98 protein-coding genes, 3 tRNA genes and 3 pseudogenes (1 of these 104 running past the window's edge) are annotated in these 113,186 nt (G+C 62.5%); 56 read left to right on the plus strand and 48 right to left on the minus strand.

Annotated features, from left to right (window positions below):
• Window positions 1-657: 657 nt before the first annotated feature.
• Entirely contained in the window at window positions 658-1,044 is a 387-nt protein-coding gene (locus PQT43_RS08960; RefSeq protein ID WP_102880165.1) for a DUF6124 family protein, read from the plus strand.
• Between the two features lie 195 nt (window positions 1,045-1,239).
• On the opposite strand, the gene PQT43_RS08965 is transcribed toward PQT43_RS08960, so the two are convergent.
• From PQT43_RS08965 to PQT43_RS08985, 5 genes are all read right to left on the minus strand, one after another.
• A complete protein-coding gene (locus PQT43_RS08965; RefSeq protein WP_267268639.1) occupies window positions 1,240-2,151 on the minus strand; it encodes a T6SS immunity protein Tli4 family protein in 912 nt (303 codons plus the stop codon).
• A 208-nt stretch (window positions 2,152-2,359) separates the two neighbouring features.
• The gene (locus PQT43_RS08970) at window positions 2,360-3,502 is read right to left on the minus strand and encodes a T6SS immunity protein Tli4 family protein (RefSeq protein WP_267268638.1); all 1,143 of its coding nucleotides are present in this window, start codon (window positions 3,500-3,502) and stop codon (window positions 2,360-2,362) included.
• On the minus strand, window positions 3,499-5,208 hold the full coding sequence (locus PQT43_RS08975) for an esterase/lipase family protein (RefSeq protein ID WP_267268637.1): 1,710 nt from the start codon (window positions 5,206-5,208) through the stop codon (window positions 3,499-3,501). The genes PQT43_RS08970 and PQT43_RS08975 overlap by 4 nt, the downstream gene beginning before the upstream one ends.
• The gene (locus tag PQT43_RS08980; protein WP_267268636.1) at window positions 5,205-7,736 is read right to left on the minus strand and encodes a type VI secretion system Vgr family protein; all 2,532 of its coding nucleotides are present in this window, start codon (window positions 7,734-7,736) and stop codon (window positions 5,205-5,207) included. Before PQT43_RS08980 ends, PQT43_RS08975 begins: the two co-directional genes overlap by 4 nt.
• A 195-nt stretch (window positions 7,737-7,931) precedes the next feature.
• Window positions 7,932-8,450 (minus strand): Hcp family type VI secretion system effector, encoded by a 519-nt coding sequence (locus PQT43_RS08985; RefSeq protein WP_025129830.1) that lies wholly within the window; start codon window positions 8,448-8,450, stop codon window positions 7,932-7,934.
• Between the two features lie 499 nt (window positions 8,451-8,949).
• Between PQT43_RS08985 and PQT43_RS08990 the strand changes: the two genes are divergently transcribed.
• The 4 genes from PQT43_RS08990 (at window position 8,950) to PQT43_RS09005 (ending at window position 13,835) form a co-directional block, all read left to right on the plus strand.
• The gene (locus PQT43_RS08990) at window positions 8,950-9,336 is read left to right on the plus strand and encodes a DUF2946 domain-containing protein (protein WP_102864601.1); all 387 of its coding nucleotides are present in this window, start codon (window positions 8,950-8,952) and stop codon (window positions 9,334-9,336) included.
• Between the two features lie 114 nt (window positions 9,337-9,450).
• Complete coding sequence (locus PQT43_RS08995) at window positions 9,451-11,619, plus strand: TonB-dependent receptor (protein ID WP_267268635.1); 2,169 nt, start codon at window positions 9,451-9,453, stop codon at window positions 11,617-11,619.
• Window positions 11,620-11,672: 53 nt separating this feature from the next.
• Window positions 11,673-13,157: a PepSY domain-containing protein gene (locus PQT43_RS09000; RefSeq protein ID WP_272753743.1), complete on the plus strand. Its 1,485-nt coding sequence runs from the start codon at window positions 11,673-11,675 to the stop codon at window positions 13,155-13,157.
• 147 nt (window positions 13,158-13,304) lie between these two features.
• On the plus strand, window positions 13,305-13,835 hold the full coding sequence (locus tag PQT43_RS09005; protein WP_123394653.1) for a DUF3087 domain-containing protein: 531 nt from the start codon (window positions 13,305-13,307) through the stop codon (window positions 13,833-13,835).
• Window positions 13,836-13,862: 27 nt separating this feature from the next.
• Here the strand turns inward: PQT43_RS09005 and PQT43_RS09010 are convergent, their stop codons facing one another.
• Window positions 13,863-16,493, minus strand: coding sequence for a hypothetical protein (locus PQT43_RS09010; RefSeq protein ID WP_267268633.1), 2,631 nt, complete (start codon window positions 16,491-16,493; stop codon window positions 13,863-13,865).
• Between the two features lie 297 nt (window positions 16,494-16,790).
• Here PQT43_RS09010 and PQT43_RS09015 point away from each other — a divergent pair, with 297 nt between their 5' ends.
• Together PQT43_RS09015 and PQT43_RS09020 are read left to right on the plus strand one after the other, a co-directional pair.
• Entirely contained in the window at window positions 16,791-17,573 is a 783-nt protein-coding gene (locus PQT43_RS09015) for a sulfite exporter TauE/SafE family protein (protein ID WP_213665690.1), read from the plus strand.
• Between the two features lie 121 nt (window positions 17,574-17,694).
• Window positions 17,695-20,142 (plus strand): hybrid sensor histidine kinase/response regulator, encoded by a 2,448-nt coding sequence (locus tag PQT43_RS09020; RefSeq protein ID WP_110596195.1) that lies wholly within the window; start codon window positions 17,695-17,697, stop codon window positions 20,140-20,142.
• A 16-nt stretch (window positions 20,143-20,158) separates the two neighbouring features.
• On the opposite strand, the gene pcsA is transcribed toward PQT43_RS09020, so the two are convergent.
• A complete protein-coding gene (pcsA, locus tag PQT43_RS09025) occupies window positions 20,159-20,881 on the minus strand; it encodes a phosphatidylcholine synthase (RefSeq protein ID WP_102864606.1) in 723 nt (240 codons plus the stop codon).
• A gap of 310 nt (window positions 20,882-21,191) precedes the next feature.
• Window positions 21,192-22,364 (minus strand): class C beta-lactamase, encoded by a 1,173-nt coding sequence (ampC, locus tag PQT43_RS09030; protein WP_272753744.1) that lies wholly within the window; start codon window positions 22,362-22,364, stop codon window positions 21,192-21,194.
• 224 nt (window positions 22,365-22,588) lie between these two features.
• On the opposite strand from ampC, the gene PQT43_RS09035 reads away from it, so the two are divergent.
• From PQT43_RS09035 to PQT43_RS09045, 3 genes are all read left to right on the plus strand, one after another.
• On the plus strand, window positions 22,589-23,476 hold the full coding sequence (locus PQT43_RS09035) for a LysR substrate-binding domain-containing protein (RefSeq protein WP_102864608.1): 888 nt from the start codon (window positions 22,589-22,591) through the stop codon (window positions 23,474-23,476).
• Between the two features lie 148 nt (window positions 23,477-23,624).
• Complete coding sequence (locus PQT43_RS09040; RefSeq protein WP_102881871.1) at window positions 23,625-24,431, plus strand: AraC family transcriptional regulator; 807 nt, start codon at window positions 23,625-23,627, stop codon at window positions 24,429-24,431.
• A 221-nt stretch (window positions 24,432-24,652) separates the two neighbouring features.
• Complete coding sequence (locus PQT43_RS09045; RefSeq protein ID WP_123394649.1) at window positions 24,653-25,069, plus strand: hypothetical protein; 417 nt, start codon at window positions 24,653-24,655, stop codon at window positions 25,067-25,069.
• A gap of 78 nt (window positions 25,070-25,147) precedes the next feature.
• Here the strand turns inward: PQT43_RS09045 and PQT43_RS09050 are convergent, their stop codons facing one another.
• Window positions 25,148-25,591, minus strand: coding sequence for a hypothetical protein (locus tag PQT43_RS09050; protein WP_272753745.1), 444 nt, complete (start codon window positions 25,589-25,591; stop codon window positions 25,148-25,150).
• A 491-nt stretch (window positions 25,592-26,082) separates the two neighbouring features.
• On the opposite strand from PQT43_RS09050, the gene PQT43_RS09055 reads away from it, so the two are divergent.
• Window positions 26,083-26,472, plus strand: coding sequence for a hypothetical protein (locus PQT43_RS09055; RefSeq protein WP_272753746.1), 390 nt, complete (start codon window positions 26,083-26,085; stop codon window positions 26,470-26,472).
• A gap of 178 nt (window positions 26,473-26,650) precedes the next feature.
• On the opposite strand, the gene PQT43_RS09060 is transcribed toward PQT43_RS09055, so the two are convergent.
• Window positions 26,651-27,802, minus strand: coding sequence for an MFS transporter (locus tag PQT43_RS09060; protein ID WP_102881866.1), 1,152 nt, complete (start codon window positions 27,800-27,802; stop codon window positions 26,651-26,653).
• 348 nt (window positions 27,803-28,150) lie between these two features.
• Here PQT43_RS09060 and PQT43_RS09065 point away from each other — a divergent pair, with 348 nt between their 5' ends.
• A complete protein-coding gene (locus tag PQT43_RS09065) occupies window positions 28,151-28,621 on the plus strand; it encodes an Lrp/AsnC family transcriptional regulator (RefSeq protein ID WP_102864614.1) in 471 nt (156 codons plus the stop codon).
• Between the two features lie 3 nt (window positions 28,622-28,624).
• On the opposite strand, the gene PQT43_RS09070 is transcribed toward PQT43_RS09065, so the two are convergent.
• Window positions 28,625-29,515 (minus strand): LysR family transcriptional regulator, encoded by an 891-nt coding sequence (locus PQT43_RS09070; RefSeq protein WP_170004523.1) that lies wholly within the window; start codon window positions 29,513-29,515, stop codon window positions 28,625-28,627.
• Window positions 29,516-29,613: 98 nt separating this feature from the next.
• Between PQT43_RS09070 and PQT43_RS09075 the strand changes: the two genes are divergently transcribed.
• Both PQT43_RS09075 and PQT43_RS09080 read left to right on the plus strand, forming a co-directional pair.
• Window positions 29,614-30,612, plus strand: a complete 999-nt coding sequence (locus PQT43_RS09075) for a cyclase family protein (protein WP_221811477.1) — start codon at window positions 29,614-29,616, stop codon at window positions 30,610-30,612.
• Between the two features lie 121 nt (window positions 30,613-30,733).
• On the plus strand, window positions 30,734-31,723 hold the full coding sequence (locus PQT43_RS09080; protein WP_272753747.1) for a diaminopimelate epimerase: 990 nt from the start codon (window positions 30,734-30,736) through the stop codon (window positions 31,721-31,723).
• Window positions 31,724-31,923: 200 nt separating this feature from the next.
• Here the strand turns inward: PQT43_RS09080 and codA are convergent, their stop codons facing one another.
• From codA to PQT43_RS09145, 13 genes are all read right to left on the minus strand, one after another.
• Complete coding sequence (gene codA / locus PQT43_RS09085; RefSeq protein WP_267268627.1) at window positions 31,924-33,177, minus strand: cytosine deaminase; 1,254 nt, start codon at window positions 33,175-33,177, stop codon at window positions 31,924-31,926.
• 171 nt (window positions 33,178-33,348) lie between these two features.
• On the minus strand, window positions 33,349-34,620 hold the full coding sequence (codB, locus tag PQT43_RS09090) for a cytosine permease (RefSeq protein WP_267268626.1): 1,272 nt from the start codon (window positions 34,618-34,620) through the stop codon (window positions 33,349-33,351).
• Between the two features lie 181 nt (window positions 34,621-34,801).
• The gene (locus PQT43_RS09095; RefSeq protein ID WP_102881859.1) at window positions 34,802-35,425 is read right to left on the minus strand and encodes an NUDIX hydrolase; all 624 of its coding nucleotides are present in this window, start codon (window positions 35,423-35,425) and stop codon (window positions 34,802-34,804) included.
• A gap of 101 nt (window positions 35,426-35,526) precedes the next feature.
• On the minus strand, window positions 35,527-36,498 hold the full coding sequence (locus PQT43_RS09100; protein ID WP_267268625.1) for an oligopeptide/dipeptide ABC transporter ATP-binding protein: 972 nt from the start codon (window positions 36,496-36,498) through the stop codon (window positions 35,527-35,529).
• Window positions 36,495-37,490 (minus strand): ABC transporter ATP-binding protein, encoded by a 996-nt coding sequence (locus PQT43_RS09105; protein ID WP_253126937.1) that lies wholly within the window; start codon window positions 37,488-37,490, stop codon window positions 36,495-36,497. Before PQT43_RS09105 ends, PQT43_RS09100 begins: the two co-directional genes overlap by 4 nt.
• Entirely contained in the window at window positions 37,487-38,386 is a 900-nt protein-coding gene (gene ddpC / locus PQT43_RS09110; RefSeq protein ID WP_102881856.1) for a D,D-dipeptide ABC transporter permease, read from the minus strand. The genes PQT43_RS09105 and ddpC overlap by 4 nt, the downstream gene beginning before the upstream one ends.
• A 1-nt stretch (window position 38,387) precedes the next feature.
• Complete coding sequence (locus PQT43_RS09115; RefSeq protein ID WP_267268623.1) at window positions 38,388-39,404, minus strand: ABC transporter permease; 1,017 nt, start codon at window positions 39,402-39,404, stop codon at window positions 38,388-38,390.
• A gap of 118 nt (window positions 39,405-39,522) precedes the next feature.
• Window positions 39,523-41,100 carry an ABC transporter substrate-binding protein gene (locus tag PQT43_RS09120; RefSeq protein ID WP_272753749.1) on the minus strand — a complete coding sequence of 526 codons (1,578 nt, stop codon included), beginning with the start codon at window positions 41,098-41,100 and terminating at the stop codon, window positions 39,523-39,525.
• A 149-nt stretch (window positions 41,101-41,249) separates the two neighbouring features.
• On the minus strand, window positions 41,250-41,807 hold the full coding sequence (gene ddpX / locus PQT43_RS09125; protein ID WP_102881853.1) for a D-alanyl-D-alanine dipeptidase: 558 nt from the start codon (window positions 41,805-41,807) through the stop codon (window positions 41,250-41,252).
• Window positions 41,808-41,839: 32 nt separating this feature from the next.
• Window positions 41,840-42,700 carry a MurR/RpiR family transcriptional regulator gene (locus PQT43_RS09130; RefSeq protein ID WP_102864625.1) on the minus strand — a complete coding sequence of 287 codons (861 nt, stop codon included), beginning with the start codon at window positions 42,698-42,700 and terminating at the stop codon, window positions 41,840-41,842.
• A 141-nt stretch (window positions 42,701-42,841) separates the two neighbouring features.
• Window positions 42,842-43,348 carry a nucleoside 2-deoxyribosyltransferase gene (locus PQT43_RS09135; RefSeq protein WP_123394637.1) on the minus strand — a complete coding sequence of 169 codons (507 nt, stop codon included), beginning with the start codon at window positions 43,346-43,348 and terminating at the stop codon, window positions 42,842-42,844.
• Between the two features lie 35 nt (window positions 43,349-43,383).
• Window positions 43,384-43,740: a 6-carboxytetrahydropterin synthase QueD gene (queD, locus tag PQT43_RS09140; RefSeq protein WP_011062303.1), complete on the minus strand. Its 357-nt coding sequence runs from the start codon at window positions 43,738-43,740 to the stop codon at window positions 43,384-43,386.
• Between the two features lie 129 nt (window positions 43,741-43,869).
• Complete coding sequence (locus tag PQT43_RS09145; RefSeq protein WP_110596167.1) at window positions 43,870-44,949, minus strand: patatin-like phospholipase family protein; 1,080 nt, start codon at window positions 44,947-44,949, stop codon at window positions 43,870-43,872.
• Between the two features lie 161 nt (window positions 44,950-45,110).
• Between PQT43_RS09145 and PQT43_RS09150 the strand changes: the two genes are divergently transcribed.
• Genes PQT43_RS09150 through PQT43_RS09165 form a run of 4 tightly spaced genes read left to right on the plus strand, consistent with a single transcriptional unit; the run spans window position 45,111 to window position 47,723 of the window.
• A complete protein-coding gene (locus PQT43_RS09150) occupies window positions 45,111-45,431 on the plus strand; it encodes a PepSY domain-containing protein (RefSeq protein ID WP_102864628.1) in 321 nt (106 codons plus the stop codon).
• Window positions 45,431-45,745, plus strand: coding sequence for a PepSY domain-containing protein (locus PQT43_RS09155; protein WP_253126923.1), 315 nt, complete (start codon window positions 45,431-45,433; stop codon window positions 45,743-45,745). The genes PQT43_RS09150 and PQT43_RS09155 overlap by 1 nt, the downstream gene beginning before the upstream one ends.
• Window positions 45,745-46,413 (plus strand): response regulator transcription factor, encoded by a 669-nt coding sequence (locus PQT43_RS09160; protein WP_102864630.1) that lies wholly within the window; start codon window positions 45,745-45,747, stop codon window positions 46,411-46,413. Before PQT43_RS09155 ends, PQT43_RS09160 begins: the two co-directional genes overlap by 1 nt.
• Window positions 46,410-47,723, plus strand: a complete 1,314-nt coding sequence (locus PQT43_RS09165; RefSeq protein ID WP_110596166.1) for a sensor histidine kinase — start codon at window positions 46,410-46,412, stop codon at window positions 47,721-47,723. The genes PQT43_RS09160 and PQT43_RS09165 overlap by 4 nt, the downstream gene beginning before the upstream one ends.
• Window positions 47,724-47,901: 178 nt before the next feature.
• On the opposite strand, the gene PQT43_RS31390 is transcribed toward PQT43_RS09165, so the two are convergent.
• Both PQT43_RS31390 and PQT43_RS31395 read right to left on the minus strand, forming a co-directional pair.
• Window positions 47,902-48,657, minus strand: coding sequence for a methyl-accepting chemotaxis protein (locus PQT43_RS31390; protein WP_372342512.1), 756 nt, complete (start codon window positions 48,655-48,657; stop codon window positions 47,902-47,904).
• Window positions 48,658-48,759: 102 nt separating this feature from the next.
• Window positions 48,760-50,049: pseudogene (locus PQT43_RS31395) on the minus strand (HAMP domain-containing protein); the annotation flags it as partial.
• A 347-nt stretch (window positions 50,050-50,396) separates the two neighbouring features.
• Between PQT43_RS31395 and PQT43_RS09175 the strand changes: the two are divergent.
• The 3 genes and pseudogenes from PQT43_RS09175 to PQT43_RS31405 all read left to right on the plus strand — a co-directional run.
• On the plus strand, window positions 50,397-51,713 hold the full coding sequence (locus PQT43_RS09175; RefSeq protein WP_267270060.1) for a Na+/H+ antiporter family protein: 1,317 nt from the start codon (window positions 50,397-50,399) through the stop codon (window positions 51,711-51,713).
• A gap of 266 nt (window positions 51,714-51,979) precedes the next feature.
• Window positions 51,980-52,663, plus strand: a pseudogene (locus tag PQT43_RS31400) (cache domain-containing protein); the annotation flags it as partial.
• A 315-nt stretch (window positions 52,664-52,978) separates the two neighbouring features.
• A pseudogene (locus PQT43_RS31405) lies at window positions 52,979-53,569 on the plus strand (methyl-accepting chemotaxis protein); the annotation flags it as partial.
• A gap of 48 nt (window positions 53,570-53,617) precedes the next feature.
• Here PQT43_RS31405 and trhP read toward each other — a convergent pair.
• On the minus strand, window positions 53,618-54,943 hold the full coding sequence (gene trhP, locus PQT43_RS09185) for a prephenate-dependent tRNA uridine(34) hydroxylase TrhP (RefSeq protein WP_102881845.1): 1,326 nt from the start codon (window positions 54,941-54,943) through the stop codon (window positions 53,618-53,620).
• Between the two features lie 158 nt (window positions 54,944-55,101).
• On the opposite strand from trhP, the gene PQT43_RS09190 reads away from it, so the two are divergent.
• Window positions 55,102-56,163, plus strand: coding sequence for an AI-2E family transporter (locus PQT43_RS09190; protein ID WP_102881844.1), 1,062 nt, complete (start codon window positions 55,102-55,104; stop codon window positions 56,161-56,163).
• On the opposite strand, the gene PQT43_RS09195 is transcribed toward PQT43_RS09190, so the two are convergent.
• From PQT43_RS09195 to PQT43_RS09205, 3 genes are all read right to left on the minus strand, one after another.
• A complete protein-coding gene (locus PQT43_RS09195; protein WP_110652864.1) occupies window positions 56,160-56,342 on the minus strand; it encodes a hypothetical protein in 183 nt (60 codons plus the stop codon). The two genes, PQT43_RS09190 and PQT43_RS09195, sit on opposite strands and share 4 nt — an antisense overlap.
• Before the next feature lie 108 nt (window positions 56,343-56,450).
• Window positions 56,451-56,645: a hypothetical protein gene (locus PQT43_RS09200; protein WP_102864963.1), complete on the minus strand. Its 195-nt coding sequence runs from the start codon at window positions 56,643-56,645 to the stop codon at window positions 56,451-56,453.
• Window positions 56,646-56,892: 247 nt separating this feature from the next.
• Window positions 56,893-57,252 carry a hypothetical protein gene (locus tag PQT43_RS09205; RefSeq protein ID WP_102864638.1) on the minus strand — a complete coding sequence of 120 codons (360 nt, stop codon included), beginning with the start codon at window positions 57,250-57,252 and terminating at the stop codon, window positions 56,893-56,895.
• A 255-nt stretch (window positions 57,253-57,507) separates the two neighbouring features.
• Between PQT43_RS09205 and PQT43_RS09210 the strand changes: the two genes are divergently transcribed.
• A complete protein-coding gene (locus PQT43_RS09210; protein WP_272753751.1) occupies window positions 57,508-58,326 on the plus strand; it encodes a shikimate 5-dehydrogenase in 819 nt (272 codons plus the stop codon).
• 39 nt (window positions 58,327-58,365) lie between these two features.
• On the opposite strand, the gene PQT43_RS09215 is transcribed toward PQT43_RS09210, so the two are convergent.
• Both PQT43_RS09215 and PQT43_RS09220 read right to left on the minus strand, forming a co-directional pair.
• A complete protein-coding gene (locus tag PQT43_RS09215) occupies window positions 58,366-59,016 on the minus strand; it encodes a YceH family protein (RefSeq protein WP_102864640.1) in 651 nt (216 codons plus the stop codon).
• 221 nt (window positions 59,017-59,237) lie between these two features.
• Window positions 59,238-61,757: a flavin-containing monooxygenase gene (locus tag PQT43_RS09220; protein ID WP_272753752.1), complete on the minus strand. Its 2,520-nt coding sequence runs from the start codon at window positions 61,755-61,757 to the stop codon at window positions 59,238-59,240.
• 177 nt (window positions 61,758-61,934) lie between these two features.
• On the opposite strand from PQT43_RS09220, the gene PQT43_RS09225 reads away from it, so the two are divergent.
• Entirely contained in the window at window positions 61,935-62,963 is a 1,029-nt protein-coding gene (locus tag PQT43_RS09225; RefSeq protein WP_272753753.1) for an AraC family transcriptional regulator, read from the plus strand.
• 71 nt (window positions 62,964-63,034) lie between these two features.
• The gene (locus PQT43_RS09230) at window positions 63,035-63,544 is read left to right on the plus strand and encodes a DUF1993 domain-containing protein (protein ID WP_102864642.1); all 510 of its coding nucleotides are present in this window, start codon (window positions 63,035-63,037) and stop codon (window positions 63,542-63,544) included.
• Between the two features lie 91 nt (window positions 63,545-63,635).
• On the opposite strand, the gene sstT is transcribed toward PQT43_RS09230, so the two are convergent.
• The gene (sstT, locus tag PQT43_RS09235) at window positions 63,636-64,868 is read right to left on the minus strand and encodes a serine/threonine transporter SstT (protein ID WP_253085180.1); all 1,233 of its coding nucleotides are present in this window, start codon (window positions 64,866-64,868) and stop codon (window positions 63,636-63,638) included.
• Window positions 64,869-65,218: 350 nt separating this feature from the next.
• Between sstT and PQT43_RS09240 the strand changes: the two genes are divergently transcribed.
• Window positions 65,219-66,376 (plus strand): MFS transporter, encoded by a 1,158-nt coding sequence (locus PQT43_RS09240; RefSeq protein WP_110596159.1) that lies wholly within the window; start codon window positions 65,219-65,221, stop codon window positions 66,374-66,376.
• Here PQT43_RS09240 and nhaR read toward each other — a convergent pair whose 3' ends face one another.
• Window positions 66,377-67,282, minus strand: coding sequence for a transcriptional activator NhaR (nhaR, locus tag PQT43_RS09245; RefSeq protein WP_272753754.1), 906 nt, complete (start codon window positions 67,280-67,282; stop codon window positions 66,377-66,379). It lies immediately after the preceding gene.
• Between the two features lie 134 nt (window positions 67,283-67,416).
• Between nhaR and PQT43_RS09250 the strand changes: the two genes are divergently transcribed.
• Window positions 67,417-67,665 carry a hypothetical protein gene (locus tag PQT43_RS09250; RefSeq protein ID WP_102881836.1) on the plus strand — a complete coding sequence of 83 codons (249 nt, stop codon included), beginning with the start codon at window positions 67,417-67,419 and terminating at the stop codon, window positions 67,663-67,665.
• Window positions 67,666-67,695: 30 nt separating this feature from the next.
• On the plus strand, window positions 67,696-68,451 hold the full coding sequence (locus tag PQT43_RS09255; protein WP_102881835.1) for a TerC family protein: 756 nt from the start codon (window positions 67,696-67,698) through the stop codon (window positions 68,449-68,451).
• A gap of 79 nt (window positions 68,452-68,530) precedes the next feature.
• Here PQT43_RS09255 and PQT43_RS09260 read toward each other — a convergent pair whose 3' ends face one another.
• A complete protein-coding gene (locus PQT43_RS09260) occupies window positions 68,531-68,701 on the minus strand; it encodes a hypothetical protein (RefSeq protein ID WP_162884075.1) in 171 nt (56 codons plus the stop codon).
• Window positions 68,702-68,925: 224 nt separating this feature from the next.
• Here PQT43_RS09260 and PQT43_RS09265 point away from each other — a divergent pair, with 224 nt between their 5' ends.
• On the plus strand, window positions 68,926-69,600 hold the full coding sequence (locus PQT43_RS09265) for a PA2778 family cysteine peptidase (RefSeq protein ID WP_267268618.1): 675 nt from the start codon (window positions 68,926-68,928) through the stop codon (window positions 69,598-69,600).
• Window positions 69,601-69,650: 50 nt separating this feature from the next.
• Here PQT43_RS09265 and pbpG read toward each other — a convergent pair whose 3' ends face one another.
• Window positions 69,651-70,589, minus strand: a complete 939-nt coding sequence (gene pbpG / locus PQT43_RS09270) for a D-alanyl-D-alanine endopeptidase (RefSeq protein ID WP_102881833.1) — start codon at window positions 70,587-70,589, stop codon at window positions 69,651-69,653.
• 292 nt (window positions 70,590-70,881) lie between these two features.
• Window positions 70,882-71,736, minus strand: a complete 855-nt coding sequence (gene folD, locus PQT43_RS09275; protein WP_102864649.1) for a bifunctional methylenetetrahydrofolate dehydrogenase/methenyltetrahydrofolate cyclohydrolase FolD — start codon at window positions 71,734-71,736, stop codon at window positions 70,882-70,884.
• Window positions 71,737-72,016: 280 nt separating this feature from the next.
• On the opposite strand from folD, the gene PQT43_RS09280 reads away from it, so the two are divergent.
• The 9 genes from PQT43_RS09280 (at window position 72,017) to PQT43_RS09320 (ending at window position 81,268) form a co-directional block, all read left to right on the plus strand.
• Window positions 72,017-72,093, plus strand: a tRNA-Arg gene (locus PQT43_RS09280).
• A gap of 32 nt (window positions 72,094-72,125) precedes the next feature.
• A tRNA-His gene (locus PQT43_RS09285) sits at window positions 72,126-72,201 on the plus strand.
• Between the two features lie 57 nt (window positions 72,202-72,258).
• Window positions 72,259-72,343, plus strand: a tRNA-Leu gene (locus tag PQT43_RS09290).
• Between the two features lie 412 nt (window positions 72,344-72,755).
• Entirely contained in the window at window positions 72,756-74,066 is a 1,311-nt protein-coding gene (tig, locus tag PQT43_RS09295; RefSeq protein WP_115580527.1) for a trigger factor, read from the plus strand.
• 92 nt (window positions 74,067-74,158) lie between these two features.
• A complete protein-coding gene (clpP, locus tag PQT43_RS09300; protein ID WP_011062274.1) occupies window positions 74,159-74,794 on the plus strand; it encodes an ATP-dependent Clp endopeptidase proteolytic subunit ClpP in 636 nt (211 codons plus the stop codon).
• 112 nt (window positions 74,795-74,906) lie between these two features.
• On the plus strand, window positions 74,907-76,190 hold the full coding sequence (gene clpX, locus PQT43_RS09305; protein ID WP_272753755.1) for an ATP-dependent Clp protease ATP-binding subunit ClpX: 1,284 nt from the start codon (window positions 74,907-74,909) through the stop codon (window positions 76,188-76,190).
• Window positions 76,191-76,352: 162 nt separating this feature from the next.
• Window positions 76,353-78,749, plus strand: a complete 2,397-nt coding sequence (gene lon / locus PQT43_RS09310; protein WP_102864652.1) for an endopeptidase La — start codon at window positions 76,353-76,355, stop codon at window positions 78,747-78,749.
• A gap of 148 nt (window positions 78,750-78,897) precedes the next feature.
• Entirely contained in the window at window positions 78,898-79,170 is a 273-nt protein-coding gene (locus PQT43_RS09315; protein WP_011062271.1) for an HU family DNA-binding protein, read from the plus strand.
• 226 nt (window positions 79,171-79,396) lie between these two features.
• Window positions 79,397-81,268 (plus strand): SurA N-terminal domain-containing protein, encoded by a 1,872-nt coding sequence (locus PQT43_RS09320; RefSeq protein WP_102864653.1) that lies wholly within the window; start codon window positions 79,397-79,399, stop codon window positions 81,266-81,268.
• A 68-nt stretch (window positions 81,269-81,336) separates the two neighbouring features.
• Here PQT43_RS09320 and PQT43_RS09325 read toward each other — a convergent pair whose 3' ends face one another.
• Window positions 81,337-82,302 (minus strand): AraC family transcriptional regulator ligand-binding domain-containing protein, encoded by a 966-nt coding sequence (locus PQT43_RS09325; RefSeq protein ID WP_267268617.1) that lies wholly within the window; start codon window positions 82,300-82,302, stop codon window positions 81,337-81,339.
• Between the two features lie 66 nt (window positions 82,303-82,368).
• Between PQT43_RS09325 and PQT43_RS09330 the strand changes: the two genes are divergently transcribed.
• Window positions 82,369-83,247, plus strand: a complete 879-nt coding sequence (locus PQT43_RS09330) for a sterol desaturase family protein (protein ID WP_253085177.1) — start codon at window positions 82,369-82,371, stop codon at window positions 83,245-83,247.
• Window positions 83,248-83,305: 58 nt separating this feature from the next.
• Here the strand turns inward: PQT43_RS09330 and PQT43_RS09335 are convergent, their stop codons facing one another.
• The gene (locus PQT43_RS09335; RefSeq protein ID WP_267268616.1) at window positions 83,306-84,511 is read right to left on the minus strand and encodes an MFS transporter; all 1,206 of its coding nucleotides are present in this window, start codon (window positions 84,509-84,511) and stop codon (window positions 83,306-83,308) included.
• A gap of 123 nt (window positions 84,512-84,634) precedes the next feature.
• Here PQT43_RS09335 and PQT43_RS09340 point away from each other — a divergent pair, with 123 nt between their 5' ends.
• Window positions 84,635-85,534, plus strand: a complete 900-nt coding sequence (locus PQT43_RS09340) for a LysR family transcriptional regulator (protein WP_102864657.1) — start codon at window positions 84,635-84,637, stop codon at window positions 85,532-85,534.
• Window positions 85,535-85,626: 92 nt separating this feature from the next.
• On the plus strand, window positions 85,627-86,478 hold the full coding sequence (locus tag PQT43_RS09345) for a DUF2242 domain-containing protein (protein ID WP_267268615.1): 852 nt from the start codon (window positions 85,627-85,629) through the stop codon (window positions 86,476-86,478).
• Between the two features lie 349 nt (window positions 86,479-86,827).
• Here the strand turns inward: PQT43_RS09345 and PQT43_RS09350 are convergent, their stop codons facing one another.
• Together PQT43_RS09350 and PQT43_RS09355 are read right to left on the minus strand one after the other, a co-directional pair.
• Window positions 86,828-87,868 carry an AraC family transcriptional regulator gene (locus PQT43_RS09350; protein WP_102864660.1) on the minus strand — a complete coding sequence of 347 codons (1,041 nt, stop codon included), beginning with the start codon at window positions 87,866-87,868 and terminating at the stop codon, window positions 86,828-86,830.
• Between the two features lie 3 nt (window positions 87,869-87,871).
• Complete coding sequence (locus tag PQT43_RS09355) at window positions 87,872-89,002, minus strand: carbon-nitrogen hydrolase family protein (protein WP_170003378.1); 1,131 nt, start codon at window positions 89,000-89,002, stop codon at window positions 87,872-87,874.
• Between the two features lie 209 nt (window positions 89,003-89,211).
• Here PQT43_RS09355 and PQT43_RS09360 point away from each other — a divergent pair, with 209 nt between their 5' ends.
• On the plus strand, window positions 89,212-91,251 hold the full coding sequence (locus tag PQT43_RS09360; protein ID WP_267268614.1) for an NADPH-dependent 2,4-dienoyl-CoA reductase: 2,040 nt from the start codon (window positions 89,212-89,214) through the stop codon (window positions 91,249-91,251).
• Window positions 91,252-91,326: 75 nt separating this feature from the next.
• Window positions 91,327-92,256, plus strand: coding sequence for a 1-aminocyclopropane-1-carboxylate deaminase/D-cysteine desulfhydrase (locus tag PQT43_RS09365; RefSeq protein ID WP_253085203.1), 930 nt, complete (start codon window positions 91,327-91,329; stop codon window positions 92,254-92,256).
• A 271-nt stretch (window positions 92,257-92,527) separates the two neighbouring features.
• Here the strand turns inward: PQT43_RS09365 and phnX are convergent, their stop codons facing one another.
• Both phnX and PQT43_RS09375 read right to left on the minus strand, forming a co-directional pair.
• Window positions 92,528-93,355: a phosphonoacetaldehyde hydrolase gene (gene phnX / locus PQT43_RS09370; protein WP_267268613.1), complete on the minus strand. Its 828-nt coding sequence runs from the start codon at window positions 93,353-93,355 to the stop codon at window positions 92,528-92,530.
• Between the two features lie 102 nt (window positions 93,356-93,457).
• Window positions 93,458-94,567: a 2-aminoethylphosphonate--pyruvate transaminase gene (locus PQT43_RS09375; RefSeq protein WP_102864665.1), complete on the minus strand. Its 1,110-nt coding sequence runs from the start codon at window positions 94,565-94,567 to the stop codon at window positions 93,458-93,460.
• Window positions 94,568-94,677: 110 nt separating this feature from the next.
• Here PQT43_RS09375 and PQT43_RS09380 point away from each other — a divergent pair, with 110 nt between their 5' ends.
• Window positions 94,678-95,535, plus strand: a complete 858-nt coding sequence (locus tag PQT43_RS09380) for a LysR substrate-binding domain-containing protein (RefSeq protein ID WP_102881824.1) — start codon at window positions 94,678-94,680, stop codon at window positions 95,533-95,535.
• 161 nt (window positions 95,536-95,696) lie between these two features.
• Here PQT43_RS09380 and PQT43_RS09385 read toward each other — a convergent pair whose 3' ends face one another.
• Window positions 95,697-96,584: a LysR substrate-binding domain-containing protein gene (locus tag PQT43_RS09385; protein ID WP_102864667.1), complete on the minus strand. Its 888-nt coding sequence runs from the start codon at window positions 96,582-96,584 to the stop codon at window positions 95,697-95,699.
• A 188-nt stretch (window positions 96,585-96,772) separates the two neighbouring features.
• On the opposite strand from PQT43_RS09385, the gene PQT43_RS09390 reads away from it, so the two are divergent.
• The 3 genes from PQT43_RS09390 to PQT43_RS09400 all read left to right on the plus strand — a co-directional run bounded on the left by PQT43_RS09390 (window position 96,773) and on the right by PQT43_RS09400 (window position 100,512).
• Complete coding sequence (locus PQT43_RS09390; protein ID WP_258381462.1) at window positions 96,773-98,197, plus strand: MFS transporter; 1,425 nt, start codon at window positions 96,773-96,775, stop codon at window positions 98,195-98,197.
• Window positions 98,198-98,296: 99 nt separating this feature from the next.
• On the plus strand, window positions 98,297-99,688 hold the full coding sequence (locus tag PQT43_RS09395; RefSeq protein WP_267268611.1) for an FAD-dependent oxidoreductase: 1,392 nt from the start codon (window positions 98,297-98,299) through the stop codon (window positions 99,686-99,688).
• A 119-nt stretch (window positions 99,689-99,807) separates the two neighbouring features.
• A complete protein-coding gene (locus tag PQT43_RS09400; RefSeq protein WP_011062247.1) occupies window positions 99,808-100,512 on the plus strand; it encodes a YebC/PmpR family DNA-binding transcriptional regulator in 705 nt (234 codons plus the stop codon).
• A gap of 68 nt (window positions 100,513-100,580) precedes the next feature.
• Here PQT43_RS09400 and PQT43_RS09405 read toward each other — a convergent pair whose 3' ends face one another.
• Complete coding sequence (locus tag PQT43_RS09405; RefSeq protein WP_253085174.1) at window positions 100,581-101,894, minus strand: leucine-rich repeat-containing protein kinase family protein; 1,314 nt, start codon at window positions 101,892-101,894, stop codon at window positions 100,581-100,583.
• A 277-nt stretch (window positions 101,895-102,171) separates the two neighbouring features.
• Between PQT43_RS09405 and PQT43_RS09410 the strand changes: the two genes are divergently transcribed.
• Window positions 102,172-103,557 (plus strand): NAD(P)/FAD-dependent oxidoreductase, encoded by a 1,386-nt coding sequence (locus PQT43_RS09410; protein ID WP_272753756.1) that lies wholly within the window; start codon window positions 102,172-102,174, stop codon window positions 103,555-103,557.
• 15 nt (window positions 103,558-103,572) lie between these two features.
• Window positions 103,573-103,917, plus strand: a complete 345-nt coding sequence (locus PQT43_RS09415) for a cupin domain-containing protein (RefSeq protein WP_267268609.1) — start codon at window positions 103,573-103,575, stop codon at window positions 103,915-103,917.
• Here the strand turns inward: PQT43_RS09415 and PQT43_RS09420 are convergent.
• Window positions 103,907-105,448 carry a PucR family transcriptional regulator gene (locus PQT43_RS09420; RefSeq protein WP_253126648.1) on the minus strand — a complete coding sequence of 514 codons (1,542 nt, stop codon included), beginning with the start codon at window positions 105,446-105,448 and terminating at the stop codon, window positions 103,907-103,909. The genes PQT43_RS09415 and PQT43_RS09420 overlap by 11 nt on opposite strands.
• A 172-nt stretch (window positions 105,449-105,620) precedes the next feature.
• Here PQT43_RS09420 and PQT43_RS09425 point away from each other — a divergent pair, with 172 nt between their 5' ends.
• Window positions 105,621-106,637: an ABC transporter substrate-binding protein gene (locus PQT43_RS09425; protein ID WP_375107148.1), complete on the plus strand. Its 1,017-nt coding sequence runs from the start codon at window positions 105,621-105,623 to the stop codon at window positions 106,635-106,637.
• A 211-nt stretch (window positions 106,638-106,848) separates the two neighbouring features.
• On the opposite strand, the gene PQT43_RS09430 is transcribed toward PQT43_RS09425, so the two are convergent.
• On the minus strand, window positions 106,849-107,478 hold the full coding sequence (locus PQT43_RS09430) for a hypothetical protein (protein WP_272753757.1): 630 nt from the start codon (window positions 107,476-107,478) through the stop codon (window positions 106,849-106,851).
• Entirely contained in the window at window positions 107,471-108,589 is a 1,119-nt protein-coding gene (gene zapE / locus PQT43_RS09435; RefSeq protein WP_253085172.1) for a cell division protein ZapE, read from the minus strand. The genes PQT43_RS09430 and zapE overlap by 8 nt, the downstream gene beginning before the upstream one ends.
• A gap of 237 nt (window positions 108,590-108,826) precedes the next feature.
• Here zapE and PQT43_RS09440 point away from each other — a divergent pair, with 237 nt between their 5' ends.
• From PQT43_RS09440 to PQT43_RS09465, 6 genes are all read left to right on the plus strand, one after another.
• Complete coding sequence (locus PQT43_RS09440; RefSeq protein WP_272753758.1) at window positions 108,827-109,327, plus strand: Csu type fimbrial protein; 501 nt, start codon at window positions 108,827-108,829, stop codon at window positions 109,325-109,327.
• A gap of 104 nt (window positions 109,328-109,431) precedes the next feature.
• A complete protein-coding gene (locus tag PQT43_RS09445) occupies window positions 109,432-109,971 on the plus strand; it encodes a Csu type fimbrial protein (RefSeq protein WP_102864969.1) in 540 nt (179 codons plus the stop codon).
• A 20-nt stretch (window positions 109,972-109,991) separates the two neighbouring features.
• Window positions 109,992-110,528 (plus strand): Csu type fimbrial protein, encoded by a 537-nt coding sequence (locus PQT43_RS09450; protein ID WP_102864676.1) that lies wholly within the window; start codon window positions 109,992-109,994, stop codon window positions 110,526-110,528.
• Between the two features lie 4 nt (window positions 110,529-110,532).
• Window positions 110,533-111,033, plus strand: a complete 501-nt coding sequence (locus PQT43_RS09455; protein WP_272753759.1) for a Csu type fimbrial protein — start codon at window positions 110,533-110,535, stop codon at window positions 111,031-111,033.
• A 46-nt stretch (window positions 111,034-111,079) separates the two neighbouring features.
• The gene (locus tag PQT43_RS09460; RefSeq protein ID WP_102881817.1) at window positions 111,080-111,871 is read left to right on the plus strand and encodes a fimbrial biogenesis chaperone; all 792 of its coding nucleotides are present in this window, start codon (window positions 111,080-111,082) and stop codon (window positions 111,869-111,871) included.
• A 118-nt stretch (window positions 111,872-111,989) separates the two neighbouring features.
• On the plus strand, window positions 111,990-113,186 hold the 5' portion of the coding sequence (locus PQT43_RS09465) for a fimbria/pilus outer membrane usher protein (RefSeq protein ID WP_267268605.1). It continues 1,161 nt past the right edge of the window; the window shows 1,197 of its 2,358 coding nt (coding positions 1-1,197); it begins with the start codon at window positions 111,990-111,992; the stop codon falls past the right edge of the window.

Genomic DNA, 113,186 nt, shown 5'->3' on the forward strand with positions numbered 1-113,186 from the left:
CATCCCTGCCGGGTTACCCACGGCTCAATGCCTGCGTTCGGCCATCGTGGTTAACGGGGCGTTCAGATCAAGATCAAAATCAAGAGCGAGACGGCGGCCTTGCGGCCGGCCTGGAGCGGGAATGGGGCGGCACCTTCCCTTGTAGGCGCTGCCGAGGGCTGCGAACGGGCGAGAATCGCCCGGCCAGTTGGCGCGGTGCATCAGGTACAGCGCTGATACGAAAACAGGGCGACAGGACTGTTTTCGGCCTGGTCGCTGACAAACCAATCCGTGGGAACAAACACCCTCACCACAGAGCCGTGGCTGTTTCAGAGAGTGCTGAAAGCTGGTTGGAACTACGCCCATTCGCTTTCTTTTGTAGGGCAAATCCGAGAAACTGCCGGCCGCTTGAATGCGCCTGATGGGCGGGCTAGGGTGCTGGAGCCATCGCCAAATCGATGGCTCGGATGTGCAAGTCCGAACTCTGCAAAGGCGCACAAACGATCAGCACTGATTGGTCGTTTTCATGTCCGCTGCGTTATGGCGGCCGTGCGTGGGAGATCTTCGGATCTGCCGGGTGTCCTTGCAGACTCGGTCTTGCACACCTGCGTACGGCTGCCACCTTATTCGTGTGCAAGCGAACGGTGTTGGCTCCTTTTATCTGCAAGGAGTTAGACCATGAAAAAGCTCGTCCCCGATCCCCCCACGTCCTATCGCGATCCCGAACTCAAGGCCGCCAACGCCACCTTGCGCGTGGCTCTGGCTCGACAACCGCAGGACCCCGCGCTGTTCCAGCGCAACACCCAAGCCAAACCTGTTTCTGCCGACTCGCTGTTCAGCGTGCGCCCAGGCGTCAGTGCTGAAGAGGCATTGGTGCATGTGTCGTTGTTGCTCAAATGCGCCGAGGAGGTCTGCGATGAAATCACCCAGCAGGGCAGCGGCATCGAGCGCGGGCTGATCTGGTCCATGGTGCATTCCGTGGAGATGGCCCGGGCGGTGGTAGAGGCGTTGCTGGACGCTAGCCCGCGAGGTGTCTGCTCATGCTCGGACGAGCCGCGCTCGTAAAGCCCGAGTCCCCGGTCTTCTTGAACTTAGAGTGTGGTGGCCGTCGGCGAGGTGGCGACACGGATGGGGAGACATACCCGTTGCTGCGGTAACGCCGGCTTAGGATTTCGCTGTTACGGCCAGCCCTTTCAGGGTCTTTGCTCAAGGCTGCTTCTGCAGTATTGCGGCCTTGAGCATCCGGTCATTGCCATCGCTTTAAGGCGTCGATACCGGACGCAGGCGAATCGAATCGATGATGGCATCCCACAGCACAAGTGCTGCTTTATCAGACTTGAAAGCCGGATCTGGTGGGGTGCCATCGTCATCGACGTCAGCTTCCTCCACGCTCAGTTCCGCCTTGAGGTGGGGCTCGTAGACCGACTCGTCCTTGCCCTGGGCTTCCCAGAGGAAGGTGTAGGTACGTTGCCCCTTTGTGCTGCCTGCCAGCAGGTACTCATCGGCGTGAATGGCACCGCCACGCTCTCTTTTGCGCAGAGTCTCGATGCCCGCAACCATCTTCAGCGCGCCCATCAAAAAGCCACTCACTCGATCCATTAACCGATCACGTTCGGCTCCAGTGCTGGATCTGAATGATAAAAAAGTTCTAGGGTGTTCCGGGAAGGTCACGCCAATTCCGAAGCCTTCACTTTGAAAGCTGTCACCCGCGATATAGGCCCGGTCGATACAGAATCCTGGTTCGGTGGGGATTTTGTTGGGAGCGCGAGAGCGTAGGTTACGAGCCAGAGAGGTAGCGATTTCAATGCCGCGATGTTCTCTGTCTGGAGACATTTCAACTCTCCAAGAATATGGTTGCCATGTCGGTTTAGAAAGAACGTAGGTACTCAAGTAATAAGTCTCTATGCTGGCGTCGGAAGCCCAGGACAACAATCCAGTTGAGCCTCCACCAAGATCTAGCCGACGAAGAAACATGCTGCCCTTCGTATCATGCTGTTGCCCTTTTAGCTCCTTCTCCCGTTGATCAATTCTGGTAGCCAAGGTTGCTGCAGTGTCGTCGAGTGCTTTGATGCTGCTGCCCCATAGGCCATACCCTGCTTTGACCTTTGCCTGGGGTGGTAAATCAATTAGAAAGCGTCCGTAGCAGTGGGTAACCCATCCACTCTTGTCCATGGCCGGGCTCCGAGAGGAAAAAATCGATGCGCAGCTGATAACGCTACTTAGGGCGATGAGACCCAGGATCGTTAGTAGGCAATGAGCGCGCTTCATAAGCCCTCCTTGGCGTCCAGCTGGCAGTCAGCCAGTTGAGTGATCTCGATCACGTCAGATAATGCGGCCCATTGGCGAGTGTGCTGTGGTCGCGCGCGCTTCCTTAGGAAACTCACAAATCATCCATCCAGTTATCTTTGGGCTTCAGCTCAGCGAGGAACTCTCCCAGTGCGTAGTCATCATCTACCGCTGGGCTGTTGGCCATCTGTTGCGGACTTTTAGGCGGGGAGGGCGTGCCAGCATGGTCGTCGCGTCCAGTAGCCGATACCGGGCGCAGGCGAATCGAATCGATGATGGCATCCCACAGTTCCAGTGCGGCTTTATCGGACTTGAAAGCGGGAGCCGCTGGCTTGCCATCGTCATCGTCATCAGCTTCCTCCACGCTCAGTTCTACCTTGAGATGGGGCTCGTTGATCGACTCGTCCTTGCCCTGGGCTTCCCAGAGGAAGGTGTAGGTGCGCTGGCCCTTTGCGCTGCCTGCCAGCAGGTACTCATCGGCGGGAATGGCACCGCCACGCTCTCTTTTGCGCAGGGTCTCGATGCCTGCAACCATCTTTGCCACACCCATCAGAAAGCCACTCACTCGATCCAGTAACCGATCTTCTTCGGCTCCGGTGCTGGATCTGAATGACAAAAAGGTTCTAGGGTGTTCCGGGAAGGTCACGCCTATATCGAAGTCTTCCACTTGAAAACTATTACCTGCGATGTAGGCCCGGTCGATACAGAATCCCGGTTCGGTGGGGATCTCATTGATTTCACGAGAGCGTAGGTTGTGGGCCAGGGAAGTAGCACTTTCAATGCCTGCTGCTTCACGATCTTGTGTGACGCCACCTTTCCAGCGGTAAGCGCGCCATGTCGGCTTGGAAATAGCGTAAGTATCCAGCAAGTACATCTCTACACTGGCATTGGACTTCCAGGAAAGTAGCCCTGTTGAGCCATTTCTAAGGTCCAATCGACGAAGAAACATACTTCCCTGTATCTTTTTATGCCGTTCACTCTTCAATTCCTTCTCACGCTGGTCGATTCTGGTTACTAGAGCCTCAGGGCTATCGTCGAGTGCTTCGATGTCGTCGTCCCACAGGTAATACCCAGCGTTGATCTTTGCCTGTGGTGGCAGATCGATCAGGAAGCGTCCGTAGCAGTGGGTGATCCATCCACTTTTGTCCATGGTTGGGCTCCGAGAAGATGAGAACGAGGCACAGCTGGTCAAAGCAACCAGGCCAAGAACGGTAAACAAGCGACGAGTGAGCGTCATATGCCCCCCTTGTCGTTAGGGTGCCAGTCAGCTAGCTGAGCGATCTTGATCACGCCATAGAGTGCGGCCCACTGGGCTCTCTTGTCGTTGTAGCTCTCCTGGTGTTCGTAGCCCTGATCAGTGTTGTACTGGCCTTTGCCTTTGCCACCCTGGCGGAAACTGGCCTTGATGCCAGCCTTCCTGTGGGCCTGTCCGGAGTCGGTTGGCACCGTGCCATCGCCACCACTGCCAGACTGGTCCTCCTCCTTGACCGTCCAGTTTTCAAGCGTAGGTACGATGACGGGCAGGCCACGGCGAAACCAACTGCTGTAGCTGCCGGTCTCGTTATCCTTGAGCGCGGAACCGGGGGCTTCCAGGGGAGCTGGATCACCTTGCCAGATCATGTCGCGCCAACTGTGGCGCTCATCGTCAGCTGCATAGTGGGCATAGGTTTCAGGGTGGTAGCCCGACGCAGCCAATTCACGATGGAATATAGAAACGTCATCTATACGTTGGCTGAACTCACGCCGAGAGTTTTTATTCTTACTGGCCTTTCCCAACATATCCAAATACTTAGTGTTCTGCTCCGGCACCAACCCATACCAGGCGGTGCTCTTATAGATTTCCTCGTAGGGGTCCTGGTTCTGCGGATAGGCGCGGGGTTTACCGTCCATATCCTTGATGACCTGCCCCTGGGCATCGCACAGGAACAACCAGGGGCGACCTTCCCGATACTCGTTGCTAGGTGTCAGTTCCAGCGCCCCTGGGGCATTGGCCACCACAGCGGTCACTTCGCCTGCGTTGTAGCCAAGGATGATGCTGGCAATACCTTCATAGCCGCAGCGCATGTGGTGGTAGATGGCCGATGAACCGATTGACGGTTGCACGCCATGGACCACGCCAAGCACTCGTTTGTAACCGTGCAATTGGGTCAGGGAGCGTGCAACCAGCCCGCCCATTGAGTGGGTGACCAGGATGACCTTCATCTGATCCGCCTGCTCAGGGCTGACGCTTGCGTGTTCGCGGTAGTGGGCGAGGACGGTGTTCTCGATGTAGTCACGCACATCCAGGGCGGACTGCCGGTTGGATTGCAGCCAATTGTAACCGGCGCACCAGACGTCGAATTGATACTTGCCCGCCTGTTTCAGTTCGTCTTCGCTGAGGGGCGTCGCCTGCCCCAGTTCTTCGCCATAGGCTGCGGGTTCATGCAGGCTTTCAGTGTTCCACCATTGCTGGATCTGTTGTCGGCTGACGATGCTGTCCAAGCGGCCCTCCATCAGGGCCATGAACGGGTTGTAGGCGCTGCGCATCACCGTCCCCCAGCCACGAATGCGCGCCGCCTCTTTGCTCAGGCCGGATGAGCACGTATCAATCGAGCCTCGATCATCCACCTCGACTTTTTCCGGCTTTAGCAGCTTCTGTCGATCCTTGGGGCCGCGGCCCCACCAGACAGCCAAGGCTGCGAGAGCGGGGAGGGCATCAGTGGGCCAAAAGCTGGCATTCGGCGGACTCCAGACCTTGTTCTGGTTCTTCTTGTTGCGCAGGTTGCTGCCCATGATGCCTGGAATGAAGATCACCGGAATCGGCGCGGCCTGCCTCGCCAGCAGGACCTTTTCACGCTGGTCCTCGGTGCGGGTCAGTTGGGTCTTGTAGACCGGTCGCCCCAGATTGTCGCGCGAGCGAGGAATGATGACGTCCTCAGTGTTATCGGCTGCTTGGCTGCTCATGCAGTGGACTCCCTGTCGTCGTTGGAGCTATTTCCCTTGGCCAGAATGCGCATCTGGACTTGATCCATGGCCAGGTCCTGCTGCCTGGGCAGACGGCCTTGTCCATCGGTCGTGAGGGTGGTGACCCCACCGTCGCCGCGCCGCAGTTCTACGGTGGTGTTTGCCAGAGGCTCAAGGGTGATTTCATCACGCAGCACATAGGCGTCATTGAACGGGGTCGACTCCCATGAGTTGAACGTGGTCGAGGCATGTGCGGGACCGATAGAGGAGTGCTTGGCTGCCTTGACCGTGAAATTCCCCGGCATACCCAGCTCGATATTGCCGCCCTTGAGCGTCAGGTAGGCCCCGCCGCACATCAGGGTGATGTGTTCCTTGGCAGACACCAGCACGTGCTGTTGGCCCGCGCTGACTTCCACGCTCTGATCCGCTTCCAGGCGAATGCTGTTCTGTTGCGCCTGCAGCAACATCGGCCCCTGGTGGGTGATGTGGCGCATCTCGCCGCTCTGGGCGAACAGGCCCAGGTCGCTACCGGCGTTGACCACAAATTTCTGACCTGAGGTGAGCTGCTGATTCTGCTGGGCGATGCTGTCGATATGCTCGCCCGCCGCCAGGGTGACGCTCTTGGGCGATACCGCGGCGATGCCCGCCTGGCCACTCAGGGCAATGGCCGGGTTGCCGCCGTTGCTCTGCTGCGACTCGTCGTTGGCGCCATGCCCCAGGTCGCGCACCGCTTCGCTGAGGGTTTTCTGTGGCTCGGTGTCGTGCCCGACGCCTTGATGGTCTTCGGCATAGTCGCCCAGCCCCTTGGCCAGTTGCAGCGCGGCCTCCAGTACCTGGATGGCCACGCCACGCTGCAGCTGCCCGGCATTGGCCTGCAGTTGCGCTTCGGTGCTGAGCAGCAGCCCCCTGGCCGCGCGCAAGGCGCCGCGCTCGTCGGTGCGCAGTTCAAAGCCTTCGCCACGGGGTGCGCCCCCTTCGGGCCGAGGATGGGTCAGGTACCCCAGGTGCAAGGCGCTGCTGCCGTGGTCGCTCATCAAGGCTGCACTGATCTGCTGGGTGGTGTCATCGATGCGCAGTTCGTTGGCCCGGCTGCCCTTGTGTTCCTTGCTCTTGAGGGTGTTGAGCGTCTTGTGATCCGGCAGGCGGTAGGGCGGCATATGGCTGGCCCGGTAGGTGCGTCCGGTGATGATTGGCTGGTCACAGTCGCCATCCAGGTAATCGACTATGACTTCCTGGCCAATGCGTGGGATTGCCATATGGCCCCACTGCGCCCCCGCCCAGTTCTGTGAGACCCGGACCCAGCAGGAGCTGAAGCCGTTGTGCTTGCCCTCGCGGTCCCAGGGGAACTGAATTTTCACCCGGCCATATTCGTCCGTGTGGATTTCCTCGCCTTCCGGGCCCACCACTGTGGCTATCTGCGGGCCGTCAATAACCGGTTTGGGCAGTGGCATCGGCCGCCATTCGCAGTCCTCGGCAATGATCTGGGCGCGGAAGTCGTAACTCACGCCCATCTCGGCACCGGCAGCCTCTTCTTGCTGGCTGGCGTGCTGAATCCCTTTGTGGATGATGCGCACCGAGCGCCACCAGCGGTTGAAGTCACCCCGGGGGTGCCCGGTCAGTTGGAAGGAAAACCCCGGAATCAGCCGCGGATCATCCCCTTCCACCGTCGCCACCCGGGCATCGCGACGATGGCCCAACAGGCGGTTTTGGGTGAAGGGTTGGCCGACGGCGCTGCTCTTGTAGCGGCCCGGGTAATCGTAGCGCTCATAGCGCTGGGCCTGATGCTCAAGGTCATCGCCAAGCTGTCGCTGCTGCTGGTCGAAGGCCGGGCGCTTGAAGCTGTAGTCACGCTGCGTCTGCTCGGCGGTACGCACGTTTTCCGTGTAGCTGAAGGCGTACAGCACCGGTTGCGGGGCATCCCCGGCCGGTTGGGTGGAGTACAGCACCGGCCCGCCCTGGATGCGCTCCTGGACGTACAACTTGTCACCCTGGACCAGGGTGTGGGCGTTGGCATCGTGTTTGAAGAAATAGAACAGGCCTTCCTCGGTGGACAGGCGGTCGAACAGATAGAGGTCGGTGTCACCGGCCTGGACGCAGTATTCACGCGGCGCATGCGGGGTGTGGATGTAGGGCTGGTAATCAAGAACGCCGTGCTCGTCGAGCACCGACTTGAGGATCTCGGGCACCGTTTTCTGCTGAAAAATACGCCAGTCGGAACTCAGGGCAAGGCGTGCCAGTTGCGGCTCCACCAGCAGGCGGTAACGGGTGCGGCGAAACCCGGTTTTACCCTGGGTGAAGCTGCTGACCAAGCCATGCACATGCCGCACCTGCAGGCCGCCTTGCCAGATCGTCAGCAAGGCCGGCTGGTCGAGGATCTGGCCAAAATCGATGGCACCGTTGTCGCTGGCCAGCTCGAGCGTCAGGCGAAAAGGCTCGGACAAGGCTTCTTCCAGGGTGAACTCGACAACCTCGAACGCCACCTGTGCGGTCAGCACGGAAAACGTGAACTGCAAATCCCTTTGACGCATGACACACACCTCCACTTCGTGAAGTGCTCATCCCCCCTGACAGCACGAGCGATCAGGGAGTGTGCAGTCGGTGCTCGGTTTTCCCGAGCCTCATCCCATCCAACGGATGACCGGTGTGCCTCCTCAGGCGTGCCTGGGAGCGCGAACCCCATCGATCAGCCCGGCTGACCGATGGGTTGGAACCTGCCGCTGGATTTAGCCGGCGACCGGGGTACGCCAGTCATCGGAGCCGGAAGTGCCCGACACTTCGTGGGTCCAGGTGATCTTGCGGTAGGTGAACTCGACGTCCTCCAGGTGGGTGAAATGCGCGTTCGACGGGTCCTGGCAGTTGTGCATGTAGTCCTTGATGTCGACGATGATCGCGTCTTCCAGGGTGGTGGTGAAGTAATGCTCTTGGGTGCCGGCGGCGGAGGTGCGGAACCACTGGATTTCGATCTTGCTCAGACGCTCACCGGAGGTCAGGGCCGCGAGCAGCAGCGGTGAAGCCTTGTCGAAAACCTTGGTGATCTTCACCGGTTTGTGTACCCGCTGGCCGGTGGGCTGACCGGACTGCGGATCGCGGGGGATGATCACTTCATGGCTGAAGCCCTGGACCATGACCTGATCTTCGTGACCTTCCTGGTAGGTGTTGCCAACGGAGTCAGCGGTGAAGGCACCGGCGGTGATCAGACCTTGTTTGGTACCGGTGACGGACATGTACGCTGGGGTTGCCATTGTTGCTCTCCTTGCTTGGATATACGGAAAACCCGGAGGCCTGAATGGCCGGCCGGGCTCCAGGGACATCTCAAGAGTCATGCCAACTTGCCAATACCCCTTGCCAATCAATCACTTGATGGAAATCCAAGGTTCAACAGGCTGTTTCCAGCCTGAATTCCTATAGAAAGTGCGCAAGAAGTTGCGCAGTACTGCGCAACTTCTTGCGCACTCCTCTGTAGAGCCCTGACCGTCATGCTTACAGCGATGTGCCCACAGGCTTACTCACATTTGAGTGCGCAACTTCTTGCGCATCAAGGCTAAAAGCCATCATAGGCATAGGCGGCATAGTTCCGCCCAGGCGCGGGCTCACCTGGCGACTTTAGTTCTGGTCCGATCCTTCGCGCTTCGCGAGTCGGCTATAAAGCTCGCCACAACCTCACCGCAGGCGGGCCCATGAGTTTCGCTCGCCATGCATGGGTGATTTTCCAGTGCGTTTTTCACTGTTAACCTTGCCGCCATGACCCATTCTTCCGCACATCGCCCTCACATTGCCTGGACGCTGTATTTCTGCGTGCTGTTCAACGTGTTCGTCTGCGGTCTGGGTCATGGACAGATGGCTGCACTGGAAATCACCGGCGTGGGTGGGCAGTTCTGTCACGCCCTGGGCGAATCTGCATCGACTCTGGATGACAGCTCCAGCGACAAGACTGGCCCCAGCACCATGGGGGCTTTTGTCTGCCCCCTGTGCTCGGCGGTGAGCCTGGGCCTGGGGCTGCTGTTCTGTCTGGCCTGGCTGCTGCTGGTACGGCACTCGGCGCGGGTCAAGGTCGAGCGGGGCAGCAAGGCGCCGCCGCGTTACTCCTGGCCGTCACTCAATCCTCGGGCTCCCCCTCTGAGCGCCTAGCGCTGCTTCGCGATTGCCTTGGCGTCGCGTGTTTTTCATCTCCCGGTACTTAAGTCTGCGGTCGCGATGGCGACGGCGGCCGGGGTGTTTGATGATTTTTTCGAGTCCGAGTCCATGAAGTTCCTGTATCGCTCCCCCAGTTGCGCGGCGCTGTGCTGTGCCCTGTCGTTCAATGCCCTGGCCGAGGGCACGCTGCAATTGCCGCAGACGCGCATCAGCGCCGATGAAGTGCAACCCACTGGTCTGCAACTGGATACCCAGACCACCACCGGCTCGCGCCTGGGCCTGACCCCGCGGGAAACCCCGGCCACGGTCAATGTGGTCAACCGCCAGCAGATCGAGCAGCGCGGCGCCGCCAACACCCAGGACATACTGGCCAGCGTGCCGGGGATGAACGCCGCGGCATCGCCGGGCATTCCGGGGTTCGTCTCCTATCGCGGGTTCTCCGGGCCGCAGATCACCCAGCTGTTCAACGGCATCAGCGTGCAATACGACTCCATCGCCGCCCGTCCAGTGGACAGCTGGATCTACGACCGGGTCGAGGCGGTCGGCGGGCCGTCGAGCTTTCTCTACGGCACTGGCGCGGTGGGCGGTTCCATCAACTACATCACCAAGCTGCCTTCGCGTACCGAGTCGTTCAATGAAGGGCGGGTCAGCTATGGCTCCTTCGACAGCCGCGAAACCTCCTTGGGTTTCAACCATGCGCTGAACGATGGCGCCGGGCCGCGCCACTACGCGCGTTTCGATGTCAGCCACACCACCAGCAACGGTTATGTCGACCGCGAGCAGCGCGATGCCTGGACCACGGCGTTTTCCCTGCTGACGGATTTCAACGACCAGCTGTCCCACACCCTGGCCTACGAGTACCAGAACGAAAGCGTCGACAGCCCTTACTGGGGCACGCCGGCGCTGAACCCGCTGGGGGGCAAGATGGAGGTGGACAAGAGTCGGCGCTTCGAGAACTACAACGTCAGCGACGGTCGCTATGAACAGCGGGTGCAATGGCTGCGTTCGATCATCGACTATCAGGTCAATGACCGCACTTCCGTGCGCAACACCCTGTACCACTACAACGCCGATCGCGAATACCGCAACCTGGAAAACTACGCCTACAAGAGTGACAACAGCCAGGTGGTGCGCTCTGGCATTCTGCTCCAGCGCCACGCCCAGGAACTCAACGGCAACCGTTTCGAACTGCTGCACCACAACAGTCTGTTCGGCCTCGACAGCCAGTGGTCGGCGGGTATCGATTACAGCCACAACGTGATGAGCAACTATCCGCGCTCGGTGTCGGGCTCGCTGCCTGGGGTCGATCCGGACGCTTTTGCTCCGGGCAGCTTCTGGGACTTGCCAGGCATGCAGCGCGGCTTCGAGAAGAACCGCCGCAACCAGGTGGACACCTGGGCCCTGTTCCTGGAAAACCGCCTGCAACTGACCGATCGCCTGTCCCTGCTCAGCGGCCTGCGCCACGATCAGATCGACCTGCAAGTGACCAATTACCGCGCCGTCACCGAGGCCAATCCGGCGTTTTTCCAGCGTAAATACCGGCCCACCACCGGGCGCCTGGGGCTGGTCTATGAGTTGACCCCGGCGGCCAACGTCTATGTGCAATACAGCACCGCTGCCGATCCACCGGCAGGCATCCTGACCACCGCCAGCTACGGTCAGGTGCGCGACTTCGACCTCAGTACCGGCAATCAGTGGGAGATCGGCAGCAAGTTCGATTTCCTCGACGGCCGTGGTTCGGCGACCCTGGCCGCCTACCGCATCGAACGCAAGAACCTGTCCACCGCCGATCCGAGCAACCCCGGCAGCAGCCAGCCGGTGGGCCAGCAATCGTCCCGGGGCGTGGAGCTGGCGGGCTCGTTGCAGGTCACGCCCAAGCTGTTGGCCGAAGGCAACTTCGCTTATGTCGACGCCCAGTACGACGAGTTCTATGAAAACGTCGGCGGCCGGCCGGTGTCGCGCAAGGGCAACAGCCCCACCAACACCCCGGACAAGGTAGGCAACCTGTGGCTGAGCTATGACATTGCGCCGTCCTGGCAGGTCGGTGGCGATGCACGCTACGTGTCGTCGATGTACGCCAATGCGGCCAACACCCGCTATGCGCCGGCCTACACGATCTTCGGCGCGTTCGTCGGCTACCAGTTGAATGCCGATACGCGGATCACCGGCCGGGTGCGCAACCTGACCGATCAGGTTTACGCCCGTACTACCGCGCCCACCCAGCTCTACCTGGGGGCGCCGCGGACCTTCGAGCTGGCGCTGCAAACGCGCTTTTAACCTGAGACCGCGGGGCGTCCGATGGCGCCCCGCGCATTTGCGAGCAGCCTGTGATGAAGCGTTATCTGTACCTCTGGCACCGCTGGTTGGGCATTGTTGCCTGCCTGTTCATGGCCCTGTGGTTTATCTCCGGGGTGGTGATGCTGTATGTCGGCTACCCCAAACTGACCCCCGCCGAACACTGGTCACGCTTGCCTGTGCTGCAACTGGACGATGCACCCATTGAGCTGAAACAGGTGCTGCACGCTGCTGATCCCGAGCTGGCGCCGTCAAGCATTCGCTTGACCACGGTGGCCGGTGCCCCGCGCTATATCCTCGAATACCCAGGACCGCGCAAGGTGGCGATCGAGGCCGATAGCGGCCTGCGGGCGCTGCCCACTGACCGGGTCGAGGCCCTGGCCGCGGCCCGGCAGTTTGCCCCCGGTGTGGCGGTGCGTGATCGCGGGACAGTGAATGGCGACATGTGGAGCCAGTCCCGGGCCTTGGACGCCGACCGACCCTTGCTGCGGGTGGCCACCGCCGATGCCGAACGACGTCTGCTGTATGTCTCCGGCACCACGGGCGAGGTGGTGCGCGATGCCACTGCCACCGAGCGTGGCTGGAACTGGATCGGTGCCTGGCTGCACTGGCTGTACCCGCTGCGGGGCATCGGCATCGATGGCGCCTGGGGGGCGATCGTCACTTACCTGTCCCTGGCCGCGACCCTGATGGCCGTGCTCGGCCTGGCGGTGGGCGTGCTGCGCTGGCGTTTCAAGCGCACCTATCGCAACGGTTCGCACTCGCCGTACCAGGGCTTTGCCCGCTGGCATCATGTGGGCGGCATGCTGTTCGGCGTGCTGCTGATCACCTGGATCTTCAGCGGCCTGATGTCGATGAACCCGTGGAAAATCTTCAGCAGCTCCCAGCCCCTGTCGGTGGCGGCCTATCAAGGCGCACCGCTGCACGCTGCGGCCTTTCCCCTGAACGCGGCCCAGGCCCTGCAACGCTTTGCCGATGACGGCCTGCAGCCCCGGGAACTGGAGTGGCGGATGATCGGCGGCAAGGGTTATGTGATCGGCTACGACGGTGCCGGACGCACGCGGATTCTGGCCATGGACGATCAGCAGGTGCTGCGCCAGTTCAACCCCGACACCTTGCGCCAAGCGGCCTGGGCCATTCGTCCCGAGCGGCCGATGGTTGTCCAGCAATTGGCTGCCTACGATTTCTATTACTACGCCCGCGAGCCCCACAGCATGATGGGCCACTTGCAGCAGCGCCTGCCGGTGGTGCGGGTGCGCTTTGACGACCCGGCCCAGACCTGGCTGCACCTGGACCTGCACACCGGCGCCATCGTCGGGCAACTGGACCAGCCGCGCCGCGCCTCGCGCTGGCTGTTCGGCCTGCTGCACAGCTGGGACTGGCTGCCGCTGCTGGCCAACCGCCCCTTGTGGGATCTGTGGATGATCCTGTTCAGCGCCGGAGGCTTGCTGATCAGCGTCAGCGGTGTGGTGCTGGGCTGGCGCCGCCTGGGGCGAGCATTGCGTGCGCGTCGGCGTTGAGGCGGGGGAGGGCGCAATACCGCGACCTGGATCAGGGTTATGCAGTATTTCTGCCCTTCGCCGACGATTTAAGCCACCGCTCCCGGTCCCAGCGGTGATAATGCCCGCCTGCTCATTTCCCTACTGCTTCCGGAGCCCATTGCACCCATGTTCGTCATCACCCCGCAGGACCCCGAACTCTACCGTCGGCAAACCCGCCGCAGCACCCTGATCATCGCCCTGGTGTTCATCGCCCTGGCCATGCTGTTTTCCAGCGCTGCGGTGGCGGTGTTCGGCCAGCCCGGTGGCGATAACCTGGTGTGGAATGCCGGCGGCGTGTTCACCGGGCTGGTGATCAGCGCCGTGCTGTTGCGCACGGTGTTCTGGACCCAGCCGTGGATGGCCTCGGCGGTCTATGGCTGGCGCCTCAAGCGCAGCCTGATGCGGGTGACCAATGTCATGCATCATGTCACCGCCGGGGTGGCGGCGAGCGATCCGGCGGCCCTCAAGCTGCTGCGTTTCTATCACCTGGGGTTGACCCAGATGCATCAGCTGGACGCCAACTCCAGTGCCCACGGACAGATGCTGGGTGAAGTGGAGCGCCATCTGGCGTTGCTGGCCGAGCAGGGCATCGACCCGCAGCAGGAGCGCCTGGAGGCGCAGTGGCTGGAAGCGGTCAAGGTGCACCAGCCGCGCTGAGGTTCAGGTTGATCCGCTGGCTCTTCCTCAAGGCTGCGGATCATCCAGGTAACGCCACAAGGCCTCGGCCATTTCGTTGGACTGGCCACTGCGACCAAACAGCTGCTGGCCGATATGCAGCCCCAGCTGGCGATAACTCTCGAACTGCGCCTCGTCGAAGAACTGATCCACCGTGCTCTGGTTGGGAAAGCCCGGGTTGGCCCGGGCGTAGTTGACGACGTCCGGTGTCAGCCCGGCGATCAGCCGCGGCTTGAGCACCAGGATCCGGCAGTGGGGCGTGGCCGCGATGTCCGCCTGGGTGTCGGGGCTATGGGCGTAGACGTTCAGCAGCAAGGCGCACTTGTGACTGTCGGCGCTCGGTGGCTGGCGAAACTCTTCCAGACTGCCGAACAGCGCCTTGAGTTGGGGGTGGGCCAGTACCCCCGGGTCTTCGCGGATCTCCAGAGCCTGGTCGATGCGCGCCAGGCGCACCAGATTGGCCAGGTCGTCGAACTGGTAATCCGGATCGCAGCCGCTGTCGCAGGTGACGATCAGTTCCACCCCGCGCCCCTCACGCAGCAACTCGTAGGTGGCGGTGTTTTCGAAATGCCCGCCGTCGGACAGGTACTGGTAGTCGCGTCGATGTCCATGAAACCGCGAGGTCAGCTCATAGAACAGGTAGGCCTGGGTGCCGAAGTAGGTCCAGGGCTTCAGGTCACGGGGCTTCCAGTGCTGTTGCCCGGGATCGAGGAAGTGGCTGGGCCACCAGATGCCCAGGCGTATGTTGGCCAGCCCCAGGATCAGCGACATGCCCAGGCTGTTGGCTCGCCCCAGGCCGGTGCTGAAGGCGGCGCCGGAGACGCCGATCCACTGGCCCAGGCTCAGGGGGCTCATGATTTCCGAGGCCGGGCCCTGGCTCAGGTCACGGCGGTAGGGCTTGCCATCGAGGGTGTAGCGTTCCGCCGGACCGTCGCTGGCGACGCTGCCTTCGGTTGACGGGGCCCAGTTCGGCGCGATGCACAACGGCTTGCCCTTGCGGTCGCGCTGCACCAGTTGCTCGGCGGGGTCCACCGTCAGGTTCATGGTGACGTTGATCAGGTGCACCGGCCCGGCACTGGGGGTGGCGTAGTACTGCTGCAGCGACAGGTCGTCGCTGGACATCGGCTCGGCCACGCTGAGGTAGGTGCGGCGCTGCTGTGGCGGGCCGTTGAAGCGCCGGCCATTGGACGCGCCGAGGTAGGCGCGGGTCAGCCGGGCGCTGTAGAAGGCCTGGAGCGACGAGGTGTTGAGAAAGCCGATGAAGCGCCCGCTGACGCAGACCAGCAAGGCGGTCACCAGGCTCAGGGCCAGCAGGCGCCAGGCAGCGGCGGCGCTGTAGCTGATGGCGCCAGCATCATGGGCGACCCATTGCACCAGCAGCGCCCAGCACAGGCACAGCAGGCTCATCAGCAGGCATCCGGCAACCAGCGCCAGGACATCCAGGGGCAGTTTGCGCATCCAGTCGGGCAGCGGCTTTTCATCCTTGAGCAGCACCAGGCGGCGCACCAGCCACATCAGCAGCGCCAGCAGCAGGGGCGTGGCCAGGGCCTGATAGTCCAGCAGGTAGCGATACAACGCTTCGGCACCGGTCACCAGCAGGGCCAGGAAAGCGAGAATGGCCACTGCCGCCATGGCTCGCCCCAGGGCGCGGGTGATCTGCACCCGGTAGTTGCGCACGCAGTTGTTGCAGGTGCTGTCCTTGGCCGGGTCTCGGTGATCCGCCAGCCGACGGACCAGCCGGTGGGTGATCAGCAGCGCGTTGCTGCCGACCAGGGCGGCCCCAAGGGCCAGGGTGCCCACCACCTGCCATTGGGCCTCGTCATAGGCCAGGGCGCCGCCGATCCACAGGCCGGTGACGATCGCCAGCATGAAGCGCAAGGCCGGGTTGCCAAGGTTTGGCGGCTGGTCCAGATCGCCTTGGGGGATCACCAGCCAGTACGCCACGGCGCAGGGCAGGGCGAACAGCAGGGCGGCCATCAACGGCCACAACAGCAGGCTGGCCTGACTCAGCACCTGGAACAGGGTCAGCAGGCTGAGCATCAACAGGATCGGCATGCCGATCATGGCGTGCAGCGACAGCCAGTTGCGCCAGGTCATGGCCAGGGCATAGAGCATGTCGCCGGAGCCGGTGGGCGTCAGGTAGCGGCCGTTTTCCCGCAGCCAGGCGCCCGGGCCCTGGCCCACGGGCTGCTGGGCGTAGTCGACGCCGGTGCTGATACGTCCCGGCGGCTCGAAGCGCAGCGCCTGGTAGGCATCGCGGGCGGCCTGGCCCACCGGGTCCTGGGGATCGGGCTCGCGCAGGCGGCCGGGAAGGAACAGGCTGGAGAAGAAACTGCCGATATAGCCGCCGCCACTGACCGTGGACAGGTAGTCGATGCGTGACAGCAGACTGTGCTCGGTGGCGGTTTCAGGCGCGGGCTGGAGTGGGGCCGTGGAGGCCGTCGCCGGTGCCGGCGCCCGGGCCATGGCTTGCAGGACGCCGAGGCAGAAGGTGGCGCTGCGGATGCCGCCCCCGGACAACGCCAGGCCCCAGTTGCCACGCTGCGGCGTGCTGGGTCCGGGTGCTTGCTGATGCAGGCTCAGGCGTCTGAAATGGATGCGCTGTTGCTCGATCTGGTAGAGGGTCGAGTCGGGTGTCATGGGCCTTCCTTGGAAAACGAAAGGGGCGGGACCTGAGTGAGCTCAGGATCGGTTGCCCCGGCGAGCGCCCAGCAGAATACCGGATGCGCAGGTTGCGGTGTATGTCACCGGGGGTTCAGGGAGGGCTGGATGGGTATGTGGCGGATGCAAGGGCAGTGGGCGCTGGATGCGTCTGGCGCATGGAAAAAATGACCCTGGTTATAACGTTAGATTTTATTCATATAAATGGACATAAGCTTTAGCCGCTATGCTGCCGCCAGTTTTTTACCTGGCCGTGTGATTTGTAGGGTTTTATTGATGGATGTGGGTAATTTCGGTTTTGTCATCGCAGGCCTGGTAGTGGGATTCATCGTGGGCATGACGGGGGTGGGCGGCGGCTCGCTGATGACCCCGATCCTGCTCTGGTTCGGCATCAACCCGGCCACCGCCGTGGGCACTGACCTGCTGTACGCCGCCATCACCAAGTCCGGTGGGGTGCTGGTGCATCAGAAGAACCGCAATATCGACTGGCGCATCACCGGCTGGCTGACCCTGGGCAGCGTGCCGGCGGTACTGGCCACCCTAGGGTTCTTGAACAACCTGGACTCCGATCCCCAAGCCTTGAACTCGGTGATCAAGCAAGGGCTGGGCTTCGTCCTGCTGCTCACGGCCCTGGCCATCGTCTTCAAGAAGAAGCTCATGGCCTTCGCCCAGCGCCACGGCAGCGACTATCAGCCAAGCCCCCGCGGCCTTAACGGCCTGACCGTGATCACCGGGCTGATCCTTGGCACCATGGTCGCGCTGACCTCCATCGGCGCCGGCGCCCTGGGCACTGTGGCGCTGTTCATCCTCTATCCGTTCCTGGCCACCAAGCGCCTGGTGGGCACCGAAATCGCCCACGCCGTGCCCCTGACCCTGGTGGCCGGCCTGGGTCATGCCAGCATGGGCAACATGGACTGGCACCTGCTGGGGTTCCTGTTGATGGGCTCACTGCCGGGGATCTGGATCGGCAGCCACATGACCGGGCGGATCTCCGACGAGATCCTGCGCCCGTGCCTGGCGGTCATGCTGTTCTCCATCGGCTACAAGCTGGCCTTCTGAGGCCCACAGCCGGGCCATGCTCGCCGTCACCTGCTAACTTCCGTGGATTCCAGGGGTCAGTTATCCTGCGCAGGCCTTTGATGGGCGGCGCAGCCCCTTTTCCCCTTGTGTGATGCAGTCCATGACTATTTCCTCTGCTGATGGTGCCGCCCCCCAGACCTGGCGCGGCGGCGAGACCGGTGCCGCCATCCGCCAGTTCGATTGGTCGCAGACCTCGGTGGGCCCTCGGGAGCACTGGCCCAGCCTGCTGCACAGCACCTTGAGCCTGGTGCTCGAATCCCCTGAAAGCCTGTACCTGCTATGGGGCCCGCAGAAGCAGTTCTTCTTCAATGACGCCTATCGTCCGGTGCTGGGGCCGCGCCTGGCCCATGCCCTGGGGCAGACCATCGAGACGCTCTGGGCCGATGCCTGGCCGGATGTGCAGCCCATGGTCGAGCAGGCGTTTCGCGGCCAGGCCTGCCGTCATGAAGACCTGCCGGTGAACATGCAGCGCTATCCCGGAGAGGAACTGACCTGGTGGTCGTTTTCCATGAGCCCGATATTCGACGAGCGCCAGGAGCAGGTGCTGGGGGTGCTTTGTCACACAGTGGAAACCACCGCGCGGGTGCGCCTGGGGCTGCACGCCCGGCTCACCGAGTCGCGCCTGCGCGAGACCCGCGAGCTCAATACCCGGGTGCTGGCCAGCAGCAATGACTGCATCAAGGTGCTGGATCTCGATGGTCAGTTGTCGTTCATGAGCGAGGGTGGCCTACGGGTCATGGAGGTCAGCGACTTCAACGCCATTGCCGGCTGCCCCTGGCCGGACTTCTGGCAGGGCCAGGGCAACCTTGACGCCCAGGCCGCCATCGCCGCTGCCCAGGCCGGGGAATCGGCGCGGTTCCAGGGCGCCGCCAACACCCTGGCCGGCAACGCCAAGTGGTGGGATGTGCAGGTCACGCCGATGCTCGATGAGGCCGGTCAGCCGGAGAAGATCCTCTGCATCTCCCGGGACATTACCGCCACCCGCGAGGCCGAGGAGCAATTACGCCGCCTCAACGAGTCCCTGGAGCAGCGGGTCCAGGAGCGCACCCAGGAGCGCGACCGGATCTGGCAACTGTCCACCGACCTGATGCTGGTGGCGGATTTCAACGGGCGCATCGTCGCCGTGAACCCGGCCTGGACCCGACTGCTGGGCTGGCAGCGGCACGAACTCGAAGGCAGCAGCTTCTACGATTTCATCCACCCCCAGGACAGTGTGGCGGCGGTCAACGCCTGTACCGAACTGGCGCTGGGTCAGAGTTTTTCACGGGTGGAAAACCGCTTTCGGCACAAGGACGGCAGCTATCGCTGGGTGTCCTGGAGTGCCGTGCCCGACCCCCAGCATCTGCACGCCGTGGGGCGTGACATTCAGGCCGAGCGTGAAGCCGCGCAGGCGCTGCGCAAGACCGAAGACATCTTGCGTCAGGCACAGAAGATGGAGGCGGTGGGGCAACTGACGGGTGGGGTCGCCCACGACTTCAATAACCTGCTGACGGTGATCCGCTCGTCCACCGACCTGCTGCGACGCAACCTCAGCGAGGAGCGCCGGCAGCTGTACATCGATGCGATTTCCGACACCGTGGACCGCGCCAGCAAGCTCACCGCCCAGCTCCTGGCCTATGCCCGCCAGCAGAACCTGCGCCCGGAAACCTTCGACGTCGGCGTCAGCGTGCAACTGCTGGCACAGATGATCAATCCGCTGATCGGCGCCTGCATCGAGCTGCGTATCGAGCTACCGCAGCAAGCGTGCTGCATCCATGCCGACGCCGGCCAGTTCGATACCGCGCTGATCAACATGGCGGTCAATGCCCGGGACGCCATGCAGGGCGAGGGCCTGCTGGTGATTGCCGTAGAGCGGGTGGCGCAGATTCCCGCCAGCGCCAGCCAGGGTGCCCAGAGCGGCGACTTTGTCGCGGTGTCCCTGACCGACACCGGTGCCGGCATCGACCCGCAGCAGATCGAGCGGATCTTCGAGCCCTTCTTCACCACCAAGGAGGTGGGCAAGGGCACTGGGCTGGGCCTGTCCCAGGTGTTCGGTTTTGCCAAGCAGTCTGGCGGTGGCCTGGTGGTCCACAGTCAGCCGGGGCAGGGCACGCGCTTTACCTTGTACCTGCCGCGCTCTGAAGCTGTGGTCAGCCCGGTAGCGGCCCCTCGCCCGGGGCCGCTGCAGGTGGATGGCCAGGGGGCCACGCTGCTGGTGGTGGAAGACAATCCCGAGGTGGGCGTGCTGCTGGCCCAGGCCTTGAACGAGCTGGGCTACCAGACCGAATGGGCCACCAGCGCTATCGAGGCGCTGCGTCGCCTGAGCCAGGAGCCGGGGGTGTTCCAGGCGGTGTTTTCCGATGTGGTGATGCCCGGCATGAGCGGCATCGAACTGGCCACTCGCATCCGCAGCGATTACCCCGGGCTGCCGGTGATCCTCACCAGCGGCTACAGCCCGGCCCTGGCCCAGGGCCAGACCCGGGAGTTCGTGTTCCTGCAGAAACCCTACTCGGTGGCGGCCCTGGCCCAGGCCTTGAGTGCCGCAATCGGCAACGACCCGCCGCTGTGATGCGGGCCGCCGCCGTCTATGGCTGGTGGCTGCCCTTCATCCACTCCTGGGCCGAGCGCCACAGGCAGATCCCCAGAAAATAGGCGGAAGCCGCCAGCCACAGGCCCATGATCGACGGGCTGTGCAATGGGTGGCTGAGGATCAGCAGCGCGCCACTGAGCAGCCAGACGAAGGTCACGATGATGTTCAGCCCCATCCACTTGCGCACCCGGAACGGATGCAGGAACTGCACCCGAGTGGCGGTCAGCAGGGCCAGGGCGAAGATGCTCAGCAAGCTCAGCCAGGGGCCGGGCTCGATCAGGTAGAAGCACAGGGCGACCACGTTCCAGGCGGCGGGAAAACCCTGGAAGTAGTTGTCGTGGCTCTTCATGTTGACGTTGCAGAAGCACAGCAGCGACGACAGCAGGATCAGCGAGGTGGCCAGCAGCGCGCTGTACTCCGGCAGGGGAATGTAGCGGTAGATGAACAGCGCCGGGATGAACACATAGGTCAGGTAGTCGATCACCAGATCCAGCACCGAGCCGTCGATGTTGGGCAGCACCGAGCGGGTGTTGACCTTGCGCGCCAGGGAGCCGTCGACGCCATCCACCAGCAGCGCCACCCCCAGCCACAGCAGGCAGGCCTTGGGCTGGTTTTCAAACAGTGCCAGGGTGGCGAGCAGGGCGCTGACCACTCCGGTGGCGGTGAAGCCATGGGCGCCCCAGGCTTTGATTCTGGCGATTTGCAGGGTCGATATCACGGGGCATTTCTCCGGCGGCTGTGGTTCCCGGACACCCCGCGGTGTGCAAGCGGCGGCGTTGGTCCAGGTTGCAGTTATCGACCGGAAAGCCCGGCAGAAGGTTCAGCCCCACCCCTGAATCAGGCTCAATGCGGGCCTTGTCGCCCTCCAGGGAATCGGGTGTTGCACAGCTGGCTGAGGTCAACGGTCGAAGGGGATTTCCTGAGTCTAGGCGCCATCGCCCAAGCAACAAGAAAAACGCCACCTGGCGTTGCAGGCCGGTGGCGTTTTTTATCGGGCGCCCCTGGGGACACGCTGCTGTGCAGCTCGGTTACTTTGCCGCCTCCAGGGCGCTGAGCAGCGCATGGGCGGCCTTGATCCGTTCCTCGTTGGGGTAGTTCTTGTTGGCCAGCATGACAATGCCGATCTGCTGGCTGGGGACAAACACTACATAGGCGCCGAAGCCGCTGGTGGAACCGGTCTTGTTGTACAAGGCGTCGGCCTGGGGCGGTTGGGCCGGAGTCAGCCACTCTACCGGGTGCGGTTCGAGGGCCATTGGCGTCGAGTTGCCCGCCACCAGCCGCGCCAGCGGCACCGGGTAGGCGTAGCGCTCCCAGCCCAGGCCCTGGGTCAGGTCGCCGACCCGGTAATAGCCGCTCTGGGTGCTGGCGATGGCTTTTTGCAGCGTGTCGTCCAACGGCTGCGGTTGCAGGTTGTCGGCAATGAACTGCAGCAGGTCCGGGGCACTGGTCTTGACCCCGTAGGCCTCGGCGTCCAAGGGACCTGGGCTGACCCGGATCGGCTTGTTCTGCTTGTCATAGCCCTGGGCGTAATGGGCCTGCTGGTCCTTGGGCACCTTGATGTAGCTGTGCTTGAGCCCCAGTTTGGGGAACAGGCTCTTTTCCAGCAGTTGATCGTAGGGCTGGCCCAGGCTGCGGGCGGCGAGGTAGCCGAGCAGGCCGATGCTGGGGTTGGAGTACAGGCGCTGGGTGCCCGGGCTGAAGGTGGGCTTCCAGTTGTTGTAGTAATCCAGGATCTTGTCTTCGCCCTGGACCTCATCGGGGAACTGCAGCGGCAGGCCACCGGCACTGTAGGTGCCCAACTGCAACAGGCTGATGCCGTCGAAGGCGCTGCCGCGCAGGGCCGGCCAGTACTGGCTGGCGTGGTCCTCAAGGGCCAGCTTGCCGCTGGCCTGGGCGTAGCCGGCCAGGGTCGCGCTGAAGGTCTTGCTCACCGAGCCCACTTCGAACAGGGTGTCGTTGTCCACCGGCTGTTGATTGTCCTTGGAGGCAAGGCCGTAGTTAAAGTAATGTCGCTTGCCGTTGGCGATGATCGCCACTGCCATGCCGGGAATGCCCTGCTGCTGCATCAGCGGACGGATGGTGGCATCCACGGTGGTTTTCAGATGGCTGTCCTGGGGGTTCTCGGCCAGGGCGTCGACGCTGCCGAGGAGCAGTACGCAGGCGCTGATGATGCCTAATCCGGTTGAGGTTTTATGGCGCATGATGGGCTGTTTTCCATGGGTTCTGATTTTTTTGCCGCCTATTCCCAGCGACTTTCCGGCTTCGGGGTTCTTTGCGGGAACCCTGGGGCGCAGTGCTCGCGGAGTCTTCCCGGGAAGGGAGAACGTGGTCAGCGCTGCGCGAGCGAGGCCAATGTAGGCAGTCTGCGCAGGATCGGCAAACGACGATATTTCGCAGGAGCCATTAGAAAAACTAGGGAATGCCCATGCTCCGTCCACACCTGCCCTTGAACGCGCTGCGGGCTTTCGAAGCCTCGGCCCGTCATTTGAGTTTCACCCGCGCCGCCATCGAACTCTGTGTGACCCAGGCGGCGGTCAGCCATCAGGTCAAGAGCCTGGAGGCCCAGCTCAACGTCACCCTGTTCAAGCGCTTGCCCCGGGGGCTGATGCTGACCAGCGAAGGCGAGACCCTGCTGCCGGTGCTGCGTGAGTGCTTTGATCGCATCGCCCAGACCCTGGGGCGTTTCGAGGGCGGGCACTACCGCGAAGTGCTGACGGTGGGGGCCGTAGGCACCTTTGCCGTGGGCTGGCTGTTGCCACGCCTGGGGGATTTCCAGGCGCGCTATCCCTTTGTCGACCTGCGCCTGAGCACCAACAACAACCGTGTCGACGTGGCCGCCGAAGGCCTGGACTACGCCATCCGTTTTGGCACGGGAGCCTGGCACGGCATCGAGGCCCTGGAGCTGTTGCAGGCGCCGCTGTCGGTCTTGTGCATACCGCAGATCGCCCACCAGTTGCACAGCCCGGCGGACCTGTTGGGCCAGACCCTGTTGCGCTCCTATCGCACCGATGAATGGCCGCAATGGTTCCAGGAGGCGGGACTGGGCGGCGGCAGTCCCTTGCCCCAGAGCATTGTCTTCGACTCCTCCCTGGGCATGCTCGAAGCGGCCCTGCAAGGCCTGGGAGTGGCCCTGGCGCCGCCGCTGATGTTCGAGCGGCAACTGGCCAGCGGGGCGGTGGTGCAGCCGTTCGACATCGGCATCGTCACCGGCAGCTATTGGCTGACGCGCTTGCAGTCGCGGGCGCAAACCCCGGCCATGAGCGCCTTCAAGGCCTGGCTGCTGGAGGCGGTGGCCGCAGGCCCTCATCAATAGCGCCAATGCCCCGGCGTCCAGAGCCACTGGCCGGTGTGGCCAGTGGCTTGGCTCAGCCCCGTGGGCCCTGCACAATCCTCGACCTTGCAGGGCAGGCGCCGGCATCGTGCCGATGGCCGGCATGCCCTGGGAGTGTGGAGGAAGGTGGATGCCTGTCTTGAAACAGCAGGACCAGGACCCGGACGCGATTGCACGTCCGGTATGTGCCCTGCGCATCTCGATGCAAGAAGAGCGCTGGGAACGGCCGTGGCACAGCCATCGCAAGGCCCAGTTGCTGTTTCCCGCGGGCGGTGTGCTCAGTTGCGAGAGCGCCGAGGGCCTGTGGCTGGCGCCGCCGCAGTGCGCGGTGTGGATTCCCAGCGCGATCGAGCATCGGGTCCAGGGGCTGGAGAACGCCCAGGGTTATTGCCTGTTGGTCGAGCCCGAGCACGCCCGGTCGTTGCCGCAGGCCTGCTGCACCCTGGTGATGTCGCCGCTGTTGCAGGAGTTGCTCAAGCGCTGTGCGCAACTGCCGTTCCTGTATGACCAGGACGGCGCCGCCGGGCGCCTGGTCGCGGTGACCCTGGATGAGCTGGCGGTCGCGCCCCGTGAGCAGATCCACCTGCCCATGCCCCGGCACGCACAGCTGCGGCGTCTGGCCCAGCAGATCCTTGAACAGCCGGAACGGCGCCTGAGCCTTGGGCAATGGGGCGAGCAGATCGGCCTCAGCGAACGCAGCCTGAGCCGCTTGATCGTGGCCGAGACCGGCCTGAGTTTCGGCCGCTGGCAGCGCCAGTTGCACATCCTCCTGGGGCTCAAGCAATTGGGCCGGGGCGACTCGGTGGAGTGTGTGGCGTTGACCCTGGGCTATGACAGCGCCAGCGCCTTTATCCGCATGTTCAAGAAAGCCGTGGGCCAGCCGCCGGGGCGGTTTTTTGCCGAGCGTCGCCAAGCCCTGGAAAACCACGCCCTGTAGCCGCTGCCGAGCCCGCGAGGCTGCGAAAAGGCCCGCAGGGCCTTGCCTGGCGATGCCTCGTCAAACTCAAGATCGCGGTGGCCGCCAGGTCAGAGTGCCGCCTGTGGCAGTGGCAATATCTGGCTGGATTGGTCAATAACTTGTCGATCTCGGCTGATGCGGACAATGGTTGGCGGGAAGATGATAGGCATTCTTGTTTGTCAGCTTCTGGAGGTGTTCCCATGTACTTCGATCATCAGCATTTTCCCCTGGTCTGGATGCGTCGCGCCGAAGGCGCAGGACAGCCGGTAGTCGACCCTTACCAGCAGTTGGAGGCGCTGACGCAGCGTGCCCAGGCTTTTGTCCTGATGAGCGATCTGATACCTGAGCCCGAGCAGCGCAACAGCGCTCAGGGCAAGGCGTTGCTCAAGCAGGGCTCGATGTGGACCAAGTGCAACAAGGCGGCGATCCGCCGCTGGATCAAGGCGATGATCGTCATCGCCCCGCAGCCGGAGAACCAGGCGCAGGTCGAGGCTTTTGCCAGGACCTATGAACAGTTCTGGGGCTACCCACTGCTGCACAGTGCCTCGCCGCTGGCCGCCGTCAGTCTGGCCCAGCAACTGCTGGCGCCACCGCGCAGCAACCTGCACAACTGGTAAAAGCGGCGAGGTTGCCGTCAGCCGCTCCGGTGCTCGGGGAGGTTGGCGGTGATCACCTTGCCCATGCTGACCCGGGGTTCAATCTTGGTGGCCCGGCCAGGTTTCGGTGGGAAAGTAGGCCTCCAGCCCGGGCTCCCGGTGGTCCACGCCGTCCCGTGTCCAGTAGCAGCTCAGGCGCGAATAGTTGTCCAGGTCACCGCGCACCAGGCAGGTGGCGGCGTGCCCTGACCAGTTGAAACGCAAGACATCGGCCTCGGCCATGCGGGCACGTTCCACTTTGCCGATGGCGGTGGTGGTCTTGCCGTTGACGGTCTTGACCAGGGTCAGGGCCTGGTTCTCGTAGCGGATCTGCGCAGTGCCGGAGTAGGTCGGGCCGCCGTCCGGCTGTTTGCCGATCAACATGAACTGGCCGGGCACCATGCTGTAGTAGATGTGCGGTTCCTGGTCCTGCTTTGGCGCGGCCTGGGCCGCGAGGCTGGCCAGCAGCAGGCCGAGAAGGGGGGCGCGGGAGAACGGCGGCATCGGTGCTCACTCCTGTTGAGGCGGGGGGCCATGATTCCAGACTTGGCGTGGCAGATAAATGCCTGGGCGGTTAGCGATGTTCGGTAGGTGTTCCACGGTGTACGGCAAATGAGGCTTAGCGGCAAGCTTGGAGCTTGCGGCTGAGGCGGGCTTAAAGGTTGTTGGGGCGGGGTTTGGTCGCTTTCTTTTGTAAGGCAAATCCGAGAAACTGCGGGCCGCTTGAATGCGCCTGGTGGGCGGGCTAGGGTGCCTGGGCCATCGCCAAATCGATGGCTCGGATGTGCAAGTCCGAATTTTGCTAAGGCGTAGAAACGCTCAGCCATGCTTGGGCGTTTTTCATGTCCGCTGCGTTATGGCGGCCGTGCGCGGGAGATCTTCGGATCTGCCGGGTGTCCTAGCAAACTCGGTCTTGCACACCTGCGTACGGCTGCCACCCTTATTCGTGTGCAAGCGAACGGTGTCGGCTCCTATTCTTAGCTAGGAGTTTGACCATGAAAAAGATCGTTCCCGATCCACCTACTTCCTATCGCGATCCCCAGCTCAAGGCCGCCAATGCTTCGTTGCGTGAAGCGCTGCCCCGGCATCCATTGGACCCTGCGATGTTCCAGTTCAAGACCACGGCCCAGGCCGTTGCTCCTGACTCGCTGTTCAGCGTGCGCCCGGGGGTGGGCGTCGAGGAGGCGCTGGTGCATGTGGCGTTGCTGCTTAAATGCGCGGAGGAGGTCAGTGATGAAATCACCCGGCAGGGTAGTGGCCTGGAGACCGGGTTGATCTGGTCCATGGTGCATTCGGTGGAGATGGCGCGGGCAGTGGTGGAGGCGTTGCTCGATGGCGCTCCGAAAGACGCTGTTGGCCTGGGTTCTCCGGCGTTGTTGGAGTAGGCGGAGGTTGTTGATGGGCGGCTAGCTCGGCATCCATGCCGAGCTGCCCCCTGCGCAATGCCTGCACTCGGCCTCCTGAAGGGGCAGGAAGATCAAAAGCCACAGTCACAGCTGCAAGCCTCAAGCCGCAAGCTTGGAGCTTGGAGCTTGGAGCTTGGAGCTTGGAGCTTGGAGCTTGCTAGAGCTTGAGCACTCTGCCGCTGGCGGCCACTGCCAAGAGCAGTACCGCGATCAGGCCGAAGGCCGCGCTCAGGCTGCTGCCATGGGCGATGAAGCCGATCACCGCCGGGCCGGCCAGGATGCCGGCATAACCCAGGGTGGTGATGGCTGGCACGGCGATGCTTTCGGGCATGACCTTCTGCTTGCCCACGGCGGTGTAGAGCACCGGCACGATGTTCGAGCAACCCGCGCCCACCAGGGCATAGCCCAGCAGCGCTGCTTCCCAGGCCGGGGCCAGGGTCGCCAGCAGCAGGCCGGCGGCCGCGGTACTGCCGCCGATGATGATCACCCGCCGGGCGCCCAGGCGATGGACGATGGCATCCCCGGTCAGCCGGCCCAGGGTCATGGTCAGGGCGAAGGCGGCGTAACCGAGGCCGGCGTAGGCCGCATCCAGGTTGCGCTCGGCGCTGAGAAACACTGCGCTCCAGTCCAGCACCGCGCCTTCGGCGAGGAACACCACAAAGCACAGGCAGCCAATGAACAGCACCACACCGTGGGGCACGGCAAAGGCCGGGCCCGAACTCTGGCTGCCGTAGGGCAGCATGTGCGGCGCGGCCTTGAGCAGGGCAACCAGCATCAGGGCAATCACCACCAGGGTTGCCCCCAGAGGCGACAGGCCCAGGCCCAGCAGGGCGCTGACGCCGGCGGCGCCGACAATCCCGCCGAGGCTGAACAGCCCGTGGAAGCCCGACATCATGGTCTTGCCGCTGGCGCGCTCGACGATCACCGCTTGCAGGTTGACCGTGGAATCCACACCACCCAGGCCGGCACCGAACAGGAACAGCGCGGCCATCAACAGCGGAATCGAGGTGAGGGTCGCCAGCAGCGGCAAGGCCAGGCAGATCAGCAGGGTGCCGCCGGCCATGACACGGCGACAGCCAAAGCGCCCGGCCAGGGCCCCGGCAATCGGCATCGCCAGGATCGAACCCACGCCCAGGCACAACAGCAGCAGGCCCAGGGTGCCTTCGTCGAGCCCGGCCCGGGCCTTGGCGTAGGGCACCAGCGGGGCCCAGGCGGCGATGCCGAAACCGGCGATGAAAAAGGCGATGCGCGTGGACATCTGTTCGAGGCGGCCGGGGGTGGCCTGCAGGTGAGTGTTGCTGGCAGTCATAAAAATCCTTGGCGGTCAGGTGCCAGCGAGGGGGGCAACGCTGGCTGACCGGTTGTGCTGTCGCACCGATCCCTTGTTCGTGCAGCCTGGTATCGGTGGCGCCTTCAGAAGGCTTCGAGGGTGGCCGGGGGGATTGTGACAAAACTAACGGTTGAAGGTTGCAGAAAAACCCATCCGGGCCCATGAACGGAACATTCGTCGCCGCCTCGGCAATGCTTGAGGCATTCCACGGCCGCTGCTGTTGGCGGAAATATTAGTGCGCAGGGGGCGCATCTATTGCGCATAATCGGCGGCTTTTGCACAAAATCATTCCACTGTGCGCCGTTGTTTTCCGGAGTTGCGCCGTTCATGAACACCAGTCTCGATGCCTATGACCTGAAGCTGCTCGCCGAGCTGCAACGCGATGCCAGTACCGCACAGAGCGAACTGGGCCTGCGGGTCAACCTGTCCACGGCGGCGGTCAATCGGCGGCTCAAGCGCCTGATGGACGAGGGTGTGATCGAGCGCTACACCGCGCAAGTCGCCCCGGATGCCCTCGGCCATGAGCTGAGCATCATCGTCGAGGTGGAAGTGGAAAGTGAGCGCATCGACCAGATCGATGCGCTCAAGCGCAGCTTCCAGGCCTGCCCCCAGGTCCAGCAGTGCTACTACGTGGCCGGTGAATGCGATTTCGTGCTGATTTTCTGCGTGCGCAACATGGCCCAGTACACCCAGCTGACCCGTGAGCTGTTCTTTGGCAATGACAACGTCAAGCGCTTCAAGACCCTGGTGGCGATGAACCGGGTCAAGGTCGGGCTCCAGGTGCCCACCGACGGTTGAGGCTCAAGGGGTCTGCAGCGCCTCCACCAGAAAATCGATGAACACCCGGACTTTCTGTGACAGGTGGCGCTGGCTGGGATACAGCGCGTAGATCTGGCGGCTGGGCAGGCGTTGTTCCGGTAACACGCGCAGCAGTTGGCCGCTGTCCAGGAGCGGTTGGGCGACAAAGCCGGGCAGGGCGCCAATGCCCAGGCCGGCCACCAGCATGTCGCCGAGCAGCAGGCTGTTGTCCACGGCAAAGTGCACCGGCAGCTCCAGCCGGGTCTGGCCTTCCGGGCCCTCCAGTTGCCAGCGCCCGGGATGCTCCGCCAGCCGGTAGGCCAGGCAGCGGTGGCGATGCAGGTCGGCAATGGCGCTGGGCGTGCCCTGGGCCTGGAGGTAGGCCGGCGCGGCGCAGATCACCTGCTCAACCTGACCCAGGTGACGCGCGATCAAGGTCGAATCCTCCAGTTGCCGGCGAATCCGCAGGGACACGTCGAAGCCTTCGCCCACCACGTCCAGCACCTGATCGTTGAGGGTCAGGTCCACCTGCAATTGCGGGTAGCGCTGCATGAAGGCCACCAGGATCGGCGACAGCACCTTGAGCCCGAAGGACAGCGGCGCATTGATCCGCAGGCGGCCACCGGGTTCGTGGCTGCCGGCCTGGGTGGCGCGCTCCAGGGCGTCCAGCTCATCCAGCAGGTGACAGCATTCATTGAAGTAACTCTGCCCGGCTTCCGAGAGGCTCATGCGTCGGGTGGTGCGCAGGATCAGCAGGCTGCCCAGGCGCTCTTCCAGTTGCCGCACTTGCTTGCTGACGGCGGCGGTGGATTGCCCGAGGTCGACGGCGGCCTGGCTGAAGCTGGCCCGTTCCACCACCCGGCGAAAGGTGCGCATGGCCATCAGTACGTCCATATTGTTTCCCCTGGGTTGAATATCTATCCACGAATCGGCTGATTATCTCTGATTGATCCCTCAATACCATGGGCACTTCATTTCACAGGAGTGTTGTCATGGCTCATCACGCAATGTCGAAGATCCTTCCCGGGGTGCTCGCCCTGGCCCTTTTCAGCGGTGGTTGCAGTGCCGCCACTGTGGCCCGTGCCGAGGTTGGGATCAGCCCTTGGGGGCCCAAGGATGAGATCGGTCGCTTGAACCTGATCACCCCCGAGTCCCGGGCGGCGATCATGGCCCGGGTCAGCGGCGAGCAGGCCTACGACCTGGCCGTGGATTATTTTGTCGGCATGCCCAGCTGGCAGGCCGCTGGAGATCCGCCCTATCAGATGTGGATGACCCACACGCCCCACGGCAATGTGGTCGCCGATCCGATGCAGGTCGGCGAACCGATGAACCAGCACGTCAGTTACAGCGGTTCGGCGGTGTCGATGTACGCCCATATGGGCACCCATATCGACGCCCTCAACCACTTTGGCCTCAACGGCAAGATCTGGAACGGCTACCGCGCCGATCAGCATCTGGGGGATCGGGGCTGGAACGTCACCGGGGCGGAAAAACTGCCGCCGATCATTGCCCGCGGAGTGCTGATCGATGTGGCTGCGGCCAAGGGGCTGGAACAGCTGGCGGACAGCTACCGGGTGACCCGCGCCGACCTGCAACAGGCCCTGGCCAAACAGAAGGTGGCGCTGGAGAAGGGCGACGTGGTGCTGATCCGCACCGGGCGCATGCGTGACTACGACAATGCCCAGCGCTATATGGCCAACCCGCCGGGGCTGAGCCTGGATGCGGCGAAGTTCCTGGTGGAAGAGGGCGGCGCCATGGTGGTGGGGGCGGACAACCTCAGCTTTGAAACCTTCCCTTCCGAGGTCGAGGGCAATTACCTGCCGTTGCACACTTACCTGCTGGCGATGCAGGGCGCGCCGATCCTGGAGCTGGTGAACCTGGAAGGCTTGTCCCGGGACAAGGTCTATCAGTTCGCCTTTATCGGTGCCTCACTCAAACTGCGGGGTGCCGACGCTGCGCCGATCCGGCCCATGGCCTTGCCCATTCGCTAGCCTGGCGGATGGTTGTTCTTCAGCTGCGCGCGATGTCCACCCAGGTTGCTTAGTCCCCTCTGGTCGAGCCGCTGGATTGCCCGTAATGTCAGCGGCTCGGTTTTTTTCTGGAGGCGGTGTGATGGCAGCGTTCTACGATGCCCGGGGCAATATCTATGGCGTGGTGTCGCCCGAGGCGCTGCGCAGCCTGGGCATTGCCTTGCCCGACACGGCGGCGCAGGCGGCCCTGGAGCGGCGACGGTGGGCTGTGCAGGCCATCGCCGCGCTGTGTGACTGGGCGCCGGGAACCCGGCCGCAAGGGGCCAAGGCTCATCGCTGTGACGGCTTGTTGGTGGGGCCGTTCCAGGCCGGTGCGCCTTTCGATCTGCTGATCGTCAATACCGACGGCACCCTGGCCGAGCGCAGCGGCAATGGCCTGACGATTTTTTCCCAAGCCCTCACCGAACAAGGGCTGATGGCGGTCGAAGGCGAGACGCTATTGCGGGTGCATCATGACCAGCCCGGTGGCGACTCGCCGGTGATCACGGCGGTGGAGCCGGCGCGGGTGGCGGGGGTGTCGGGGTTCTGGCTGGACCTCGGGCAGCCGAGCTTCGGACCTGAGGCGGTGGCAGCTGATGGGGTGCAAAGCCTGACCTTCAATGGCTGCCAACTGAGCCGGGTCGCGCCCTTGCAAGCGTTGAATGCTCAGTGGCAGCACAGCCAGTTCGTGCGCATCGGCAATCCCCATTGCGTGACCCTGGTGGAGGCGGCCGATGCTTTGCCGAGCAACCCGCAGATGCTCGAACCGCCGCTGTTCGAGGGCCTGACCCGTATCGCGTTCGCCCGGCCCATCGGCAACGGCGAGCCCTGCCCGGCCGGGGTCAACCTGCAATGGGCCATGCGCGCAGGTGAAGGGCGCATCGCGGCCCGGGTTTTCGAGCGTGGCGAAGGTCCCACCGCGTCGTCCGGCACCAGCGCCAGCGCTGTGGCTTGCGCGGCCTGGCGGGTGGGCTGGGTCCAGGCCGGACGGGTCGAAGTGCTGATGCCGGGCGGCACCGCGCCGTTGCGTCTGGAGGAAAGTGCCGGCGACCTTTGCCGGGTCAGCCTGTTCGGCGAAGCTCGGCGTCTGTAGCCGCTGCCGTAGGCTGCGTACGGGGTGGGCGGTACTCCGACGCTGATGAGGGTGCAGTGATTTTGCCGGCGTCGGTGTTCGGCGGGAGATAGCCAGGCAAGGCCCTGCGGGCCTTTTCGCAGCTTCGCGGGCTCAGCAGCGGCTACAGCGGTGGGTGTGGCCGCAGCGAGCTTGAAACGGGTGAGGGCTTGTGGAATCTATCACTCCTGCAGTTGCACCTGAGCCATCTGCCGTTGCATCAGCACCTTGCCGTGGCGGATCGAATACAGCGCCAAGCCCTGGCTGCGGAGCATTTCGTAGTCGCTGTCGGCCGAGAGGATCAGCAGGTTTGCCGGGCGGCCTTCTTCAAGGCCGTAACCCTCGCCCAGGGCCAGGGCCTTGGCGCTGTTGTCGGTGACCAGGTCCAGAGCGCTTTGCAGGTTGCTGTAGCCGAGCATGTGGCAGATGTGCAGGCCGGCTTCGAGCACCCGCAGGATGTTGCCATTACCCAGGGGATACCAGGGATCGACGATCGAGTCCTGGCCGAAGCAGACGTTCATCCCGGCATCCAGCAGCTCCTTGACCCGGGTCACGCCGCGGCGTTTCGGGAAGCTGTCGAAGCGCCCCTGCAGGTGAATGCTCTCGGTGGGGCAGGAGACAAAGCTGATGCCGGAATGCCCCAGCAGGCGAAACAGCTTGGCGCAGTAGGCGTTGTCGTAGGAACCCATGGCGGTGGTGTGGCTGGCGCTGACCCGCGAGCCCATGCCGCGGCTGCGGGCTTCCTCGGCCAGCACTTCGAGAAAGCGCGAGTGCGGGTCGTCGGTTTCGTCGCAGTGCACGTCCACCAGGCAACCGGTGCGTTCGGCCAGGTCCATGAGGAACTTCACCGAGCTCACGCCCTGATCCCGGGTGTATTCGAAATGGGGGATGCCGCCCACCACATCGGCGCCCAGGCGGATGGCTTCTTCCATCAGCTCGCGGCCGTTGCGGAACGATTCGATGCCCTCCTGGGGGAAGGCGACGATCTGCAGGTCGATCAGGTGCGCGCTTTGTTCGCGCACTTCCAGCATGGCCTTGAGGGCAGTGAGGTCCGGGTCGGTAACGTCGACGTGGGTGCGCACGTGCTGGATGCCGTGGGCGGCCAGGGCGCGGATGGTCTTGTGGGCGCGGGTGCGGGTGTCTTCGGCGGTGATGGTGGCTTTGCGTTCGCCCCAGCATTCGATGCCTTCGAACAGGGTGCCGCTCATGTTCCAGCGCGGCTCGCCCGCGGTGAGGGTGGCGTCCAGGTGAATGTGCGGTTCGACGAAGGGCGGCACCACCAGGTTGCCGCCGGCATCCAGGTGTTCGGGGCCGAAGGCCGGGACGGCGCCGGAGGTGTCGGCGCCTTGCAGGACAATGCGGGCGATGCGGCCGTTTTCCAGGTGCAGTTGGTACAGACCTTCACGGTGGCGCAGGCGGGCGTTGGTGATCAGCATCGGAGCAGTTCCTCGGGTCGGGCAATCAGTGGTTCAGCCGTCGGATCAGGGCAGGTCCTTGTCCCACGGTCGTTGGACGGCCCCCGGCCAGGCGTTAACGCGCCGTGGGGCAGGGGGCAGGGTGTTGCGTGACCGGGCCATGATAGACCCGGAAGGTGTCGGGTGAGCAAATCAGGCCTGGATGTCGACGGCCTGGGGAACGCGCGCGCCCAGCATCGCGCTCAACAGGATGTAGCTCAGGCCGGCAGCCGCGATGCCCACCAGGGGCGCGACCCAGGGCGAGCAGAAAGCCGCCAGGGTGCCCAGGCCATAGGCGCACAGCCCTGGCCAGTTCCAGGCCGGCAACTGGCTGTCGGCCAAGCGCGGGTAGCGGCCGCGCCAGCGATAGAAAAAGTCGGCCATGATCACCCCGCCAATCGGCGGAATCACCGTGCCCAGCAGCACCAGGTAGGGCACCAGCAAGTCGTACATGCCGAGCATCGCCAGTAGGGTGCCGATCAGCGCGCCCACCAGGGTCACGGTCTTGCGCCGCTGGGTGCGCAGCAGGTTGCAGCCGGCCACGGCGAAGTTGTAGATGGTGTTGTCCTGGGTGCTCCAGATGTTCAACAGCAGCATGGCCATGGCCGCCATGGCGAAGCCTTGCAGCAGCAAGACTTCCACCACGTCCGGCTGCTGGTAGACGATGGCGCCGTAGGCACCGATCAGCACCATCAGGCCGTTGCCGATGAAGAAACCGATCAGGCTGGCGCTCACCGCCACCCGCGCCGAGCGGGAGAAACGGGTCCAGTTGGTGGCCTGGGTCGCACCGCTGACAAAGGTGCCGAACACCAGGGTCAGGGCGGTGGACAGGTCCATGGTGGCGCTGGGGCTGAGGGCCAGCAGGCCGTCGAGACCGCCGACCTGAATGCTTGCCACCCCCATCGACAGCACCAGCAGCAGGCCCATGGCCGGCACCGCGATCCACGACAGGATCTCCAGGCCGCGATAACCGATGTAGGCCGTGGCGCAAAAGGCCATGCCGAACAGCAGCATCAGCCCCAGTACCGCGCCTTGATCCAGCTGGAAATACTTGCCCAGCACCACCGCCGCGGTGGCAGTGCCCCAGGCGTACCAGCCCACCTGGGTCAGGCCGAGGATCAGGTCGCTGAGCTTGCTGCCCCGTTCACCAAAGCAGAAGCGCCCCATCAGCACCGTATTCAACCCGCTCTTGAAGGCGATGTAGCCCAGGCTCGCGGCATAGACCCCGAGCAACAGATTACCCAGGACGATGACCGCCAGCAGGGTCGGGAAGTCGAACGCCACCCCCAGCTTGCCGCCGGCGAACATAGTGGCGGTGAAGAAGGTGAAGCCCAGCAGCACCATGGCCATGGAGGCCAGGCCCTTGCGGGCGTGCGCTGGAACTTCGCTCAAGGGGTAGTCGTTGCCGGGTTCGTGCTGGGTCATGGGCCTGTCCCTGGTCGGAGTGATAGCCGGTTGTTGCAGCCAGCGTGCCAAGCGGCCTGACAACCGGGAGCTGCCCGGCAGGTATAGACGATGACAGGTATTCAGCCACAGGTAAGCGCCGGCACCGGCACGAAAGCGGTGCAAGCGGCGTCATCTTGAGTCACGCCACGCGGGGTGCGGATCAGTCGAACATGACCTGGGTGGTCCGGCCCTGATGAAAATCGAAGGCTTCGCGGATATCCCGTTCCACGGTGCGGCCCTGGGACAGGGGCGGTAACTGGTCGGGGGCGAAGAAGCCGGCCTCGGTGGCTTCACTGCCGGCCAAAGGGGGCTGGGTTCCCTGGCGTTCACAGAGAAAGTACAGCTTGTAGAAGTCGCGGTGATCAGCCTTGTAGGGGCCCTTGGCCTTGTGCCGGACGCCGTACAAGGCGCGTACCGACACCTCGAGCCCGGCTTCTTCGTGGATTTCCTTGATCACGTTTTCGCTGGCCGACAGGCCGACATCGGCATAGCCACCGGGCAGGGCCCAGAGGCCGTCGTGCTGTTCGCGCACTAGCAGAATCTTGCCGTCCTCGATCAGCGCGCCGCGCACTTCCACCATCGGCGTCGAATAGCGCTGGGCAAAGTCCGAGACCAGATCGGTGATGCGCTCCAGGGGCACGTTGCCCAGCTGCGCCAGCATGCCGTGGGCGATGTCGGCGATTTCCTGGTAGCGCTCGCGGTCGTGCACGTCCTTACAGAAGTGCAGGCCGGTGGAGGCGATGGCTTGCAAGCGTTTGGCGTGGGTCAGCCAATGGCTTTCCATGGGTGGGGTTCCTGCAACGTCAGAGAGAAGGCGCTTGTTTTAAGCCCTTGGCGAGCAGGGAGCAAGCACCACGCCGCGGCCGGCGGCGTGGTGCGCTTGGATCACCCGGTGAGGTGTTGCAGATGGCAACGCACTTGCTGCGTCGCATCGCCCAGCAACTGTTGCGGCTGTTCGCAGCCCGGGCCGCGCCGACTGCAGCGGTCGAAGAAGAAGCAGCCGGCGGGCAGCTTGCGGTTGCCCGGCAGTTCGGTGGGGGCCGAGACCTGGCTGTCCGCCAGGGGCGCGCCCAGGCGTGGCACCGCATCCAGCAGCAGTTGGGTGTAGGGATGGCGCGGTCGCTCCAGCACTTGCTCGGCGCTGCCCAGTTCGACGATCTGTCCCAGGTACATCACCGCCACCCGGTCGGCCATGTGCCGCACCACCGAAACGTTGTGGGATATCAGCACAAAGGTCAGGCCGCGGCTGCGTTGCAGGTCTGCCAGCAGGTTGAGGATCTGCGCCTGCACCGAGATGTCCAGGGCCGAGGTCGGTTCGTCGAGGACGATGATGGCCGGGTTCGACGCCAGGGCCCGGGCAATGGCGATGCGCTGGCGCTGGCCGCCGGAAAACTGGTGCGGGTAGCGCTCCAGGTATTCGCCGCGAATGCCCACCTGTTGCGCCACCTTGGCGGCGATCTCGCGCATCTGTGCGGCCGGGGTGGTGCCCAGGGCGAACAGCGGCTCGGTGATGATCTTCCAGATCGGCAGGCGCGGGTCGAGGGACGATTGCGGGTCCTGGAACACGATCTGCACGTGGCTGTGGCGCTCGCGGTCGCTGGCGTAGGCCCAGCGCAGATCGCCGCTGCTGGGCTGGACCAGGCCCATAAGCAGCTGCGCCAGGGTGCTTTTGCCGCAGCCGGACTCGCCGACGATGCCCAGGGTTTCCCCGGGGCGCAGTTCCAGGTCGATGCCGTTCAGCGCGTGGGCGAAGGCCCGGGGCCGGCCCAGCCAGTCATTGCTCAGGGGGAAACGCACTTGCACGTCGTTGAGCCGCAGCAGCGGCGCGTTACCGGTTTGCGAGGCGGTGGTAGTCATTGGGCGGACTCCGGGGCGGCCAGCCAGCAGGCGCTCTTGCGCTGCTCGCAGGCGTTGATCGAATGCAGCGGTGGCCGTTGGGCACACACCGCCATGGCCTGCGGGCAGCGCTCGCGAAAGGTGCAGCCAGCGGGCAGGTGGGCGAGGTTCGGCACCTGCCCGGGAATGGTCAGCAGTGGCGCGCCGGGGGCCACCTGTTCCGGCAGGCCGCTGAGCAGGCCGCGGGTGTAGGGATGCTGCGGATCGAGCATGACCTGGGCGGTGCTGCCTTGCTCCACCACGGCGCCGGTGTACATCACATAGACCCGGTCGCAGAACTGCGAGACCACCGCCATGTCGTGGGTGATCAACAGGATCGCGGTGCCCCGTTGCCGGGCCTTCTCGCGCAGCAACAGCAGCACCTGGCGCTGCACCGTGACGTCCAGGGCGGTGGTCGGCTCGTCGGCAATCAGCAGTTGCGGATCGCAGGAAAATGCCAGGGCGATCATCACCCGCTGGCGCATGCCGCCGGACAGCTCGAAGGGGTAGGCCTGTAGCACCTGCTCGGGGTCGGCGATGTGCATGTCCCGCAGCAGGGCGATGGCCTTGGCCCGGGCCTCGTCCTGGCTCAGGCGCTGGTGATGGATGATCACGTCGAGCATCTGCCGGCCGATGCGCCGGGTCGGGTTGAGGGCGGTCATCGGCTCCTGGAAGATCATCGCCGCGTCGCGGCCACGGATCTGCAGCAGCTGTTTTTCCGGGGTGGTGAGCATGTCGCGGCCCAGCAGCGACAGGCTGCCGGAGGTGATGCGGTAGCTGCGTTCGGGCAGCAGGCGCAGGCTGAGCATGGCGGTCACCGACTTGCCCGAGCCGGACTCGCCGACCACGCCGACGATTTCCCCCGGGTTGACGTGCAGCGACACGCCGTTGAGGGCCTGTACGTTGCTGCGGTAGGCGGGGAATTCCAGGCTCAGGTTGTCGATGTTGAGAACGGCGGATGAGCTCATGGTCATTTCCCCTGTTGCCGTGGGTCGAGCAGGTCACGGATGCCGTCACCCAGCAGGTTGAAGCCGGTGGCGGTGAACAGGATCGCCAGCCCGGGAAAGGTCGAGTACCACCAGTTGTCGAGGATGAAGTTGCGCCCGGTGGCCACCATCGCCCCCCATTCGGCGGTGGGCTGTTGCGCCCCCAGGCCGATGAAGCCCAGGGCCGAGGCCATGAGGATGGCGCTGCCGATGTCCAGGCTCAGTTGCACCAGCAATGGCGGCATGGCGTTGCGCCCCACGTGCCAGCTGACGATATGCCAGCGCCCGGCGCCGTAGGTCTGGGCCGCCTTGACGTAGCCCATCTGGCGGATGCTCAGGGCCTGGCCCCGGGCCAGGCGCACGTAGAACGGAATGCGCACCAGGGTGATCGCCAGCATGGCGTTGAACAGGCTCGGGCCCAGGGCGGCGGCCAGGGCCATGATCAGCACCAGCGATGGCACCGAGAGCATGATGTCCATCAGGCGCATGATCAGGCTGTCGAAGCGCCCGCCGATGATTCCCGACAGGCAGCCCAGCAGGCCCCCGGCCAGGCACGAAGCGAAGGCCACAAACAGGCCCACGCCCACCGACTGGCGGCTGCCGTGGAGCACCCGGCTGAACAGGTCGCGGCCGACTTCGTCGGTGCCGAACCAATGGGCGGCGCTGGGTGCGGCCAGGCGTTGGGCCAGGTTCAGGGCATTGGGGTCATGGCTCGACAGCCAGGGGGCGAAGGCCATGCACAACAGCACCAGCAGGGTCATGCACAGCCCGGCGATGGTCAGCGGGCTTTGCCGCACGCGGTAGCCCAGGTAGGCCAGGCGCGCACGCCAGCCGCTGGCTTGGGCCGCAGGGACTGGCAGGGGAACGATCAAGGGAGCGGACATCTCAATTTACCTCGCCAATGCGCGGGTCGATCACCCGGTACAACAGGTCGATCGCCATGTTCAGCAGCACATAAATGAACGACACCAGGATGGCGAAGCCCATCACCGCCGGGAAATCCAGGGCCTGGATCGACTTCACCACATAGGCGCCCATGCCCGGCCAGGCGAACACCGTCTCGGTCAGCACCGCGCCGTACAGCAGATCGCCCAGGGTCAGGCCGAGCACCGTCACCGAGGGGATCAGCGCGTTGGGCAGGGCGTGGCGCAGGATCACCGCCCAGCGCGACAGGCCGTAGGCCCGGGTGGTGCGGATGTAGTCCTCGCCGAGTTGGTCGAGCATCGCCGAGCGGATCTGCCGCGCCACCACCCCGAGGTTGACGAAGCCCAGGGTCACCGCCGGCAGGATCAGGTGCTGCAGGGCATTGAGGAACAGCGGAATATCCCCGGCCAGCAGCGAGTCGATCAGGTAGAAGCCGCTGATGGTTGGCGGCGGCTCCAGGCCTTCGTCCAGGCGGCCGCTGCCGGGCAGCCAGCCCAGGTTGCCGTAGAACAGCAGGATCAGCCCCAAGCCCAGCCAGAACGCCGGGGTGGAAATCCCGGTGACCGCCAGGGTGCGAGCGATCTGGTCGATAAAGCGGTTGTGATAGACCGCCGACAACACCCCCAGCGGCACGCCCACCAGCACCGACAGCAGCAGCGCTGCCAGAGCCAGCTCCAGGGTGGCCGGGAAGAAGGTCTGCAGGTCCTCCAGCACCGGGCGGCTGGTGCGGATCGAGGTGCCCAGGTCGCCGTGCAGCAGGTCGAGCATGTAGCGCCCATATTGCTGGTACAGCGGCAGGTCCAGGCCCAGCTGGTGGCGGATGTTCTGCACGATGGCATCGCTGGCCCGGTCGCCGGCGATCAGCCGCGCCGGGTCACCGGGAATCAGGTGCGAGATGGTGAAGGTAATCAGCGAAACCCCGATCACGACCAGCAACAGGCCGAGCAGGCGTTTGCGCAACATATTCAGGAAGGCCATGAGGCAACCTCGTTAACGCTTGACGAACGGCAGGGGCAATAACGGCCCCGCAGCGGGGACACGGCAACCCGGCGCCGGCCCGGTTCAGGGGCCGGCGACGGGGATCGCAGGGCCGGTCCTACTTGCTGATTTCGGCGATGTTGAACACCTGTTCCAGCATCGGATGGAACACGTAGCCCTTCACCGAATCGCGCATCGGCAGGCTGTAGTTCTTCTGGTACAGGTAGGCGTAGACGTTGTCCTTGAGGACGATCTTCTGCGCCTTCTGGTACAGCTCGATGCGCTGTGCGGTGTCGTTGGTGGCCGCCGCTTCACGGATCAGGCTGTCGACTTCGGGGTTGCTGTAGAACGAGCGGTTGCCCGGCAAGCCCTGCAGGCTGGAGTCGAACCAGAAGTTCATGAACATGTAGGGATCGGCGAAGTCCGGGCTCCAGGAGCCGATGGCCACGTCGTAGTCACCCTTGCCGACCCGTTCACGCATGGTGGCGTTGGCCAGTTTTTCCATCTTCAGGTTGATGCCCAGCGGCGCCAGGCCCGCTTGCAGGGTCAGGCCGATGGACTCCCAGTTGGCGTCCTTGTCCGAGTACAGGTAGGTCAGGTTGCTGATCTTCTGCGGCACCTTGGCCAGGCTGGCCTTGGCGCCGTCGAGGTTCTGCTGCATCAGCGGCAGGCTCGGGTCGTGGGCCCACATGCCGTCGGGGATCGGCCCGTTCATCAGCTTGGCCTGGCCCTTGAGGATGCCGTCGACGATGCCTTTGTAGTCGATGGCCTGGACCAGTGCCTGGCGCGCTTCGACGTTGTTCAGGGGCGCGCGCTGGTTGTTCAGGTAGAGGTAGTTGACCCGCAGCGAGGGGAAGGTCTGGATCACCACCCCGGACTTGCCGGCCAGGGTGCCGAGCTGGTCTTCGGGCATGTCCTCGATGATGTCCAGGTCGCCGCGTTCCAGTTGCAGGCGGCGCACCGAGGCCTCGCTGATGATCTTGATCACCACCTTGTTCAGGCTCGGCTTGGGCCCGGCGTAATAGCTGTTGGGCTCCAGCGTCAGCGACTGGCCCTTCTGCCAGTTGCTCAGGCGGAAGGCCCCGGAGCCGGCGGTGTGGGTCGAGAGGTAGGCGTTGACGTCCTCGCCCTTGTTGGCCACGTCCGGGTTGATGATGCCGCCACCGTTGTGGGCCAGGGTGTAGAGGAAGGGCGCGTAGGGTTTCTTCAGGGTGAAGCGCACGGTCAGCGGGTCGACCACGGCCACGCTCATGTCATCCGGGAAGGCCCCGGATGGGCCTTGCTTGAGCTGCATCAGCCGGTCAAAGGAGAACTTCACTGCGGCGGCGTCCACCGGCTTGCCGTCGTCGAACTTGTTGCCGGGCTTGAGTTTGAAGTCCCAGGTCAGGTTGTCGGCCGAAGTGCTCCAGCTCTCGGCCAGGTCGCCCTGGACTTCGGTGCTGCCCTTGCCGTTCTCGACCTTGTAGGTCACCAGCTTCTGGTAGGCCGGGTAGGTCACGGCCCAGTCGTTGTTGTCGATGGTCACGGCCGGGTCGAGGGTCTGCGGGTCGGCGGCCTTGCCGATCATCAGGGTGTCCTTGGGCGCGGCGGCGCTGGCCGCCTGCCACGTGCCCAGGCTCAGGGCGGCGCACAGCAGCGACAGGGCGACACGGGTGGACAGACGCACATCAGGGTTATTGCGCAGATTGGGGGGCATGCCGGTTTCCTTGATCATTCGATGTTGGGAAGTTCGTCAGGTTTTTTATAAAAGCTATAACCGGGCAGTTGGAACTGAAGCGGTGTTGCAGTACGACCGGCTTGGGGCAGTGAGCTGCCTGTTGTTGTGGCCGGCTGGGGAACGGGAGATCAGTGTTCGAAGGGCTGGTCGTGCTCCTGGATCAGGGGGAAGTCTTCGGCGTTGGGCAACTCGTAGTGCCACCACTCGGTGGGGATCGCCTCGAAGCCGGCGCTGAGCATGATCCCCAGCAGCATCAGGCGATTGCGCTGCACCTGGGGCGGCAGGTCGCTGTAGAACTGGTGCGACTTGGGCTCCATGGCATCGAAGGCGGTGCCCATGTCCAGCGGTTGGCCGCTTTCATCCACCAGGGTCAGGTCCACGGCCACGCCCCGGGTGTGGTGCGAGCCCAGGCGCGGATCGCGCACGTAGTCCGGGTTGGGCAGGGCCTGCCACAGCAGCTGCTGGGCGTAGGCCGGGCGATAGGCGTCGTAGATGCGCAGGCCCAGGCCGGCCATGCGCGCCAGCTGGCTGGCCTTGTACAGGCAGGCCGCGGCGTCCTTGTGCAGCAGGCAGCGGGCGTTGCGGTAGATCACCTGGCCGGCCAGGTTGTCGGCGCTGGCGTAGACCAGGTCGATTTCCAGTTGGTGGCGCTGGGCGTCGATTTCGACAAGGGGGCTGTTGTTCACTCACTCACTCCATCTTGGGGCACGCTTGAAGGTCAGGATTCGAACTGGCCGAAGGCTTCCTGCAACGCTCGGTTCTTCGCCAGGCGCTCATCCAGGCGCTCGCCATAGCCCTCGGCCACCGCGGACACCATCAGGTTGAACAGGCAGGTCAGCGGGGCCAGGGAATCCCAGAACTGGCCGACATCGGTTTTCAGTTGCAGCAGGTCCAGCGGGTAGTCCCGGGCCCAGGGGCATTGCAGGTCGGTGACCAGGGCCAGGGGCAGGGCGTTGGCGTTGGCTACTTCACAGAAGGTCTGGGTGACGGCGGAGTAGGCGCGAAAATCGGAAATGATCGCGTAGGGCTTGGCGAAGCCCGAGTTCAGGGTTTCCGCATAGATGCCCGAGAGGCCATCGACGTAGTAGACCTTGGGCCGGATGTATTCCAGGTGGCTGTGGAAGGCGTTGAGGATGCCCCGGGTCGACTGGATGCCGATGATGAACACCGCGTCGGCCTCGACGATCTGCCGCACGATGTCGGCGAACACCTGGCTGCGGGCCAGGCCGTAGACGTGCTGGATGGCCTCGATCTCGCGGTGCATCGAGCGCTCCAGGGCGTCGTCCTGATGGGCTTCGCTGCGAAACGCGCCGAGCCGGTCGGTGATCAGCCAGGAGGCCGGGGCATCGCCGCGCAGGCCTTGCTTGACGTCATCCAGGTTGCGGTAGCCCAGGGAGCGCAGGAAGCGCCCCACGGAAATGCCCGTGGTGCCGGCTTGCTGGGCGATGCTGTCGGCGGTTTCGAAAGGCAACTGCTGGAGGTTGGCCAGCAGGTAGGTGGCGATGCGCTTGCCGGTGGGCGTCAGGCTTGCAAACTGCTGTTCCAGGGTGATTTGGAAACTGTTCTTGTCCATGACCATCTCGCCAGGCGTTCGCGGAAAATGTTATTGAGGTTTCATTTTTGTAATTCGTGTTAGAAACATAACATCGGCTTTCGCGACAAAACAAGGCTTTTGTCCGACGGGGTCGTTTTCGGCAGAAAGTGACGCTGCTGGTTATCTTCAGTGGGCCGCAGGGGCTGCGTTCAACCAGTGCCCGAGGTCACGGATGGCTGTTTCCACACAGGTGCTACGGCCGCTCCAGGTGCAGGCCAGCATCAGGTTGCGCGGCAGGTTGAAATCTTCCACCGCAAAGCCCTGGGCATCGCGGCCCTGGGCGTCGTGGGGTACTTGCTGGCGCAGGGTCGCGGGGCCGCTGAAGTAGGCCCACACCGGCTTGCCCAGGGCGATGGCCGCGCCCACTTCGAAGGCGGTGCCGGAATCCGGCTCCAGGCCGCGAAAGTCGTTGAGGTTGGCCAGCAGGGCGTCGCAGTCGCGGATCATGGCCAGGTTCTGCTGGCAGATCCACTGCGCGGTGGCTTCTGGCGAGAGCTTCTGCGGGGCCTGGTTATCCAGGGGGAACAGACCGTGCAGGCCCTGGGCGCTGCACAGTTGCTTGAGGTATTGGCCATGGGCCTGGGCGTCGGCGCGAAACACATCGAAACCGGCGAGGTAGATACGTGGGCTCATGGGGCAGCTTCCTTGCGACCTGTAGATGGCTCGGCTTATTCGCCGCGATAGATGCAGCCGCTGGTGCAGGTTTCGTGGATGCGAATCGCCGAAAGCTCCGGCAGCAGCGGCTTGAGTTCGTTCCAGATCCACTTGGCCAGGACTTCGCTGGTGGGGTTTTCCAGGCCGGGGATGTCGTTCAGGTAGTTGTGGTCCAGGCGCTCGTAGAGCGGCTTGAAGATGGCCTTGATTTCCGAGAAGTCGCGAATCCAGCCGGTGTGCGCGTCGACCTCGCCGCTGAGGTGGATCGCCACCTTGAACGAGTGGCCATGCAGGCGGCCGCACTTGTGGCCCTCGGGCACGAAAGGCAGGCGATGGGCGGATTCGAAGGTAAATTCTTTGAAGATTTCCACAGTGTCGGTCAGCTCTGTCAGGTGGCGTCGCCCGGGGGGCGAGTTGAGGCAGGCGGCGAGTTTATCAGCTTGGCTCCCGGGCTGCGGAAAAACCCTGACTAAAGGGTCAGTGCGCGGCCTGGGGCAGCCTCACAGGCTTTGCAGGCGTTCGCCCAGGCGGTTCTGCGCTGCCAGTTCGAGGAATTCATCGCCCAGGCGCCGGCTTTCGTCCATGGCGCTGCGCCAGTATTTCTGCCGGCCGGCGTCATCGCCCATGAAGCGCTTGAAGTCGTTGCGGTCCGGCAGCTTGCCGTAGGGCAGGCGCGCCAGGTATTCCTTCGACGGCGCCAGCAGCAGGACGTCGCGCAGGCGCTCCGGGCTGGCCCGGCGCCAGGGCAGGGTCTTGTCGAACCAGCCGGGGATCACCCGGTCGGTGAAGTGCGGGTAGAGCACGATGTCGCTGCCGCTGTAGGGCAGGTCCAGGTGGTAGTCCAGCAGGCCGCCGTCGCGGAAGGTGCCGGCACCGGCGCCGGGCAGTTCGCGCACGCCCTGCATGACCATGGGGATCGAGCCCGAGGCCAGCAGCGCCTGGCGCAGGTTGCTGCGATCCAGGGGCACGAAGCGCGAAGGGAAGTCTTCCAGGGCGTGCAGCGGCGGAGCCAGGCGCGGGTCATGCAGCACCAGGCGTTCGAAGTGCCGCGACAGGCGCGCACGGCCGCGCAGGTTGTCGGCGATCACCGAAGACAGGCCCAGGCCGAGGCGCCCGCGGTGATCGTCTGCCAGCAGGCCGTGGCTTTTGACCACCATGATGTTCAGTCGGTAGTGAGGGTTGTCGAGGATCGACGCGTCGCGGCCATCGAGCAGCTCATCGAGCATGCGCTGGGAGCTTTGGCTGATCTGCGCCATGGTCACGCCCTTGGCGAAACTCTGGGCGTTGTACAGCTGACCGAGGCGGCGGATGCCTTCGGCGGCGTCCGGCAGGCAGGCACTGGCAAAGCGCCAGGAACCCACCGAGGCGCCAATCAGCGAACGCTCACGGGGCACCGCCGGCAGCCATTCACCGAACAGCGCCAGGTCCAGGCCCTGAATGCCCAGGGCCTTGGGGCCGCCGGCAGCGCCCGGCAAGGTGCCGACTTCGCCGGCGTGCAGGCCTTGGCGGCGGATGCGGGCCAGGGCGCGGGGGCCGGCCTTGAGGGTCAGGGCGGGAAACTTGATATGGATGGCGGTCATACCGGGCTCACTCTTGAATCAGCCGCCGAGTATAGAGAACCCGGGCGCTTCGGGCCGAGTGAAACTTGTGTCAGGGCCATGATGGCGATTCAGTTTCAATTAAGTTGCCTTGGGTATCGTCGGCGCCATCGGCCTTTGGCCACTGACCTTGGAGACCTGTCATGAAAACCCTGACCGCGCTGTTCAGCGCCAGCCTCATCGCTCTGACCACCAGCTTGGCCGCCAGCCTGGCCCATGCCCGCGACCTGGGCCCCGACGAAGCCCTGCGGCTGCGCGACGCTGGTACCATTGTGTCCTTTGAAAAACTCAATGCCACGGCCCTGTCCCGGCATCCTGGGGCGAGCATCAGTGAAACCGAGCTGGAAGAGGAGTACGGCAAGTACATCTACCAGGTTGAACTGCGTGACCCGCAAGGGCTGGAGTGGGACCTGGAGCTGGACGCCGTGACCGGCCAGGTACTCAAGGATCATCAGGACACTTAATGAACTCGACGATGCGCGCCGGCAGCCGGGTGGCCCTGGCGCTGTTGCTATTCTGCTCCCTGGCCGTGGCCCGTGACCTGGACCAGGACGAGGCCCTGCGCCTGCGCCAGCGGGGGGTGATCCTGCCCCTGGAGCAACTCCTGCAGCAAGCCATGGACCGCTATCCCGGCGCCAAGTTGCTGGAAGCCGAACTGGAAGAAAAACATGATGTGTACATTTATGAGGTTGAGCTGTTGACCGTGGACGGCGTGGTCCGCGAGCTGGACCTGGATGCCGCCACTGGGCGCCTGTTGAAAGATGAGGAAGACGACTGATGCGCCTGCTTGTGGTGGAAGATCACGTATCCCTGGCCGATGAACTGCTGGAGGGCCTGAAACTCCAGGGCTACGCGGTGGACTGGCTGGCCGACGGCCGCGATGCCCTGTATCAGGGCGCCAGTGAACCCTATGACCTGATCATTCTCGACCTTGGCCTGCCCGGGGTCCCGGGTCTTGAGGTGCTGCGTCAATGGCGCGCCGGTGGCCTGGCGACCCCGGTGCTGATCCTCACCGCCCGCGGCTCCTGGGCCGAGCGCATTGAGGGCCTGAAGGCCGGCGCCGACGATTACCTGAGCAAGCCTTTTCACCCCGAGGAGTTGCACTTGCGGGTGCAGGCGCTGTTGCGTCGCTCCCACGGCCAGGCCAATCAGCAGACCTTGCAGGCCGCCGGGCTGCACCTGGATGAAGGTCGCCAATGCGTGGTCCGTGATGGCCAGGACGTGTTGCTGACCGCCGCGGAATTTCGCCTGTTGCGCTATTTCATGCTGCACCCGCAGCAGATCCTGTCCAAAAGCCATCTGGCCGAGCACCTGTACGACGGTGAAACCGAACGCGACTCCAATGTCCTTGAAGTCCACGTCAATCACCTGCGGCGCAAGTTGGGGCGCAGCGTGATCGAAACCCGCCGCGGCCAGGGCTACCTGTTCGGCGGGAGTGATTCGTGAGGTCGATCCAGCGGCGCCTGAGTCTGGGCCTGATCACGGTGATGCTGGTGGTCGGCCTGGTGTTGGCGCAGACCAGCCTCTGGCTGTTTGAGGTGGGCCTGCAGCGTTACCTGGAGGCGGGACTTCAGGAAGACAGCGAAAGCCTGCTGCTGGCGCTGGTCCGGGGCCCGCAAGGTTTGCAACTGGACGAGCGTCGGCTGTCGCCTGCCTATCAGCGGCCCTTTTCCGGGCATTACTTCCGTATCGATTTCGCTGATGTGCATTGGCGTTCCCGTTCCCTGTGGGATCAGGAGCTGCCGCAGCTGCAGCGCGCCGGCCTGCAAAGCGACCTGCAACTGGGGCCGGAAGGCCAGCAACTGCTGGTGCTGCGCAGCGACTACAAGCGCCTCGGGCAATCGATCTCCATCAGCGTGGCCCAGGATTACACCCCGGTGCGCGAGAGCTTCCAGCGCATGCGTCAGGTCGGTCTTGGCCTGGGGCTGGCCGGGTTGCTGCTGATTCTGCTGCTGCAGCGGATTACCGTGCGCCGGGCCTTGCGTCCCCTGGAGACCGCACGGGAGCAGATCGCCCAGTTGCAGCAGGGCCAGCGCTCGCAGTTGGACGCCCAGGTGCCGGTTGAACTGGAGCCGCTGGTGGCGCAGATCAACCATTTGCTGGCCCACACCGAAGACAGCCTGAACCGCTCGCGCAATGCCCTGGGCAACCTTGGCCACGCCTTGAAAACCCCTCTGGCGGTACTCCTGAGTCTGGCTTCGGGGCCCAAGCTCGAGGGCCACCCCGAGGTACGCAGGGTGCTGCTGGAGCAATTGCAGCAAGTGCAGCAACGCCTCAATCGCGAACTCAACCGCGCGCGGCTGGCGGGGGATGCACTGCCCGGGGTGCTGTTTGAATGCGATGCCGAACTGCCGGGTTTGCTGGCGACCTTGAACATGATCCATGGCGAGCACCTGGACTTGAGTTACCAGGCCCCCCCGGGGCTGCGCCTGCCCTGGGACCGGGAAGACCTGCTGGAGCTGCTGGGCAATCTGCTGGACAACGCCTGCAAATGGGCCGATGCCCAGGTGCGCCTGAGCGTCGAGGAGCGGCCGCAGGGCTTTTGCCTGCGGGTGGAGGACGACGGCCCGGGCATTCCCGAAGCACGGCGTAACGAGGTGTTCAGTCGCGGCGCACGGCTGGATGAACAAACCGATGGCCACGGGCTGGGCTTGGGCATCGTGCGCGACATAGTCGACGCCTGCGGCGGCACGCTGAGCCTGGGGGACAGCGAGTGGGGCGGCTTGCGGGTGGAGGTCGAGCTGCCCAAGCGCTGAACGCGCCGGGCGCTAGGTTCGGCGCCCGTGACGGCTGTCGATCAACCGTCGAACCTTGGCGCCCTCTGTAGCCGCTGCCGAGCAACAGCGAGGCTGCGACAAGGCCCGAAGGGCCTTTGGCGTCCTCAAGGGCGGTGCCCTCTTGGGGGCTATCGCAGCCTGCGGCAGCGGCTACAGGTCAGACGCGGAACTGGTCCATCAGGCTCTGTTGCTGGTTGGCCAGGCTGTTGAGGGACTGGCTGACCCGCGCCGATTCATTGGCTTGTTCCGACAGCGATTCGGTGACGTCTCGGATGGTCGCCACGTTGCTGTTGATCTCCTCGGCCACTGCGCTCTGCTGCTCGGCGGCGCTGGCGATCTGCAGGTTCATGTCGCTGATCACCGTCACCGCGTCGCCGATCTGGCGCAGGGCGGTCACGGCTTGACCCACTTGTTCAACGCTGCCCTGGGCCTGGCGGTGGCTGCTGTTCATGGACCCCACCACGTCCCGGGTGCCGGTTTGCAGTTGCTCGATCACTTGGCGGGTTTCCTCCACCGATTCCTGGGTGCGTTGGGCCAGGTTGCGCACCTCGTCGGCGACCACGGCAAAACCGCGCCCGGCCTCCCCGGCGCGGGCCGCTTCGATGGCAGCGTTGAGGGCCAGCAGGTTGGTCTGCTCGGCAATCGAGCGGATCACTTCCAGTACCGTGCCGATCTGTTCGCTGTTGGCGGCCAGACCTTCGACCTGGGTCATGGCGGCGCTCATGTCGGCGGCCAGTTGGTCGATGCTGCGGGTGGTGCGGTCGATCACGGTCAGGCCCTGTTGCGTGGCCTGGTCGGCATCCCGCGCCGCCTGGGCCGCCTGGGCCGCACTGCGGGCCACGTCCTGGGCGGTGGCGCTCATCTCGTGGGAAGCAGTGGCCACTTGGTCCACCTGACGATACTGCTGTTCCATGCCGGCGCTGGTCTGGGTGGCGATGGCCGATGACTGGTCGGCGGTGCCGCGAGCGTCCTGCACCGAGCGTTTCACTTCGGCAATGATCGGCTGCAGCTTGTCGAGGAAACGGTTGAACCAGCCGGCCAGTTGCCCCAGCTCGTCCTTGTTGTTGTACGCCAGGCGCCGGGTCAGGTCGCCTTCACCGCTGGCAATGTCTTCGAGCATGTGGGCCACGCCGAGAATCGGCCGGGTCACGCTGCGCGCCATCAGCCACACCAGCAGCAGGCCCACTACAGCCGCCAGCAGGCCCAGGCCCAGCTCCATCAGGGTGCCGCTGTTGTTGCTGGCGTCCAGTTCGCTTTTCAAGGCTTCGGCCGGACCCACCAGGACCTTTTCCGGCACATCCAGCAGCACGCCCCAGGGCTTGCCGCCAGGGATCGGGGTGAAGGGGGCGAGGACCTTGAGTTTCTGCTGGCTGTGCAGGCTATGGGTCTGGGTGCTATCGGCCAGTTGGCGGATCAGTTCGGCGCCGTTGACGCTGTCGACACTGTCCAGGCGCTGGCTGAGCTTGCTGGCATCCGGGCTATAGCCGGCCAGCAGGCCTGCGGGGCTGAGGATACTGACGCTGGTCTGGCCGGCGTAGAGCTTCTGGCTGGCATCGCGGCTGATGGCCTGCAGGCTGTTGAGGTTGATGTCCACCGACAGCGAGGCGATGACTTTGCCGTTGACCAGCAGCGGGAAGACGATGCTGGTCATCAGCACCTTCTGGCCGTCGATGTCATAGAAGTAGGGCTCGATCACGCAGGGCTTGAGGGTGCTGCGCGGGCAGGTGAACCAGGCATTGGCCGGTTGGCCGCTGGGTCCGCTGCGGGTGTCGCTCATGTCGCTTTCCGGCAACGCCATGGAGGTCAGCTGGCCCGGGGTGGGCTGGGACCAGTACAGGGCGAAGCGGCCTTTTTCGTTGCTGCCCAATTCGCTCTGGCCGCTGAACAACTCGTCCTTGCCATCCAGGGCGTTGGCTTCGAACACCAGGGACAGGCCCAGCAGGTCGGGGTTGGCCTGCAGCGCCGACTTGACCTGGCGGGTCAGGTCTTCACGCAGGTCGAAGGCGTCGAGGAAACGTTTCTCGGCCTGCTCCCGCAGGAACAGCACCTGGCGGGAAAAGCCGTGGCCGTATTGATAGGCGTCCATGAACTGTTGGCGAATGCCCAGTGCCTGGACTTCACCCTGGGCTTCGATCCGCGCCTGGGCTGCTTCGTTGAGCATCTCCATGCTCGACGCTTTCACCAGCTCGGAGCTGTGCTCCATGCGATACAGCGAAAGCCCCACCAACAGCGACACGATGCCCAACAGGCAGAGTCCGGCCAGCAGGGTGATCTTCCATTGGATGGAAAGTTGTCTGAGCGACATGGAGGCGTCCTTTATTCGATAAATATCTGAGACTTTGCACTGTAACGGCCGACGAACGGCGTTCTTTAAACGCTTGTTCGAAATAAGCCGTGAGGCTCTGGGGCTGCTGTGCAGCCCGACGGGAACGAGCGCCCTCGCCACGGGTACGGGGTGGGTCTTGGGAGCTTCGCGAGCAAGCTTGCTCCTGCGGGCGGCGGGGTGCGGGTTTTGACAAGCTGGTTGCGCTGCTGCAAAGTGCGCGCCCTCTAATAAGAACCTCTTTCATCTCGATGTCGGCAGCCCGCTGCCTTCCGGTCGGTCACAGGCTTTTGCGTCTTTTTTAGCGGCGCAGTAATGAGGTAACGATGATTAACGCAGTAATTGCCGCGGTTGGCGTGATGCTGGTGCTCAGCCTGTCCCGCGTGCATGTAGTGATCGCCCTGATCATTGGTGCCCTGGTGGGCGGTTTGACGGGTGGCCTGGGGATCGAGGCTACCCTCAAGGCGTTCAACAGTGGTCTGGGTGGCGGTGCCACCGTGGCCCTGTCCTACGCCTTGCTCGGCGCCTTCGCCGTGGCCATCGCCAAGTCCGGCCTGGCCCATGCCCTGGCGGACAAGATCCTGATATTGGTGGATCGCCAGGACGCCCACGGCGGCGGCCAGGTCAAATGGCTGCTGATCGGCCTGTTGTGGGTGGTGGCGATTGCTTCGCAGAACATTCTGCCGATCCACATTGCCTTTATCCCACTGCTGGTGCCGCCGCTGCTCTATGTACTGACCAAGCTGCAACTGGACCGGCGGCTGATCGCCTGCGTCCTCACCTTCGGCCTGATCACCCCCTACATGTTCCTGCCAGTGGGTTTCGGCAACATCTTCCTCAATGAGATCCTCCTGGCCAACGTGGCCCGCAGCGGGGTGGACATCAGCCAGATCAACGTTACCCACGCCATGGGGATTCCCGCCCTGGGCATGCTCTGCGGCTTGCTGCTTGCGTTCTTCAGCTACCGCAAGAAGCGCGTGTATAACCTGGATCGGATCGAGAAAGTCGAGCAGGTGGCGGTGCAGTACAACCCGCGTACCCTGCTGGTGGCGGGGGCGGCTATCGTCGCTGCGTTTGTGATCCAGTTGCTGCTGGACTCGATGATTATCGGGGCCTTGTGCGGCTTCCTGATTTTCTCGGTGTCGGGCATCGTGCGTTGGCGCGAGACTGATGACCTGTTCACCGAAGGCATGAAGATGATGGCCATGATCGGCTTCATCATGATCGCCGCCTCCGGGTTTGCCGAGGTGATGAAGGCCACCGGCGAGGTGCAGAGCCTGGTCCAAGCCTCGGCTGCGTGGATCGACCACAGTAAAGGCGTGGGTGCCTTGCTGATGTTGCTGGTGGGGCTGTTGGTGACCATGGGCATCGGTTCGTCGTTTTCCACGGTGCCGATCCTGGCCGCGATCTTCGTGCCCTTGTGCGTGCAGTTGGGTTTCAGCCCGTTGGCGATCGTCTGCATCGTGGGCACTGCCGGGGCGCTGGGTGACGCGGGCTCGCCGGCCTCGGATTCGACCCTGGGCCCGACCTCGGGGCTGAACATCGACGGTCAGCACCATCACATCTGGGACACCGTGGTCCCGACCTTCCTGCATTACAACCTGCCGTTGCTGGCCTTTGGCTGGGTCGCGGCCATGGTTCTCTGACTCCATCCCTCTCTGTACAGGAGCCGGCTTGCCGTTGAAGGCGTCCTTCAAGGCGCTGCAGGGTCTGCCGGCCCTCTAGCCGGCAGGCCGGTTCCTGCGAGGTCGGGCTCAACTTTTGTTTTGGCGTGCCGTTAACGCGGTTATCACGCCAATAAAAAACCAAGAGTGAGCCCACTATGCGCTTGAGCCTGAAGGCCAAAGTCCTGTCCCTGGCGGTACTCCCGGTACTGCTGTTCGCGCTGGTGATCAGCCTGAGCACGGTGTTCATGCTGCGCCAGCAGGCCCAGAAAGAGGTTGAGGAAACCCGTAGTCGTCTGCTTGGCGAGGCCAAGACCACGCTGCAGAGCTATGTCGAAGTCGCCCTGAACACGATCAAGCCCCTGTATGACGCGGCGGCGCCCGGGGATCAGGCGGCCCGGGCCGAGGTGGTCAAGCTGCTGTCCAACATCACTTACGGCAAGGACGGCTACTTCTTCGGCTACGACTCCGAAACCGTGCGTCTGTTCAAGGGCAACAGCCCGGACGGCGTGGGCAAGAGCTTCAAGGACAATCGCGACCCCAACGGCGTTTACGTCAACCGCGAGCTGGTGCGCGTGGGCAAGGACGGCAGCCATTACGTGCAATACAGCTCGACCCAGCCGGGCAGCGACGTGCTGGTGCCCAAGCTGGGTTACACCGAGTACTTGCCCAAGTGGGACATGGTGCTGGGCACCTCGGTCAATCTCGACGGCATCGACGCCCAGGTGGCGGCAGTCCAGGACAGCGTCAACCAACGCATGGAAGGCATGGTCCTGAGCATCCTCGGGATCGCCGCAGTGGTGCTGCTGGTGATTGCGGCCCTGGGCCTGCTGGTGGCCAACACCATGCTGCGGCCGCTGAACCTGATGAAGGCCAACCTGGATGACATCGCCGCCGGCGAAGGCGACCTGACCCGGCGTCTGGCGATCACCAGCCAGGACGAACTGGGGGAACTGGCCGGTTCGTTCAACCGTTTTGTCGACAAGATCCACGGTCTGGTGCGCCAGATCACCGAGATGACCGGGCAGCTCACCGAGCTGGTGACCCAGGTTTCGGATCAGGCCCAGCGTTCGGAACAGGCCATGGAGCGTCAGCGTCACGAGACCGATCAGGTGGCCACGGCGATCAATGAAATGTCTTCGGCTGCCCAGGAAGTGGCGCGCAGTGCCCAGGGGGCGGCGGTGGCGGCGCAACAGACCGATGAGGAAGGCCAGGCGGCCAAGCGCGTGGTGGATGGCAGCATCCAGCAGATCCATGCCCTGGTCAGCGATATTCGCAACAGCGGCACCTCCCTGGATAGCTTGCAGCAGGACGTGGCGTCGATCGTCAGCGTGTTGGATGTGATCCGCTCCATCGCCGAGCAGACCAACCTGCTGGCACTGAACGCGGCCATTGAGGCGGCCCGGGCCGGGGAGGCCGGGCGTGGTTTTGCCGTGGTTGCCGATGAAGTGCGGGCCCTGGCCAGCCGTACCCAGCAAAGCACCCAGGAAATCCAGGGCATGATCGATCGCCTGCAGCAGGGCACCCGGGTGGCGGTGGACGCCATGCGCCGCTCCAGCGACGCCGGCGATGGCACCTCGGTGAAAGCCAACGAGGCCGGGGCTTCGCTGGACACCATGGCCCAGCTGATTGGCACCATCAATTCGATGAACGCACAAATCGCCAGTGCGGCAGAGGAGCAGACCGCGGTGGCTGAAGAGATCAACCGCAGCGTGCACCAGATCGCCGTGGCGGTGGACAGCGTGGCCGATGAAACCCAGCGCGGGGCCCAGACGTCACGCAGTCTGGCGGACCTGGGGCAGCGCCTGGGTCGGTTGGTGGGGCAGTTCCGGATCTGATGTTGTGCTCAGCCAGCCGCCTGGAGCGGCTGGCAAGAGCGCTGCGCCTCAGGCGCTGATGTCGCGCATCAACAGGCCAAAGCGCAGGTCCACCTGATCGGGGATCGGCAGGTACACGGTGTGGCCATCCCCCGGGGCGACTTCGATGGTTTCGCCCTTGGCGTTCTGCAGTTCGTGCAGATCGAAATGGAAGTTGCCCTTGGGGGTCATCAGTTCCATGTGATCGCCCAGGGCGAAACGGTTCTTCACCTTCACTTCTGCCAGACGGTCACGGCGTTCGCCGGTGAGTTCGCCGACGAACTGCTGGCGTTCCGACACCGAGCTGCCGTTCTGGTAGTTCTGGTACTCGTCATGTACATGGCGGCGCAGGAAGCCTTCGGTGTAGCCGCGCTGGGCCAGGGACTCCAGGTCGTTCATCAGGCTGCGGTCGAACTCGCGCCCGGCCGCCGCGTCGTCGATGGCCCGGCGGTACACCTGGGTGGTGCGCGCGCAGTAGAAGTGGGATTTGGTCCGGCCCTCGATCTTCAGCGAGTGCACGCCCATGCGGGTCAGGCGCTCCACGTGCTGCACCGCCCGCAGGTCCTTGGCATTCATGATGTAGGTGCCGTGCTCGTCCTCGAAGGCCGGCATCAGCTCGTCCGGGCGATTGGCTTCCTGGAGCAGGAACACCTGGTCGGTGGGTGCCCCCAGGCCCAGGGTCGGCTCCGGCTGGAAGGTCTGGACGATGTCCCCGAGGTTGTTCTCGGTGGCTGCTTCGGCCTTGTATTTCCAGCGGCAGGCGTTGGTGCAGGTGCCCTGGTTGGCGTCGCGCTTGTTCATGTAGCCCGAGAGCAGGCAGCGTCCGGAATAGGCCATGCACAGGGCGCCGTGGACGAAGACTTCCAGCTCCATGGCCGGCACTTTCTGGCGGATTTCCTCGATTTCTTCCAGGGACAGTTCCCGGGACAGGATGATCCGGGTCAGCCCTTGCAGTTGCCAGAATTCGACGCTGGCCCAGTTCACCGTGTTGGCCTGCACCGAGAGGTGGATCGGCATGGCCGGGAAGTGCCGGCGCACCAGCATGATCAGCCCCGGGTCGGACATGATCAGCGCATCCGGGGCCATCTCGATGACAGGCTCCAGGTCCTTGAGAAAGGTCTTGAGCTTGGCGTTGTGCGGGGCGATGTTGACCACCACGTAGAAACGCTTGCCCTGGGCCTGGGCCTCGCGGATACCGAGGGCCAGGTTGGCGTGGTCGAATTCGTTGTTGCGCACCCGCAGGCTGTAGCGCGGTTGGCCGGCGTACACCGCATCGGCGCCATAGGCGAAGGCGTAGCGCATGTTTTTCAGGGTGCCGGCGGGGGCCAGGAGTTCGGGCTTGGCAAGGAGCGTCATGGTGCTGTCGGTCGCAAAAGGTCGCGAGGGTAAGCCAGTGCTGGCGGGCATTCATTGATCTGGATCTATGTCTGATGCAGAAAAAAACGCACTCGGCATCACGGCTGCGGACTAACCTCAGGACGCCGTGATGGGGCGTTGACTGATCTGGATCGGACATGAATCAAAACAACCTGCAAAACAAAAGCCTGCTGCTGTTACTGGTCCTGGTGACGGTGGCGTTCATCTGGATTTTGCTGCCGTTCTACGGAGCACTGTTCTGGGCGGTGATCCTGGGCATCGTCTTTGCTCCCTTGCAGCGCCGCCTGCAATTGAAGTTCGGCTGGCCGCGCAATCTCACGGCCTTGTGCACCCTGCTGATCTGCTTGGTGATCGCCATCTTGCCGGTGATCATCACCAGTGTGTTGCTGGTCCAGGAAGGGGCCGAGCTGTACAAGAAGATCGAAAGCGGTCAGTTGGACATCGCCGGCTACCTGGCCCAGTTCAAGCACAGCCTGCCACCCTACTTTCAGCACCTGCTGGATCGCTTGGGCCTTGGCGAGCTCAAGGGCTTGCAGGAGAAGACGGTCAAGAGCGCGATGCAGGGCAGTCAGTACCTGGCGACCCAGGCGTTCAGCTTCGGTCAGGGCACCTTCGAGTTCGTGGTGAGCTTCTTCATCATGCTCTACCTGCTGTTCTTCTTTTTGCGTGATGGCGCCGAACTGGCGCGCAAGATCCGCACCGCCGTGCCCCTGGCCGAGTACCAGAAACGCCGGCTGCAACTGAAGTTCAATCGGGTGGTAAGGGCTACGGTCAAGGGCAATGTGCTGGTGGCGGTGACCCAGGGCGCCTTGGGGGGAATGATCTTCTGGTTCCTGGATATTCCCAGTGCCCTGTTGTGGGCGGTGCTGATGGCGTTTCTGTCGTTGCTGCCGGCGGTGGGGGCGGGGATTGTCTGGGGGCCGGTGGCGGCGTACTTCCTGATCAGCGGAGCGATCTGGCAAGGGGTAGTGCTGGGGGTGTTCGGGGTGTTCGTGATCGGCCTGGTGGACAACCTGCTGCGGCCCATCCTGGTGGGCAAGGACACCAAGATGCCAGACTACCTGATCCTGATCTCGACCCTGGGCGGGCTGGCGATCTTCGGCCTCAACGGCTTTGTCATCGGGCCCTTGATCGCCGCGCTGTTCATGTCCAGTTGGGCGCTGTTCGTCGAAACCCGGCCTCGGGTGCAGTTGCCTTAGCAGTGGACCCTGTGCAGATCGAGTTGCCTGGACAGGGCCTGGGCGGCGGGCAGGGAGGTCAGCGGGCCGCTGACGGCTTCGCCGTCGCGTACCAGGTACCAGCAGGCCAGCAAGCCCAGTTCCCTGAGCGACGCGGGGACGGCACTGCCGATAACGGACATGATCTGGACCTTGGGCATGACAACCTCCTCGATGGGCGAGGAGTTACCTTACAAAGCCTCAAGTGCTACGAAAAATCACCCAGTCTGATAGTGGACATTGATGCCGGTGCTAGCGGTTGCGGTGGTTCAGTCCACCACCTGATCGAGCATGTGCAGCACTTCCTGCTCATTGAGCAGGCCCTTGCGCACCAGGTTCTGGGCCAGCAGCGAGAGAAACTTGGCGCAGCGATGGCCTTCCAGATGCTTGAGTTCGGTCAGGGCGTCGTACACCCGGCTGGAGGTGCAGAGGCCTTCGACGCGGTGGGGGTTTTGCGTGGGCATGGGGTCGTCCTTGTTGTTATGGGCCTGTGGCGAGCGGACTGGGTCGATCTTGCAGTCCTTGAATGACACAAACATGACAGTCCCGCGTTGCTCAGGGCCGTCGTGGGATCAGCACACTATTCCCGGATTTGCAGGCAAATACTGTTCCAGTCGCGACATTGTTCGGGATTATTCAGACATCCGGGTGATGGCAAAATGCAACAGGCCCCGCTTCGAGGGCGGGGCCTGTGGCTGTTTCAGTGGACGGTTACCAGCGGCCGGGACGTGGGCCGTAGTAGTAATGAGGGTGGCCGTAGTAGCCCCGTGGCGGGCCGTAGTACACCGGCGCCGGGCGGTAGTAGACCGGTTGTTGGACATAGACCGGTGCCGGCTGGTAGTAGACCGGCGGTGGTGGCGCGGCATACACCGGCTGGGGTTGCACATACACCGGCGCCTGCTGCACGTAGACCGGACGATCCTGATTGGCGATCACCGAGCCCACAACGGCTGCACCGACAACTGCGCCCAGTGCTGCGGGGCCGGCCCAGCCACCACCGTGGGCCGATGCCTGGCCGGCGACAGCCAGTGCACCTATGAGCAGGGCAATCTTGGGGATTTTGGAAATCATGGTTGGTCCTCGGTTCAACCCCTGCGTTTATGGTCTGCACCAGACTCAAGAACTGACGCGGGGATACTGCTAAGACAGCGGTTTCTGGAAAATCTGCACAGCCGCTAAGTAAATATTGTGTAAGGTCTGTACCGGCCTCTTTACCGTCATCCCTGGGCGCTGCAGGGGCCTGCAAACCAGCGCCGATATGATCAGGCACAAGGGGCTTGGCTGACCAAGCCCGTCTATCCGAAAGTGCCCAGCGAGGAGATGAATATGCAAATGAACCCCAACAAAGACACCCAGTTGTGCATGTCGCTGTCCGGGCGTCCGGGGAACTTCGGCCTGCGTTTTCACAATCATCTGTATGAGCAGTTGGGGCTCAATTTCTACTACAAGGCCTTCAGCAGTCAGGATCTGCCCGGTGCGGTGCGGGGGATACGTGCGTTGGGGATTCGCGGCTGCGGCGTGTCCATGCCGTTCAAGGAGGACTGCATCCCCCTGGTGGATGAGCTGGATGCCTCGGCCAGGGCCATCGCTTCGATCAACACCATCGTCAATACCGATGGCCACCTGAAGGCCTACAACACCGATTACATTGCCGTGGCCCAGTTGCTGGCCGAGCACGACGTGCCACGGGAATCGACTTTCGCCCTGCGCGGCAGCGGCGGCATGGCCAAGGCGGTGGCCAGTGCCTTGCGTGATGGCGGTTATGCCCAGGGCGTGATCGTCGCGCGCAATGAAGTCACCGGGCGCGCCCTGGCCAGTGCCTTGGGATATGAGTGGCGGGCGGAGTTGGGCAGCCTGCGGCCGCAGATGCTGATCAACGTGACCCCGATCGGCATGAGCGGTGGCCCGCAAGCGCAGCAGCTGGCGTTCGAGGCCGAGGCGATTGCTGCGGCGGACCGGGTGTTCGATGTGGTGGCCGTGCCGTCGGAGACACCGTTGATCCTGCGGGCCAGGGCCGAAGGCAAGCAGGTCATCACCGGGCTGGAGGTGATTGCGATTCAGGCCCTGGAGCAGTTTGTGCTGTATACCGGCGTGCGCCCGAGCGAGGAGCAGTTCCACAAGGCGGTGGCCTTCGCTCGGGCTTGAGCCGGCATTGTCGTCAGCGGCCCATGGGGACGCATCAGCTCAGCCTTCGAGCTGGGCCAGACGTTCTTCCAGGGCGGCGATCCGCGCTTCCAGTTCTTCGATGCGCTCCACTGAAACCGCGCCGCCGGCGCTGCGCTCCACCGGGTTGCCGCGGGCGGCGAGGATCGCTTCGATATCCGCCGGGTCGCCCAGGGCGTGGGTGTAGCGGTCCTCGCGCTGGCCGGCCTGACGCGGGATGTGCAGGGCCAGGCCCCGGGCGATCAGGCGTTCGAGCTGGTGCAGGACTTGCTCGCTGTCTTCGAAATCGTGCATGCGCCCGCTGCGAGTCAGCAGTTCGTTGACCGTCTGCGGACCGCGCAGAAACATCAGGCCGCACAGGATCAACTGCGCCGGCACCAGTTCCAGGGCCTTGTCCAGGCGCTGTTCCCAGCGGTCGGCGCGGCTGCCCATGACCAACCGAGTGAAGCCCCGGGCCTCAAGGGCGCGCAGGCTCTGGCCGACCTGGCCCTGGGTCAGGTTCATCACCGGTTCGCGGCTGGTTTTCTGATTGCAGGCGATCACCAGGGCATTGAGGGTCAGGGGATAGGTTTCCGGGCTGGTGGCCTGCTTTTCGATCAACGAACCCAGAACGCGGATGTCGGTACTGCTCAGGCGCAGTGCTTCGCTGGGGGTGTCGTGCTCGTTGCTCATAAGTGCTGGTCCCTTGGTCACTGATGGATGAGGTCGTGGAAAACCCGGTGCATGGCGCGCTAGGGCGGTCTTGAGTTTTCCGTGGCCGAGTCGGCCTTCTTCGAGGGGCTCTGTTTTACCTTCACAAGCCGGTTCTGACCATCAGAACTTGGTGGGGCGGGGATCGGGTTGCGGCGTTCAAGCAAGGCAAGGCCGCCGCGCAGTCGGCGCGGCGGCAGGTTTCAGCTGGATTGCGCAGCTTGTGCCGGTTCGGCTGCGGCCCGCGGCGTGGACGGCGTTGGGGGACTGGCGACGGGTTCCAGGCACCGCTGGGCAAACCGGGCGATGCTGCGCAGGGCGTTCCTGGCAGAGCGCAGATAGAAGGCCTGCAACTGGAAGACATGCCAGCGCCCGTCGTGAATTTCCAGCTGGCAGGGTACGCCGGACGCCCGTGCCCGTTCGGCTAGGCGGAGGGAGTCGGACAGCAGCAGTTCCTGGTCGCCGACCTGGATCAGCATCGGCGGCAGGCCGCGCAGGTCTGCTTCCAGGGGGCGATGTGAAAGCGTCTGCGCAGGGACGGCGTAGGCCTTGAGGGCTTGTTCCAGCCAGTCGCGGCGGATCATCGGGTCGACGGCGGATCGGGATTGAAGGCGGTCTGCGCCCAGGTCGGGATCGGTAACCGGCGAGAGCAATATCAGCCCGGCCGCGAACGGCTCGCCGCGTTGCTTCAAGGTCAGCGCCAGTGCCAGCGCCAGGGCGCCCCCGGCAGAGTCACCGGCAATCAGCAGCTGTTGCGCCGGGCAGCCCTGGGCACGGATGGCGTCATAACAGGCCAGGCAGTCGTCCAGCGCGGCCGGGTAGGGATGCTCCGGTGCCAGTCGGTAGTCGGGCGCCCAGACGCGGCAGCCAGTCTCCCTGGCCAGGCGGCTGGTGACGCTGTAGTGGGTGTCCGGGTTGCCCAGGCAGAAGGCGCCGCCGTGCAGGTAGAGGATGACTGCGTTCGAGGTCCGGGCCTTGGGCTCGACGCACTGCACCGCCAACTGACCCAGGCTCGTGCGCTTGCGGGTTACGCCCAGGCCACCGGGCATCAGCCAAGAGAGGGCGTTGACGAGCTTGCGCTGGCTCACCAGTTGCCGCGGCGGGCCGATCAGGGTCCTGAAACTGGCTCTCAGGAAAAGCCGCAAGAAAGCCGCGTTGCACCGTTCCAGCCAATCTCCGGGTGGGGCCACTCGCTGTCCATCGCTGGGCGAAAACGGCGCGTCCAGGGGGCTGGCAAATCGGTAGGCGGACAGTCCGCCATAGCGGGTCAGCCATCTGTAGCTCCAGGTGAAACCGGGCCAGTTGGTGCTGTTGTGCCCCTGCGCGTCGACATACCAGCTCTGGCAGCCGCTCCACACCGAGGTGGCCAGGCGGCGCTGGATGCGCCACTGAAAACGCTGGTAGGGCGACTCGTCCACCTCCAGGGTTTTCGCCGCGCTTTTGAGCAGCGCCCGGCGGGCCTTGATCACGTGGGATATCTGGCTTTCCAGCATGTGGATGATGGAGTTGTGGCCCAGGTTGGTGTTGGGCCCGTAGAGCATGAAGAAGTTGGGGAAGCCGGGCACGCTGAGCCCCAGGTAGGCTGCCGCGCCATGTTGCCAGGCCTGGTTCAGGTCGACCCCGCCGCGGCCGCTGATGCGCATCGGCGAAAGGAATTCGGTGGCGGCGAAGCCGGTGCCATAGATGATGGCATCCACCGGATGCTGCTGGCCGTCGAGGGTTGTGATGCCGTGCTCGGTAATGCGCTCGATGCCCTGGGTCAACAGCTCGACATGGGGGCTGGCGAAGGTTTTCAGGTAGTCGTTGGACAGCAGGATGCGTTTGCAGCCGATGGGATAGTCCGGGGTCATGCGCTGGCGCAGTTCGGGGTTGGGCACCGAGGCATTCAGCAGCTTGTGAAAAGGAATACCGACCACCCATTGGGTCAGGCTCTTGAGGCGGGTAAAGCCCAGGGCCCGGGATTCGAAATGCAGGTAGTGGGCGGCGCGCACCAGTTTGGCCCATAGCGGATGGCGGGCGAATCGCTGTTTTTCCTCCGGGCGGTAGGCGCGGTCGGCCTTGGGCATGATGTAGGCCGGGGAGCGCTGGAAGACCTTGAGCGCGGCCACCTGATCGGCGATCTGCGGAACGAACTGGATGGCCGAGGCGCCGGTGCCGATCACCGCTACCCGCTTGTTGGCCAGAGGGTAGTGATGGTCCCAGGCTGCGGAATGGAATACATGACCCTGGAAACTGTCCAGGCCCGGCAGGTTGGGCAGGGCGGGGCGGCTCAGTTGGCCAGTGGCGCTGATCAGCAGGCGGCTGAAGTGCTCCTGGCCATCGCGGCAGATGACCTGCCAGCAACTGCTGGCTTCATCGAACCGGGCGTGGCGCACTTCGCTGCCAAAGTGGATGTGGCGCAGCAGGTCGTAGCGCTGGGCGCAATGCTGCAGGTAACCGTGGATCTCTGCCTGGGGGGCGAACACCCGGGACCAGTTCGGGTTGGGCTCGAAGGAAAACGAGTACAGGTGCGAAGGCACGTCGCAGGCGGCGCCGGGGTAGGTGTTGTCGCGCCAGACACCACCGACGTCCTGGCCTTTCTCAAGAAGGATGAACTGATCGACCCCGGCCTTGCGCAGGGCGATGGCCATGCCCAGGCCGCCGAAGCCGCTGCCGATGATCAGGGCCTCAAGGGGCGCGGTTGAGCTGGAGGGTGGGGTACAGGCAGGTGCTGATTGGGGCATGACGACCTCGTTGTTATTGTTGTGCGGCACTGGGTTGATCCTCCCGAGGCCACGTCCTTGTTTCTGTGGTGCAGCCCCGATCAGTGAAGCATGCAGGGAATAAAGTGCAGGCCCCATGCTGTAACGGGACAAGTGCTTTAGTATTTGGGCCAAATCAGCGGTTCATGAGTCCGGCCCATGAGTATCCAGACCTACACCCGAGGACCTTCCAGCGCCTTGCTGCTGGTGAGCTTCGGCCGCGAAAAGGGCTTGCCAGTGGCGAGTTTGCTGGCCGGTTCGGGGTTGTCCCTGGAGCAGTTGCAGGACCCCAACAGCCTGTTGACGGCGGCTCAGGAACTGCAACTGGTGAGCAATCTGCTGGGTTTGCTGGGCAATCCCCGGGGCTTGGGTTACGTCGTGGGCGCGCGCTATCACTTCTCCAGCTACGGCCTGTTTGGCTATGGCCTGATCAGCAGTACGACCGCGGCGGATGCCTTGAACCTGGCCTTGCGCTTTTTACCCCTGACTTATGCCTTTGCCACGATCGGCTATCGATTGGAGCAGGAGCTGGGCGTGCTGACGTTTGCTGAGCCTGCGGTGGCGGACCCGGCGGTACGGGAGTTTCTGCTGCAGCGGGACATGGCCGCTGCGGCGGTATTGATGAAGGAGATTGTGGGCCCGGACTTTCGCCTGACGCGGTTTACCCGGTGCAATGGCCGTCCTGTGGCGCGCAGCACGGGGGAGGTGGAGCAGATCCTGGGCCTGAGTCCCGCCTATCGGGCCGCGCAGCATGGCTTGGCCTTCGACCGGCGCTTCCTGACCCGGGCCTTGCCCCAGGCCAATCCACTGACGGTGTCGATGTGCGAGCAGATGTGTGCACAGTTGCTGGAGCGTCGTTCAGCGCCTCAGGGGGCTACGGCCCTGGTGCGCCAGTATCTTGAGGCCGCCCCCTCCGGCAGCGTACCGGACCTGCCGAGCATGGCGCGGTTGAGTCGGACCAGCGTGCGCACCCTCAAGCGTCGTTTGCAGGAGGAGGGCACGTCGTACCGGCAATTACAGACCCAGCACCGCAGCGCCCGGGCCTTGGAGCTATTGGGCAACCCGGCCTTGAGCCTGACGCAGATCGCCGAGCGGCTGGGCTTCAGCGACCTGTCGAGTTTTTCCCAGAGCTTCAAGCGCTGGTTTGGCGTCGCGCCCAGCGCCTATCGCCAAGGGCCGCCGGGATAAAGGCCCCGGGGTCGGCCGCTGTGGCTATAATCGCTGCTCGTTGTATTTCCGCCATCCATGTCGAGACTGTCATGACTATTTCCCTGTACGCCGCTTCCGTTCCTGTCTTCAAGCAAATGCTCAACGCCTTGAGCGATGTACTGCACAAGGCCGAAGCTCACGCCACGGCGAAGAATATCGAACCCAATGCCCTGCTCCAGGCGCGCCTGTATCCGGACATGTTCCCGCTGGTGCGTCAGGTGCAGATCGCCGTGGACTTCGCCAAGGGCGTGTCGGCTCGCCTGGCCGAGGTCGAACTGCCCAAGTACGACGATACTGAAGTCACCTTCGCCGACCTGCAGGCGCTGATCGCCAAGGTCCTGGCCTTTATCGAAGGCATTCAGCCTTCGCAGATCGATGGCAAGGAAGGCATCGAGATCGTCACCCGTCCGGGCACTCCGAAAGAGAAGCGCTTCAGTGGCCAGTCCTACCTGCTGACCTACGGCTTGCCGCAGTTCTTCTTCCACGTCACCACCACCTACGCGATCCTGCGTCACAACGGTGTGGAAGTGGGCAAGCGCGACTACATGGGCGCGTTCTAAGGCGTCCTGCTGAAGAGCGGCACGAGCCTTTCAGCGCGCATAAAAAAGCCCGGCCAGGTTGACCCTGGCCGGGCTTTTTAGTGGCCGTGAATCAGGCTGAGGCTTGCGCCTTGTCTTCCTGGGCCATGCACGCGGCGGCGGTGAAGAGCACGTCGGTGGAGGAGTTCAGCGCAGTTTCCGCCGAGTCCTGCAGCACGCCGATGATGAAGCCTACGGCCACCACCTGCATGGCGATTTCGCTGGGGATGCCGAACAGGCTGCAGGCCAGTGGAATCAGCAGCAGCGAGCCACCGGCGACACCGGAAGCGCCGCAGGCGCAGATCGCCGCCACCACACTGAGGAGCACGGCGGTCGGCAGGTCGACGGCGATGCCCAGGGTGTGCACGGCGGCCAGGGTCAGCACGGTGATGGTGATCGCCGCGCCGGCCATGTTGATGGTGGCGCCCAGGGGGATGGACACCGAATAGGTGTCTTCATGCAGGCCCAGGCGCTTGCTCAGCTCCAGGTTGACTGGAATGTTGGCCGCCGAACTGCGGGTGAAGAACGCGGTGATGCCGCTCTCGCGCAGGCAGGTCAGTACCAGTGGGAAGGGGTTGCGGCGGATCTTCCAGAACACGATCAGCGGGTTCATCACCAGGGCCACGAACAGCATGCAGCCGATCAGTACCGCCAGCAGGTGCAGGTAGCCCAGCAGCGCGTCGAAGCCGGAAGTGGCCAGGGTCGAGGCCACCAGGCCGAAAATCCCCAGGGGCGCGAAGCGGATCACCACACGCACGATGACGGTGACCCCGTTGGACAGGTCGTCGAGCACCGTGCGGGTGGTCTGGCCGGCGTGGCGTATGGCCACGCCCATGCCGATGGCCCAGGCCAGGATACCGATGAAGTTGGCGTTCATCAGAGCGCTGACCGGGTTGTCCACCACACTCAGCAGCAGGCTTTGCAGCACTTCGCTGATGCCGCCGGGAGCGGTGATGGCGACGTCGTGGGTCGACAGCACCAGGGCGGAGGGGAACAGGCTGCTGGCAATCACGGCCACTGCAGCAGCAGCGAAGGTGCCTAGCAGATAGAGCACCAGGATCGGCCGGATATGAATTTCCTGGCCGTGCTTGTGGTTGGCGATGGAGGCCATCACTAGCACGAACACCAGGATCGGCGCCACGGCCTTGAGCGCCGAGACGAAGACCTTGCCGATAAAGGTGGTGGACTTCGCCGCCTCGGGTGCCAGCAAGGCCAGGGCGATACCGGCAATCAGGCCGATAACGATCTGCGTGACCAGGCTGAGGCGTTTGAGGAATTGCAGAAAGGAAGGGGGGGAAGCGCTCATAGCGGTATCTCTGTTTATTTTAATGTGCAGTGCATGCCGGGTACCCAGGGCCGGAAGTGGCCCGGGCTGCAGCGGCACCCATGGCTGCGGTGGTCAATGGCAACCGGCGATCGGGCGACTTGAGTGGCAGTGCGCGATCAGGCCTGTTTTTGGCAGGGGGCGGACTTTATCACAGCAGCCAGTGATTCCTGCGTCGATGTGACGATCTGCCACTTGGCACAGCAAGAAAAGCGGCGACGTGGCGGTTGCCCTGACCCGTACTCACTCTGTTAACATTCGCCACCCCCTTTTCCTATCCAGTCAGCGGGCCCTTCGGGCTATCGCTGCTGTCGCCGTTTCTGGAGTTCTTGATGTTGTTGCCCATCCTGCTGTTGTCGGCCGCGGGTTTTACCGTGCTGACCACGGAATTCATCATCGTCGGCCTGTTGCCGTCGATTGCCCGGGACTTGCAGGTCAGCGTGTCCCAGGCCGGCTTGCTGGTGACCCTGTTCGCATTCACCGTCGCCGCTTTCGGCCCCTTCCTGACCGCCTACTTCGCGCGTTTTCCGCGCAAGCAGCTGTTTATCAGCGTGCTGTTGATGTTTGGCCTGGCCAATACCCTGGCGGCGCTCGCGCCGAATATCTGGGTGATGTCCCTGGCGCGACTGGTGCCGGCCCTGGGGTTGCCGGTGTTCTGGGCCCTGGCCAGCGAAACGGCAGTGGATATCGTCGGCCCGGACTACGCCGGGCGCGCCATTGCCAAGATCGGCTTCGGCATTGTTTGCGCCACGGTGTTCGGGATTCCCGTGGGCACCCTGATCGCCGATGCCTTTGGCTGGCGCAGCGCCTTTGGCCTCCTCGCTGTGGTGGCCTTTGGCAAGGCCTTGCTGCTGTGGGTCTACCTGCCGACAACCAAGCCGCATAACCAACAGGCGAGCCTGCGTTCGCAGTTTCGCATCCTGCGCAGCCCGCTGATGCAGGGGCATGTACTGCTGTCGATTCTGGTGTTCAGCGGCATGTTCACTGCCTATACCTACCTGGCGGATATTCTCGAGCGCCTGGCGGGCTTCAACGGCACCGTGGTGGGCTGGTGCCTGATGGGCTTTGGCGCGGTGGGGTTGATCGGCAATTCCCTGGGCGGCCGGGCTGTGGACCGGCATCCGCTGATCGCTTCCATGGTGTTCTGTGGGTTGATGATCGGCGGCATGCTGGCCTTGGTGCCGAGCATTCATTCGACCCTGGGGTTGGCGGCAGCCATGGGTGTCTGGGGCGTGACCCAGGCAGCCCTGTTCCTGGTCAGCCATGTGCGGCTGATCAAGGCGGCGCCGCAAGCGCCGGCGTTCGCTGCGTCGCTGAACATCGCCGGGGCCAACCTGGGGATCGGCCTGGGGGCTATGGTCGGCGGTCGGGTGATCGACACCTTGGGGCTGGGTAGCCTGGGATTTGCAGCGTCCTGCTTCATTGTGCTGTCCATTGCCCTGGCGTTGCTGCTGATGAAGCTCAAGGCGCCGCACGCCTGTCCTTCCTGATCAGTGGTTGATGGAGGTGAACAGTTCCCGTCGGGCCCCTTCGGTAATGGCGACAATGCCGGGGTGCTTGACCTTGCGCTCCACGGAAATGGCGTAGAACGATTCAGTCACGGCATCGGTCTGGCCAATCAGATGCACGCCGTACTGTTGCCGGACCTCATCGGTAATCACGCTGGGGGCGATAAAGATCCCACTGCCGGACTGGCCGAAGGCCTGCATCAGAGCGCTGTCATCGAATTCGCCGATGATGCGCGGTTGCAATTGCTGTTCGGCGAACCAGCGCAGTAGGCGGCTGCGGACCACGGTTTCCTGGCCCGGGATCAGCAGCGGGGCGCCGTGCAGGCCCCGGGGAAAGTCCGCGCCGTGCAATCGCGCCAGTTCCTCGGTGGCGAAGAAACTGACGCCACATTCTCCGAGTTTCTGGCTGTAGCCCTTGATGTCCAGATGCGAGGGCATGGGGCTGTCGGAGATCACCAGGTCCAGGCGCTGGATGGCCAGGTCTGCCAGCAGGCGCTCTAGTTTGTCTTCGCGGCAGGTCAGGCGAATCGGGTCGCTGAGTTCCATGGTGGGCGCGATCAGGCGATAGACGATGGACTTGGGCACCACGTCTGCCACGCCGACGCGGAATTGGATCTGTTGCTCGTCGGGTCTGGCCCGAAGCATGGCTTCCAGTTCACCACCGAGCTGGAACATCTGTTCGGCGTAGGGCAGGGCCTGGCGCCCGGCTTCGCTCAGTTCCAGTTGGCGTCCGACCCGGTGAAACAGTTCGATGCCATAGGTCTGCTCCAGCAGGCTGATCTGGCCGCTGATGGTTTGTGGAGTCAGGTTGAGCTGCTCGCAGGCGCGGACGATGCTGCCGGTCTTGGCTACAACCCAGAAATAATGCAGTTGTCGGTAGTTGAGCATGGCGACTATCAGTTCGTGAAAATCGAAGTATAACTGCTAAAAATACGAATTTTCCTGAAGTATTACTCTCCTTAGAATGCCCCGCTATCGACGGGGCCCCACTTGGCCACGCCCGTTCTATCGAGGAATACGGTATGTCATTCAAAAAACTGGGTGTAGCGTCGCTGCTGGCACTGTCTATGCTGACCCTGGCAGCTTGCGATCAGGCGGAAAAAAGCGCGCAACAGGTGCTGGACAAGGCGGCCGAGACTGCCAAGCAAGCCATCGACGATACTCACAAGGCCGCAGAGCAAGCGTTGAGTGACGCCACGCAAAGTGTGACCGGCAAGGAAAAACCACAGGAAGACGCGGCGAAGAAGCCGGAGTCGTCCCAGGAAATCTGATCTTTCATACAACCGATTCAGGATTGACCCATGGATTACCTCTTACAACTCGCTGCTAGCCCCACTGCTTGGGTCGCCCTGGCCACCCTGGTGGTGATGGAAATCGTGCTCGGCATCGATAACCTGATCTTTATTTCCATCCTCACCAACAAGTTGCCGGAAAAGCATCGGGCCAAGGCGCGGCGCATTGGTATTGGCATGGCGTTGTTCCTGCGTCTGGCGCTGCTCAGCACCATCGCCTTCATCGTCCAGCTCACCGAGCCGGTGATCGACGTCATGGGGCAGAGCTTCTCCTGGAAGGACATGATCCTGATTGCCGGTGGCCTGTTCCTGGTGTGGAAAGCCACCACGGAGATTCACCACAGCATGACTCCGGAGCCTGAGGCGGACAAAACCCAGACATCGGGCGTGGCGATCGGCTTTGCTGCTGCGATTGGCCAGATCCTGTTGCTGGACATGGTGTTTTCCATCGACAGCATCATTACTGCCGTGGGCATGACCGAGCACTTGCCGATCATGATCATTGCCGTGGTGGCGTCGGTACTGGTGATGCTGCTGGCTGCCGAGCCGTTGGCCAAGTTCATCAATGACAACCCGACCGTGGTGATGCTGGCCCTGGGCTTCCTGATCATGATCGGCATGACCCTGATCGCCGAAGGTTTCGGCGCCCATGTACCCAAAGGGTATGTGTATGCGGCGATGGCGTTCTCGGCTGCCATTGAAAGCCTGAACATACTGGCCCGTCGGGTCCGCCAGAAGCGTCAGGCGGCGCAGGCCGAGGGCTGATTCGCAACCATGACGAACGGCCGTCTGTACTCCTTGGAGTCAGGCGGCCGTGTTGTTTTCGGCAGGGCGGGAATGTTGATCAGTGAGCAGTGGCTGGGCGCCGGGCGGCTTTTCCAGTCTTGATGTCAGGGGTGGACTGCTGGGGCCGATGATGGTGACGGCGGGTGATGCGTAGCACGCCCCAGAGCATTGCGGCGGCTACGGCCAGCCAGCTCAGGATCAGCATCACTATCGTCGTTGTCAGGCTCATAAGTGCCTCCTTGATGCCCTGTCCAGGGCACACACTCTTACCAATGGTTAGTCTAGTAGTCTCTGTGTTTCAGGCTATTGACCAATAGTCGAGAGTCTTCGAACACTTCGCTCTATGGTTTTCAATTAACTGCCGCCTAACGCTATACCCTCGCCCGTGAGCGCCCTATGATCAAGGCCCCAGCCGGGACCGGGTCGTCCGGCGTTTGAATATAGAGAGCGATGATGGTGCGGGTATTTCCTCGATTTCGAGCGGCGTTGCTGGTCAGCGCCTGTGTCTTGAGCCTGGTCGGTTGTGCCGGCAGCGTGCAACCCGAGATCCAGCGCCTGCCGGAGCGGGTAGAGCTCAACAGCGTGCCGTTTTTCCGTGGAGAGATGTACCAAAGTGGCCCCGCAGCCTTGGCTGGCATGCTGTCGCAACAGGGCGTCGTGATTACTCCGGGGTTGCTGGACAAACCCTTGCACCTGCCTGGCGCCGAGGCGCAATTGCAGCAGAACATGCTAAGCCTGGCGCGTGAGTACGGCATGGTGGTCTATCCCCTGGATGACCATCTAGCCGCCCTGCTGACCCAGGTGGCGGCGGGTTATCCGGTACTGGTGCGCTTTACCGAAGGTTCGACGTTCTGGGCTGAGCCGCGTTATGCGGTGTTGGCCGGCTACAACCGGGACAAGCAAACCGTGTTGCTGCGTGGAGCGAAAAGCCGTCGGCAACTGATGAGCTTTCGTGAGTTCGAGTCTTCCTGGAAGAGCGCCGGGAGCTTTGCGGTATTGATTCAGGCGCCCAACCAGTTGCCAGCCAAGGTCGATCGCCAGCGCTGGTTGAAAGCGGCCAATGACCTGGGGCAGGCCGGTCAGGAACAGGCGGCGGCCAGGGCCGCTAAAGCGCTCGACAGCCACTGATACTCAAGCACAACAACGGCGCCATTGGGCGCCGTTGTTGTGCTTGAGTATCAGTGCGAGGCCTGAGGGGCTGCAGTCTGGCGGTTCTTGAGGTTCTTATCGGCCTTGTAGCGCAAGGCCACGTCCGGTACCGAGCCGCTCTTGCCGGTTTCTACCCAGTTGCGGATGCGGCTGGCGTCGGCAAAGTGGGTGTACTTGCCGAAGGCATCGAGAATCACCAGGGCTACCGGGCGATTGCCCATGCTGGTGACCAGCACCAGGCAGTGACCGGCCTGATTGGTGAAGCCGGTCTTGGTGATCTTGATGTCCCATTTCTCCTTGTTGACCAGGTGGTTGGTGTTGCGAAAGCCCAGGGTGTAGTTGGGCTTGCGGAATGCCACGGTCTTTTCCTTGGTGGTACTCAGCTCGCTCAGTAGAGGGTACTTGCGGGCAGCCACCAGCAATTTGCTCAGGTCGCGAGCCGTGGAAACGTTATGGATCGACAGGCCGGTGGGTTCCACATAGCGGGTGTGGGTCATTCCCAGTGACTTGGCCTTGGCGTTCATGGCGGCGATGAAGGCCGGATAGCCTCCCGGGTAATAATGGGCCAGGCTGGCCGCGGCGCGGTTTTCCGAGGACATCAGGGCAATCAGCAGGGTGTCTCGACGGCTTAGTTCGCTTTTGAGCTTGACCCGGGAGAACACGCCCTTCATTTCTGGGGTGTCGCTGATGTTCATGGAGATGTGTTCGTCCAGCGGCAGCTTGGCGTCCAGAACCACCATGGCGGTCATCAGTTTGGTCACCGAAGCGATGGGCACCACAACGTCCGGATTGCTGGAATAGATGACTTTGTTGGTTTGCAGGTCCAGCAGCAGGGCGCTGCCGGATGCAATATGCAATTGTGAAGTGTCTCTTGGCGCCGCGGTGGTTTCGCTGGCGTCGACGCTGTGCGCGATCAAGGTGCCGGACACAGCAAACAATAAGCTGAGGATGGAGAGACGAATTTTCACGCGGGCGGACTCGATAATAATGGATATGCCGTTTGGCAACGGGCTTTTTCGGAAAAGCGTTACATTTTATGAGTATGGCTGAAGAACTGTCGATTGTTCTTCAGTGGTCAGTCGAAAACCCTTAAAAACCAAGAAAAAACACCGTTTTTTCCTGAGCGCTACTGCGGTTTCAGAATAGGCTGAGTGCGATCCTGAACGCTAAGATTCAGGGGCGATAAAGAGCGCTGTGGCGTTGTAACGTTGGCGCATAAAAAAACCCGCCATTGGCGGGTTTTTGTGCGCTGTCGAAAACTCAGCTGTGCAGCGATTCTGCGGCGTACAGGGTGTTTTCCAGCAGGCAGGCGCGGGTCATGGGGCCTACGCCACCAGGCACTGGAGTGATCCAGCCCGCGCGGGGCAGGGCGGTTTCATAAACCACGTCGCCCACCAGCTTGCCGTCTTCCTGGCGATTGATGCCGACGTCGATGACGATAGCGCCTTCCTTGATCCACTCGCCCTTGACCAGGCCTGGCTTGCCAGCAGCAACGACAACCAGGTCGGCACGGCCGACATGGCCAGCCAGATCCTTGGTGAAGCGGTGAGTGACGGTCACGGTGCAGCCAGCCAGCAGCAACTCCATGGCCATCGGGCGCCCAACGATGTTGGATGCGCCGACCACTACTGCATCCATGCCATACAGGTCGGCACCGGTGCTTTCCAGCAGGGTCATGATGCCTTTGGGAGTGCAGGGGCGCAGCAGGGGAATGCGTTGGGCCAAACGACCGACGTTATAAGGATGGAAGCCATCCACGTCTTTGTCCGGACGAATGCGTTCTAGTAGTAGAGAGGCATCCAGGTGCTCAGGGAGTGGCAGCTGTAGCAGGACACCGTCGATGTTCGGGTCATCATTGAGGCGATCAATCAAGCCCGCCAGTGCTTCTTGAGTGGTGTCGGCGGGCAAGTCATAGGCTTGTGAAAGGAAGCCGACCTCTTCGCAGTCTTTACGCTTGTGCGAGACATAAACCTGAGAGGCCGGGTCGCTGCCGACCAGAATCACCGCGAGGCCCGGAGTACGCAGGCCTTGCTGGCGACGCTCGGCGACACGTTTGGCGATCTGCTGGCGCAGGCTAGCGGCGATCGCTTTGCCGTCGATTAGTTGTGCAGTCATGACGCGTGATTAACCATCGAGAGGGAGAGAAAAAGAGAACGTATTCTCGCATGTCGGAACGTGAGGGCAAAGGCGCTTGGTCTGCAAATTCCCCTAACTCCTTTAATTAAATGAATTTTTTTCAAAAAAGAGTTGACGACCTAAAGGCTCGCCTATAACATTCGTCGCACTTGTCGGGCACAGCCTAGCACTGGTTAAGAAAGTCGAGCAGAGTTGATGTTTAGCTCATAACGACTGAAAGCAATTAGTTTGTAATCGTTAAAGAATACAGATTAATAAGGCGCCCGTAGCTCAGCTGGATAGAGCATCCGCCTTCTAAGCGGATGGTCGCAGGTTCGAGTCCTGCCGGGTGCGCCATTAGGCAGCTTTGGCACAAGTAACGCAATATGGTGGGCGTAGCTCAGTTGGTAGAGCACAGGATTGTGACTCCTGTTGTCGTGGGTTCGATCCCCATCGTCCACCCCATATTCGAAGAAGGCGCCAGATTAATAGTCTGGCGCCTTTGCTTTAAAAGATTGTTAAGCGGACGTGGTGGAATTGGTAGACACACTGGATTTAGGTTCCAGCGCCGCAAGGTGTAAGAGTTCGAGTCTCTTCGTCCGCACCAATAAAGTAGCTAGTTAATAGCAGATTACGGCGCAGCACCTGAAAAGGGCTGCGCCGTTTTCGTTTCTAGGTCCGACATGTCTGGTGTTTTCACGCACAGTGGGGCGGCTGGGTTGGGCAATGGTTGGCCTTTGGTCACTGGGCGCTGGGATCTTGGCTATTGGTTGGTGTTTGTCAGGGAGGCTCTGGCCGGCTCCTTCTATATATAGAAGGGTTGGTGTAGAGGCTCTGGTTGGATTCGTAGTATTTGCTCTCATGGCGAGGCTCAACCCTTTGTCCTCGCCTTCACATTGTCGGCCGTTTTTTACCCGTTTTCAGTAGGGTGACTTCTTGAGTTTGACCCACTAGAATGCATGCCCTTGATTCTGGGGTCGGAAAACGGCCGGCTAACGTCTGTGCAACGAGGAATATCCATGCAAGTTTCTGTTGAAAATACTTCTGCTCTTGAGCGCCGCATGAGCATCACCGTGCCGGCTGAGCGCATCGAGAGCCAGGTCAACAAGCGTCTGCAGCAGACTGCCCAAAAGGCCAAAATTGCGGGCTTCCGTCCTGGCAAGGTTCCAATGAGCGTGATTCGTCAGCGTTATGAGGCTGATGCGCGTCAAGAAGCAGTGGGTGATGTGATCCAGGCTTCCTTCTATGAGGCCGTTGTTGAGCAGAAGCTGAACCCAGCTGGTGCTCCTTCGGTCGAGCCTAAAGTGCTGGAGAAGGGCAAGGATCTGGAATACGTTGCCACTTTCGAAGTCTTCCCAGAGTTCACGGTTGCCGGTTTCGAAAGCATCGCTGTTGAGCGTCTGAGCGCTGACGTAGCTGATGCTGATCTGGACAACATGCTGGAGATCCTGCGTAAGCAGAATGTTCGCTTTGAAGTTGTTGATCGCGCTGCGCAGAACGATGATCAACTGAACATCGACTTTGTGGGTAAGGTTGATGGTGAAGCTTTTGCAGGCGGTTCGGCTAAAGGCACTCAGTTGGTACTGGGCTCCGGCCGCATGATCCCTGGCTTCGAAGACGGTCTGGTTGGCGCCAAGGCTGGTGAAGAGCGTGTCCTGAACCTGACCTTCCCTGAGAACTATCAGAACCTGGATCTGGCCAACAAGGCTGCCGAGTTCACCGTGACTGTTAACAGCGTTTCCGAGCCTAAGCTGCCTGAGCTGACTGAAGAGTTCTTTGCTCAATTCGGTATCAAGGAAGCCGGCCTGGAAGGTTTCCGTGCCGAAGTTCGCAAGAACATGGAGCGTGAGCTGCGTCAGGCCATCAAGTCCAAGGTGAAGAATCAGGTAATGGATGGTCTGCTGGCCTCCAACCCAATCGAAGTGCCAAAGGCGCTGCTGGACAACGAAGTTAATCGTCTGCGCGTTCAGGCTGTCCAGCAATTCGGTGGCAACATCAAGCCGGATCAGCTGCCTGCCGAGCTGTTCGAAGAGCAAGCCAAGCGCCGCGTAGTGCTGGGCCTGATCGTTGCTGAAGTTGTTAAGCAATTCGATCTGAAGCCTGATGAAGACCGTGTTCGCGAGCTGATTCAGGAAATGGCTTCGGCTTACCAGGAGCCTGAGCAGGTCGTGTCCTGGTACTACAAGAACGAGCAGCAATTGAACGAAGTCCGTTCGGTTGTGCTGGAAGAACAAGTTGTGGATACTGTTCTGCAGAAAGCTAGCGTGACCGACAAATCGGTCTCTTACGAAGAAGCGGTCAAGCCGGTAGAAGCACCTCAAGCCGACTGATTTTCTTCTCGTTCGAAGCACACACCATAAGCCAGCCTTCGCGCTGGCTTATGCGTATTCAAGACGTGACTATTTGGGAGTGACTGCAGAGCATGTTCCGTAATTCGTATATTCAGCAGAACTCTGATATCCAGGCCGCAGGCGGCCTGGTCCCGATGGTTGTCGAGCAGTCCGCTCGTGGCGAGCGCGCCTACGACATCTACTCGCGCCTCCTCAAGGAGCGAGTGATCTTTCTGGTAGGTCCTGTAGAAGACTACATGGCCAACCTGATTTGTGCGCAACTGCTATTCCTTGAAGCGGAAAACCCGGACAAGGACATCCATCTCTATATCAACTCCCCGGGCGGCTCGGTAACGGCTGGCATGTCGATCTACGACACCATGCAGTTCATCAAGCCTAACGTTTCAACCACCTGTATTGGTCAGGCATGCAGCATGGGTGCCTTCTTGCTGACGGCCGGTGCCCCTGGCAAGCGTTTCTGCCTGCCAAACTCCCGAGTGATGATTCACCAGCCCCTGGGCGGTTTCCAAGGCCAAGCGTCGGATATAGAAATCCATGCCAAGGAAATCCTCTTCATCCGTGAGCGTCTCAACACGCTGATGGCCAAGCATAGCGGGCGCACTCTGGAAGAAATCGAGCGCGATACCAATCGTGATAACTTCATGAGCGCCGAAGCAGCGCGTGAGTACGGGTTGATCGATGAAGTAATCAACCAACGCCCCGCTTAAAATAAGCAGCTCAAAATAGGCTTGGTCAGTTGTTCTGATCAGTGGCGGGCTTGAAAAAGCCCGCAATAGCCTTCATCTTGTGTTGCAAGCCTATCGGATTTGGATCGAACGAATGACTGACACCCGCAACGGCGAGGACAACGGCAAACTGCTTTATTGCTCCTTCTGTGGCAAAAGCCAGCATGAAGTACGCAAATTGATTGCCGGCCCCTCGGTCTTTATCTGCGACGAGTGCGTCGACTTGTGCAATGACATCATCCGTGAGGAGGTGCAGGAAGCACAGGCCGAGAGCAGCGCGCATAAACTGCCTTCGCCTAAAGAAATCAGCGGCATCCTTGATCAATACGTGATTGGTCAGGAACGTGCAAAAAAGGTTCTAGCTGTAGCGGTGTACAACCACTACAAGCGTCTGAATCAGCGTGACAAGAAAAGTGACGACGTCGAGCTTGGCAAGAGCAACATCTTGCTGATCGGCCCTACAGGTTCGGGTAAGACGCTGCTGGCGGAAACCCTGGCGCGTCTGTTGAATGTACCGTTCACGATCGCCGACGCAACCACCTTGACCGAAGCTGGTTATGTGGGTGAGGACGTCGAGAACATCATTCAGAAGTTGCTGCAGAAGTGCGATTACGACGTAGAAAAAGCTCAAATGGGCATCGTCTACATCGATGAAATCGATAAGATTTCCCGCAAGTCTGACAACCCTTCGATTACTCGGGATGTTTCCGGTGAAGGCGTTCAGCAAGCCCTGTTGAAGTTGATTGAAGGTACGGTTGCTTCCGTTCCGCCACAAGGTGGTCGCAAGCACCCGCAGCAGGAATTCCTGCAAGTCGATACTCGTAACATCCTGTTCATCTGTGGTGGCGCGTTCTCCGGGCTGGAAAAGGTTATTCAAAACCGCTCTACCCGTGGCGGCATTGGTTTCAATGCTGAAGTGCGTAGCAAGGAAGAGGGCAAGAAGGTTGGTGAGTCCCTGCGTGAAGTCGAGCCTGACGATTTGGTCAAGTTCGGTCTGATCCCGGAGTTCGTTGGCCGTCTGCCAGTCCTGGCGACTCTGGATGAGTTGGATGAAGCTGCATTGGTTCAGATCCTCACTGAACCGAAGAATGCCTTGACCAAGCAGTACGCCAAGTTGTTCGAGATGGAAGGTGTTGATCTGGAGTTCCGCACTGACGCATTGAAGTCAGTCGCCAAGCGTGCACTTGAACGCAAGACAGGTGCTCGTGGCCTGCGTTCGATTCTCGAAGGTGTTCTGCTCGACACTATGTACGAGATCCCCTCGCAATCCGAGGTGAGTAAAGTAGTGATCGATGAAAGCGTCATTGAAGGCAAGTCCCAGCCACTGTACATCTATGAAAACAGTGAGCCGACGGCCAAGGCGGCGCCAGACGCGTAAGCGTCGCGCTGTTGGATTGAAAGAAGGGGCCTTCGGGCCCCTTTGCTTTTAGCGTCTTAAAGTGCTGTCTTTAAGCTTGTTTTTTTTACAGGCAGCCCCCATCTTGGTTTCAAGCTTACTTCCATCTGTTTACGGCCGTACGGCCGCCGTAGAGGCGAAATCATGAAGACAACCATCGAATTGCCTCTCCTGCCATTGCGTGATGTTGTGGTTTATCCGCACATGGTTATCCCGCTGTTCGTGGGGCGCGAGAAGTCGATCGAAGCCCTCGAGGCAGCGATGACGGGCGACAAGCAGATTCTCTTGCTGGCACAGAGAAACCCTGCTGATGACGATCCCGGTGAAGATGCACTCTATCGCGTAGGTACCATTGCAACTGTCTTGCAGTTGCTCAAGTTGCCTGATGGCACCGTCAAGGTGTTGGTTGAAGGCGAGCAACGCGGCGCTGTCGAACGCTTCAGTGAAGTTGATGGTCATTGCCGTGCCGAAGTCTCCCTGATTGACGAAGTAGATGCTCCTGATCGTGAGTCAGAGGTGTTCGTTCGCAGTCTGCTGTCCCAGTTCGAGCAATATGTGCAACTGGGCAAGAAAGTTCCTGCCGAGGTGTTGTCCTCCCTCAACAGTATCGACGAGCCAAGCCGCCTGGTGGATACCATGGCCGCGCATATGGCGTTGAAGATCGAGCAGAAACAGGAAATCCTCGAGATCATTGATCTGTCTGCTCGGGTCGAGCACGTCCTGGCATTGCTGGACGCCGAGATCGACCTGCTGCAAGTTGAAAAGCGCATTCGTGGCCGCGTCAAAAAGCAAATGGAACGCAGCCAGCGCGAGTACTACCTGAATGAGCAGATGAAGGCCATTCAGAAGGAGCTGGGCGATGGTGACGAGGGTCACAATGAAATCGAAGAGCTGAAAAAGCGCATCGATGCCGCCGGCCTGCCAAAAGATGCGATGACCAAAGCTCAGGCCGAGCTCAACAAGCTCAAGCAGATGTCGCCGATGTCTGCCGAGGCTACGGTGGTTCGCTCCTATATCGATTGGCTGGTTCAAGTGCCTTGGAAGGCCCAGAGCAAGGTGCGTCTCGACCTGGCGCGTGCCGAGGATATTCTCGACGCCGATCACTATGGTCTGGAAGAGGTCAAAGAGCGGATTCTCGAATATCTCGCCGTACAAAAGCGCGTGAAGAAGATTCGTGGTCCGGTGCTGTGCCTCGTCGGTCCTCCTGGGGTAGGTAAGACCTCTCTTGCGGAGTCGATCGCCAATGCGACCAACCGTAAGTTTGTGCGTATGGCGCTGGGTGGCGTACGTGATGAAGCGGAAATCCGTGGACATCGTCGAACTTACATCGGTTCGATGCCAGGAAGATTGATTCAAAAGATGACAAAGGTTGGCGTTCGCAACCCGCTGTTCCTGCTCGACGAAATCGACAAGATGGGCAGTGATATGCGTGGTGATCCGGCGTCGGCGTTGCTGGAGGTTCTGGACCCTGAGCAGAACCACAACTTCAACGATCATTATCTGGAAGTTGATTACGACTTGTCCGATGTGATGTTCCTTTGCACCTCCAACTCGATGAATATTCCCCCAGCATTGCTGGATCGGATGGAGGTGATTCGTCTGCCTGGCTACACCGAGGACGAGAAGATCAACATCGCGGTCAAGTACCTGTCGCCCAAGCAGATTCAGGCCAATGGACTGAAGAAAGGCGAGCTGGAATTCGACCCCGATGCGATTCGCGACATCATCCGCTACTACACCCGCGAAGCCGGTGTGCGGGGCCTGGAGCGTCAGATCGCCAAGGTCTGCCGCAAGGCGGTGAAAGAGCATGCGATGGAAAAACGCTTCTCTGTTAAGGTCACTTCCGATCTGCTGGAACACTTCCTGGGCGTGCGTAAATTCCGCTACGGCCTGGCCGAGCAGCAGGATCAGATCGGCCAAGTGACCGGCCTGGCCTGGACTCAGGTAGGCGGTGAGTTGCTGACGATCGAAGCCGCTGTGGTTCCAGGCAAGGGTCAGTTGATCAAGACCGGCTCCCTGGGCGATGTCATGGTCGAGTCGATCACTGCCGCGCTGACCGTGGTACGCAGTCGTGCCAAGAGCCTGGGTATTCCCTTGGACTTCCACGAGAAGCGCGACACCCACATCCACATGCCGGAAGGGGCTACCCCTAAAGACGGCCCTAGCGCGGGCATAGGCATGTGCACGGCGTTGGTTTCGGCGCTGACCGGCATTCCGGTGCGGGCTGATGTAGCGATGACAGGAGAGATCACCCTGCGCGGTCAGGTATTGGCCATCGGCGGGCTGAAAGAGAAATTACTTGCAGCTCATCGGGGTGGAATCAAGACGGTGATCATTCCTGAAGAGAATGTTCGCGATTTGAAAGAAATTCCTGACAATATCAAGCAGGATCTGCAGATTAAACCAGTTAAATGGATTGACGAAGTCCTGCAAATTGCGCTGCAATACGCGCCGGAGCCCTTGCCGGATGTGGCTCCCGAGATAGTTGCAAAGGACGAAAAACGCGAGTCTGACTCTAAGGAAAGAATTAGCACGCATTAGTACGCATTAGCCTGGGGGGCTTCCTTGACAGCTTTTTAGAGCCCTTGTTATAAAGCGGCTCTTAAGTGTCTGTAGGCCATTCAGCACTCGTTTTTGCTTTCACCAAAAAACTTAGAATCATACTCATAGATATGTAAGGGGACTTAGAGTGAACAAGTCGGAACTGATTGATGCTATCGCTGCATCTGCTGATCTCCCGAAAGCTGCTGCTGGCCGTGCGCTGGACGCAGTAATCGAATCCGTTACTGGCGCTCTGAAGGCCGGTGACTCTGTTGTTCTGGTTGGTTTCGGTACTTTCTCCGTAACTGATCGTCCAGCTCGTATCGGTCGCAACCCACAGACCGGTAAGACTCTGGAAATCGCTGCTGCTAAAAAGCCAGGTTTCAAAGCCGGTAAAGCACTGAAAGAAGCCGTAAACTAAGTTTCTTCAGGGTCTTTGCCCATCCGGGTCGGGGTCATGCCTGATCTGGCAGCGGGGCGCCAGTAGGCCGGTGCATCACCGGCCAATGCCGAGGGTCGCAGGTTCAGCTCTCGTCCGCTCCGCCAGTTACGAGAAGGCGCATCCTCGGATGCGCCTTTCTTCTATCCGGACTCTACCCACACTCCACGGTTGCTTAAATTGAAGTACAGCCGTTTCTGGGGGACGCATGCTGCAGAATATCAGGGACAACTCACAAGGCTGGATTGCCAAAACCATCATCGGGGTCATCGTCGCATTGCTGGCGTTGACCGGTTTCGATGCCATTTTCCAGGCCACTACCCATAACCAGGACGCGGCCAAGGTCAACGGCGAGGAAATCACTCAGAACGAGTTGAGCCAGGCCGTCGACATGCAACGTCGTCAACTGATGCAACAGTTGGGCAAAGATTTCGATGCCTCCCTGCTGGATGAGAAGATGCTGCGCGAAGCCGCTTTGAAAGGGCTGATCGACCGCAAACTGTTGCTGCAAGGTGCACAGGATTCCAAGTTTGCCTTCTCCGAGGGCGCGCTGGATCAGGTGATCCTGCAAACGCCGGAATTCCAGGTTGAAGGCAAATTCAGCCCTGAGCGTTTCGATCAGGTGATTCGTCAGTTGGGCTACACCCGTCTGCAATTCCGCCAGATGCTGGCTCAGGAAATGCTGATCGGTCAGGTGCGTGCCGGTCTGGCGGGCAGTGGTTTCGTGACCGATGCTCAGGTACTGGCGTTCGCTCGTCTGGAAAAACAGACCCGAGATTTTGCTTCTCTGAGCATCAAGGCTGATCCGGCAGCGATCAAGCTGACCGATGACGAGGTCAAGGCCTATTACGATCAGCACGCCAAGGAGTTCATGACTCCCGACCAAGTGGTGATTGATTACATCGAGCTGAAGAAGGCTGCCTTCTTTGATCAGGTCAGTGTCAAGGACGAGGACCTGCAGGCGCTGTATCAGAAGGAAATCGCCAACCTGTCCGAGCAACGTCGTGCCGCGCACATCCTGATCGAAGTCAACGATAAGGTGAACGAGGCTCAGGCCAAGGCCAAGGTCGAAGAGATCCAGGCGCGTCTGGCCAAAGGCGAAAGCTTCGAGGCACTGGCCAAGGAATTCTCCCAGGATCCAGGCTCGGCTAATAACGGTGGCGACTTGGGCTACGCCGGTCCAGGTGTTTATGACCCAACCTTCGAGAAGGCGCTGTATGCGCTGAATAAGGATCAGGTCTCGGCTCCGGTGCGTACGGACTTCGGTTTCCACCTGATCAAGCTGTTGGGCATCGAAGCACCGGAAGTGCCGAGCTTCGCCAGTCTCAAGGACAAGCTGACCCGCGACTTGAAAACTCAGCAGGTCGAGCAGCGTTTCGTCGAGGCGACCAAGCAGCTGGAGGACTCTTCGTTCGAAGCCTCCGATCTGGCACAACCGGCTCAGGAGCTGAAGCTGACTGTTCACACCTCCGCGCCATTCGGCCGTGACGGTGGCGACGGTATCGCTGCCAACCGTGCAGTGGTGCAAGCAGCGTTCAGCACCGAAGTCCTCGACGAGGGTTCCAACAGCACCGCCATCGAACTGGACCCGGAAACTGTCGTGGTGCTGCGAGCCAAAGAGCATCGCAAACCTGAGCAACTGCCTCTGGAAAGCGTCGCCAGTGCCATTCGCACGCAATTGGCCAAGGAGCACGCCAGTGCTGCGGCCAAGACCAAGGCTGAAGAGCTGATTGCCAGCTTGCGTGACGGCAAGACCGCGCTGAACAAGCCGGTTGATGGCCAGAACTGGAAAGTCGCACAAGCGGTGACCCGTGGTCAGGATGGTATCGATCCAACTGTTCTGCAGGCGTTGTTCCGCATGAGCAAGCCTGAGTCCAAGGACAAACCGACCTTCACTAGCGTGACCCTGCCTAACGGCAATCTGCTGGTGCTGCAGCTCAATGCCGTCAATGAAGCCGCTGCGCCGACCGAGGAAGAGAAGGCTCAATACCGTCGCTTCCTGGCCTCGCGGGTAGGGCAGCAAGATTTTGCCGCCTACCGCAAGCAGCTGGAAAACCAGGCGGACATCAAGCGTTACTAATGCCTGAACCGCAGTGTTGAAAAGACCCCGGCCGCAATGCCGGGGTTTTTTTTGAGCTCGGATAAACCTCAGGTGCTGGTGGTGTGCCAGCGCTTGCGCGCATGCAGATAGGCCGCCTGATCGTTGTAACCCAGCTGTAGCGCAATCTGCGTCCGGGATTCGCCTTGCAATTCCAGATGCATTTCCAGCTCGGCGCGGGTCTGGTCCAGCAACTGGCGAAAACTCAGCCCCTGTTCCGCGAGACGTCGCCGCAGCGTGCGTGGGGTTTGATGCAGATGGGCACAAAGGCTTTCCAGGGTTACGGGATGGCCCGCCGCCAGGGCCTGACGACAGGCCCTGGCCACCTTGGCTGCCCAACCGCTCAGCCGTTGGTGCAGGGCCACCCGCCGATCCAGCTCTTCGCTCAACAGGTCGAGCATGCCGGCGTGGCGGGTCTGCAGTGGCAGTTGCAGGCTGTGCGGGTCGAAGTAGAAACGGTTGGCCCGGCAATCGAATTCGATACGGTCGCCAAACCAATGCTGGTATTGCGCGTGATAGTCGGGACGCGAATGGCTGAAGCAGGCCAGCACGGGCCGAACCGCAAGACCAGTACCACGCCGCAGTTGAGTGATGGACATGACTCCATAGTGTTCGATCAGGTAGCGGCTCAACTCCGCCGAGGTGTCGATATGGATTTCAACACCAGAACCTCGGGCATCCGTCACCCGTTGCACGCGATCGGTGTCCGAGCCCAACGGCGCATAGCGAACCCAGAATGCCATGGACGCGGCAACATCCGGACAGTAGAGGCTGGCATGGGCAATAACGTGCCAGTCCTGGGGCGTGAAGCGTTCGAACAGTTTGAGGCCTATGGCCGGCTCCAACGCCGCCGCCGCACGCCATAGCTGTTCCAGGTGCAGCAGGTTGTAGTCCTGGTGCGGCGCGGCGCTCTGGTCATTGAGGAAGCGTTGCAAGACTTCACCGAGGCGTCCTCGATGAAAGCGCGGGGCCGCTCGGTTGGCCGGATCTCGCTGGATTCTGTCCATTTCGCGCATAGAGAGGGCTGCCTTGCTGATCTCTAATGGTCGGGCGTTGCCCATAAGGATAAGAGCGAGAATGCCATGAACCACGATCTGATGACCAACAACCCCCTGTTGATCGTTTCGGCGATCTTTGTGTTTTTCATCCTCCTGGAAATAGCTTGTTCAGCCTTTCGCCAACCCCGTGGCCAGCGCCGCGACGTGCTGATCGAGGCGGTGGGCTCAAGCCTGTTGCTCGGCGTGACCTTTCCCCTGGTGATGTGGGCCAGCGGTGCGCTCATGGGCCTGGCACTGCCACAAGCCAGGGGCATGCTGGCGGATACGCCCTGGGTGCTTGGTCTGCTGTTGTTCCTGATCTTCGATGACATGACCCAATACTGGTGGCACCGCCTGACCCATCGTCTCCCCGCGCTGTATGCCCTGCACCGGGCTCACCATTCAGCGCCCTACATGAGCATTCGCATCGTTTATCGCAACAACAGCTTCTATTACCTGCTGATGCCCGGGATCTGGTTCTCCGGGGTGCTGATCTACTTGGGGCTGGCGCCGGTCTATTACGGTTACCTGATTCTCAAGATGACGGTGATCTTCGCCGCACACAGCAGCGTGGCCTGGGACGACAAGCTGTACCGCATCGGTTTTCTCCGGCCACTGATGTGGCTGGTGGAGCGAGTCTTTTCAACGCCTTCGACCCATTCGGCTCACCATGGCCTGAGCGCCGAGGATGGAGTGACCCACTACAAGGGCAACTTCGGTAACTTGCTGTTCCTCTGGGATGTGCTGTTTGGCACCGCGAAGATCACCCGCCGCCGGCCCGTTACCTTCGGTATCGAGCACTTGGCGCCGGTGAGCTGGAAGGAGGAGCTGTTCTGGCCGTTGGTACGCAGTCGCAAAGCCCGATCCGCTGCGCACGCAAAAGTGGATACTGCTTTGCAGACTGGCGCTTCGGCTGAAGGCTAGCGACCTGGCAGGCTCCGTTGCCGCGAGAACGCCCGGTTGCCAAGGCTTGGGTCGAGGATCAGCGTCTGACTGGAAAGCCCTGGTGCCGGGCGTTCACCGCCACCACCAGGCTGATCAGCAACAGCGCGGCGATCACCCAGGGGAAGATCGCCACTCCCGGCCCTTGCAGCAGCAAGGCGCCACCCAGGCCGCCACCGGCGATCGCCAGGTTCCATAGGGTGACCAGCATCGACTGCGCGGTGTCAGCGTGCTCGCCTGCGGCCTTGGCCAGTGCGGTTTGCAGCAGGGTGGCCATGCCGCCGAAGGACAGCCCCCAGATAGCGGTCGCCCCATAGATCGCCACTGGCCAGTCACTCAGCAGCCCCAGCATCAGGGTCGAGCCGATGAACAGCAGGCAACTGACCAGCACCAGTTGACGCAGCCAGCGATCGATCAGCAGGCCCACCAGCCAGATGCTCAACAATGCAGCCAGGCCAAACACCAGCAACACCCGCTCGATCTGCTCACCAAGCCCGACCGGCTCAAGAAAGGGCGCGATGTAGGTGTAGAGAATGTTGTGTCCCAGCACATAGGCAAAAGTCACCAACAGCACTGGTCGGATCCCCGGCAAGGCCAGGACTCGAGCCAGCGACAAGCGCTTCTGTGCGCGCAGCCCCGGGAAGTCCGGCACCTGAACCAGTACCCAGCCAATTAGCCCCAGGGTCAGCAAGGTCATGACAGCAAAGCTCATGCGCCAGCCCACCAGGTTGCCCAGCCAGGTTCCAGCGGGCATTCCCACCGACAGAGCCACCGGCGCGCCGAGCATGGCCAGTGTGATTGCCCGTCCTTGCAAGTGGGGCGCCACCATACGGCTGGCATACCCGGCCAGCAAGGCCCAGAGCAGGCCGGCGAAGACCCCGGCGAAAAAGCGTGCCACCAGAATCAGGCTGTAGTCACTGGAGAGAGCGGTAACACTGTTGACCAGGGCAAAGCCGGCGATGGCCAGCAACAGTAAGGGGCGCCGCCGCCAGCCCTGGGTGAGGATGATCAGCGGGATGGCGGCCAGTAGCGAACCCAGGGCATAGAAGGTCACCAGCTGGCCAATCAGTGCAGGTGAGACGCCAAGGTTGGCACTCATTTGTGGCAGCAGCCCAGCCGGCAGGGTCTCGGTCATCAGGGTAATGAAACCGGCGCTGGCGAGAGCCAGCAGGCCGCCGACAGGCAGGCGTTCGCGGGTCTCGGCGGGTGCTTGTAGCAGTTCACAGGCATTGGCGGAGTTGCTCATGGTCGGGCACCGTTGTGCAGGGGCAGAAATGAAGCTCACAGGGTAGGGTTCTGTGCATGGCGGAAAAATAGGCTAAGGTTCCGAACTTATCGGACACAGAAGTCCTTAATCGCAGGAGGCAGAATGGACTGGCTGGGCAGTATTCCGGTGTTCATGCAGGTGGCCGAGACACGTAGCTTTACCGAAGCGGGGCGGCTATTGGGAGTGTCCTCTTCAGCCGTGGGCAAGAGCATCGCGCGGCTTGAGGAGCGTCTGGAGACGCGCCTGTTCCATCGCACCACCCGCAGTATCAGCCTGACCGCCGAGGGGGCCGGGTTCCTCGAGCGCTGCCGCCGGATAGCTACCGAAGCGGAGGCTGCGGAGTTCCAGCTGTGCGATTCCTCCAGTGCGCCTGTAGGTAAGTTGCGGATCAGCGCTCCCCAAGTTCACGGGCTGTTGATGCCGGTACTGGCGGAGTTCATGCAGCTCTATCCACAGATCGAGCTGGACGTGGACCTTTCCGATCGCATGGTGGACGTGGTGGAGGAGGGGTTTGACCTGGTAGTGCGCACGGGCAATCCCAAGGACTCCCGGCTCCTGGCCCGACAATTGGGGCGCTTTCATATGGTGCTGGTGGGCAGTCCCGACTATTTCAAGCAGCGCGGCTTGCCGCAATGTCCCCAGCAACTGCGCGAGCACGCCTGCCTGCGGCACACCTTTCACCACACCGGCAAACTTGAACCGTGGCCGTTCAAGCCCCAGGCCCACTTACCGGAACCGCTGCTGCCGACCCGCTTGACCAGCAGCTCCATCGAGGCTGTGGAACACGCTGCCCGCAGCGGTTTGGGTATCGCCTGTTTGCCGGATTTCATGGTGCAGGCGGCGGTCCGCCGGGGAGCGTTGCAGACAGTGCTCGACGAGTACCTGGAACACAGCGGCACGTTCTGGGTGCTGTGGCCATCGAGCCGACATGCGGCGGCCAAGCTGAGGGTGTTGATCGAGCACTTGAGCGAGCGACTTTTTCCGGCAAACAACGGTCAGTAAACTTGTGTGAAATTTAAGACACCAATTACCTGCGCGGTGTGGCATTGATCTGTTGCACAATACGCGCCGGAGCGTTTTCCTCAGGATTTTCGATGTTTAGATCATTTCATCTGCGCGCCGCAGCCGCGGCATTGCTGCTGTCCGCTGTCGCCGGTTGTTCGACGCACAAGACCGCCATCTACGAGCATGAAAGCTTCGATGATTCCGGCACTTTTTCGCGCAATTACCCGGTCAGCGATACCGCTTCCTGTGAAGCCGCACGCCGGGCTCTGCTGAGCCAGGGCTACATCATCACCAGCAACGACCCGAAGCTGGTCAGTGGCCACAAGAGCTTCCAGCAGACCGGTGAGACCCATCTGGAGATCAGCTTCAATGTGGTCTGTGCCCAGGATGGCAGCGGCGACCAACGTTCGACGGTGTTTGCCAACGCCTTGCAGGACCGTTATGCACTCAAGAAGGTGAACAACTCGGCGAGCCTGGGCGTCGGAGTGCTGGGTTCGGTGTCAATGCCGATCGGTTCCACCGACGATTCCATGGTCAAGGTGGCCAGTGAGACGGTCTCGTCTGCCAAGTTCTATGAGCGCTACTTCGCCCTGGTCGAGCTGTTTTTGCCCCAGGAAGTGAAGAAGGCTGCACATATCGAAGAGAAGCCCAAGGCTGATCTGGGGGTTCCTGAAAACAAGCCCGAGGCGGAACCCAAGCCTGAGTCCAAGCCACAGAGCCCAGTGATCGAGCCGAGTGCTGTGGTCGCGCCGCTGGTGCCCGCCAATGAGCCTGAGCCAACGCTCTCCCAGCCCGTGGCTCCACCAGCGGAAGTCGCGCCGATTGTGCCGGCTGCCAGCAGCGAGCTGGCGCCTGCCAATCAAGCCGTCACTGCGCCCCCCGCCAGCAGTCTGCCGCCGCCGACCGAGCCGATTCCCGCTCTGCCGGGCAGCGGGCACTGATCGGTTCTAGGGTTCTCGGGCCGACTCTTTAAAGTCGGCCCGATGTTTACATCGCGCTCGCCTTCGGCTGCAATCATTGCCGTTGCATAGGTATCCACAGCTTAAATTTCTCACGGGCTGTTACGTTTTAACGACATAAATCTTGACCGGAGGGGTAGTATTTTTTCTGTCATCCCGGCACTTTATGCTGGTCCCGACAGTCATTAGGCACAGGGTTATTCAATCAACGGAAAAGGAGTCCGCCATGGACGAATACCAAGAGGAACTGCTGGAGTATCAAGCTTTCGAGCTCGATCCCCTGGAACCAGCAGAAGACGCCACCGAGCTGTAACGCCGGTGGCGTTTTTTTTTAGCCGAATTGTCGGTGGCTGCGCCGGAATTCCCCCGGGGTCTGCCCGTTCCAACGCTTGAAAGCCCGTTGAAATGCCTCGGCTGAGGCAAAGCCCAACAGATAGGCGATCTCGCCGAATGCCAGTTCGGTATCGCGGATATAGGTCATGGCCAGGTCGCGACGAGTGTCGTTGAGAATCGCTCGAAACTGCGTCCCTTCTTCCGCCAGCTTGCGCCGCAGGGTCCAGGTCGGCAGCTTCAGGCGCATCGCCACTTCTTCCAGGTCCGGCTCACGGCCACCGTTGAGCAGAGGGCCCAACAGCTGAATGATGCGTTCGCGCAGGCTGCGGGTCCGGGTCAACTGTTCCAGTTCTCTTTCACATAGCTGCACCAGATGCCGCCAGGTGCTGGGGCAATGCTCCGGATTGCGCAGGGCCAGGTTGGCCTGGCTCAAGCGCAGCTGGTTCTGTTCAGCACCGAACTGGATGGGCGTTGGGCCGAGCAGGGCATAGGCGTCGTGATAGTCCGGGCGCTCGAACTCGATGTCGATCTGCTCAGCATGAATGGCCTGGCCGCAAAGGCTCGACAGCTGCTGAAGCCAGCCGGACATGATCGAGTCCACGACGAAACGGTTGTAGGCGTTGTAGGGGCTGATGGAATAAAAGCGCAGCCAGGCACCGTTGGCGTCTTCGTGAAAGCTCGACTGGCCGCGATAGTTGGAGCCGTACAAGGCCTCGAAACGGGTCAGGCAGCGAGCCGCTTCGCGCACGGTAGGGGCTTGCGCGGCAGTCACCCCCGCAAGGCCCATCTGGCTCAGGCGACTCAGGCGGCCCATGCGCAGACCCAGTGCCGGGTCACCGGTCAGCTGGATCGCCCCGTGGCCCAGGCGCATGTAGCGGGGGATCGACAAGCGTGCCCCGGCTTCCCCCAGCCTGGCGGCGTCCAGTGCGTATTGTTCCAGCAACGGTGTCGGGTCCAGCCCATGACTGCGGACCGCGTCCACCAGGCTGTGGACGAACCCCACCGAGAGGTCTCCCAGGCGCATCGGCGGCGTCTTCATCGACTACAACCAGATGTTCAGCAAGCGAGCACCCCGGGTGCCCTCGTCGGCAAAGGTCTGGCCATTGCTGTTGATAAAGCTCTGGCCGCTGCTGCGCTGGTCCCAGAACTGGCCACGCAGGAACACGCTGACCCCGGCACTGGCCAGGCTGCTGGGCGGGCGGGCAGTGAGGGTCAGGCGATGCCAGGCCTCGCCTTCGCTGGCTTCCTCGGGCTTGAGGCTGACTTCACTGGGGGTGGCGATGCTCTTGTAACCGCGCCAGGGTTTGTCCCAGCCGTCGCGGCCCATGACAAAGGCCGGAACCGCCACCAATTGAGTGCTCTGCTCATTGAGCTTGCGATAGTTTTCCGGGTACCAGCTGTCGCTGCCGATCAGTACGCCGAGCCGTCCGGCGGGGGTATCGATCACCCGTAGCGCTGTATCGGTATCGCCCTTCAGGTAGCCGCTTTCGGCATAGGTCGGGTAGATCTGCCGCTGAGGCTGGCCCATGGGCAGGCCATCGCTGCCGAACACCAGGCTGCTGTTGTACAGGGCGCCGCTGCCAATCTGCAGGGTGCCCTGACTGACACTGGGCTCCGGCAGAATGATGGTGCCGGCCACCAGGGTCACCTGGAACTCCTTGGCCAGGCCGCCGAACAGCCACTGATAGTCCTTGGCCATTTTCTTCGCCTTCATGCGCAGATACGCATCGTCCAGGCGACTGTCGCCCCTGGCGCTGATCAGCGCCTTGAGAAACGGCAAGGGGTTGCTCACGGCCAGCCAGTTCATCGCTTCTTTCAAGGAGGCGGCCTGGTACAGCTCGTTCTTTTCACCACTGACCATCAGCCAGGTGCCGATATGCTCCGGTAGCACGACGATGGTCTTGGCGTTGACCAGGCCTTTGTCAGTGGCTTGCTGCAAGTAGGCCGCCAGCTTGCGATGCAGGCGTTCGATGTTCTGGTAGTCGGTGGGGAACAGTTCAGGCTGAATCGCCAGCAGGTTGCCATGATCGGCTGGCACGCCTTGATCCACCGCGAGCTGGATGCGCAGGTCCGACAGGTAGTGCGCCTCTGGACGGTCGCGAGTCCAGATTGCGTAGCGGGTGGCGGCTGCAAGCAGGGCCAGAGTGAGGATGATGTAGAGAAGTTTGCGCATGGGGAAATAGTCAGCGGCCGTGTGCAGGAGTCGTCGACTAGGGTAGGGCCCGGGCCGACGCTTGCCAAGGGGCGCTGTGCGTTTGGATCAATAAGTTGTCAGTTACGGTCATTGAGCACCGGGTACTGTGCTCTTAGTCTGTGGAGCACTACCGATGGAAGACGCAGAGCTTCCACACTTTCCGTGATTGCCCGATCTGGAGTGACACCATGGCTGCCGCACCTTACCCGCACTTGCTGGCCCCCCTCGACCTGGGGTTCACCACCCTGCGCAACCGTACCCTGATGGGGTCCATGCACACCGGCCTGGAAGAGAAGCCCGGCGGTTTCGAGCGCATGGCGGCGTATTTTGCCGAGCGTGCCCGCGGCGGCGTAGGCCTGATGGTCACCGGCGGTATCGGTCCCAACGACGAGGGCGGGGTGTATTCCGGCGCCGCCAAGCTGACCACCGAGGAAGAGGCCCTCAAGCACCAGATCGTCACTCGTGCGGTGCACGAGGCGGGTGGCAAGATCTGCATGCAGATTCTCCACGCCGGGCGTTATGCCTACAGCCCCAAGCAGGTCGCCCCCAGCGCGATCCAGGCGCCGATCAACCCGTTCAAGCCCAAGGAGCTGGACGAGGAAGGCATCGAGAAGCAGATCTGCGACTTCGTCACCTGCTCGACCCTGGCCCAGAAAGCCGAGTACGACGGCGTCGAAATCATGGGCTCGGAAGGTTATTTCATTAACCAGTTCCTGGCGGCCCACACCAACCACCGTACCGACCGCTGGGGTGGCAGCTACGAAAACCGCATGCGCCTGCCGGTGGAAATCGTTCGCCGGGTGCGTGAGGCGGTCGGTCCGAACTTCATCATCATCTTCCGCCTGTCGATGCTCGACCTGGTGGAAGGCGGCAGCACCTGGGAAGAAATCGTGCAGTTGGCCCAGGCCATCGAACAGGCCGGCGCCACCCTCATCAATACCGGGATCGGCTGGCACGAAGCGCGGATTCCCACCATCGCCACCAAGGTGCCTCGCGCCGCATTCAGCAAAGTCACGGCCAAGCTGCGCGGTTCGGTGAGTATTCCGCTGATCACTACCAACCGCATCAACACCCCGGAAATCGCTGAGCAGATCCTCGCCGAGGGCGATGCCGACATGGTTTCCATGGCTCGGCCGTTCCTCGCCGATCCGGACTTCGTCAATAAAGCCGCCGCCGGTCGCGCCGACGAGATCAACACCTGCATCGGCTGTAACCAGGCGTGCCTGGACCATACCTTCGGCGGCAAGCTCACCAGTTGCCTGGTCAACCCCCGTGCCTGCCACGAGACCGAGCTGAACTACCTGCCGGTCACGCAGATCAAGAAGATTGCCGTAGTGGGGGCCGGCCCGGCGGGCCTGTCCGCCGCGACCGTGGCCGCTGAACGTGGCCACCAGGTGACCCTGTTCGACTCCGCCAGCGAGATCGGTGGCCAGTTCAACATCGCCAAGCGGGTGCCGGGCAAGGAGGAGTTCTATGAAACCCTGCGTTACTTCAAGCGCAAGCTGCAGACCAGCCATGTCGAGCTGTGCCTGAACACCCGGGTGGATGTGGAGCAACTGGTGGCCGGCGGTTTTGACGAAATCATCCTGGCCACCGGTATCGCCCCGCGTGTGCCGGCGATTCCCGGGGTGGAGCATTCCAAGGTCCTGAGCTATCTGGACGTGCTGCTGGAGCGCAAGCCGGTCGGCAAGAGCGTGGCAGTGATCGGTGCCGGTGGCATTGGCTTCGACGTCTCCGAGTTCCTGGTGCACCAGGGCGTGGCCACCAGCCAGGACCGTGAAGCGTTCTGGAAGGAATGGGGCATCGACACCCAGCTCGAAGCCCGTGGCGGCGTAGCGGGAATCAAGGCTGAGCCCCATGCACCGGCCCGTCAGGTGTTCCTGCTGCAGCGCAAGAAAACCAAGGTCGGCGACGGCCTGGGCAAGACCACCGGCTGGATTCACCGCACCGGGTTGAAGAACAAGCAGGTACAGATGCTCAACAGCGTCGAATACCTGAAGATCGACGACGCCGGTCTGCATATCCGCATTGGCGAGGCAGGAGAACCCCAGGTGCTGCCGGTCGACAATATCGTCATCTGCGCCGGTCAGGACCCGCTGCGTGAGCTGCAGGACGGCCTGCTGGCCGCAGGGCAGAATGTGCACTTGATCGGCGGCGCCGATGTGGCCGCGGAGCTCGACGCCAAGCGTGCCATCAATCAGGGCTCGCGCCTGGCGGCACAGCTGTAACGGCGTCAGCGACACGCAGCGGGCAAAGAGGCGCACTGGTAGACTGCGCCTCTTTGCATGTTGAACCTGACGCCGATGTCCTTTCCCGATTCCTTCGATTGGCTGCCCCAGGCACCGCTGCAACGGCTGGACCTGGACTGGCTGTCTCAAGCCGGGGTCGAGGTGGCGGTGCTGCGCCTGGACCTGATCGATCCGCTGATCAGCGGCAACAAGTGGTTCAAGCTGACCGAACACCTGGCAACCGCACGCCAGTGTGGTGCCGCCGGCATCATCAGCCTGGGCGGTGCCCATTCCAATCATTTGCACGCCCTGGCCGCTGCCGGTCGGCGTTTTGCCTTCCCCACGGTCGGGCTGTTGCGCGGCCATCCACAAGACACCCCGACCGTGCGCGACCTGCAGCGTTTCGGCATGCAGGTGCACTGGCTGGGTTACGCCGGTTACCGGGAGCGCCATGCCCCCGGTTTCTGGGCGCCTTGGCAGGCGCAGTACCCCGAGCTGTATCCGGTGCCCGAAGGGGGCGGTGGCCTGGCGGGGGCTTCAGGCTGCCGGCCGTTGCTACAACAGGTGCAGCAACAGTTGCCGGCCTTGGGCTGGAGCGACTATCACGGTTGGTGGCTGGCCGTCGGTACTGGCACCACCCTGGCCGGGCTGGTGCTGGCGGAGGCTGGCGCGCACCCGGTGTATGGCGCACTGGCGGTGCCTGCGGATCACGGGGTGGCGCAGCAGGTTGCGGATATTTTGCAGGAGGCCGGGCTGAACAGTGGCCGTTATGAGCTGCTGGACAGCAGTCGTGGCGGTTTTGCCAAGGTCGACGCAGAGCTGCGGGAGTTCATCCAACTGAGTGAGCGATACAGCGGCTTGCCATTGGAACCGCTGTACACCGGCAAGGCCCTGCTGGCCTTGCAGGCGCAGGTCCTGGCCGGGCGCTTTGCCGCGGGTAGCCGGTTGATCTTCGTGCATACCGGCGGCTTGCAAGGCCGCCGTGGATTCGCCGATCAGGCCTGATCCGCTTTGCGCCACATGCGTTGCAGGGTGTTATCGCGCATCACGTAGTGGTGATAGAGCCCGGCCAGGGCATACGGGACATCCTCGGTCATCAGGTCTGAAGCCTCCGTTCTTGCATGACGGAGTGCTGTAACTGTAATCCGCTATCCGAGGGTTTGCCTGAGTCGACAGGGGCTTTTATCGCCCTTGCCAGGGCCCCGGCGGGGCAATGCCCGATAAAAAAACGGCGGTGCCAGGAGCGCCGCCGTTTAGTTGTGGAGCTGGGGCCTGATCAGTGGCTCTGGGGCATCTCTCCTCGGGCCAGGCGCTGGTTGATGTCGGCGATGACCTGAGGCAGATCGGCAATGGTGTCGATCATGTAGTGCGGGCGTGAGGCCTCGAACAGTTTATGGATACGCTTGCGCTCGCTGACCAGGGTGTCGCTGGCCAGGGCTCGGAAGCCGTCATAGGTCAGGCCCAGGGCGTTGCCCGAGCAGATCAGGGCCACGGTCCACATGCCGGCGCGCCGGCCTTCGAGAATCCCTGGCACGGTGTCGTCGATCTTCACGCAGGCGGCAACATCATCGATGCCCAGGGCGATCACATTGGCCAGGGCCTGGGCCGGCCAGGGGCGACCGTTGGGCACTTCGTCGGTGGCCACTACATGGTCGGCGACGTAGCCGTTGCTGGCGGCCAGGGCCACCACCTTGTCCATCACCTGCTTGGGGTAACCGGAGCAGGAGCCGATCTTGATGCCTTGCTCGCGCAGCTTGGCAATCACTTCCAGGGCGCCAGGAATCAGTGCCGAATGCTCGGCGATTTTCTCGATCTGCAATGGCATGAAGCGCTCGTAGATGGCTGTGACGTCGGCATCGGTGGGCGTACGGCCGAAGACTTTGCGGTAGCGCTCGGCCACCTCCGGCAGGTCGCACAGGGTGCGGATATGGTCCCACTTACCCATGCCCATGGGGCCGCGGGCTTCTTCGATAGACACCTGCACATCGAATTCGGCAAAGGCTTCGACAAAGATCTGCGTCGGAGCGAAGGAGCCGAAGTCCACCACGGTGCCGGCCCAGTCGAGGATCGCCGCTTGCAGCTGAGAAGGGTTGCTGTAGTTCATGGTTTCAATGCCTGTGTAGGAGCGAGCTTGCTCGCGAAAAAAGGTTCGGGATCGCATCGCCTGTTTCGCGAGCAAGCTCGCTCCTGCAGGCACGGCGGGGAGTCAGATGTTCTGGACTTCCATTTCCTGCAGTACCTCGGCGATGGCGGCGACGGCGGCCTGCATGCCGCGGCGGTCGACGTGACCGATGCAGCCCACGCGGAAGGTTTCGACTTGGGTCAGCTTGCCCGGGTAGAGGATGTAGCCCTTGGCCTTGACCCGTTCATAGAAATCCTTGAACTGGTAACGCGGGTCTTGCGGGGCATGGAAGGTGACGATGATCGGCGCCTGGATTGCTTCCGGCAGAAAGCTGCGCAAGCCCAAGTTCCCCATGCCTTCCAGCAGTGTCCGACAGTTGTCGGCGTAGCGCGCATGGCGTGCCGGCAGGCCGCCTTCCTCGTTGTACTGCAGCAGGGCTTCATGTAACGCAGCGACCACGTGGGTCGGTGGGGTGAAGCGCCACTGGCCGGTCTTGGCCATGTAGCTGTGCTGGTCGTGCAAGTCCATGGCCAGGGAATGGGCGTTGCCCGCCGCCTGGGCCAGGGACTCCTTGCGGGCGAAGACAAAACCCATGCCGGGCACGCCTTCCAGGCATTTGCCGGAGGCGGCGATCAATGCGTCGAAGGGGATTTCCCGGGCATCGATGGGCAGGGCGCCAAAGGAGCTCATGGCGTCGATGATCAGGCGTTTGCCGTGGCGGGCCACCACCTGGGCGATCTCCGGCAGCGGGTTGAGGATGCCGGTGCTGGTTTCGCAGTGGATCAGGGCCACGTGGCTGATGCGGTGGTCGGCCTGGAGCAGGCGCTCGACGTCGGCGGCGGTGGTGGGTTCGTCCTCGGCGGTTTCAAAGGTGCTGAAGTCGCGGCCGAGCACTTCGCAGATTTTCGCCAGGCGCTTGCCGTAGGCACCGTTGATCAGCACCAGGACCTTGCCGTTGCGGGGCACCAGGGTGCCGATGGCGGCTTCCACGGCAAAGGTGCCGCTGCCTTGCAGGGGGACGCAGTGGTGACTGTCGGCGCCGTTGACGATGGCCAGCAGTTGCTGGCACAGGCTGGCTGTCAGTTGGTTGAAGCGGTCATCCCATGAACCCCAGTCCACCAGCATCGCCTGGCGGGTGCGGGCGGATGTGGTCAGGGGCCCGGGGGTAAGCAGGATTGGCTCGGCGATGCTCATGCTGTGTCCTCGAAAGTGATGGGATGAAGCTACGGGGACTAAATTGCAGTTTGCCTTGTCATCAATCAAATTGTTTGTTGTTATGCCAGCCATCAGTGAGGCCGATAGCTATGAACCTGTTTCAACTCCGCGCATTCGACGCCGTGGCCCGTGAAGGCAGCTTCACCCGGGCTGCCGGGCGGCTGTTTATCAGCCAGCCGGCGGTGACCGGGCATATCAAGGCCCTGGAAGAGCATTACCAGATCACCCTGCTGCGGCGCACTGCGCGCCGGGTGGAACTGACCGAGGAAGGCATCAAGCTGGCGGCCATCACCCGGGCCATGTTCGGTTTGGCCGAAGAGGCCCAGGCCATGCTCGAGGCCAACCGGCAATTGCTGACCGGGCGCCTGGAAGTAGCGGCGGACGGCCCGCACATGGTGATGCCGATGCTGGCCAGCCTGCGGGCGAAGTATCCGGGGGTGACGGTCAACTTGCGCCTGGGCAATGCCCAGGAAACCCTGGCGGCGCTGCTGTCGGAACACGCCGACGTGGCGGTGCTGACCGAAGTCGAGCCGCGCAAGGGCCTGCACCTGCAAAGCCTGGGTGAGTCGCGGATGTGTGCCCTGGTGCCCCAGGGGCATCCCTGGCTGGAGCTGTCTGAAGGCATTGCCATCGAACAACTGGATCAGGTGATCATGGTGCTGCGCGAGCCCAGCTCCATCACTCGGCGCACCTTCGATGAGGCTTGCGTGCTGGCCAGGGTCCAGCCCCGCGTGCTGCTGGAACTGGACAGCCGCGAGGCGGTGACCGAAGCGGTGGCGGCGCAGTTGGGGGTCGGGATCGTCAGTTCAGTGGAAGTGGGGCACGACCCGCGGGTGTGCACGGTGCCGATTCGTGGTGCTGGCCTGATCAACCGGCACATGCTCGGTTGCATGGAACGGCGCCGTGACCTGCGCTTGATCCAGGCGTTTTTCGCCCTGGCTCCTTGACCGCCCCGTAGGAGCTGGCTTGCCAGCGAAGAGGCCCCAGGGATCGCCTTCGCCGGCAAGCCAGACTCCTACGGTAGCGGTGCCTGGGAGATCGCCTTCGCCGGCAAGCCGGCTCCTACGGTAGTGGTGCCTGGAGATCGCTTTCGCCGGCAAGCCGGCGCCTACGGGGCGGTGGGGGAGGCCAGGCTTTCGCGTACCAGATCGAGAAAGGTCGCGACGATCCGCCGTGAACTCTGCTCGCGCAGGCACACCAGGGTTTCGGTCATGCGCCGCTGACAGTCGATGATCGGCAGGGCGCAGACCCGGGAGTCGGCGCCGAACTCCGCCGCCGAGACCACCCCCACGCCAATCCCCACCACTACCGCCTCCCGCGCCGCTTCCCGGCCTTCCACCTGTATGGTTGGGCGAATCCGCAGGCCGGCCCGATTCATTTCCTCTTCCAGGGTCTGCCGGGTTACCGAGCCGACTTCCCGCAGCACCAGGGGCGTGTCATCCAGGTCGGCCAGGCAGATGGACTGGCGATCGGCCCAGGGATGATTGCGCGAGACAAAGGCCACCATCGGGTCGTTGCGCAGGGTCAAGGACAGCAGGCGCTCGTCGTCTACCTCGCGTCCCAACAGGGCCAGGTCGGCCTGGTAGTTGAACAGGCGCAGCAGGGATTCGTCGGTGTTGCCGGTCTCGATCTTCACATTGATCCCGGGGTACAGCTCGCAGAACCGGGCGATCTGCGGCAGCACATGCACCGGGGCATCCACCGCCAGTACCAGGCTGCCGGTCTGCAAGGCCTGGGAATCCTGCAACAGTTCCTTGGCTTCGGCCTCCACCACGAACAGGCGCTGGGTGATGGCCAGCAGGCGTTCTCCCAGATCCGTGAGGCGTACCGAGCGTTTGTTGCGATGGAACAGGATGACGCCGAAGCGCTCTTCGAGCTTGCGCACCTGATCGGAAATCGCCGGCTGGGTGAGGAACAGGCGTTCGGCGGCCTTGGTGAAGTTGCCGTGCACGGCCACCGCATGAAAGGCCTTCAACTGTGCGTGGGAAACCGACATAGGCAGATCCTCTTACAAGCTGGACTTATATTTGAAATACGATAAATCGATTTCACTTATTAATTGGTAATTGCTTCCATCTTTCAAGGCCGGGTGACCCGTCAGTCGACCCGTACCCGGCCCTGATGCCTGTGCGTGCACCCCCAAGTCCCGAAACAGGGAAAGCAACAGGACTCATCTGACCAGCAGTGCCTGCCTCAAGGGCTCTGCTGCAGTGCTCAACAATAAAAAACACAGGCGTTTGCTCCTCATTCTGCCGGCACACTCACCCTGAGGTCAGAACCACAATGAATAAGCACAACGGCACCATCAAACGTTGGCGCGTGCAGATTTTCGCCATCACCTGGATCGCCTACGCGGCGTTCTACTTCACCCGCAAAGCCTTTTCCGTCGCCAAACTGGGGATCGCCGACGATCCCGACTTCACCCTCGACAAGATGGCCATGGCCAACCTCGACGCCATCTACCTGGCGGCCTACGCCGTGGGCCAGTTCACCTGGGGAATCTTCGCCGACCGTTTCGGCCCGCGGGTGGTAGTGCTGGGCGGCCTGCTGATCTCCGCGGCCGCGGCCCTGGTCATGGGCAGCTTCGCCACCTTGCCGGTGTTCGCCACGTGCATGCTGATCCAGGGGCTGGCGCAGTCCACCGGCTGGTCCGGGCTGTGCAAGAACATGGGCAGTTTCTTTCCTGCCCGGGAGCGTGGCCGGGTCCTGGGGCTATGGAGTTCCTGCTACGCCTTTGGCGGGCTGGTGGCGTCGCCCTTTGCCGGCTGGTGGGCCTATACCCTGATCGGCACCTGGCATGCGGCGTTCATCTCCAGTGCCGTGGTGGTGGGGCTGACGGCGGTGCTGTTTTTTATCTTCCAGCGCAACACCCCGCAGGATGTGGGTTTGCCGGCGGTGGAGCCATTGGCGCCACAGAGTGCCGAGGAGGAGGCCGCCGAGCGCCGCCTGAGTGTCTGGGAGCCGTTGCGGGAGATCCTGCGCAATCGCACGGTGCTGGTTCTCGGTCTGTCGTACTTCCTGCTCAAACCGGCGCGCTACGCGATTCTGCTGTGGGGACCGGTGATCGTTTATGAGCAGATGCCGTCGGTGGGCAAGGTGGGGGCGGCGATCGTGCCCACCACCTTCGAGCTGGCCGGGCTGCTGGGGCCGATCATGATCGGCCTGGCCTCGGACAAGCTGTTCGGTGCCCGGCGCATGCCGGCCTGTGTCCTCAGCCTCTTGGCGCTGACGGTGTCCCTGGCGCTGTTCATGGGGGCGCTGCACACCGGCAGCGTGCTGCTGGTGATGCTGCTGCTGTTTTTCATGGGGCTGACCCTGTACGGGCCGGACTCGATGATCAGCGGCGCGGCGGCCATTGATTTCGGTTCGGCCAAGGCCGGGGCCACGGCGGCAGGCTTCGTCAATGGCTGTGGCTCGGTGGGGGCGGTACTGGGGGGCTTGTTGCCGGGCTATTTCGACACGGTGACGGTGTTCATCGTGTTTGCCGGCTGTGCCCTGGTCTCTGCGCTGTTGCTGATGCCGTTCTGGAACAGCCGGCCCCAAGGGGTCGAGCCGGTGCGCGGGCTCGTTCCCAATGGACCTTTGTTGATCAAGCCGCTGCGTTCCTGACTTTTCTGCCTCTTCGCCGGCAAGCCGGCTCCTACGAAGTGTTGTAGGCGCTGGCTTGCCAGCGCACCCACTTGCCGTTTTTTTCCTGGAGACTCACCCATGCGACCTTTCTGGCTGGAACAGGCCCTGCAACAGGAAACCCTGGCCCCCTGTCCGCTTCTGCAAGGCGATACCACCTGCGAGGTGGCCATTGTCGGCGGTGGCTACACCGGTTTGTGGACAGCCATCATGCTCAAGGAGCAGAACCCCGGGCTGGATGTGCTGCTGATCGAGGCGGATATCTGCGGCGCCGGTGCCAGTGGGCGCAATGGCGGCTGTGCGCTGTCCTGGTCGGCCAAGTACTTCACCCTGGAGCGTCTGTTCGGCATCGAGGAGGCGGTGCGCCTGGTCAAGGAGTCGGAGCGCAGCATCCATGCCATCGGCGCATTTTGCGAGCGCTATGGAGTGGAGGCTCACTATCGCCTCGACGGTACCTTGTACACCGCCACCAACCAGGCCCAGGTCGGCTCCACCGACGGGGTGATCGCGGCCCTGGAACGCCGGGGCATCAATTCTTTCGAGAAGCGCCCCTTGGCCGATGTGCAGCGCATGGCCGGTTCCAGCCAGCACCTGGAAGGCTGGTACTCGCCGGCCGCCGCCAGTGTGCAGCCGGGGTTGCTGGTGCGTGGCTTGCGCCGGGTGGCTTTGCAATTGGGGGTCAGAATCCATGAGCACAGCGCCATGACCGGATTGGAAGAAGGGCGCCCGGCGCTGTTGCGCACCCCTTTGGGACAGATCCGTGCCCAGCGCGTGGTGTTGGCGATGAACGCCTGGATGGCCCGGGCCTTCCCGCAGTTCGAACGCAGTGTGGCGATTGTTTCCAGTGACATGCTGATCACCGAGCCGCGTCCGCAGTTGCTGCAGCAGATCGGCTTGACCAGCGGCGTGACGGTGCTGGATTCGCGAATCTTCGTGCACTACTACCACAACACTCCGGACGGCCGGATCATGCTCGGCAAGGGCGGCAACACCTTTGCCTACGGTGGGCGCATGCTGCCGGTATTCGACCAGCCGTCGCCCTATGCCGGTTTGTTGCACAAGAGCCTGGGGCAGTTCTTCCCGGCCTTTGCCGAGGTGCCGGTGGCTGCGACCTGGAACGGTCCGTCGGATCGCTCGATCACCGGGTTGCCGTTCTTCGGCCAGATGAGCCGCGCCGGCAACCTCTTCTATGGGTTCGGCTATTCCGGCAGCGGCGTGGGCCCCTGTCATATGGGAGGGCAGATTCTCGCATCCCTGGTCCAGGGCCTGGACAATCCCTGGACCCGTTCGCCCCTGGTCAACGGTCCCTTGGGTTACTTCCCCCCGGAGCCGATCCGCTACCTGGGCTCGCTCATGGTGCGCAACGCCATTCGCCGCAAGGAGCGGGCCGAGGATCATGGGCGTCGGCCGCGGCATCTGGATGTGCGTCTGGCGCGTTTCGCTGCGGCCGCCGGCAAGGCCGACAAGGGCTGAAGCCTGGCGGGGTAGGGCCGGTCGCTGACTTTTTGGTCGATCAGGGCCCTGAGGACGTATAAACTTGCCCATCGCGTCGGCCAAATCCAACTCGACGCCATAGATCAAGAGAGTGAGTAATGGGCGCACAGTGGAAGGTTAAACACAAAGAAGCGGCAGCCAACGCCAAGGGCAAGATCTTCGGCAAGCTGGTGAAAGAGATCACCATTGCCGCACGTAACGGCGCTGACACCGCCACCAACGCCCACCTGCGGCTGGTGGTGGAGCAGGCGAAAAAGGCTTCGATGCCCCGCGAGACCCTTGAGCGCGCCATCAAGAAAGGTTCGGGCCAACTGGGCGAGACCGTGCAGTACCACCGCGTGACCTACGAAGGTTTTGCCCCGCACCAGGTGCCGCTGATCGTTGAATGCGTGACCGATAACATCAACCGCACCGTGGCGGAAATCCGCGTGGCCTTCCGCAAGGGCCAACTGGGCGCTTCGGGCTCGGTCTCCTGGGACTTCAACCACGTGGGCATGATCGAAGCCTCGCCGGACAGCCCGGACGCCGATCCGGAACTGGCCGCCATCGAGGCCGGTGCCCAGGATTTCGAGCCGGGCGAAGAGGGCGCGACCCTGTTCCTGACCGAGCCTGCGGACCTGGACGCGGTACAGAAAGCCCTGCCCGAGCAAGGTTTCACCGTGTTGTCGGCCAAGCTGGGCTATCAGCCGAAGAACCCGGTGAGCGGCCTGAGCGATGAGCAGATGGCTGAAGTCGAGGCCTTCCTTGAAGGCCTGGACAACCATGACGACGTGCAGGACATGTTCGTCGGCCTGGCGGGTTAAAACCGTGATTCTCCGGCCAGCCGGCTCCTGCATACCTCTGTAGGAGCCGGCTGGCCGGCGAAGCTGTTTTAAAGCCCCGCCAATTCCTCGCAGACTTGGGCAAAGTCCGGTCGTACCAGCACCTCTGGCTGACAGCAGCGCTGCACCAGCGCCGCCAGTTTCTGCCGCTGTTCCAGGCTCAGCGAGCCATCCCCACGCTCCAGCAATTCCTCCAGCAAGACACCGAAGGCCCGCACTTCCAGGCGTTGCAGCGCCCAGCTCTCTGGGGTGTCGTCCTTGGCATGGAAGGACGCCGCACCAAAATCCCCCAGCAGGCAGTCGCCTTGTTCATTCCACAGGGTGTTGTGGCCGTAGAGGTCGCCGTGGGTAATGCCCTGGGCATGCAGGTGGGCGCCCACCGAAGCGATGCCGCGGGCGATTTGCAGAATCACGCCGGCACGGTAGTGCGCGTTATCCGGGTAGATATCCCGGGAGCAGGAATCCAGGCTCGGCAGCGCCGCAAGGTTGCGGTAGCTGGGGTCGATCAGTTGCATCACCAGCCCGTTCTGGCCCTGGGGATGCTCGACGATGCGGCCCTCGACCCGGATCAGGTTCGGATGCAACCCGGCACTGATACAGGCGTTCATTTCATGCAGCGGCGAGCCGTCGCTGGTCATCTCGCCCTTGTACAGCTTGACCGCCACCGCGCGCGGCGGCTGCCCGGCGGGTTGCCACTGGGCCTGGTGAATCACTCCCGAGGCGCCTTCGCCCAGGCGCTGCTCCAGGGTCAGTTCGCTCCAGGGAATGCTTGGCGTGGATGCCAGCGCCGTGGCGTCGGCTTCCGACTCCAGCGGATTGCCGGCGTAGGCCAGCCAGGTCAGGCGTGGCAGGGCCAGGAGGAACGGCGGCAGCTCGCGCAGCTGGTTGGCGGCGATCCGCAGCAGCTCCAGGTTGTGGCACTGGCCCAGGCTCTGGGGCAGGGCGGTCAGGCGGTTGCCGGCCAGCATGAGCTTTTGCAGCAGCGGGCGCTGGCCCAGCTCTTCGGGCAGTTCAGTGATGCAGTTGTCGGTGAGAATCAGCCAGCGCAGCTGCGGCGGCAGGGCGGCGGCCGGGACCCGTTCGATGCGGTTGGCCTTGAAGCCAATCATGCTCAGTTGCCCACATTGGCCGAGGCAGGCCGGTACTTCACTGAACTGGTTGTCCGAGCAGAACAGGATGCGCAGGCGGGTCAGGCGATGCAGGTCGTCGGGCAGGCTACTCAGGGCGTTGCCGCTGAGGTTGAGGATCTCCAGGGAGTCGGCGAGATCGAAGATCTCCCGGGGGAACTCGGTCAGTCCACAGGACAGGTCCAGGCGCTTGATTCCGGCCAGCTGGCCGGCTCGCAGTTGAGCAAGGGTATCCATGAACAGCGTCAGTACTCGAAAGAAGGAAAAGGGCGGGGAGGATAAAACAGATCGGGCGGTTTTGCTGCCTGGGCGGCGGTTTGCGTTTGCGCAACTGCAGAAAGTCGGTGTCGAGCACCGACAGCATCAAGAGCTGGGGTAGCCCGCTTCAGCTTGCAATGGTGACGCTTCATACCTTCGAACAAGTCCTGCGCAGCTTTTTTGTACTTCGCTCAATTGTCCGCCAGCCCAGCTCGCCGTCACTGTGAATGCTCGATAAACATCGGCAGGATCAACGATGCAACGATCTCTCTGGCTACAAGAATTAGCGGATGAGCTCAGTCCAGCGCCTGCGCTGGAAGGCCACTGCAATGTGGATATCGCCATCATCGGCGGAGGCTTTGTCGGGTTATGGACAGCCTTGCACATTCGCCAACTGGCTCCCGAAAAAACCGTAGCCATCCTTGAGCAGGACATCTGCGGCGCAGGTGCCTCAGGGCGCAATGGTGGCTTCGTCATGTCATGGTGGCCCAAGATCAGTTCCCTGACTGCGCTGTGCGGCGCAGCAGAGGCACTGAAACTGGCTCGAGCTTCCGCGCAGGCCATCGAAGAAATTGAAATATTCTGCGAGCAACATGCCATTGATGCGCACTTCGTGCGGTCAGGCTGGCTATGGACGGCCACAACCGAAGCCCAACGTGGCGCCTGGCAAAGCGTGCAGCACACCTGTGCGACATTGGGCGAGGACGTGTTCCGTAGCCTGAGCAACGCCGAAATTGCTCGCCGCTGCGGTTCCCCCATGCACTTGGAAGGTGTATTCGAGGCGGGCAATGCCACGGTGCATCCGGCTCGCCTGGTACGCGGCCTGCGCCGGGTGGCCCTGGAACAGGGGGTGCGCATTTTCGAAAACAGTCGGGTTCGGCAAATGGAACGCGGCCAACCCACGCGCCTGCACACTGACCACGGTCAGATCCGTGCTCAACGCGTAGTCCTGGCCACCAATGCCTGGTCTGCCGAGTTACCGCAATTGCGCCGCAGTGTGTTGCCGGTCAGCAGCACCATCATCGCCACTGCACCGATCCCCGAGCGCTTGCAGGCCATCGGCTGGACCGGCGGCGAAGCCATTACCGACTCCCAGCAGATGGTCGACTATTACCGCACCACCCAGGACGGGCGAATCATCTTCGGCAAGGGCACCGGCCTGATGTCGTTTGCCAGCCGGGTCGGCACTCGCTATGACCAGTTGCCACAGTTGCATGCCGAGGTCGAAGAGGACTTTCGGCGCCTTTACCCGCAGCTTGCCGACGTGGCTATCGAACATCGCTGGTCGGGTCCCATCGACAGGACCTATGACAGTTTGCCCATGTTCGGCCGTCTGCAGGATGCGCCGCAGATCATCTACGGCGTGGGCTGGAGCGGCAATGGGGTCGGACCCAGCCATCTGGGGGGACAGATTCTCGCCAGTCTGGCTCTGGACCTGAACAACCAATGGAGCCGCTGCGGCCTGGTCAATCGCTCCGTGCGCCGGTTCCCACCAGAACCCTTGCGCTACTGCGGCGGCCTGCTAGTGCGCAATGCCGTCAAGCGCAAGGAGCGCGCGCAGGCATTGGGTCGTGCGCCATCCTGGCTGGCCCATTCGCTGAGCAAGCTGGCCCCCGCCGGTCTTGAAGACAAAAAACCTTGAATCAAAGGAGCCGTCATGAGCGCCCCGATTATCTTCAGCAACACTTCAGGCCTGGCGTTGGGAATGCCGGTTGACGTCAAACAACCCATCGGCGAGTTGGTGGCCAGGACTCGCATAAGCATGGAGGATGCTGGCGCGTCGTTACTGACCGGGGTCTGGGAATGCTCGCCTGGACGCTGGCGCCGCCAGGTACTGGAGCGCGAGTTCAGTCACTTCATAGTCGGATACGGCTTCTTTGTACCCGACCACGGCCCGACGATAGAGATTCACGCCGGCGATGCGGTATTTTTTCCCGCAAACTGCCTAGGCGAGTGGGACATCCGCGAAACCGTCAGAAAGAGCTTCGTGATCATTCCTTGAAGGCAGCGATACGTTCGTGCACCCCGGCGACCTCGGCGCTGCGCAGGGCAAACCAGAGAATCGCCACGTCCTCGGTGTGATCCAGAGAGCGTCCGGTAATTTCCTCGATGCGCCGAATGCGATAGACCAACGTCTGCTTGTGCACATGCAACACCTTCGCGGCGATCAGCCACGAGCGATTCTGCTGCAGGAATACCTGCAAGGTACGCAGCAATTGCGTGCCTTGCAGTTGGTCATACTCCAGCAGACTGCCCAGTACCCGTTGAAACGTCTGTTGCGCACCCTCCAGGCTCTGTGCCAGCCATGGAGCCATCGTCTCGGTCTGCTCGTAGCAAGCCAGGGGCTGCTCGGCGCTGGCATGCGCCAAGGCCAAACGTGCCTCTCGCAAAGCCTCAAGGCCGCGTTCGGCATGCCCCAGTGGATTACTCAGGCCCAGGCACCTGTGCAGGCGCACCTGAACGGTCCGGGGGCTGTGCTCCCCCCATAGCAGCAGTATCAGCTCGTCACCCTGCACGCGCATCAGCACCTTGGCCTCGGTCCGTGACAACAGGTCGTCCAGCTCGGCCAGTTCCCGACCGTCGTTGTGCATCACCGCAACGCGCAGATGCTCCGGCGACGCGCCGAACGCTCGCAGACGCTCGGTCAGTTGACGAGCCGACAAGCGTTGCTGGAACAAATCATCGAGCAGTTCCGAGGTCAGGCGCAGATGCCGTTCCCGCTCGACCTGCAGTCGCTCCAGCTCGATACCCAAAACCGCCGCCATGTGATGCAACAAACCATAGTCCGGCAGGTTCTCGCCCTGCGCCACCAGGACACAAGGACGGCGACTGGGCATCAACATCAGCAGTACATCGTCGTCACCTGAGCGCCAGCGTTGCACCACAGGCACATTGCCCGAAGGCTTCAAGCGCTGCTGCAGCGCTGAGCGTTGTACGGCAACGACTTCTGGAAGTCCTGCCAGATAGGGCTCCAGGGTGTGCGGATCGAGCAGCCTGAGGCTGGCTTTGACGTCTTTTTCCAGGCGGTTCAAGAGCGCTTCGAGCCCCAAGCCCTGAATGCCCATGCGCGCACTCTCGTAGAGCCGAGTGATGGCCTGCCGACGCTCAACTTCTTCCTGTTGAGTGGCCTCGACAATGGCCCGGGTCACCGAGGAAAACGGCACGCCGTACTCGGTCATCAGCAATGCGAAGCCCAAGGCATCGGCAGCGTCCTGCAGGCCTTGCAGATCCTCCGGTGCCTGCATGCTTTCGCCAATCATCAGCCCCGAGAGTCCGGCCGCCTGCAAGCGATGTACATAACGCCACTGTTCCTGCGGCCCAGCGGGGATGCCCATTCCGGTGCTCATCAACAGCTCCCCGGGCCCCAGCCATTGAGCCGGGTCATCCAGCTCGCAGACGTGTGCCCAGCGAACCGGTCGGTCAACCCCCCGAGCTCCTCCGATGAGGCGCGTGCGCAATGCTGGAATCTGAATGATGTCGCTGACGGTCAATGACATGGCGTGTTCGATCAGGCCCGGGACTTGAAGGGCCACAGCATGCCACCCCGACACCCACCAGCAAAGCCCGCTCATACGAACGTACCAAGGCCAGTCGCGGAATTCTAACTTGGTACGATTGCCGACGCGGCAGGCGACACTAAAACTCGTCCAGGTAGCAGCAGATCCTTTTTTGGACCTAGGCCTCAATCATCTGGAGACGCAAATAATGACTAAGAAACCGACTCTGCCATTGATGCTGCTGGCGTTGTCCCTCGTGACCACTTCGGCCCTTGCCGACCTCACCGTGGTATCCCACGGAGGCGCGAACAAGGACGCCCAGGTTGCAGCGTTCTACAAGCCCTATCAGGCTGAACACGGCACACGGATTATCGCTGGCGAGTTCAACGGCGAACTGGCCAAGATCAAAGTCATGGTGGACACCGGCAGTGTCTCCTGGGACGTCGTTGAAATGGAGCTGCCCGAGCTGGCTCGCGCCTGTGACGATGGCTTGCTGGAAGAATTCAGCGTCGACCCGAACCTGGCGAAAGACCTGCTTCCCGGTGCGCTGCAAAACTGCGGTGCGGGCTTCTTCGTCTGGTCTACGGTGCTGGCCTACAACGCCGACAAGCTCACCAGCGCCCCGACCAGTTGGAAAGATTTCTGGGATGTGCAGAAGTTTCCCGGCAAACGCGGCCTGCGCAAGGGCCCGATGTACACCCTGGAATTCGCGCTCCTGGCAGATGGCGTAGCCCCGGAGGAGGTCTACAAGGTGCTGGCCACCGAGGCGGGACAGGATCGTGCATTCCGTAAACTCGATGAAATCAAGTCCAGTATTCAATGGTGGGAAGCCGGAGCCCAACCGCCTCAGTACCTGGCCTCTGGCGACGTGGTCATGAGCTCCGCCTATAGCGGCCGGATCAGCGCCGTACAGGGGCAGAGCAATCTGCGCATCGTCTGGAATGGCGGCCTGTATGACATGGACGCCTGGGCCATACCCCGTGGTGCGAAGAATCGTGAGCAAAGTCTCAAGTTCATCAACTACACCCTTGAAGCCGAGCAACAAAAAAATTATGCGCAGCACATTGCCTATGCACCGGTAAACCAGCGCGCCAACACCTTGCTCAGCGAGCAACGGCTCAGCGTACTGCCCGATCTGAAACAGCAGGTGGCAATGGATCCGACCTTTTGGGCCGACCATGGCGAGCAGTTGCACCAGCGCTTCAATGCCTGGGCTGCCAAATAGCGCTTGTTACATCGTTCAGGCAGGAACGGCGCGCCGTTCCTGCCAGACGCCAACTCGATCGACATCCATCTACTCTTCCCCGAATGCTTCCAGCTACTCGATGAATTGCCCATGAAGGGTCGGGCTGATGCCAAGCGCCGATCACCGGGTCGGTCCGTCACCCTGGAAGGCTTGCAAAAGGCTGACGGCCGTTCGATAGAGCACACGGCATTTACAGGCCAGCGTGCATGGCTCTGGCCAACCTGCGGAATGCGGCGGGGTGCCTGAGGTTCCGGGCCTCGCCTGGCATCCATTCCAGGCTGTGGTGTTCAAAGGTCTTTTTGACTGACTCGGTGGCCATCCTGCCCGAGGGGTTGCTTGAGTCAAAGTCGCTTTCCAGGGTGGCAATCAGATAGGCGCCTCTGGCGCTCCATTGGTTGAAACGCATCACATGCCGGTCATCCAGAATCACTGCGCCTTCTTTCTTGTCGTGCGAGAAGTAAAAGGCCAGGCTGTGGCCCGGCTCGGTCCAACCTTTGAGGTACTTGAGCAAGGTTGTAAGGCGGACGCCGCACACCAGGTTGAAGCCACTGTCAATCCGTTGCTGGCCGAAGAAGTAGCACTTGAAAATCACCTCCAGCGTTCGCTGGTGGTAATCCGTCAAGTGGCTCTTTTCGTAGAAGTGAAAGTCCGTGGGCTCGCCGATCAGTTCGTAGCCCTTTGCCGCGAATTCGGCGGGGGAGAACGCCAGCAGGCCAAACCGGCACGGATGTTCGAGCGTCAAGTTGCTCAGGTGCAGGTCAAGCAGCTGGAAAAAAGTCAGCGGCAGCCTGTGCATGCAGGTGTGCGCTGGCTCAGCCATGGGCCGGCCCGGGACCGATTTCCCGCAGTTGCCCGAGGCGGCTGCGGGTGCGCGCCAGGTCGATGGCGTGGCCGCCGAGACATTCGTGCAGCGGGCGCTGGCCGATCAGCAGCAGGCGTTTGTCCTGATCGTAGAGCACGTCGATCAGGTTGATGAAGCGTTGCTGGGCGGCGATCGAGCATTCTCCCAGCTCCGGCAGTTCGTCGATGATCCAGGTGTCGAAGTGGCGACTCAGTTCCAGGTAGTCCATGACGGCCGTGGGCTGTTCGCACACATCGTTGAATTCAAAACGGATGCTGCGCTGCTGGATCTGGCGCACGGTCAATTGCCGGGCGCCTACTGTCAGTTGCGCCGCCGCGGCATGGCGCTCGGGCAGTTCCAGGGCCTGGCGCTGGGCCGGGGTGCCGGGCCACACATAGTGACCCTGGGTGAAGAGCTGCTGATCGTGGGAGCGGGCCTGGCTCCGGTAGTCGTGGGGGCCTCCCACCTCCATCACCTGCATGCGCCCGTTGATCAGTTCGATCACCGGCTTGAAGCGGGCGTGGTACAGCGGGTTGGGCAGCAGGCCCTCGGGGGCGTAGTTGGAGGTCAGTAACAGCGTGATGCCGCGGTTGAACAGGGCCTTGAACAGCCGGGTGATCAGCATCGCATCGCCAATGTCATGGACATGGAACTCATCGAAGCACAGCACTCGGCACTGGTTGAGCAGTTCATCCAGGGTGGCTTCCAGAGCGTCGGCCTGCTGCTGATGGCGGAACATGCCCTGGTGCAACTGGGCGAAGAAGTCGTGGAAGTGCAGGCGCTGTTTTTCGGCGATGGGCAAGGCGCGGAAGAAGCCGTCCAGCAACCAGCTCTTGCCCCGGCCGACGGCGCCGTACAGGTACAGGCTCTGGGCCTTGCCGGGGGATTGCGTCAGGTCGTCGGCCTGCCGGGCCATGCAGTCGATGACCCGCAATTGGCTGTGGCTGAGGGTGTATCCCAGGTCCAGGGCCTTGTGGCGAAAGTAGTCATGGATCACGCCACCGGCACCGTTCGGGCGGCGCAAGGCTCGGGCGAACAGGCGTCGCCAGGGTGATTGAGTCTGTGCAGGTGTTGGCGGTAAAGCGGCCAATGGTGGTTACCCCGATGATTCCAGGCCGCCTACCTTAAAAGCGGCGCGACAATTTAACCAATAGAAAACCCAACAGCCAGTGATCTCGAAAAGGCATGGCGGCGATAGACGGTCATTCACACCGGGCAGGCCGATTAATACGCTAACTGGCAGTTTCGCCCGCGGTTGCTAACCTGATTTCAGCGAATGCTCCTCATAAGGATTGAGGCCTTGAATGGATATAAGGGTTTGGCAGTCATGAGCGCGTTGCTCAGCACGACGGCGGGGGCCGCGGATTTGCAGGTGCAGGTCCGGGTCGATGTGCAGCGTGGCTGCCAGTTGGTGGGTCAGCAGCGGGAGGCGGGTGTCGAGCAACTCGGCACCTTGGACTTTGGCAGTACTGCGCGCCTGAACGATCCGGCGGGGCCTTTGGCTGCGGCATTGGTCAGTGGTCGTCTGCCACGTCTGGAGTGCAATCCCGATACCCCTTATCAGATGCGCATCGACGGCGGCCTGCATGGCGGTGTCGGCGAGGTGCGTTACCTGGCCAGCAACCGTGCGTTGGGCAAACCCATTCCTTATCGCCTCTACCAGGACTCGGCCCGGCGCATTGCGTTGCCGGTGAATGTCCCGGTCAGTGGACGGGTGCCGGACTCCGGCACTGTGGATTTGCCCCTGTACGGGCGCATTGAACCTCTGGCCGAGATTCCCCAGGCCGGGGGCTATTCCGATGTATTGAAGGTGACCCTGACCTGGTGAGGTCGGGGGTATGACAGCTGCCACGGGGGACCCGGGCAGAGCAGGGAAAGCTGTTCAGGTTGAACGGCTCACGTGGGAGTCCTGATGGAACCGGGATGGGTGCAATGAAAGGCAGGACCTGGACGATCGTCGCCCTGGGCTCGCTGTGTCTGCTGGTTGATGATGCCCAGGCGGCGATCAGCGGGCAGATCCAGGCGCGCCTGGTGATCACTGCCAGTTGTCAGGTGAGCAGTGGCGGCAGCGCGCCCTCCACGAACCCCATCAGCAACCTGGGCATGCTCGACTTCGGGCAGCAGGGGCCGACCTGGGTCAACCCCATCAAGGCCAGCCTCACCGACAGTGCCGAAGGCCAGTTGCAGGTGGCCTGCAATCCCTCGGTCACCGGTTTCACCGTGACCATCAATGGCGGCCTCAACGGCGACGGTACAACCCGGCGTTTGAGCAACGGACGCCAGACCATTCCCTATCGATTGTTTGTCGATGCATCCGGTAGCGACAGCTACAGCATCGGCCAGCAGCGCAATTTCGCAGTGAGCAGCGGCAGGCGGATTCCCATTCCGGTGTTCGGCTCTGTGGTCGCGAATACCCGCGCGGTTCCGGCAGGGGTCTACACCGACACCCTGACCATCACGCTGGATTGGTAACTCACGAGAGGACGCACATCATGCACGCGCTTGTATCCAGGATTGGCTGGCCCTTGTTGGGACTGGTCATGGTTTCCACGGCCAACGCCGCCACTACGGTCACCGGTCAGATCAGCTCGACCCTGATCCTCACCAGCAGTTGCCAGGTCAACGGGGTGGGCGGCAGCACCGGTCTGAACTTCGGCGCCTTGAACTTCGGCACCACCAACAGCCTGTTTACGACGGCCACTGGCCAGGTGCTGGGGGGCGGTGGCGGGGCTCTGTCGATTCTCTGCTCCAGCGGCACCACACCCAGCCTGACCATCCAGGGCGGCAACAATGACGGTATGTCCTCGGGTGGCACCCGGGCGTTGTACGACGGGGTGGCCAACTATGTGCCCTACGACCTGTACACCGACTCCGGCCACTCGCAGATCGTGGCGATCAATGGGGTGATCAACCTGGCGCCGAGCACCGGGGTCGCGCAGACCGTGAACCTCTATGGTCAGGCCGTGGGCAAGGCCGGGCTGCCGGCCGGCACCTACACCGATACGGTGTCCGTGCAGCTGACCTTCTGATGCCATGGCCAGCCAAGGTCTTGCGCTGTTTGCCCTGATCTGCGCCAGTGCCTGGCCGGCGTGGATCTGGGCGGCCACCAGCCAGAACTTCCAGGTCAGTGCCACCATCACCGCCGGTTGTCTGGTGGTAGGCGGTGTCAGCAACTACGGCAGCCTGTCCTTCGGCAGCCAGTCGGCGTTGTCCACCAGCACCGTGCGAGTGGCGTTGATCGGGGGCGTGCAATTGCAGTGCACACCGGGAGTGGCCCTGAACATGACCGTGGACGGCGGCCAGTACAACAGCAGCGGGCGACATATGCAGCTCAATAGCGGCAGTGCCCGGGTGGCCTATCAGTTGTTTCGCGATGCGGCGTACAGCCAGAGCCTGGGCATAGGCCAGAGCGTGGCCGTGGCTTACAGCGATGCCAATAACATCAGCCTGCCGATCTACGGGCAGGTGCAGTTGCTGGGCAATCAGCCTGGGGGGACGTACAGCGATGTGCTGCAGGTGCAGCTGTCGTGGTGATGGGGCGAGTCGACAACCAGTCGGCAGGCGGACAAGGAGTAGCAGTATGCATTTACCTTTGCGGGGCCTTTGGGCCACCGGTTACCTGATACTGGCCGGCGTGTTGTCCGGCGTGCCCAGGGTCCAGGCCGCCAGCTCGGTGCTGATCTGGCCGATCGATCCGGTTCTGGAGGCGGATCAGCAAGCCAGTGCACTGTGGCTGGAAAACCGCGGTACTGAAACCGCCAACCTGCAAATCCGGGTGTTTGCCTGGAGCCAGAGCGGTTTTGCCGACCAGTATCAGAACCAGCGCGACGTCATCGGCAGCCCGCCGGTGGCGAAGATCGAACCCGGGCAGAAGCAACTGGTGCGCCTGACCCGAACCCGTGAGGTGCCGCCGGGGCAGGAGCTGGCGTACCGGATCATCATCGACGAGATTCCTTCGGCCAAGCCCATCACCCCGGAAGAGGGGGCCAAGAGTGCGGCGGCGATCCGCTTCCAGATGCGTTACTCGGTGCCGTTGTTCGCCTATGGCGCCGGGCTCTGGAGCAAGGAAGACACTTCCCGCCCTCGCGATCCCAAGGGCGCCGGGGTGCCGGACCTGAGCTGGCGCAAAGTGGCGGTGGACGGCAAGACGTTTTTCGAGCTGCGTAACCAGGGGGCAGTGCACGCACGCCTGACCGATGTGGCGTTCAAGCAGGGCGGGCAGACCCGGCCGCTGGCGCCGGGCTTGCTCGGTTACGTGCTGCCCGGGGCGGTCATGCGCTGGCCGGTGACGGACCCCCTGACAATGGATTCGACCCTGCAACTGCGGGTCAATGGCGCGCCGCAGGTGCAGAGTCTGGCGCCTGCGCACTGATCCACTGCAGTCATGCAAGCGCCTGCCAGGTGGCGGTAGGAAGAGGTACGGACGGATGTGAGCGCGGTGACGCATCCGCCTTGGGATGGAGATGTCCATAGATGGACTTGAACCCGCCATGAGCCAGGACGCTGCTCGTTGTTTGCGCTGCTGGAAAGGACTGATGGCTGGCTTGTGCGGTCTGATGCTGGCGCCTTTTTGCCAAGCTGGCGAGCTGCCGCCACCGCCCAGCAGCCTGGAGTCGCTGGCCGATGCACAGTTGTTTCTGGAACTGGTGATCAATCAGATGAACACAGGGAAGGTGGTGGCGGTGGAGCAGCGTGCCGGACGATTGTTCATGCCGGTGCAGACACTGCGGGAAACCGGCATCAAGCTGCCGGAGGGGCTGGGCAGCGAAGTCGATCTGGACAGCCTGCCGGGCCTGCACAGCGATTACGACAGTCAGGGCCAGCGCCTGCTGATTGATGTGCCGCCGGATTGGCTGCCGGAACAGTTCATCGGCAGTCGCCAGGCCTATCCAAGGACACCGGCCCTGAGCAGCTTCGGCGCGCTGCTCAACTACGATCTGTACCTCAATGACACCGATGAAGGCGGCACCTACCTGGCGGCCTGGAATGAAGTGCGGCTGTTCGACACCTGGGGCACCTTGTCCAATACCGGGCAGTACCGGCGGACCTTGTCCGGCGTTGCCAGCACCTCTTTGAACAATGGGTATCGGCGTTATGACACCACCTGGCGTTTTTCCGATGAAGAACGCCTGCTGACCTATGAGGCGGGTGACGTGGTGAGCAGCGCCTTGCCCTGGAGCAGTTCGGTGCGTCTGGGTGGGGTCCAGCTGTCTCGGGATTTCGCCGTGCGCCCGGACCTGGTGACCTATCCCTTGCCGCAGTTTGCCGGTGAAGCGGCGGTGCCATCCTCCCTGGACCTGTTCATCAATGGCTACAAGTCCAGCAGCAGCGAGGTGCAGCCGGGGCCCTACACCCTGACCAACATTCCCTTTATCAACGGGGCGGGGGAGGCGGTGGTGGTGACCACGGACGCCCTGGGGCGGCAAGTGTCGACCACGGTGCCGTTCTACGTCACCAGCAGCCTGCTGCAGAAGGGCCTGACGGATTTCTCGGTGGCCGCAGGGAACCTGCGCCGGGACTACACCCTGCGTGATTTTGGCTATGGCCCGGGTGTCACCACCGGCAGCTTGCGCCATGGCCTGAGCGACAGCCTGACCTTGGAAGCGCATGCCGAGGCCTCGGACTCCCTGACGCTGGGCGGGGTGGGCGGCAATCTGCGCCTGGGCAACTTCGGCGTGCTCAACACG

The organism is Pseudomonas sp. BLCC-B112, assembly GCF_028550695.1.
GTDB classification, from domain to species: Bacteria; Pseudomonadota; Gammaproteobacteria; order Pseudomonadales; family Pseudomonadaceae; genus Aquipseudomonas; species Aquipseudomonas danubii.

Excerpts from the sequence above, each read along its gene's own strand:
- PQT43_RS08960 (WP_102880165.1), top strand. The coding sequence starts at position 658 with ATGAAAAAGCTCGTCCCCGATCCCCCCACGTCCTATCGCGATCCCGAA.
- PQT43_RS08965 (WP_267268639.1), bottom strand. The coding sequence starts at position 2,151 with ATGGACAAGAGTGGATGGGTTACCCACTGCTACGGACGCTTTCTAATT.
- PQT43_RS08970 (WP_267268638.1), bottom strand. The coding sequence starts at position 3,502 with ATGACGCTCACTCGTCGCTTGTTTACCGTTCTTGGCCTGGTTGCTTTG.
- PQT43_RS08975 (WP_267268637.1), bottom strand. The coding sequence starts at position 5,208 with ATGAGCAGCCAAGCAGCCGATAACACTGAGGACGTCATCATTCCTCGC.
- PQT43_RS08980 (WP_267268636.1), bottom strand. The coding sequence starts at position 7,736 with ATGCGTCAAAGGGATTTGCAGTTCACGTTTTCCGTGCTGACCGCACAG.
- PQT43_RS08985 (WP_025129830.1), bottom strand. The coding sequence starts at position 8,450 with ATGGCAACCCCAGCGTACATGTCCGTCACCGGTACCAAACAAGGTCTG.
- PQT43_RS08990 (WP_102864601.1), top strand. The coding sequence starts at position 8,950 with ATGACCCATTCTTCCGCACATCGCCCTCACATTGCCTGGACGCTGTAT.
- PQT43_RS08995 (WP_267268635.1), top strand. The coding sequence starts at position 9,451 with ATGAAGTTCCTGTATCGCTCCCCCAGTTGCGCGGCGCTGTGCTGTGCC.
- PQT43_RS09000 (WP_272753743.1), top strand. The coding sequence starts at position 11,673 with ATGAAGCGTTATCTGTACCTCTGGCACCGCTGGTTGGGCATTGTTGCC.
- PQT43_RS09005 (WP_123394653.1), top strand. The coding sequence starts at position 13,305 with ATGTTCGTCATCACCCCGCAGGACCCCGAACTCTACCGTCGGCAAACC.
- PQT43_RS09010 (WP_267268633.1), bottom strand. The coding sequence starts at position 16,493 with ATGACACCCGACTCGACCCTCTACCAGATCGAGCAACAGCGCATCCAT.
- PQT43_RS09015 (WP_213665690.1), top strand. The coding sequence starts at position 16,791 with ATGGATGTGGGTAATTTCGGTTTTGTCATCGCAGGCCTGGTAGTGGGA.
- PQT43_RS09020 (WP_110596195.1), top strand. The coding sequence starts at position 17,695 with ATGACTATTTCCTCTGCTGATGGTGCCGCCCCCCAGACCTGGCGCGGC.
- ampC (WP_272753744.1), bottom strand. The coding sequence starts at position 22,364 with ATGCGCCATAAAACCTCAACCGGATTAGGCATCATCAGCGCCTGCGTA.
- PQT43_RS09035 (WP_102864608.1), top strand. The coding sequence starts at position 22,589 with ATGCTCCGTCCACACCTGCCCTTGAACGCGCTGCGGGCTTTCGAAGCC.
- PQT43_RS09040 (WP_102881871.1), top strand. The coding sequence starts at position 23,625 with ATGCCTGTCTTGAAACAGCAGGACCAGGACCCGGACGCGATTGCACGT.
- PQT43_RS09045 (WP_123394649.1), top strand. The coding sequence starts at position 24,653 with ATGTACTTCGATCATCAGCATTTTCCCCTGGTCTGGATGCGTCGCGCC.
- PQT43_RS09050 (WP_272753745.1), bottom strand. The coding sequence starts at position 25,591 with ATGCCGCCGTTCTCCCGCGCCCCCCTTCTCGGCCTGCTGCTGGCCAGC.
- PQT43_RS09055 (WP_272753746.1), top strand. The coding sequence starts at position 26,083 with ATGAAAAAGATCGTTCCCGATCCACCTACTTCCTATCGCGATCCCCAG.
- PQT43_RS09060 (WP_102881866.1), bottom strand. The coding sequence starts at position 27,802 with ATGACTGCCAGCAACACTCACCTGCAGGCCACCCCCGGCCGCCTCGAA.
- PQT43_RS09065 (WP_102864614.1), top strand. The coding sequence starts at position 28,151 with ATGAACACCAGTCTCGATGCCTATGACCTGAAGCTGCTCGCCGAGCTG.
- PQT43_RS09070 (WP_170004523.1), bottom strand. The coding sequence starts at position 29,515 with ATGGACGTACTGATGGCCATGCGCACCTTTCGCCGGGTGGTGGAACGG.
- PQT43_RS09075 (WP_221811477.1), top strand. The coding sequence starts at position 29,614 with ATGGCTCATCACGCAATGTCGAAGATCCTTCCCGGGGTGCTCGCCCTG.
- PQT43_RS09080 (WP_272753747.1), top strand. The coding sequence starts at position 30,734 with ATGGCAGCGTTCTACGATGCCCGGGGCAATATCTATGGCGTGGTGTCG.
- codA (WP_267268627.1), bottom strand. The coding sequence starts at position 33,177 with ATGCTGATCACCAACGCCCGCCTGCGCCACCGTGAAGGTCTGTACCAA.
- codB (WP_267268626.1), bottom strand. The coding sequence starts at position 34,620 with ATGACCCAGCACGAACCCGGCAACGACTACCCCTTGAGCGAAGTTCCA.
- PQT43_RS09095 (WP_102881859.1), bottom strand. The coding sequence starts at position 35,425 with ATGGAAAGCCATTGGCTGACCCACGCCAAACGCTTGCAAGCCATCGCC.
- PQT43_RS09100 (WP_267268625.1), bottom strand. The coding sequence starts at position 36,498 with ATGACTACCACCGCCTCGCAAACCGGTAACGCGCCGCTGCTGCGGCTC.
- PQT43_RS09105 (WP_253126937.1), bottom strand. The coding sequence starts at position 37,490 with ATGACCATGAGCTCATCCGCCGTTCTCAACATCGACAACCTGAGCCTG.
- ddpC (WP_102881856.1), bottom strand. The coding sequence starts at position 38,386 with ATGTCCGCTCCCTTGATCGTTCCCCTGCCAGTCCCTGCGGCCCAAGCC.
- PQT43_RS09115 (WP_267268623.1), bottom strand. The coding sequence starts at position 39,404 with ATGGCCTTCCTGAATATGTTGCGCAAACGCCTGCTCGGCCTGTTGCTG.
- PQT43_RS09120 (WP_272753749.1), bottom strand. The coding sequence starts at position 41,100 with ATGCCCCCCAATCTGCGCAATAACCCTGATGTGCGTCTGTCCACCCGT.
- PQT43_RS09130 (WP_102864625.1), bottom strand. The coding sequence starts at position 42,700 with ATGGTCATGGACAAGAACAGTTTCCAAATCACCCTGGAACAGCAGTTT.
- PQT43_RS09135 (WP_123394637.1), bottom strand. The coding sequence starts at position 43,348 with ATGAGCCCACGTATCTACCTCGCCGGTTTCGATGTGTTTCGCGCCGAC.
- PQT43_RS09145 (WP_110596167.1), bottom strand. The coding sequence starts at position 44,949 with ATGACCGCCATCCATATCAAGTTTCCCGCCCTGACCCTCAAGGCCGGC.
- PQT43_RS09150 (WP_102864628.1), top strand. The coding sequence starts at position 45,111 with ATGAAAACCCTGACCGCGCTGTTCAGCGCCAGCCTCATCGCTCTGACC.
- PQT43_RS09155 (WP_253126923.1), top strand. The coding sequence starts at position 45,431 with ATGAACTCGACGATGCGCGCCGGCAGCCGGGTGGCCCTGGCGCTGTTG.
- PQT43_RS09160 (WP_102864630.1), top strand. The coding sequence starts at position 45,745 with ATGCGCCTGCTTGTGGTGGAAGATCACGTATCCCTGGCCGATGAACTG.
- PQT43_RS31390 (WP_372342512.1), bottom strand. The coding sequence starts at position 48,657 with ATGGAACAGCAGTATCGTCAGGTGGACCAAGTGGCCACTGCTTCCCAC.
- trhP (WP_102881845.1), bottom strand. The coding sequence starts at position 54,943 with ATGACGCTCCTTGCCAAGCCCGAACTCCTGGCCCCCGCCGGCACCCTG.
- PQT43_RS09190 (WP_102881844.1), top strand. The coding sequence starts at position 55,102 with ATGAATCAAAACAACCTGCAAAACAAAAGCCTGCTGCTGTTACTGGTC.
- PQT43_RS09195 (WP_110652864.1), bottom strand. The coding sequence starts at position 56,342 with ATGCCCAAGGTCCAGATCATGTCCGTTATCGGCAGTGCCGTCCCCGCG.
- PQT43_RS09200 (WP_102864963.1), bottom strand. The coding sequence starts at position 56,645 with ATGCCCACGCAAAACCCCCACCGCGTCGAAGGCCTCTGCACCTCCAGC.
- PQT43_RS09205 (WP_102864638.1), bottom strand. The coding sequence starts at position 57,252 with ATGATTTCCAAAATCCCCAAGATTGCCCTGCTCATAGGTGCACTGGCT.
- PQT43_RS09210 (WP_272753751.1), top strand. The coding sequence starts at position 57,508 with ATGCAAATGAACCCCAACAAAGACACCCAGTTGTGCATGTCGCTGTCC.
- PQT43_RS09215 (WP_102864640.1), bottom strand. The coding sequence starts at position 59,016 with ATGAGCAACGAGCACGACACCCCCAGCGAAGCACTGCGCCTGAGCAGT.
- PQT43_RS09220 (WP_272753752.1), bottom strand. The coding sequence starts at position 61,757 with ATGCCCCAATCAGCACCTGCCTGTACCCCACCCTCCAGCTCAACCGCG.
- PQT43_RS09225 (WP_272753753.1), top strand. The coding sequence starts at position 61,935 with ATGAGTATCCAGACCTACACCCGAGGACCTTCCAGCGCCTTGCTGCTG.
- PQT43_RS09230 (WP_102864642.1), top strand. The coding sequence starts at position 63,035 with ATGACTATTTCCCTGTACGCCGCTTCCGTTCCTGTCTTCAAGCAAATG.
- sstT (WP_253085180.1), bottom strand. The coding sequence starts at position 64,868 with ATGAGCGCTTCCCCCCCTTCCTTTCTGCAATTCCTCAAACGCCTCAGC.
- PQT43_RS09240 (WP_110596159.1), top strand. The coding sequence starts at position 65,219 with ATGTTGTTGCCCATCCTGCTGTTGTCGGCCGCGGGTTTTACCGTGCTG.
- nhaR (WP_272753754.1), bottom strand. The coding sequence starts at position 67,282 with ATGCTCAACTACCGACAACTGCATTATTTCTGGGTTGTAGCCAAGACC.
- PQT43_RS09250 (WP_102881836.1), top strand. The coding sequence starts at position 67,417 with ATGTCATTCAAAAAACTGGGTGTAGCGTCGCTGCTGGCACTGTCTATG.
- PQT43_RS09255 (WP_102881835.1), top strand. The coding sequence starts at position 67,696 with ATGGATTACCTCTTACAACTCGCTGCTAGCCCCACTGCTTGGGTCGCC.
- PQT43_RS09260 (WP_162884075.1), bottom strand. The coding sequence starts at position 68,701 with ATGAGCCTGACAACGACGATAGTGATGCTGATCCTGAGCTGGCTGGCC.
- PQT43_RS09265 (WP_267268618.1), top strand. The coding sequence starts at position 68,926 with ATGGTGCGGGTATTTCCTCGATTTCGAGCGGCGTTGCTGGTCAGCGCC.
- folD (WP_102864649.1), bottom strand. The coding sequence starts at position 71,736 with ATGACTGCACAACTAATCGACGGCAAAGCGATCGCCGCTAGCCTGCGC.
- tig (WP_115580527.1), top strand. The coding sequence starts at position 72,756 with ATGCAAGTTTCTGTTGAAAATACTTCTGCTCTTGAGCGCCGCATGAGC.
- clpP (WP_011062274.1), top strand. The coding sequence starts at position 74,159 with ATGTTCCGTAATTCGTATATTCAGCAGAACTCTGATATCCAGGCCGCA.
- clpX (WP_272753755.1), top strand. The coding sequence starts at position 74,907 with ATGACTGACACCCGCAACGGCGAGGACAACGGCAAACTGCTTTATTGC.
- lon (WP_102864652.1), top strand. The coding sequence starts at position 76,353 with ATGAAGACAACCATCGAATTGCCTCTCCTGCCATTGCGTGATGTTGTG.
- PQT43_RS09320 (WP_102864653.1), top strand. The coding sequence starts at position 79,397 with ATGCTGCAGAATATCAGGGACAACTCACAAGGCTGGATTGCCAAAACC.
- PQT43_RS09325 (WP_267268617.1), bottom strand. The coding sequence starts at position 82,302 with ATGCGCGAAATGGACAGAATCCAGCGAGATCCGGCCAACCGAGCGGCC.
- PQT43_RS09330 (WP_253085177.1), top strand. The coding sequence starts at position 82,369 with ATGAACCACGATCTGATGACCAACAACCCCCTGTTGATCGTTTCGGCG.
- PQT43_RS09335 (WP_267268616.1), bottom strand. The coding sequence starts at position 84,511 with ATGAGCAACTCCGCCAATGCCTGTGAACTGCTACAAGCACCCGCCGAG.
- PQT43_RS09340 (WP_102864657.1), top strand. The coding sequence starts at position 84,635 with ATGGACTGGCTGGGCAGTATTCCGGTGTTCATGCAGGTGGCCGAGACA.
- PQT43_RS09345 (WP_267268615.1), top strand. The coding sequence starts at position 85,627 with ATGTTTAGATCATTTCATCTGCGCGCCGCAGCCGCGGCATTGCTGCTG.
- PQT43_RS09350 (WP_102864660.1), bottom strand. The coding sequence starts at position 87,868 with ATGAAGACGCCGCCGATGCGCCTGGGAGACCTCTCGGTGGGGTTCGTC.
- PQT43_RS09355 (WP_170003378.1), bottom strand. The coding sequence starts at position 89,002 with ATGCGCAAACTTCTCTACATCATCCTCACTCTGGCCCTGCTTGCAGCC.
- PQT43_RS09360 (WP_267268614.1), top strand. The coding sequence starts at position 89,212 with ATGGCTGCCGCACCTTACCCGCACTTGCTGGCCCCCCTCGACCTGGGG.
- PQT43_RS09365 (WP_253085203.1), top strand. The coding sequence starts at position 91,327 with ATGTCCTTTCCCGATTCCTTCGATTGGCTGCCCCAGGCACCGCTGCAA.
- phnX (WP_267268613.1), bottom strand. The coding sequence starts at position 93,355 with ATGAACTACAGCAACCCTTCTCAGCTGCAAGCGGCGATCCTCGACTGG.
- PQT43_RS09375 (WP_102864665.1), bottom strand. The coding sequence starts at position 94,567 with ATGAGCATCGCCGAGCCAATCCTGCTTACCCCCGGGCCCCTGACCACA.
- PQT43_RS09380 (WP_102881824.1), top strand. The coding sequence starts at position 94,678 with ATGAACCTGTTTCAACTCCGCGCATTCGACGCCGTGGCCCGTGAAGGC.
- PQT43_RS09385 (WP_102864667.1), bottom strand. The coding sequence starts at position 96,584 with ATGTCGGTTTCCCACGCACAGTTGAAGGCCTTTCATGCGGTGGCCGTG.
- PQT43_RS09395 (WP_267268611.1), top strand. The coding sequence starts at position 98,297 with ATGCGACCTTTCTGGCTGGAACAGGCCCTGCAACAGGAAACCCTGGCC.
- PQT43_RS09400 (WP_011062247.1), top strand. The coding sequence starts at position 99,808 with ATGGGCGCACAGTGGAAGGTTAAACACAAAGAAGCGGCAGCCAACGCC.
- PQT43_RS09405 (WP_253085174.1), bottom strand. The coding sequence starts at position 101,894 with ATGGATACCCTTGCTCAACTGCGAGCCGGCCAGCTGGCCGGAATCAAG.
- PQT43_RS09410 (WP_272753756.1), top strand. The coding sequence starts at position 102,172 with ATGCAACGATCTCTCTGGCTACAAGAATTAGCGGATGAGCTCAGTCCA.
- PQT43_RS09415 (WP_267268609.1), top strand. The coding sequence starts at position 103,573 with ATGAGCGCCCCGATTATCTTCAGCAACACTTCAGGCCTGGCGTTGGGA.
- PQT43_RS09425 (WP_375107148.1), top strand. The coding sequence starts at position 105,621 with ATGACTAAGAAACCGACTCTGCCATTGATGCTGCTGGCGTTGTCCCTC.
- PQT43_RS09430 (WP_272753757.1), bottom strand. The coding sequence starts at position 107,478 with ATGGCTGAGCCAGCGCACACCTGCATGCACAGGCTGCCGCTGACTTTT.
- PQT43_RS09440 (WP_272753758.1), top strand. The coding sequence starts at position 108,827 with ATGAGCGCGTTGCTCAGCACGACGGCGGGGGCCGCGGATTTGCAGGTG.
- PQT43_RS09445 (WP_102864969.1), top strand. The coding sequence starts at position 109,432 with ATGAAAGGCAGGACCTGGACGATCGTCGCCCTGGGCTCGCTGTGTCTG.
- PQT43_RS09450 (WP_102864676.1), top strand. The coding sequence starts at position 109,992 with ATGCACGCGCTTGTATCCAGGATTGGCTGGCCCTTGTTGGGACTGGTC.
- PQT43_RS09455 (WP_272753759.1), top strand. The coding sequence starts at position 110,533 with ATGGCCAGCCAAGGTCTTGCGCTGTTTGCCCTGATCTGCGCCAGTGCC.
- PQT43_RS09460 (WP_102881817.1), top strand. The coding sequence starts at position 111,080 with ATGCATTTACCTTTGCGGGGCCTTTGGGCCACCGGTTACCTGATACTG.